The following is a 113,499-nucleotide window of genomic DNA, read 5'->3' on the forward strand; positions in this document are numbered from 1 at the left end:
TTTGATAATTCAACTATTGTAGCCGAGATTGGACCAGGTAATTCTTCCAAAGAAAAATAACGCCCACGTTCATTGACATACATATCATCATCCCACGCATAGAAAAAGATAGGCTTGTCAGTTACAAGAAAGTCAAAAAATATACTTGAATAATCAGTTATGAGTATGTCAGTTATGCTTAACAGCTCATTTGTATCGATCACATCTCTAATTAGATATGGTTTTAGTGGAGTATAATCTCTTGCTTCTTTATATAAATAGGGATGTACTTTGATTAAAATATTATAGTCTTCACCATGATGCTTTCTTAAATAACTCATCTCAGCATGTATTTGATGTACCGCATTGCTAGGAGAATGAATATTTTTTCCCTTCCAAGTTGGAGCATATAAAATAACTGGCTTATCCTTATCAAAATCTATATTAAATATAGTAAATAACGAATGTAAATAAGCTTGATTATCTTGAATCGTAGTATCAATTCGTGGATAGCCATATTCCAGTATTTCTCCAGTATAAGTATCATTCAAACGATAGCTCTTCTGATACATGTTAGTTGTATGATTATTAGGACTTAATAAATAATCAGATATAAAAAAGTTTCTTACGACATTTCGTGCATTGAATGGATTATCCGGCATATCAAATCCCATTGTTTTTAAAGGTGTGCCGTGCCACGTATTAATATAAATTTGTTCTTCTTTCTTTATAAAAAAGTTTTGAAAGGTTGCATTATTAATCAAATATTCTGCCGAAGCTAAAGCTTGTAAGTATTCATTACTGTTTCTTTCTACAAATGTAACGTTCTCAATATCTTTATATCTGTTGATAATGAGATTTAATTCATCGCTTTTCTGAACTGTCCATATATGATGATACTTTTTTTCTTTATCTATCTCTAACAAGTATTTGAATATTGCATAAGGGGAGTCTGTTAAAGACTGTCCTTCTCTACTTTCATAAAGAATTGTCTTTTTAACGATCGGTAATGACTCATAATAATGAATATATTCTTCCATCATTTTTTGACTTTCCGTCGATTTTATTGGTTTCATTCGCTTTAGTATTTTTCTCAAAAATAACGCTCCTTACCTTAACTCTCTCTTGCTCGCTTTTTTAACGCTCTTTTAATTCCTGTTGTTGAGATACCTTCTGTTCGTGGTAAATACTTTACCTCGCATCTATCTGACAAATAGTCAAATTTACCTTCCCAATTATCTCCCATCACAAAAATATCAATATCATACTTTTCAATGTCATCTTCTTTTTGTTCCCATGATTCTTCTGGATAGACAGCATCCACATATTTCAACGCTTCAAGTACAAATTTGCGTTCTTCAAATTTATAATAGTTATCCTTCTTTTTTTCCTTTTGATTAAACTCATCTGTGGAAACCATTACTATTAGCTCGTCTCCCAGTGCCTTTGCTCTTTTCAATAAGTTAATATGTCCTGGATGTAATATATCATATGTTCCGTATGTTATAACCCGTTTTTTCATCACTTTGCTCCTTTATTTGTTGTGCAATAAACTGTTCAAATTGTTCCATTGTTTCATTATTATATTCTCTAGCATTAAACTTTATCTTTTCGCTATTATTGACTACGATACTTTGCATAGCTAAAAACAATTGTTCAACATCGTCAGTTGGTACTATTGCTCCATATTCTCCGTGTTTCAAGACATAAGCACTTCCCGGATTATCTGTAGAAATAACTTTCATCCCTAAAGAAAGTGCTTCTAATAACACAATCGGTTGACCTTCATAGTACGACGTTAACACAAAACAATCTACCTTCTCCATAAATGGATAGGGATTAGCTATGTGACCCGTAAATATCACGTGCTCTTGAAGACCTAACTTATATACAAATTCTTCCAGCGATCTTTTTAGAGGTCCGTCCCCTATTAACCATAACTTTCCAACTCCTTTAGATTCTCTAAATAGTGAAAATGCCTGAATTAATAGTTTTTGATTTTTTTCTGGTGATAATCGACCAACGGTAATAAATTGTGGCTCTTCTGTAAATACTGGATATGGCACATATTTCCCTTGGTTGTTGTATGTTCCATATGTCAAACTTAAGCGACCACTTTCAGAGCTTACCTCTTGCTTATCTTCTAAAAGGTAGGTCACTTTATCATTGGTATAATATCGTTTCCTTATGACTGGATACACTTCATTATTAGTCTTCTCAAACATTCCTTGAAACGGCTCTTCGTATAATAAGACCGTTGGATTGTCTTCTATTAGTTGATAGAGAATGTCGTCTTGATTTATCCAACCTTTTTTTTGATTGATTTTTACATTGTAAAAAGTTTTAGTATCCAGAGTTGCCTTTACAAACGACTCCATATACTGGTCTTTCTCTAGACTTAATTCTTCATACTTAGATTCCTGAGTATAGTCAGAATACAAACGTATCTGTTGTTTTTCTAAGCTTTTTAATATCGTTCTCCTATATACACAATCATTCTTGATTTTTTTTATTTCTTTTATCTTGCTTCTATATTGAAAATGATTGACACTGGTTATTATTTTGCCTATCCATCTCATTTTTTTTTGCTGATAAAAACGATAAGCTAACGTCGATTCATGATTAATCCAACCTATAGTTTCACCATTTATCTTCAATGGAAGATTTTGTGCTTGAAATGTTTCTACCTGCTCGTCAGCTTCAAGAATAAGGCCTTTTAACTTCCCTTCAAAAGTCACGTGATTTCCTGCCAAATTATAAGGCTTATTATATAATCTAACATGATTATCTGTCACTATTTTGACTAAAATAGGGTCAGTCGTATGACGGATAACTTCATCGGGCAACTCTTCTAATAATTTTTCTTGTACCCAGCCAAGATAGTCATTATTAACAAGTATTTTAAAAAACTGTTCACCAAAAAGTGTTGTTTGGGCTATTTTTGTTACCTTAACAGGTTGTTGTGGCACCTTATATCTAAATGTACAATCTCTATTATCTAAATCTTCAAGAACCAAGCACGTCTTTATAGACGTCTTAAAGCGATATAGACCTCGCTCTTCTACAATTTCATTTTTATTTTCATTCATCAGAGTGGGATAACTAAATAACTTTTCTAGGTCTAATGCATTAGGGAGCGACATAAATTTGTCTTGCGAAATATGAGGGAATGATTGCTTATTGACTTCATTTAAAACGGGAGAAACTGATACCAACTTATCAAATTTAGGATAAGCGCTAAACATTCCTTTTAAATTCAAGTAATGAATTTTTTTACCATTCACTTCTCTATGTTGATCTGCCATCATATCACTATGTAAATAAACTACATGACGTTGACTTGTCACTGCCAAGATGTAACGTGTCCAAAACAAACTATACCCACTAAAATCGATTGCAATATCGTATTTCTTCTTACCTAACACACGTCTCATTTCAAAATAAAATCCATCTAAAGGAAAATTTTGACGACTTTTTTCATTAAGACCTCTCCATTGAATCCATTCCGATTGATACTGTTCTTTTAATGTCAACAAACTTACGTTATCACGGTAAAGCAAGTGTACTTCCTTGGGTATTTGTTTGACATTATTTAGTTGGTCTTGCGAAGTCTCTAACCCTAATAAACAAGTTACATCATACTTTTCATAATCGATATTTTTAACAAGATTTAAAAAGCTACTTGTAATACCATTATTTGACATTCCACCAGGATAAAAAAGCAACTTTATTTTTTCGTTAGCTTCAGTAACAGGTGTCATGACTAAGTCTTTCTTAAAAATATGTGAAATATAACGCTCTGTTGCGTTGCCATCTTCGTGCAATACAAATCGTTGCTGATAATTTCGATAGCGTTGCAATATATCAGCTTCTCGATAAGTTTCTTCCAAAATAGTCTGAATAACTGTATCTATTCGATAACAAATAGGTCCTGGTAAAGTTTCTTTATTAAAATATGAACCTCGACTAGCTTCATAAATATCTTCATCCCACGCATAAAAAATAATTGGTTTATTTGTCACTAAAAAATCAAAAAAAATACTTGAATAGTCTGTTATTAGAATATCTGTGCCAGCTAGTACCTCATTAGTATCCAGTACATCTGGTACTAGAAATGGTTGCAACTTGACTGAATCAGACGCACGTCGATATAAAAAAGGATGCACTTTAATCAAAATTTGATAGTCATTATGCAAGCCTTTATGAAGTGACATAACTTCATTTTCAAGTTGGATTATATCATCACGTGCAGCATTAACGGATGTTCCTTTCCACGTTGGAGCGTATAACAATATTTTTTTTTCCGCCTCTAAAACCAAGTCGAATTTATTAAATTGCTCGCTTAAATCGAATCGTGTAGTATTAAACATCTTATCTATTCTTGGATAACCACTCTCTAAGACTTCTCCATTAAAACCACCTCGTAAGCGATACGCATCAAGATACATCTTCGTAGTATGTGCGTTGGGACTAATTAAGTAATCTGCCATATGAAAATTACGTATAACATTTCTAGATATATTCATCGGCTGATTGATATCTAATCCCATTTTCTTAAGGGGTGTCCCATGCCAAGTGTTGATGTAAGTTTGTTCGTCCCTTACTAAAAAAAATGATGGAAATGTCGCATTGTTAATTAAATATTCGGCTTGAGCTAACCATTTTAAATAGTCAGTCGAGCCTCTTTCTACAAATGTAATATTAGGATAGTGCTCGTACTGAGACATAATTTTTTTTAATTCTGGTGTTGAAACCACGCTCCAAATATGTTGCCATCCCTTGTCCCTCTCATGTTGTAGAAAATAATCAAAGATAGCTTTTGGAGAGTCTGTAATAGATTTTCCATCACGAACTTCATATAGTATCGTTTTTTTGCAAATTGGTTGTTTTAAAAACTCCCGATACTTCTGTGCGGATTTAGTCAATTGCGAACGTTGTGCTTGATATACAGGACCTATAACTTTTCTGACTATCCCTTTCAACCCCATATGATATCTCCTATCCTAATCTTTAAAGTCTTTTTTTATTTTTGTCGTCGATATACCTTCTGTTCTAGGTAAATAGATGACTTCGCAATAATCTTGTAAAAAGTCAAATTTACCTGTCCAATCATCTCCCATTACGAAGACATCTATTTCATTATCTACGACATCGCTAATCTTTTGTTCCCAGTTATGCTCAGGTAAAACAGCATCGACATACTTTACCGCTTCTAAAATATATTTTCTGTCTTCAAATGGCATAAAAGATTTTTTTCCTTTTAGCTCGTTAAACTCGTCTGACGAAATCACGACTGTCAGATGATCTCCTAATTCTTTGGCACGTCTTAAAATATTAATATGACCTTTATGTAGTAAATCAAATGTCCCATATGTGATGACTTTTTTCATTATGTACCTTTCCTTTCGATTAAATCAACTATGACTTGAGATGCATTACCTGTCTCTTTTTCTACTATTCTATCATAAAACTTTTTGTTTTTTGTATGTTGATTAAAAAAGTCAAGTGGCTTTCGTAATGCTTCTTTACTCAATTTAATTAATTCTTGATTGTCGCTTACCATTGCTCCCGGTAATCCTTTTTCGATATCGTAATATGTTCCTCTTAAAATATTTTCATATTGTTCTCGATCTGGTAAATAGAAAATAATAGGCCGTTTCAAAATATAATAATCGAAAAAGCTTGAAGAGTAGTCGGTAATCAAAATATCGCTTATCAATAGTAGGTCATTCATATCAGGATAATCAGAGACATCTAGCCATTGACTATTTCCATTTTTTTCTGGTTTAACAAGATAGTGCATTCTTACTAATAGTGTGACATTTTCACCCAAACTTATTGCCAATTCATTTAAGTCTAAAGCTGTGTCAAATCGATACAGCCCGTCAATATGTTGGTGATTATCGCGCCAAGTAGGGGCATAGAGAATAACTTTGCTATTTTCGTTAATATCTAGTTTATTTTTTAATTGATTTTTCAACTGTGTATTCAAGCTCTCGTTTACTAGCTTATCATTTCGAGGATAACCTATTTCCAATATATCACCTGTATATGAAAAGGCTGACTTAAATATTTTGGTACTATATAAATTGGGAGAGATTAAAAAGTCCCATCTTTTACTTTCTTTTTCAAAAGAATTTCGGTAACTAGTATTAGTATAACCATTAATGTTGACATTCGAAATGTCCAATCCTATTTTTTTCAACGGTGTTCCATGCCACGTCTGAATATACGTAGTACGAGAACTCTTATAACAAAACTCCGGCATTCTTGTGTTGACAATCCAAAAATCTGCATGAGATATTAACCACAACCATCTGAATGAAAAACGATACACGTGAGTTACTTTTCCATCTAAAAAAGGTGCCTCATACCCTTGTGAGACACCCCAAATAAGCTCATAATTAAAATGTGTTTCCTTCATCAACTCATATATAGCACGTGGGTTGTCACTGTACTGTTTACCATGAAAGCTCTCAAAATAAACTATTTTTTTCTTTGTCGGAATCTTAGCTAGTAGCCAGAGCAAACTGTATATTGTTTGCTCTGCAAATTTATGAATTATTTTTTTCATTTTTTTCTCTCTTTTTAAATAAAATCAACAAAGCGGGCACGGAATTTCATATGTAAATGAGCCCCTATTGTCAGTAAGATAAAGACGACAAGCCAGAAAAATAAAGTCTGAGCTGGCTTTTCCCAAAACCATTGACGTGATAAAAAGGAATCTCTGAATCCTTCAATAATATAATAAATAGGATTCAATTTCAAAAAACCAACTAACCACGATAAATGTGGAGATTTTACAAGTGTATTAATATCCCAAATAGGACCTGATAAGTAGAATAATAATCGTAAAATAGATTGTAACATAATATGATAGTCTCTTACCAAAACAGTAATGGTCGCATTTAAAATACCAAATGCGAAAAGGAAAGCAATCATACAAACAAAATAATAAACATACTGTACCCAGTAAATAGTAATAGGCACTCTAAAACCTACCATTGCGGTAACTAATAATAACATCATCCATTTATAACTGACTAAATTACTTGCCATATTAACAGAAGGTAGTATGCTTACTGGAAATTTCATTTTCGAAACCATACCCACCTGCTTATAGATACTATTAGAACACCCTAGTATTGAACTATTAATAAAGAACCAAGCGATGATTCCGATTAACATCCAAATAATAAATGGAACACCTTGGACTTCGCGTCCTCCGCGTACCCCTAATCCAAAAATCAAATAATAAATACCTATCTGAATAGCTGGATTCAAAAATTGCCATATTAACCCTAAATAGTGACTTTGATATGTTGCTTTTTCTTCATATGTTGAAATCCGACGAATGATGCCGAAGTTTTTTATTTGTTCTGAGATTACTAATTGAATATCGTTCACCTTAATTGACTCCTTTTTTCTCACTTTTCTTACTGGCTTTCTTTGCCTCTCTTAAAAAAATTGGCAACTCAATAATCCGTTTTAAACGTGAAGGATGACTTAACGAGCGATATAGCCATTCAATGTTTAATCGAATCACCCACTCTGGAGCTCGTTTAACAGAGCCACTGATAACATCAAAACTTCCACCAACATCTTGTATAACTTGGACATCTAACTGTTCATATGTTTCTGCTATCCAAAGCTCTTGCAATGGAAATCCTAATGCTACAAATAAAAACGTTGGTTTCAATCGATTAATTTCACTTACGATTTCATCTGTACTTTTATCAGTATATCCATCGGTAGATCCTAACACTTTAATATTTGGATAATCTCTCTTAATAGCTAAGACGGTATCTCTTAAAACATCTGGTCGGCTACCATATAAGTATATACTTAAGCTATGCGTGTTAGCATATTGTAGAAAGGCTATCATTAAATCTATTCCCGCAACTCTCTCTGTGATGTTCCCTCCTAATTTCTTAGAAGCTTTTACAATTCCTACACCGTCAGGAATACGATGACTAGCTTTTTCTAACAACTCTATAATTGATGGGTATTTATGTGCATGCAAAGCAATTTGTGGATTCACACTCATAAATAACCATTTGTTTGTTTGACTTAAAAGCTTGGGAAGCTCGTTTATTATTTCTGTAATCGTTAGTTTATCCACAGGAATGTTATTAATATACTCTGTCACGATTCATTCACCCTTGTCTATAATATCTCGCATTCGTTCAATTAAACGATAGGTAGCTCTACCATCATTATATGTATTCCATTCCTTGAGAGAAAGATGTTCCGTCTGTTCATTTAAAGCAATGCAATTCATTAAATCTTGCTTAGTTTCAACAATTATCTCTTCGTATGCTTGATAACTTTCTTCTTGTAGTCCAGTGTGTTGCTGATATTCTTTCCTATCGTACCAATACAGGTAAATACGACCTTGTGGGCATGCTAACACATATTCAAAAGGAATGGAAGAATAGTCAGTTACTAAAACATCTACCGAAAATAATAGCTCTGGTAACGTCATCCCTTTAAAATCTCGTATAACATAAGTATTATCCAACTTACACATTGTTTGATGCGGATGTTTCTTTTCAAATAACACATAGTCATCACTTAGTATCCATGTCTCTCTACTATTCTGCTCATCGTTACGATAAGTTGGGGAATACAGAATCACTGTACGATTAACTGCTTCTGGAAATAACGAATTAAATCGTTCCTTTTGATACTTTTTCTCTGCTTTATCAAAAAAATAATCGGTTCTAGGTAAGCCTGTTTTCAATATTTTTTTTTCAGGAATACGGTAACTCGCTTGAAAAACCTCTGCCATTTTATCAGAACCTACCACGTAATAATCGATAGCATCATAAACTTCTTGAAAACGTCTTTGTTCTTCTTTCCCACGTAAATGTGTTTGATGATCTTCCCATCCAAAAGTTTTAATAGCGCCATTAGCATGCCATATTTGAAAAAATATGGCCTCACTATAAATGCGAAATTTTCCTAAAAAAGCGATATAGTTATCTACAATTAATATTTTTGCTTTCATTAGTTCTTTCAAACTTTTTATAAAAAAAGCCGGTGTGTAGTCAAGAGAGTAAATTTTAACACCATGATTTGCCCACTCTTCTGCTTCTTTCTTACAAGAATATTGATAACCAATTTTAACCGACGAAGCTCCAAACTCTTCTATGAGTGTTGCTATAAAACCTTGGTCGTTATTTGGAAATGTCATTAGATAATGAATCTCAGAAGTCGGCTTCGAACTTTTTTTTAATTTTTTTAATCTTTTTTCTATTAAAGTCAGTAATAAAGTCTTTATCTTTCTTTTGAACACTTTATTACATCCTTTCAATTATCAACTTTACTAATCTGGTCTATTAAAAATGACTGATTGGCTAGTGTTGTTGTTTGTGAGTAGTCCATTACCACAGAATCACCAAATATTACCGTTTTAAGTGAGCGACCTGAGACACTAACTGTCCCTACAAATATCGCTAAAATAACAGCAATAAGTAACATGACCTTCGTCATCATAGACATTTTCCCAATAGGAGGCTCTTCTAAAGCCTCAGGACCATGGCCTCGCTCACGTGCTATAGGTTTTAAATCTTCCTTTATAAAGTTTTTTTGCTGTTCTTTATATTCGTTTTGATAATCTTTTTTAGCCTTCGCTGGTTGCTTTCTAAACCACTCAGTAAATTCTCGATAGTTTTTTACTACTTCTGCTGTTTCGCCTACTTCTCTAACCTCACCATAGTGCATCCACACAACTCTATCACAGATTTTTTCTATTTGAGCTAAAGAATGACTTACAAAAAAGATTGTCTTTCCTTGCGAACGGAAAAGTTGAATGCGGTCGACACATTTTTGATAAAACGTATCATCTCCTACTGATAACGCCTCATCAATAATTAAAACATCCGGATTTTGATGAACTGCTACTGCGAAACCTAATCGAGATCGCATACCACTTGAATAGTTTTTTACAGGCTGATCGATAAAATCACCTAAGTCGGCAAACGCTACTATATCGGGCATAAGTTCATCAACTTCTTCATTGGTCATACCTGTCATTAAACATTTTAAACGTATGTTTTCTAATCCTGTTAATTGGCCTTTCAATCCAGCTCCTATAGCAATAATGGAGGTTTCGCCTTTAATATCAACAACACCTGAGGTTTGAGGAATAATACCAGCAAGAATGTTGGATAGTGTTGATTTCCCCGAGCCATTGATTCCTATCAAACCAATCGTTTCACCGGAATATACTTGCAAGTCGACGCCTTTTAAAGCCCAAAAATGCGGAATATCTTTTTGTGAGAAACGAAATAAAGCTTTAATTTTATCCGACTTCTTTTTATATAAATCATATTCCTTAGTCACCATTTGTAAATTTACTTTTACTTCTCGACTCATGACTGTTAGTCACCTCTATTATTTTCTTTATATCTCATTAATTTTACATCATTCTGTGTTTTTTTACAAAAGACACCTTAACTTTTAATTTATTCTTATACTCTTCCTTAATTTGGATGTGTTAGAGCAGAAAAAAAGATGACTAAATCGTCATCTTTTTATTCCTCCCAAACTGCCATACCATCATTTGGTATATTTTTAGGAGAGGTTAACCCATTTGTCTGAAATTCATATCCTTCTTCATCTCGCTCGTCTGGTTCATCTAGTCCTAAAGAAAGACGTAGCTTATGGCTAATATATTGCAAGCTGTCGTCATTTAAGCCGACCATATCCTCACCATAATAGTTGAATCCCGACCAATCAAAGATATAATTTTGAATATCATAACTTTCTTTCCCTACCAATGCTGCCTCTGCTACTTTAAAAATTGTCTGTTTATCCATATTCGTCCAGAAGTGACCCGAAATAGCTTCCATAATATTTTCAAGTTTGGTAATCGAGCCAATACTCATTGCCTTTTTCATGATTTCATTCATCACTTCTTGTTGGCGACTGCCTCTAAGGATGTCGTTATCACCTTTTCTTGTTCTAGCAAAAGCTAATGCTTCTTCTCCAGTTAAATGTTGACGTCCTTCTTTTAAGTCAATAACAAACTTCCCTTTTGCATTTTGCTCCTTTATATCGTACGGAACATCCACTTCAACACCACCTACGGCATTAACAATATCTTCAAATGCGGTAAAATCAACTGTTATATAATAGTTGATAGGAAGCTCCATCAAGTCTTCGACCGCATCAATTGCAGCCTCTGCTTCTCCAAATGAATATGCAGCATTTATTTTCGTCATTCCTTCAAACTGGTTAGGTATTGACATATATGTGTAAGTATCTCTTGGAATACTTACCATACTAATATCTTTATTTATTGGATTAAAAGTCATTAAGATCATAGCATCTGTCCTAGTAGAATCTAATTGTCTATCATCATCATTATCTACTCCTAGCAGTAATATTGAGATTGGATCTTTTAATGGATCTATGTGTCTATTTTCTTCAACTTTTTTTTCTATAGGGGTATATGAACGTGAGAGCAAATTGTTCGCACTTGTCAATACTCTCGCAGCATAACCCACTCCCGCCAAAATCAAGCCTAATATGATAACTACTATAACTTGCCAAGGTTTTATCTTTTTATGTTTTTTACGACTATTTTTATGTAGCTCTGAGCGCGTTTTTTTTGTATCATCTTTGCTATTTTTTTGCATTTTAAGCCATCCTTTAATATTAATTTCTATATTATAGCACAACTTTAGCTACTTAAAAAGATATGTTAAATCCTTAACATAAAATTATATTTTGATATTTGGTTTGTTTCTATAGTTAAGGTATAATAAAATTGATATTACGAAAGTAGGTAAACTATCATGAGTTTTACAATGAATCTGTTCTTAAAACTATTATTAACTGTCACTATGGCAGTTATCTTAACTCCAATCATTCGTAGATTAGCCTTTGCAATTAACGCCGTTGATTTACCAAATGAACGACGTATCAATAAAATACCAATGCCTTCTGCTGGTGGACTTGCTATATATATTAGCTTTTCTCTTTCTTTACTGTTACTTTTTTCCGATATCATTGATCTTACTGCTTCATTGAGATTAATCGCTGTCAGTGGAATTGTCGTGCTTACTGGTCTATTAGATGATATTTTCGAGCTAACTCCTAGACAGAAAATGTTTGGCACTCTAGTCGCTGCATTTTCAGCTTACTTTTTTGCAGGGATTAAGTTTGAAACGATTAACATTGGTAGTCTAATTGAATTAAATTTAGGATGGTTTAGCTTACCGATTACCATCTTTTGGATTGTCGGGTTTACTAATGCTATCAACTTGATCGACGGTCTAGACGGTCTAGCCTCTGGCGTTTCAGCCATTGCACTTACTACTATAGGTATTATTGGTTATATTGCAGTAAGCTCTGGAGGTGTACTCATTCAAGTTCCAATTATGATTTTCGTGCTAGTTGCAAGTATTATTGGTTTTCTTCCATACAATTTTTTTCCGGCTAAGATATATCTCGGTGATACAGGTGCTTTATTTTTAGGTTTTATGATAGCCATTTTGTCACTTCAAGGTCTTAAAAATGCAACATTCATCTCACTCATAACACCCTTAATTATTTTAGGGGTTCCGATTACTGATACTTTTTACGCGATTATTCGTCGGACCTTAAACAAACAATCTATTTCAAATGCTGACCATATGCATTTACATCATCGTCTTATTTCTTTAGGTTTTACTCATAGAGGAGCAGTATTAATGATTTATGCACTTTCCTTTATTTTTTCTTTTGCTGCTATACTCTATTCTTTTACCAATATCGTGGCTAATATATTTATGGTTTTATCACTTTTATTAGCTATAGAATTATTCGTTGAACAAATTGGACTTGTAGGGGAAAATAGACAGCCTCTCTTAAATGTTTTAAAATTCATAGGAAATAAAGCTTATCGAAAAAAAGTATTAGAAGAATATAAAAAAAAATGAAGACTTTAAACTAGTCTTCATTTTTTTGCATTTTCTTCTTCACATCATGAAAAACAGAATCTCTCACTTTTATTTCTCCTGAGGTGTATTCTTCAGTACTTGCATTTAAAATACCCCCAATGATTATCACACTGGCAGCAAAATTAAACCACAACATGACAATGATAAAGCTTCCGATAATCCCATAACTTGAAAAACTACTTGCAAAGTATTTCGCGTAATAGCCAAACAACTGTGTTAACAACATCCAACTAACCGTAGCAAATAAAGTTCCTGGAATAATCGAACGCCATTTTAATTTTGCATTTGGTAATAATGTATAAATTAAAAGCATGGTAATAAACAATGTAATCAGAATCCCCGGCCATTTTAACGTCCCAAATTTATCTGAAAACGAGGCAATCACAGGGAAATACGGTGTCAAATAATCAATAATCGTCTGACCTAATGTAAACACTACCGTGACGGCGACTACCATCATCATCAAGCCAAAAATGATAAAAAACGATAAAATACGTGAAATGACCATGTTACGTGTTTTAGCAAGTCCGTACGCTTTATTTAAAGCAAGACTAAGTGCATTGATACTTTTACTTGCCGCCCAAAGTGTCGTAACCGCTGAAATAGATAATAAACCACCACTCGAGTTTTCTAACAAATTACGAATCGTACCTTCTAACAGCTCAAAAACTGTGGGTGGAATCGCAATTTGTAAATAACCTAACATCGTTTCTGGATCTATCTTCAATAATGGTAATAAGTTTCCTAAAGCAATCATTAACGGAAAGATAGATAATAACAAATAATACGCAATAGCAGAAGAAGAGATACCTATTTCCGCATCTCCCATACGTTCTTTGAATGCCTCTGCAAACCGCTGTAACTTTTCTTTTTTCGTCTCCTGACTCCCCATGAGTGTTCTCCTTATTAGAAAAGGTTAAGCTCCCTCTCCTTGATCCGTAAGCAAGCGTGGCCCCTCTTTTGTAATCGCAATCGTATGCTCATACTGACAACTTAAACCACCATCTTGCGTACGTGCCGTCCAACCATTGTCATCCATTTTCATCTTCCATGTGCCAGTATTGACCATTGGCTCAATCGTAATAACCATGCCTTCTTTCAAACGCAACCCTTTATTAGGTTCTCCATAGTGGGGAACGGCTGGTGCTTCGTGAATGGTCGGTCCAATACCATGGCCGATAAAGTCGCGTACAACACCGTAACCTTCTCCTTCAACATAAGTTTGAATCGCATGTCCAATATCCCCAATACGATTGCCCACTTGCGCTTGCTTGATACCGCGATACAACGCTTCTTTCGTTACATCCATTAATCGTTCTAATTCAGGCGTTGCTTCGCCGACTACATATGACCAGCAAGAATCTGACATGGCACCGTTTAAATCGACACACATATCAACTTTGATTAAGTCGCCATTTTTTAGCACTTCTTTACGAGGGAAACCATGGCAAATTTCATCGTTGATGCTGCAACATGTCGCGTACTCATATCCTTCAAAACCAATTTGAGCAGGAATACCACCTTGTTTACGAATTAGTTCATCGACGAATACTTCAATATCCCAACTTGTAATTCCAGGTTTAATAAAATCGCGCAACTGACGATGAACTTCTGCTAATACTTCACCAGACTTCGCCATGTTATCAATTTCTCTTTGTGACTTTAATGAAATCATTTAAACTCTCCTCACATTCTCTTTTCTCTTCATATTTTATCATACCACCCATATATTACCAAACTGAAAAACTTTCACTTTCACTATGTGAAACATTTCGTTTTCTGTTATAATGAAAGGGAATTTGTATGAGGAGGAATGAAAATGGCTTTAGTCAAAATTGTATATGCTAGTCTAACAGGTAATACAGAAGAAATTGCGGATATTGTTGCCGAAGCCTTTGAAAATGAAGGATTAGATGTAGAACTTAACGAGTGTACGCAAGTCGATGCCGAAGATTTTCTAGACGCCGATATTTGTGTCGTGGGTACATACACATATGATGAAGGTGCTTTGCCAGACGATATTGTCGATTTTTACGAGGATTTAAAAGAATTAGATTTAACAGGTAAGCTTTACGGGGTTGTGGGCTCGGGTGATACTTTTTACGAGATGTTCTGCTCATGTGTCGATGATTTTGACCGTGTGTTTAGTCAAACAGGAGCCACAAAAGGCGCCGAGTCGGTAAAAGTTGATTTAGCAGCCGAAGAGGAAGATATTGTACGATTAGAAGCATTTGCGTCTGAATTAGCTTCTAAAATAACAGAATAAAACAAAAACTCAGCTTTTAACATAACAAAAGCTGAGTTTTTATACGTATTAAGCAGGTTGTGTGTAATAATCATCTTGCTCTAAAATGCTGCGAATCGTACCATTCACGGCTTTAACTAGTTCATCTCGTGATGGGCGATAGAGATTACCTGATGATAACGTCGCAATACCCGTAGCTGTCAACCACGTTTGTGTAAAAAGACTGTCTTTGATAGGTTCCTCCAGGTCGCGATATCTTAAGTCTTTATTTAAATTCTTCATGAATAAACGACGTCCATAGTCCACCACATACTGTGATTCTGGATAGTTTTCCGTGTAAATAGCACGATACATCGTTGGTTCATTAATTGCAAACTCAACATAGGCAATGGAAAGGTCTAAAATAGCATCCCCTAAAATCACGCGGGAGTAAATTTCTTGTTCAAGTCGCTCGTTTATTTTGTTTAAGACTTCTTTTCTTAAATCGCTCATATTTTGAAACTCTAGATAAATGGGTTGAGTTGAACACTTCATCTTACTCGCAACACGTCGAGCGGTGAAATTAGAAAATCCTTCCGTTGCAACAATCGTATAAGCGGCGCGTAAAATTTGCTTCTTGGTGATTGTTTTCTTTCTTGCCATTTTTTCACTTCCTTTATTAGTTTTATTATATTATTATTAGATAAAAATTATAATATCACAAAACGCCCGTTTTTAAAAGAACATTTTTTATAAAATTTATTATTTAACAGTGTCACTCATATCTTCAATTGTTGCGTTTACACAAATATGCTATGATAGAAAACATATTAAACTAATTTAGGAGTGAGAATAGATGGAAAATTTTGATGTGCTTTTGGATAAATATGCTACGTTAATCGTTAGCACTGGTGTCAATGTAAACAAAGGTCATACGGTTGTCCTACAAATCGATGTTGAGCAAGCACCTTTAGCGCGTTTGATTGTCAAAAAAGCATACGCAGCTGGAGCGAAACAAGTCATTGTAAACTGGTCAGATGATGCCGTTGCGCGTGAATTTTTAGCAAATGCTGATGAAGACGTGTTAAAAACAGTTCCCGACTATAAAGTGGCCGAGTCTGAAGCGTGGATTGAAGCAGGTGCTAGTCGAATTAGTGTGGTGTCACGTGACCCTGAAGCTTACGCTGGTTTAGACACCGAGCGCATTGCCATGCATCAACTAGCGATGGGGAAAGCAATGGTCAAATTACGCGAAGCAACACAAGCAAATCGCGTGAGTTGGACGGTCGTAGCTGCTGCTGGTAGTGCTTGGGCGAAAAAAGTTTTCCCTCACCTTGCAACAGAAGACGAGCAAGTAAACGCATTATGGGATCAAATTTTTAAAACTACCCGTATTTATGAAGAGGATCCTGTCGCAGCTTGGGAGCAACACGACAAAACGCTATGGTCGAAAGCTGATGAATTAAATGCGGAACAATTCGACGCTTTGCATTACACTGCACCTGGTACAGATTTAACCATTGGCTTACCTAAAAACCACCGTTGGGAAGGCGCTGGCAGTCTGAACGCACGTGGCGAAAAATTTATGGCGAATATGCCAACAGAAGAAGTCTTTACTGCGCCTGACAATCGTCGTATTGATGGCGTCATCGTTAGCACGAAGCCATTAAGCTATGGCGGTACTACGATTAGCGGTATGACTTTCACTTTTGAAAATGGGAAAGTTGTCAAGGCAACGGCCGATGAAGGAGAAGACGTTTTATTAAAACTTTTAGAAACCGATGAAGGCGCTAAAAGTTTAGGTGAAGTGGCGCTTGTACCACATCAATCCCCTATTTCTCAATCAGGCATTATTTTCTACAATACCCTTTTTGATGAAAATGCTTCAAACCATTTAGCATTAGGGTCTGCTTACGCCTTCAATGTTGAAGGTGGAACAGAGATGTCACAAGAAGAATTAGCCGAAGTGGGATTAAACCGCAGTGCGACACACGTAGACTTTATGGTTGGTTCCGATAAAATGGATATCGATGGTATCCGTGCTGACGGGACACGTGTTCCAATCTTCCGTCAAGGTGAATGGGCATAGTCTAATTATACAGAAACACCCCACAACATCTTATGTTGTGGGGTGTTTTTACGCTCTCGACTGGAATTGAACCAGCGGCCTATCGCTTAGGAGGCGATTGCTCTATCCGACTGAGCTACGAGAGCAGCTACTAGATGATTGTATCGAATTTCTTTTCGTACTGTCAAGCCTACTTTTCATCTGTACTGCTTTCTTAATAGCCTTCTTCCATCATCTCAAGCATTTTTTTGAAACGTCGTTTACGAAAATAACCAAGTAAGATACCGACTGCCATATCATTTAGCTTTTGCATAAAGCCATAGGATGTCATCGACTCACGATATGTTACTTGACACGTGGTCTCTGTTAACGGCTCGATATCATATTGCACGACAAACTGATTTTTCGTTGTCGAGGTGGTAAAATGATAGGCTCTATTTTCTTCTGCTTTATCAATTTTAATTTTCGCACGGTTATTTTTGCCAAAGTCTTTAATATACTCATATTGATCTAGACGTTGACGCGGCACCGTTTTTCCAGTGTTTTGGCGAATATCATGAATAACAGAATCCATTATTTGTTTATATATATATTCTGCTGGAACTTTCATCTGACGTGTGATTTCCATCGTTTATCCCTCACTTTATTCTTTCTTTCCTTTTTTTTCATCTTGCTTTGCTTTATAAACTAACGCCGCTCCGACAACGATGAAAAAAATACCGGTCACCATTGATAATAAATTATACTGAAGAGTCGTCCGGTTTACACTGAACATAAAAATTAACAAGCCGATACTTATGAAGAATAGTCCATTTTTGGTCATCTTACCTCATCCTTTTCTTTATTTTGCTGCTTCAGCTTGCAAGTATAACACACTACCCCATGGTTGTGCTTTTATCGCGTCTTTGGCTATTTTAGCGGCACGGTCTAAATCACTCGCATTTGTTTCAAAATACAGTTTAATCCCTTTTTTCTCTTTAAATGAGAAGGTCATGTCTTCTTGGTTTAAGCTGTTTAATAGTTCAATAATATTATCGTGTTGCATCGCTACGTTAATGACAATCATGTTTTTCTCTCCTTTAAATAAGAAAGGTTACTGAAGAGACTTCAGCAACCTTCTTTTTTGTTTTATTCTTCTGGTTGCATCTTGTTGGCTGCAATAACAAATGGTGCCCAGATTAAGAATGTCGCAATCATCGCTACAAGTGAAACGATTGGCGCACGCCAGTCAGCACCTGTTGCTAAGAATGGTAATAATAGTGGTGGAACTACCCATGTCACGGCTTGTGATACAGGGGCAACTAACCCAGCAGAGGTTGCTAAGTAACCGATAGCTGTTGAAACAACTGGAGCTAATAGGAATGGAATAAACATAATCGCATTTAATACGATTGGTAAACCAAACATAATTGGTTCGTTAATGTTGAATATACCAGGTCCTAAAGCTAATTTACCGATAGTTAAGTAGTCGGCACGTTTAGAGAAGATTAAAATAGCAAGGATAAGGGTAATTGTACCACCTGATCCACCAAACATTGTGAAGGCGTCAAATGAACCACGTACCCACATAAATGCTTTGCCATCTTCAATCGCTGCTAAAACAGCCTCTGTACCTGTTTTACCTGCATAACCTTTTTGGAAAATATCAATGTTAATTAATTGAGCTTGTCCAAAGACACCTTCTAAGATTGGTGCCATAACGTTTGTTCCGTGAATTCCGAAGAACCAGAACAATTGAATCATTAATTGAATTAGGATAACTGCTCCTAGACCTTGAGAGACACCCATTAATGGTTTCGCAATGGTTTCTTGCACCCAATCAATAAATAATTGGCCGTCCATTAAGTTTGTAAAGAAGTAGTTGAAGATAGCGATAATGTACAATGAAGCTGTTGCTGGAATAATCGCAGCGAAAGCTTTAGATACAGCTGGTGGCACGCTATCTGGTAATTTAATTGTAATATTTTTTTGCATTAATTTAGCAAAGATAATCACTGAGACAAAACCTAAAATCATTGCAGTAAAGAACGCGTTACCATTCAAGTGGTCAAGTTTTAACCAACCCCATGAATTGTTTGTAATCGTTGTAAAGACCGTCTCAACTTTTGTTACAGGGTCTGTGACAGTCGTTTCACCAATAACTGAACCAGCATTTGCTAAAACGTCTAATGCTTTTTTGTTTAATTCACCTTGTTCTACTTGTACAGCTGCAGGAGCAGAAAATGCGATACCTTGAATAAGTGCTGCTAATGAAACGATACCTCCTGCTAAGTCGTTAACGCCGTAAGCTCGCGCTAAGTTAAATCCAAATGAAAAGGCAAAAATCAAACCGGCAACTGCGATGGTACCATTCCAAACGAAACCATTAATTCCAATAATTTGGCTGATAACGGGAATAGAACCTGGGTCATATCCTTCAATAAATTGTCCTGGTAAATCACGAATAATCGCATTGATCATAACGGCGATTGACCCGGCCATTGTAGCAGGCATGGTTCCGATAAAGGCATCACGCAACGCTACTAAGTGCTTTTCTCCACCAATTTTAGCGGCAATCGGTAGAATGTACTTCTCTAACCATGAAGTTAAAGCATTCATGTAAAACTCCTCCTATTAAAATTTATTTATCAATTAAAAAATTAATTGATACCAAAGGGAATCCTGAACAAGTCAGGCGTGAAATAGCACTATTTTGCTATTTCACGATGTAAATCGATAATTTCTTTTGCCAAATCTGTAAAGGCAATGGCTGTCATTAGGTGGTCTTGACTATGAACAGTTAAAAGCGTTACTGTCATATGTTCACCTTGTGCTTCTTTTGTTAATAATCCTGTTTGAGAATGATGCGCTTCGACTAAAGAGGCTTCCGCACTTTTTATTTTTTCATCAGCTTCATCAAAGTTTCCGGCTTTCGCTGCTTGGATGGCTTCCATCGCATCACTTTTTGCGTTACCAGCATTGACGATTAATCCCATGATGGATTCTAAATTTTGTTCTTCCATCTTACTACCTCATTTCTTTCACGTTCGTGGAGTTTTACTCTCCCATAAGTTTTAAAGCTTGGTCTAATACGTTTTCACCATTCATCATGCCATAATCTTTCATATCGATGACATCTAAAGGAATGTTCATAGGAGCTAACTTACCTTCAAATTGAGCTTTCATGAAACGTACTTGTGGGCCTAATAATAAAACGTTCACGTCTTTTTCTGCTAGATTATTATCCGCATCTGAAGCTGATACTGCAAAAATATCTGCATCTAATCCTCTTGCTTCGGCTGCTTTTTCCATTTTTGTAACCAACAAACTTGTGCTCATTCCTGCTGAACATACTAACATAATTGTTTTCTTTGACATTTTTTTGTCTCCTCTCTTTTTTTGTTGACACTTATATAAAAGCAATAACCGTGCCAACTTTTCATGTTGGCACGGTTATTGTTATAACACGGTTTGTGTTGATATTTTTATGTTACACACTGGATTGCACAGTTTACACACAGTTATTTAATAAGATTGTTTTATCTTATTTTCGATAAACATTTGCGCAACATAAGCAATTTCACTTTCTGGTATTTCAAGGTGATAACGCTTTTCAACAGGCATTAAATTAGACTGGACCGCATTGTATGCAATCAAATGTTTACGTTTAAAACGTTCCAAGTCGTCAAAATCACGTTTTTTTACGCCTGTATTTAGAGCTTCCACCAGAAAGGCTAAGTGAATAAGGATGGCCGCATCAATACCTGGTTCAACAATCACTTGCATGTCTGATTGAATTTGATGAATTTGATGTTGCAAGAGTAATAATAATTCTGAAACAGACTCAATCGTTGTCATCGTCCCTTCTAACGAAGCAATAATTTGACCGATCGATAATTCATTGGCTGCCAAGCGTTTTAATTCATTGAGCTTATCGTTGTTAAAAATATCAAACGCTGAAAAGAACGGGATATTTTGATACTCGATATCTACAGTTCCAACAATCGCTTTAATATCATATTGTTCCATTAACCGATCGATATGCTTTTTAAACGCCTCTTTTTCTAAGAATTGCATTTGAATGATTTCTACTTCATCCGTATTGACCACTGGTTGAATGCGTTCATATAATTTTGTGGCGACCCCTTCTCCCGTAAAACATGTCACAATCACAGCTTTATCGCGTTGTTTTTCCGGTCGAAACTGTGTCCGCACGATATTTTCAAATGACATCTGAACATTTTGATAAATATCTTCTAACGATCTACCAATGCTGGCCATTCGCACGGCCTCTAAGACTATCATGGTACTTACCATAGAAATCGCTTTAGTGCGAACGCCCGTTTCTTCATAAATCATATTCCCAAATGTATTTAAAGACCCCATATCTGTTAATAACAACATTCCACTCGCCATTTGCTCTTTATGGTCAATGACATAGTTTTTTACTTGTTCATACATGTGCTGAACTTCCATTGTTAAAGGCATATTAAAAGCTGTTCCCGTCGTAGTACCTAATAATTCTTGAACGGCTTCTAACATACTGGAGGCCGTTGATTTTCCGTGCATGAGTAATACAATGGCCACTTGATTGTCTTGCGTTTCTTGTGGCTCAACTGTGTCAATCGCTAGAAACATGGTGATAAATCCGATTTCATCAAAAGGAATTTCAATCTCGTATGCTTCTTCAATCATTGCCGAAAGGTCGATTGCCACCTTAAACTCTTTTTTATAATGAATCCGAATATCGTTTAAGTTTGGATGGATGATACTTCGATTGTCTTTAATCCGTTCGAGCGTCCCTTGTAAATGCAAAGCAAAAGTAAAACGTGCTTTTTCATGATAGGAACGGTCAAGACGTTCTTCAGCGACATCGTATAGACGGTTTGTCAATTCCCACACGTCCGCTTCAATTAAATCTTGATGTATGTTACTACGCGCTAGCTCATCGACATAGGCTTCAAAGTACTGATCGACATTGGCTTCAATATAAGACTCCAAATCCAGTGTTTCCAGTTCTTGTTGGGTCAAAGTTGACACTTTTTCTTCTATTGTACTGTATACACTCATATCTCTTGCAGGGTCGAGTGACCAAACCACTTCATTCGTTCCCGGCTCAAAAGTTAAATAATGACTATTCTTATCAACAAAACGATCGATACGTTCTGGCATTTCTTTAATCTTTAATAATCCTTTTTGGACTTGTAAGGGTAAGTCTTTTTGATGAATGGTCAAATAGTCCTCTTGATGCGTGCGATAGTTTAAAAAAGCTTTCGCACAGACTAGTTTTAAATCTCGTTTAACTTGTCCGATATTCCCTTCAGCATGGTAAAGCATGAACGCTAAAATAGCTTCTCGCTCGACGATAATCTTTTGCTGTAAACGGTCGGCTTCTTGTTTAATAAAAAGTGTGACGATTTCGTATCGTTCATCAATCGAACGCTCACGTAATGGTGGTAAAGTAATAGACATAGGGATACGACGATTAAACGTCGTCAAAAACATATCCGAGTTCTCAGTCGTTGCACCGATAATCTGGACGGATGCCTCGTGGACTTTGGCACTTTCTCCTAGCGGCCGATATTCGCCCTTGTCAATAAAAGTAAATAACATCTCCTGACCCTCAGGTGGCAAGCGATGGATCTCATCTAAGAAGAGAATCCCTCCATGCGCTTCAGCCAACAGCCCTTGACGATCCTCATTAGCACCGGTATAGGCTCCTTTTTTTACACCAAATATATGAGCGAATAATAATTGTGGATTCTGAGCATAGTCGGCACAGTTAAAGGAAACAAACGGTGCGTCATCCTGAATACTTTCGGAGCTGACTGCAAAACGATACATACATTCGGCAAACAGCGATTTACCTGTCCCTGTTTCACCAAAAACTATCGTATGCAAGCCTTTCGGTGGATACAAAATCGCCGCTTTCGCTTGCTGAATACTGACACTTAACGACTCATTAGCTCCGACTAAATTATCAAAAGTTATATCAAATTGTTCTGTTTTCGTTTTTTCTGTCACAGTAAAAACAACCGGGCGTCCTTGCGAGCGAGCAACCCGTTGTTCTTTGACCAGTTCATTTAAATAGCGGCTAACATTACTGCGTTCTAAACCCATAGCATCGGCGATATCATTGGCTGTCCCTCCGTTTGCCATAGTAGCAAGCGTGCGGAATATTTGTTCTTTTCGATTCGACATGTTATCCCTCCGACTGACGACTCATTTTATCTTTTTTTACGAGTTGTACGTTTTTTCTTTTTATCTTTATTATTTTTATGGCTAACTGGCCCTTTCGGTAGACTTTCATGTAAAGCCCCACCATGTATGAAACGTTCTGCTGTCACTTGCTCCATCTCTTTCATCATGCGACGGTAGTCACGTTCCTCATGTTCACTTAAAAGCATGATTACACGACCGTCCTGTCCCATACGACCTGTACGACCACTCCTATGCAAATAACTTTCCGCATTATAAGGCAAATCGTAATGGACGACATCTGTGACTCCCGGCAAGTCCAGTCCTCGTGCTGCCAAATCAGTTGTCAACAATAGTGACACCTTTTGCTCTCTAAACAAGCGTAAGGCACCTTCACGTTCAAACTTGGACTGGTCGGAAGCTAACGTCACATTTGGTACACCGTCAAAGGTCAATTTATCCGCAACTGCTCCTAAATCTTCGACTTTCGTAAAGAAAACTAAAACGTGTCGTTGGTCAAAATAAGCTAAGTGCTTTAAAACATCTTTTTTACGACGCGACGCTGTCTTAATATAAACGTGTTCCAATGTTCCTTGTGAGGTATCTTCCCCCGTAACATCTATCACCTTCATCTCACGACGAACGAGCGCTGACACAGGTTCGATAACTTTATTACCAGTAGCTGAAACAGCCACGATTTGACACTCGTGTTGGATGCGCTGTAATACATTTTTAGCCGCATTTAGTTCTGAATGGCTTATCAACTGGTCGACTTCATCTAACACCACTGCTTTTAAAAGGTGGGCTTTAATTTTTTTCTGTTGGACTAATTCCCATACACGACCGGGTGTTCCAACAATGATTTCTGGTTTTTCTTTCAAACGTTCGATTTGTCGCTTAATATTCGCCTGACCGATTAACGTCGTCACGCGTACGTCATATTCTTTCAGCCACTCGCGCCACACTTCACTCACCTGCATGGCTAATTCTTGCGAAGGCACGAGAACTAGGACTTGCGTGCCTTCTTTTTCTTTTATTTTAGTACTTAACGGCAAAACATAACTTAATGTCTTACCCGTTCCCGTTGGTGAAATTCCAATCACTGATTGGTCTTCCATTATTTCATCCCACATTTTCTCTTGGATTAACGTGGCTTGGGTAAAGTTATTATTTTGCCATGCGACACGTAATTTATCTGGTAGTAACTGCTCTAACATAGTGTAACTCCTATTCATTTGATAAAGAATCTACGTCAAATTTTAAATCCGCTTGTTGACGTAATTGATACATGAGACGGTGGACTTGTTGACCTAATTCTAACCATTTACGGTACGCCGCTTGAATTGTTTCATCACCAAGATGAGTCATCACATCGGCAAAGGCATTCGCTTCTTCTACCATTGGGTTTGTCTCCTTCGTAACAGGAATAGTCTCATATTCACCACTCGTACGGTCGTAACGCTCTATCTTTTCAATACTATTAGTCGCATTCAAGCGAATAGTCTGATCATAGCCAATAATTTCTGAAGGTAATTCACTATGCCCTACTTTTCCTGTCATCAAATTCACATCAAAAGTCGGATAACGCAAAATAATATGGCCCGTTCCATCTACCCCCGTGGCTAATTTTGTCGCAAAATAATAAGCCTCTTCCGGTTCTCCAAACCAACTTACCGCTGCATAGATAAGATAGACGCCTAAATCCATTAACGCACCACCTGAAAAATGCGGGGAAAAGATATTGGGTTCTTGTCCTGCACGTACATCATCAAAGCGTGAGGAATATTTCATAAAACTAAAGTTTGCTGCAACAATTTCATCCATCTCATGAATCAGTTCGGCTACTTTTTTGAAGTTTTCTTCATGAATATGACGTGCGGCTTCAAACATTTTCACACCATGATGCTCGGCCAGTGTCACAAGCTCGTTCCATTCTCTTTCATTCGCAACAGCTGGTTTCTCAACAATCACATGTTTGCCATGTTCAATTGCTTGTTTCGCTTGGGTAAAATGCAAGCTATTCGGTGAAGCAATATATATCACATCCAATTCTTCCGATGCAAAAAAGCGCGTCAAGTCATCTTCAAAAAGTGTTGCGCCATACTTTTCACCAAATGCTTGTGCCGTCGCTAAACGACGTGAATAAACTCCGATACAAACGTAACGTTTTGTCTCTAATGCTGCCTGTACAAACTGATCGGTAATCCAATTTGTTCCTATTATTCCTAACCGTAACATGGACTCACTTCCTTTTCCGTCTCTTTTTTATGTTCTTTTAAAAAACACTCTTCACTCTATTATACACCATAAATTAACCCTTCGTATAGAGAACCTTTTCGCTAGATTTTTTTATTAATTTCCGTTATGATAATACTCATAAAAGAGGTGTTTATAATGCATTCTATCATACTGGTTGAAATACTTTTATTCTTAGGACTTGTTATTTCACTTTTTGTTATTGCGGCCGATATCGTCCATCAACAAAAAAGACAGTCACCCTATAACTTTGCGACTTGTCAACATTTTATCGGCACGTGGCAGTATTTAGACCCTAAAAGGCAACAATTATTTGAATTTTGTCTAACGGACTCTCATGAATTAATTTTAAATGGAACGCCTTTAGAAGTAACGATTGTCTTAATCTCTCCGTCATTATTTATTTTTAAAGATCCTTATGGCTTTACTCTTAAAATTCACTATCACTCATCTGAAGAGTGTTACTTATACGATGAGGCCAACGAACGCTATTATCCTTTAAAAAAACTGACACATTAAAAAACGTTCAGCTCCGTTTTAAACGGTGCTGAACGTTTTTTTATTCTGCTTCTTCTGAAAACTGTGAATGATACAGTTGCTCATAAAAACCTTTTTGAGCGAGTAGACTATCGTGTGTCCCTTGTTCGATAATTTTCCCTTGATCCATTACAAGAATTAAATCCGCATCTCGAATGGTAGATAGACGGTGAGCAATCACAAAGCTCGTACGTCCTTCCATTACTTTCGCCATGGCTTTTTGAATCAACCACTCTAAACGTGTATCAACGGAACTTGTTGCTTCATCTAAAATTAAAATTTTAGGATTTGAAATAATCGCACGAGCAATCGTCAATAATTGTTTCTGACCAAGCGAGATGTTGCCACCTTCTTGGTCAATCATCATCTGATAACCACCTGGCATCGTTCGAATAAAATGGTCAACATTGGCTGCTTTAGCCGCATCTACGACTTCATAGTCTGTTGCATCGAGTTTACCAAAGCGAATATTTTCCATAATCGTATCATGATACAACCACGCATCTTGCAAGACCATTCCGAATTGAGCACGCAGTGACGAGCGTGGAATGTCTTGAATGTTCACGCCATCGATTTTGATTGCGCCTCCTGTGACATCATAGAAACGCATTAAGAGATTTATAAACGTTGTTTTCCCAGCTCCCGTAGGACCAACAATCGCCACTGTCTGTCCAGGTAGCACTTCAACATTTAGATTTTCTATTAATGGACGATTTGGTTCATAACGGAAAGAAACATTTTCAAATGATACGCGCCCAGCTACTTCGCCCGTGAAATCATGAATTTCACGACGTGTTTCTTCTTCTGCTTCATCTAGGAATTCAAAAATTCGTCCCGTCGCAGCTGACGCACTTTGTAAGACACCGGATAACTGAGTAATTTGTCCCATTGGTTGGTTAACTTGCCATACATATTGAATAAAGGCTTGTAAGTTCCCAACCGTCAGGGTGCCTATAATGACAAAATAACTTCCCATCACTGCTGTGACGATATAAGCTAAATAAGCTGTCAATTGAACAAGAGGCATCATTAAACCAGAAACAAATGCCGATTTAAATCCATACGTCGATAATCGATGACTCGTCTCTTGAAATTCTTCATAGGCCTGTTGTTCGCGTCCAAATAATTTTAAAATGGAAAAGCCTGTAAGTGTTTCTTGGACGTAACCATTTAAGTCACCCAGTGCTTTTTGTTGCTGTTTAAAGTATTTTTGTGAGAAAGACACGACGATTTTAGAAATCACGATCGATAGTGGAATCATCGTCACGCCAACGAGCGCGAGTTGCCAATTAAGAGCAAACATCATCGAAACGGCCATTACGATACCTAAAAGTGCTGAGACCATCGCTAGAAAACTTTGTTGCATAGCTCCCGCTAAGGCATCGACGTCATTCGTCATCCGTGATAAAACATCCCCTCGCTGATGCGTGTCAAAGTAAGACACCGGCATGCGATTAATCTTTTGCGAAATATCATGACGTAAGTCACGCATAGCACTTTGAACGACTTGCGTCATCAAGCGACTCGCTAAATACATACTCACACTGTATATTAACGCAATAACAACCAACATCCCTAAGATAACCAAGATATAATCAAAATCAATGGCTTGATTCTGATCAAGATTTTCTTTAATACGCGTTGTTGGTAATCCTGTAACATAAGGAAAAATCGCATTCAAGCCTATGGCAATCAACTGAAAGAACAAAGCAGCGATAAACTTCACTCGGTAAACACGTAGATAAAACCACAAACGTTTTAATGTCTTAACAGATGTTTTCATGCTAATTCCTCCTCTGTTAATTGTGATGAGGCGATATCATAGTAAATCTGGTTGTTCGCCAACAGCTCACGGTGCGTACCAATGCCGACAACTTCTCCCTCATTTAACACGACAATACGGTCCGCTTCCATAATCGTGCTAACACGTTGCGCTACGATTAAGACGGTCGCGTCTTCGGTTTCTTCTTTTAGACGCGCACGTAATTTGGCATCAGTAGCATAATCAAGTGCAGAAAAGCTATCATCAAAAATATATATTTCTGGTCGACGTATCACCGCACGAGCAATCGCCAAGCGTTGTTTCTGTCCACCAGAAAAATTAGCTCCTGCTTCGGCTACAGGCTCTTGTAACCCTTTTTCCTTACTGGCTACAAAGTCAGTTGCTTGCGCTACATCAAGAGCATAAGCTAAATCATCCGCTGTGGCATCAGGCTTTCCAAAGCGCAAGTTTTCTTCAATAGTACCTGAGAATAATAAGGCCTTTTGTGGAATATAGCCGATTTTTTGACGTAACGTTTGTAACGGATAGTCTCGGACATCATGCCCGTCGATTAAAATCCGCCCCTTTGTGACATCATAGAAGCGTGGGATTAACTGAATCAAGGTGGACTTTCCACTTCCCGTACTGCCGATGAAGGCTACTGTTTCACCTGGTTTAGCAGAAAACGATACATCTCGAATAACAGGACTTTCCGTGTCGGGATAGGCAAAACATACATCTTGAAATTCAATGACACCGTGTGTAGTTGTTTGAGGGGCTTCGGTAGCCGTTTCTACTACACTTGGCTCTGTCTCTAAAACTTCTTGAATTCGGTTAGCCGATACTGCCGCACGTGGATACATCATAAAGACGATGGAAAACATCATAAATGAAAATAACGCATGGAAAATATATTCAATAAAAGCAATAAGTTCTCCCACAGCTAGGTCGCCCACGCTAATTTGAACGGAACCAAACCAAATTACTAATATCATCACGATATTAAATAGAAAGAAAAAAGCTGGTTGCGCCGTCGCCATTAACGTAAACAGTCGAGTCGAACTTGTCGCGTAATCTTGATTGACTTTAGCAAAACGTGATTCTTGAAACTTCTCATTAACAAACGCTCGAATAACGCGTAACCCTGAAAGATTTTCACGTAAAATACGATTTATATTGTCTAAGTTTTTCTGTTGGCTTTTAGAAATAGGCTCTGAACGCTTCGCGATGATTACAACGCCAAGTATTAGAAACGGAATAGCCAGAAAAACATACTTTGCCAGAGAAGCATTTTGACGTAAAATTAAAATCAAACTGGCAGTAAACATCATCGGTGTCATGAATCCAGTTCGTAAAATCATACCTAAAAACAGCATGACTTGATACGCATCGTTCGTCGTACGTGTAATAAGTGACGATACACCTAACGTTTCATACTCGTGATGCGAAAACCCTTGAATATTAGCAAACATATCGTCACGAATATCAACCACGATGGAGGTCGTTAGGCGTGAAACAAAATAAGTCAAACACAAGTGTAAAATAATACCAATCGTCGTAATGGCAACCATTGCCAATCCTAACCGTTTGACCACATCAAAATTTTGTTGATTGATTCCTTTATCAATCATTTGTGCTAATAAGGTGGGCAATCCTAACTCAATGATAATAAAACCAAAGACACTTAAAAAATTAAAAAACAAAAGTTTCTTATGTCGCATGGTATACTCCCACATTAACTTCATATAAGTCCCTCCTCTTTTTTTCGTAAAGTACACTACAATATAGCATATTTGAAGATAAAAGAATATGAATTACCCTCTTTCACATACTTTTACTGACAAAATCAATGTCTTTTTTGACCTTAACAAAAGGGTCCTTCCTATACAACGTTACAAATCTATGATAAAATTACGATAACGAATAGAACATGACTTGACTTATAATTATAAGTTTTATTGACATCTATAATGAAACAAAGGCGAGGTTTCATTCCACTTTAATTCACGTTTTAGTGGGGAATAGGTAAAAACAATAGGTGATTTCACCTATTTTTAGTGTGTTCAAAATAACGATTTATACATTGAATATAAAGGAGAATGATGATGATTTATAAAGTTTATTATCAAGAAAACAAAACATTTAGCCCAAAAAGAGAAAATACGCACTCACTTTATTTAGAGGCAGAAAACGAGCGTGAGGCACGTCATCTAATTGAAACACATACCGATTACAATTTAGAATTTATCCAAGCATTAGATGAAAAACATTTAGCCTATGAGAAAGAAAACGCCCCGTTTAGTCTAACGGAGTTTAACTAGTATGAAAGTCAATTTAAAAAATAACGAAACCGGCGTCTTTGCCTTAGGTGGTCTTGGTGAAATCGGTAAAAACACTTATGGCGTACAGTTTCAAGATGAGATTATTATCGTCGATGCAGGTATTAAATTCCCAGAAGATGATTTACTAGGAATTGATTACGTTATTCCCGACTATCAATACATCGTGCAAAACTTACCAAAAGTAAAAGCACTTGTCATTACTCATGGACATGAAGACCATATTGGTGGGATTCCTTATTTGTTAAAACAAGTAAACATTCCTATCTATGCTGGTCCTTTAGCATTAGCACTTATCAAGAATAAGTTAGAAGAGCATGGCTTACTTCGAGATGCTGAACTCCATGAGATTAACGAAGACACACAGATTAAATTTAGGAAAACATCTATTACCTTTTTCCGTACAACACATAGTATTCCAGATGCGTTAGGAGTGGTTGCTAAAACACCTTCAGGAAATGTCGTCTTTACTGGGGATTTCAAATTTGACTTTACCCCTGTTGGCGAGCCACCTAATTTACAAAAAATGGCGAAGATTGGTGAAGAAGGCGTTTTATGCTTACTGTCAGATAGTACCAATGCCGAAATTCCTGGTTTTACTGAATCAGAAAAAACGATTGGCGCCTCAATCGAACGTATTTTTGAAAAAATCGACGGACGCATTATTTTTGCTACCTTTGCTTCTAACATCTTCCGCTTACAACAAACTGCTTTAGCGGCTGTGAAAACAGGGCGTAAAATTGCTGTCTTTGGTCGCAGTATGGAAAATGCGATGGTAAATGGACGTAAATTAGGCTATATTACGGTTCCGGAAGAAACGTTTATCGATGCACGGGAAGTCAATCAGTATCCGGCAAATGAAATTCTAATTCTATGTACGGGATCACAAGGTGAACCTATGGCGGCGCTTAGTCGAATCGCGAATGGTACACATCGTCAAATCTCGATTCAGCCGGGTGATACGGTTGTCTTTTCTAGTTCGCCTATTCCTGGAAACACTACGTCTGTTAACCGCGTGATTAACTTATTATCCGAAGCGGGTGCCGAAGTCATTCATGGAAAAGTCAATAACATCCATACTTCTGGTCATGGTGGACAACAAGAGCAAAAACTGATGTTAAGTTTAATGAAACCAAAATACTTTATGCCCGTTCATGGTGAGTACCGTATGTTAAAAATTCATACTGAGCTTGCACAAGACACCGGCGTAAAAAAAGAAAATTGCTTTATTTTAGGTAATGGCGATGTCTTAGCTTTAACAGCAGACTCAGCGCGTCGTGCCGGCCACTTTAATGCAGGAGATGTCTATGTCGACGGTAGTGGTATTGGAGATATCGGAAATATCGTCTTAAAAGATCGTCGTATTCTTTCAGAAGAGGGACTCGTCCTAGCAGTAGTGACGGTCAACTATCAAGAGCAACGCATTATGGCAGGTCCTGATATTTTATCACGTGGCTTTATCTATATGCGCGAATCAGGGGATTTGATTAACGAATGTCAACGTCTACTATTCCGCGAATTAGCTCGCGTCTTAAAACAAGAAAACTGCAACGAACGTCTAATCAAGGAAACAATGGTTCAAACGTTGCAACCATTCTTAGCTGAAAAAACAGAACGTTATCCGATGATTCTACCTATGGCTTTAGAAGCAACTGAATAAACAATAAAAATCCGAGAAATGTTAAACATTTCTCGGATTTTCTTTTATTTATTTTTAGATTTAATTTTCCCCGTCCAGTTTTGGTATCCACCTTTTAAAATATAAAGATTAGTGTACCCTTTTTTACGTAAAAAGTTAGCTGTACGGATACTTAATGTTTTCTTTTGGTCATAAATCAAAAGGTCTTGATCTTTTCTCAATCCCATATAAGATTGTTTTAGTGTCGTATAGGGAACATTGCGCGCACCTAAGATGTGGCCACTATCGTAAACGTCTTTTTCACGGACGTCAATCACTTGAGAAAAACGCATTTTTTCTCTAAACTCTGCTTCGTCAATCCACTTGGCAGAACGACGTGCCATGATACGCAAGTAACCTTCTCTTCCTAATAAGTAAACTAAAATAGCTAATAAAATTAAATTAAATACTAATAACGGACTCATCTAACGTTTCCTTCCTTACTTCGTTTATTTATATTGTAATGCTAATGAAGCTGCCCCGATAATGCCCGCTTCATTTCCTAACTCAGCTAGTTTAATAGACGTGCTATCACGCACTTGTTTAAAGGTAAATTGGTCAAAGTTTTTCTGGATACGTTCACGTAAAAACTCACCTGCAGCTGAAACGCCACCACCTATAACGATGTCAGTTGGATTTAACATATTCCCAATATGACTACATGCTAATCCTAAGTAAAAAGCTACCTTATCCACCACCATTAATGCAAAGGTATCCCCTGCTTCAGCCGCTTCAAAGACAATTTTACTCGTAATATCTTGTCCATCGTCAATCATAAATTTAAGCTCTGAATCACCTGCATAGCTTTCTGATAATGTTCGTGCTAAACGAACTACACCTGTCGCACTGGCTACTGTTTCGAGGCAACCTTTTTTACCACACGTACAATCAAAGCCTTCAGGATCCACCGTAATATGACCGATTTCTCCGGCTGCTCCGGCTGCCCCGTGCAATAATTTACCTTCTGCGATTAATCCACCGCCGACACCTGTTCCTAACGTCATAAACGCCATATCAGGTGTTTTATGTCCAGCCCCTTGCCAGCGCTCACCTAATGCAGCTACGTTAGCATCATTATCTAAAACGAAGGGGATTCCTAAAGCGACTTCAATCTGTTCTTTCACAGGTTGGAGTGTCTTCCAGTTCAGATTGTAAGCACCTATCACCGTTCCTTTAATAATATCGACTGCTCCAGGTGTTCCCATACCGATTCCGATAAAATCTTCTTTAGACATTTTATATAAGTCTAAACGATGTTCAATACTTTTGATAATATCTGGTACGATGTGTGATCCTTCATCGCTAATGTTTGTTTCGATACTCCAACGTTGTTGTACTTCGCCTTCCTCTGTTAAAATACCAAATTTAATCGTTGTGCCACCTAAATCAATCCCAATTAATTTACGACTCACTGCTTGCTCCTCCTCTTTCTCTCGCTCACGTTTTAATTCTTGTTGATATTCTTCATTTAGTACATGTTTGGCTTGCACGTAGGTAGCGGTATCAATCACACCAGCTCGACTTAACTCGGCTAGTTCAATTTCCATCATCTCAATATCCCATAAGCGCTTACCGACATAGACATAGACGCCAAACTCTTTTAATAACTGTTGCACATCATAAAGCGTTCGCATTTCCAATCTTCCTTTACTATTATAGCGTATTTATTTACCATAACTCAACTGTCTCTCTTTTAGAAAAAAGCTCCATATCGTTGAATACCATAAACTATACAAAATACAACAAAAAATAAAAATCCTATCCCTGATGCAATCCGACGATGTTTGTTATCTTCTGTTACATTATAACGTGATTTTTTTACTTGAGGTCCTGAAATAGCAAAGCCTAATAATAGACCACCAATCAAACCACCAATATGACCAAACATATCAATCCCTTGACTGAACAAGTTAAACACTAAATTAACTACGACTAACGCTAACATATTACGGGCCATATATTGGACGCGCGGATGATAGGGAAAAATACGTCCTAAAGCAATAAAACCTCCAAACAAACCAAAAAGAGCCGTACTCGCTCCTGCAGAAACAGTTTGCATAGGGCCAAAAGCAAAACTTAGTAAATTACCAGACAGACCGCTTAATAGATAAAAAATTAAAAAGGGGATACGCCCCATCATCGCTTCTAATTCTTTTCCAGCAAAATAAAGGAAAAAAGAATTTAAAATGAGATGCACGAGCCCGATATGTAAGAAAATAGGAGTTATCAAACGCCAGTACTCTCCCATCGCTACTAACGGTGCATACATCGCACCAAACTTCACTAAGATTTGAGTTTGCGTAGTTCCATCCAATCCGTAGCCATTTGCTAAACCATATAAGGTCATTAAAATAAAGAGTGTCACTTGAATGGTCAGTAGTACCACTGTCACACCATTTTGTTTCATTTCTTGTTTTATTCTTTGTGGGTTAAAGGCCATTTAATCCTTTCACTCTCCTCTCACTCATTTTCATATTATACCATTAAATGTATGATGAAAACATGAAAGTCTCGTTATTTTTCTATTTTACCGGTAACAATTATCAGTCTCATCTTTAAAAAAAGAGAAAAACTCAACTTCCTCCCCTATGACTAAATCTTGGCAAGCCCGCATTGGTTTGTTATACTAAAGCAATCAATTTCACTCAAATAAAGGACGGAATTAACATGAATTTAGGCAGACTGGATTTTGGCACAAAAGATGCTGTTTTAGCGATTGCGATTATGATGATGCTTATTTTAACCATTTATTTTCATTGGTCGATAAAAGAATTTATTCTTTCAGAAATAGCGATTGTTCTCTCGTTTTACGGTGGGACATTGAAACAAGATAAGCGTTTGGACTCTAAGTAAAAACAAATAAAAAAGCTGTCATCTTTGTTAGACAAAGTTGACAGCTTTTTGTTAAGGCTTATTTTGTTTCACGGTGAAGTGTTACTTTACGCTCACGTGGGCAATATTTTTTCACTTCTAAACGATCTGGGTTATTACGTTTATTTTTATTAGATAAGTAGTTACGTTCTTTACACTCTGTGCATTCTAAAGTAATATGTACGCGCATGTTTTTCCCTCCAAATAATTAGTTTCAGTTGAGTTTTTCACTCATACTTGAATATCATAGCATTTTTTTTTATAGATTTCTACCCTTTTTATCAATTTTGTTAAGTAGTTCTACTTTACAGTGACTTCTTCCCTGTTTTAATGATGAAAAGCCTTGCTGTTACTAACTTTTAGTGCTTGTAGTCATAGTAAGCATTAAATATTTCTTTCGTCATTACCGCATGAAGCGCATCGGACTCGTCTTGAATATGTGGAATAATAACTGAGACCGCTAACTCAGGATTTTCTTGAGGGGCATACGCCACCATAGAGCTATTGACTAAACGAATAACATCGTTTGGATTATCTGGATTAGGAATCGGCGTTTCGGCTGTACCCGTTTTGGCAGATATCACATATTTCCCACCTTGTAGCGCCCGTCCTGTACGACGATAATCCGTTCCATTAACTACGTTATAAAATCCTTCTTGGACAACGGAGATATGTTCTTTTGCTTTTACTTCATTCATCACTTTGGTTTCTTTTACTTCTACTGGTTCACCCAAGCCACCAGACTCATTATTATCATAAACACCTTCAACAACACGCGGTGCTACACGTACACCGTCATTGGCAATCGTTGCCACATATTGTGCTAACTGCATCGGCGTATAGGTATCGTAGTTCCCAAAGGAAAGGTCGAGTAAATTCCCCATCTTACCTGGTTTTAAGTTCCCTTTTTCATCATAGAAATCTGTCGGTGCTAACCCAGTCGACTCTCCCGGCAAGTCAATGCCTGTTTTATCGCCCAGTCCATATTCCTTGAACGTCCCACGTAACGTGTCATAGACATCCGTTCTCTCTGGCAAGTTCATTCCTGGATGATACTCTACTCCCATCATTTTCAAGACAATTTTCATCATATAAACGTTGGAAGACACAGTCAATGCGTCTACAGTATTTAACGGGACCCGGCCATATTGGTTAAATAACGAGCTTTTAACATCCCCAGCTCCTTCACCAAAACGTAAAGGTTCATCAATCATCACATCATTTTGAGGTAAGATATTTTGTTCAAATCCTGCCATGACGGTTGCGCCCTTAATCACCGATCCGGGTACAAAAGCTTTGTTAATTGTCCCCAAAGTATCATCCGTTAATTCTTGCGTTTCTGGGTCATGACTTAACCCTACCATTGCTAAGACATCTCCAGTTTGCGGATTTAAAACGACAGCATACGCGCCATCGGAATAGCGTGCCTTACCGTTATATATGAGTTGTTGATAATTACGTCGGACAATATCTGCGACTTGTTTTTGGAACTCAATATCAATGGTTAGTTTTACATTTTGACCTTTTTTACCTTCTGTAATTTCTTCTTGCTTTTCTATCTCATTTTGTTGATTAATCGTCACTTCCGACTTAGATTTCGTTCCTCTTAACACCGGCTCATATTGCTTTTCTAGGTAACTCAACCCTACACGGTCGTTACGTGCATAGCCCTTTTTCAAATATTCATCTGCTTCTTCTTGAGGCAATCCCGTCTTTTCAGAGGATACCGTCCCTAAAATAGAACGCAGTGCATCGCCTTGTGGGTATTCACGATCCCAGTCCATCCCTGTTGAAATACCAGGGATTTCTGCAACACTTTCCCCTATCTGAGCTATTTCTTCAGGTGTCACGTCTTCGTTTTTAATGATAACGGGCGTTAAAGCGTACGCGCCATTAATTCGTTTAAAAACAGAAGCGACTTTCAATTCTTCTTCATCAAATTGAATTTCTTCAGGTGTAACTTTTTCGGTGAGCAACTGATATTCATCTGCAGCTGAAATCAGTGCGCCTTTATCATTCACCTTTTCTTTATCCGTTAATCGTTTACGTGCTTCTGCTAGATTATTCTCATCTGCCAACCAATAATCTTTTAAATCTCGTTCGGATAAATTCTCTGCTTTAATAGCTAAAATTTGTGTGAGTTGACGTGAAACGTCTAAAATTTCCTGCGCAGTCATCCCAGCTTTTTTAGTATAAATAACAGCTGGCTTCGAACGATTGCCGACTAAGACTTGCCCAGAAGCATCATAAATCATCCCTCGCGGCGCATTGTTTTCTACAATGTTTTTCTGTCCCCATTTTACTTTATCTTCAAAAAAATCCAAATGGATAATTTGTAAATAGGCAAGACGAATCACTAAAGAAAGAAAGAGAACAAAGACAATAAAAAATAAAAAGTTTAAACGAAACGGAATATGTGACTTGACTTCCGTTCGATTACGTCGTTTCAATTGTTTAAAAAAAGAGTTTTTCATTTTACAGTAATCCTTTCAAGATATACTTATCTCATTCATTTTACAGAATCACACGGTAAAAAAAAAGGAATTCATCTTTTTATCGCCAACTTTTTAATAATCCTTAACAATCCCTTTTTAAAAGTTGAAAAACGCTCAAAAAGATAGGTCTCTTTTTGAGCGTTATAAACTAATTAATTATGATGGTCGGCTATATGTAGCGACTTCTGCTACAATTTGATTGATTAACGCATCGATTTCAACTGTTTCAGTTTCTTTGCTACCATATCGACGAACGTTAACAGCTTGTGCTTCCACTTCTTTATCCCCGACAACTAATTGATAAGGGACTTTTTGTGTTTGCGATTCACGAATCTTATACCCCATTTTTTCATTGCGGTGGTCAACTTCAAAGCGTAACCCATGTCGATTTAAGGCTTCTTTCAACTTCTCAGCATAGTCGCCATGTAAATCTAAGTTAACTGGAATAATCGTTCCCTGCACAGGAGCCAACCATGTTGGGAATGCTCCTTTGTATACTTCTGTTAAATAAGCAACGAAACGTTCCATCGTTGATACAATACCACGATGAATAACTACAGGACGATGTGTGTTTTCGCCATCTTCCCCTACATAAGTCAAATCGAAACGCTCAGGTAAAAGGAAGTCTAACTGAATAGTCGATAGCGTTTCTTCAATACCCATAGCTGTTTTTACTTGAACATCTAGTTTTGGTCCGTAGAACGCTGCTTCGCCTTCAGCTTCTTTATACTCTAAGCCCATTTCATCCACTGCTTCTTTTAGCATTTTTTGTGCTTTTTCCCACATTTCATCGTCATCAAAATACTTTTCTGTATTAGCAGGGTCACGGTAACTTAAACGGAAAGCATAGTCAGTAATGTCAAAGTCTTTATAAACTTCAACCATTAATTCTAACGTGCGTTTGAACTCATCTTTAATTTGGTCTGGACGAACAAATGTATGACCGTCATTTAGCGTCATTTCACGCACACGTTGTAAACCAGATAAAGCTCCACTCTTTTCATAACGGTGCATCATGCCTAACTCAGCAATACGAATCGGTAATTCGCGGTAACTGTGAATATCATTTTTATACACCATCATGTGATGTGGACAGTTCATCGGACGTAAAACTAGCATTTCTCCGTCACCCATATCCATTGGTGGGAACATATCTTCATGATAGTGATCCCAGTGACCAGAGGTTTTGTAAAATTCAACGTTCGCCATGATTGGTGTATAAACGTGTTGATAACCTAAACTAATTTCTTTATCTGTAATATAACGCTCGATAGTTCGACGAATCGTTGCCCCTTTTGGTAACCAGAAAGGTAAACCTGAACCGACACTTGGATTTGTCATAAATAAATCTAATTCGCGTCCTAGTTTACGATGGTCACGCTCTTTCGCTTCCTCACGCATTTTGATAAACTCTTTTAAATCCTTTTTATCAAAGAATGCTGTCCCGTAAACACGTTGCATCATTTGATTATCAGAATTACCACGCCAGTATGCTCCCGCCACAGATAATAACTTAAAGACTTGAATACGTCCTGTGCTTGGAACATGGACACCACGGCATAGGTCAACGAAATCTCCTTGATCATAAACAGAAATCACTTCATCTTCAGGTAAGTCTGTAATCAATTCCACTTTATAAGGATCATCTTTAAATAACTCCAGTGCCTCTTCACGTGACACTTCTTTACGCACGATAGGATTGTTTTCTTTGACAATTTCCATCATGACTTTTTCAATTTTCGGTAAATCTTCTTCACTGATAGGGTGCTCACCATTATCAGTATCGTAGTAAAAACCTGTCTCAATCGCTGGGCCTACCCCAAAGTGAATATTGGGATAGATACGACGAATGGCGTTGGCCATTAAGTGCGCTGTCGAGTGACGTAAAATCCCCAAAGCATCTTCATGGTCAGGCGTAATAATTTCTAGAGAACCATCTTCTTGTAATGGTAAGTTCCAATCTACTAATTCTCCATTGAATTTACCTGCTAAAGCTTTTTTCGCTAGACTTTTACTAATACTTTCTGCAATTTCAACTGTGTGTATCCCTTTGTCATATTCTCGGACAGCTCCGTCCGGAAAACTAATCTTAATTTTTTCCATGTTTTCTCCTCCTCTAAAATAAAAAAAGCCCTAAAACACTTCTTTTAGAAGTGTTTTAGGACGAAATAGTCGTGGTTCCACCTAAATTTAGCTAATAATCATAGCTCTCATTTGCGATAACGGTGCTAGCCGATTTAGTTTCAACTAAATTCTCGAAAGTGGTCATCCTTTGGGCACTAATAGGAAAGTTTCAGCCACGCTCTCCCTCTCTGATAATAGGCTTACAAATTCTGGTGTCTTTCTCATTGATCATTGATGATTGACTCTATTTAAACACGGTTTTGTTAAAAATGCAAGCCTTTATCGTGATAACTATTTTTTACTTTGTTTTGCGTAAAACACAACAATCCCTATGATAACAATCACACCAATCGCTGTTAATGCTTTAGTCAACCCTTGTGACTCAGACGTTTGAGGTAATTTATTTTTATCATTATTTGTCGATGTGTTGGGCTTATTTGTTGGTTTATCAGGTTTCTCTGTTGGGTCTGTTGGTTCTGTTGGGTCTGTTGGTTCTGTTGGTTTAGTCGGTGTCTTTTCATTATCAACTGTCGAAACGACCACGTTACCCTCTGCATTTTTTTCAACTTTTACCGCTAATGGCTCGGTTAATTTTTCATAACCTTTTGGCGCTTTGGTTTCAGTTAACGTATACGTGCCAAAAGCTAAGTCACTTTGAGCCGCTTCACCATTTTCATCTGTGATTAATGTATACGTTTCGCCATTCGCTGATTTTAATTCAAATTCTGCTCCTGCTAAACGTTTTTGATTTTCTTTATCTTGTTTGATAAGTTTGAGTGTCCCTTTTTCTTCTTTTTCTGGGGTCTTTTCATTATCAATTGTCAAGACAACTACGTTATCCTCTGCATTTTTTTCAACTTTCACTGTCAATGGCTCGGTTAATTTCTCATAACCTTTTGGCGCTTTGGTTTCAGTTAGCGTATACGTGCCAAAAGCTAAGTCACTTTGAGCCGCTTCACCATTTTCATCTGTGATTAATGTATACGTTTCGCCATTCGCTGATTTTAATTCAAATTCTGCTCCTGCTAAACGTTTTTGATTTTCTTTATCTTGTTTGATAAGTTTGAGTGTCCCTTTTTCTTCTTTTTCTGGGGTCTTTTCATTATCAATTGTCAAGACAACTACGTTATCCTCTGCATTTTTTTCAACTTTCACTGTCAATGGCTCGGTTAATTTCTCATAACCTTTTGGCGCTTTGGTTTCAGTTAGCGTATACGTGCCAAAAGCTAAGTCACTTTGAGCCGCTTCACCATTTTCATCTGTGATTAATGTATACGTTTCGCCATTCGCTAATTTAAATTCAAATTCTGCTCCCGCTAAACGTTTTTGATTTTCTTTATCTTGTTTGATAAGTTTGAGTGTCCCTTTTTCTTCTTTTTCTGGCGTCTTTTCATTATCAATTGTCAAAACGACCACGTTACCCTCTGCATTCTTTTCAACTTTTACTGTCAATGGCTCGGTTAATTTCTCATAACCTTCTGGCGCTTTGGTTTCAGTTAGCGTATACGTACCGAAAGCTAAGTCACTTTGAGCCGCTTCACCATTTTCATCTGTGATTAATGTATACGTTTCGCCATTCGCTGATTTTAATTCAAATTCTGCTCCTGCTAAACGTTTTTGATTTTCTTTATCTTGTTTGATAAGTTTGAGTGTCCCTTTTTCTTCTTTTTCTGGGGTCTTTTCATTATCAATTGTCGCAATCGTTAAGTTTCCTTGGTCATTTCCTGTAACGGTCACAATCATCGGTTCTGTTAATTTTTCATAACCAGCTGGTGCTACCGTTTCAATAATCTGATATTGCCCAAGTTTTAGTCCACCATGATAAGCTTTTCCTTCATCATCTGTAGTTAAGCCTTCACTCACGACTTCTCCTGTTTCATTGCTGACAATCTTAAACTGAGCTCCCGCTAGTTTTTCTTTTGTCTCTTTGTCTTGTTTGACTATTTGAATTGCACCAAGTGGTGTTCCTGGTTCAATAGGAACAGCTGGAATAGTAGGTTTATTGGTTAACTCCAATATCACCATATTATCTTGATCGTTTTCTTTCACTGTTACTTTTTTGGGCTCTGTATCTAATACATAACCTTCTGGCGCTTGCACTTCTGTCACATAGTAATCGCCTAAAGGCATACCTTTAACGCTGGCAATTCCTTCATCATTTGTTGTCACAATGGCTATAAAACGTTCTTTATCACTGGCTATTTTGAATATAGCACCAGGAAGAAACTCGTCTGTTTCAGCATCTTTTTTAACTAATTTAATACCGCCTACAGGTTCACTTGGCTCTATCGGTATCATAGGAATCTCTGGCTTGTTTTCAAACGATAATTCTACTATATTGCCAGTCTCACTATTTTCAGTGATGGTAAATTTTAAAGGCGTTTCGTTTAATTCATAGCCCTCTGGCGCTTGTGTTTCAATTAGTTGATAGTTACCTAAAGGTAAATTATCAACATGAATAATCCCTTGATTATTTGTAACGAGCTTTTCTTTTACAAGCTCCCCACGTTCATTCATTACGTTAAATACAGCACCTGTTAATGGTTCTTTTGTTTCACTATCATACTTCACTAATCTAAATCCGCCTAAAATTTCTTCTGGTTCTATTAGTTTATTCACCACTTTTATCACTACTACATGATTAACGTCTTTGTCAGTTATAACAACGTCTTTAGGTGTTGAGTCTAATTCGTACCCTTCTGGTGCTTTCGTTTCAATTAACTTATATTCACCAATAGCTAAATTATCAGACAACCATTCGCCTGATTCATTCGTTTTGATGTTATCTACTATCACTTTGTCTTTACTATCTATTAATTGAAATTCAGCATCAGCTAAACGTGTGTCGCCGTCTTCCGCTAATTTTACTAGCTTAATTTTTCCTAGTTTTGGTTTTCTTTTATTTGTAATTGTTATAATATTTTTTTCTGTTATTTCTTGCGATGAAACTTCGACCAAAATAGGAGTCTCGTCTAACTCATACCCTTGTGGTGCTTTGGTTTCAATTAATTGATACTTTCCATATTCCAAACCATCAATAAGCAATTCGCCGTTAGTATCTGTTATAAGTTTTTCAAAAATAACGTTATTTTCATCATCTGTTAGTTTAAATTCCGCATTTGCTAAACGATACTTTGTGTCTTCATCTTCTTTAACAACTTTTAGACGGCCGTATTGTTCTTTCAGGTCGTTGCGAACAATGAGTTGTGTTATGCTTTCCGGATTTTCTTTACTAATGGTAATCTTGTGCGGAGTATCATCTAATTCGTAACCTTCCGGCGCTTTTGTTTCAATTAATTCGTATGTTCCATAAGGTAGATCATCAACGACTAAGCCACCGTAACGTCCTGTTTTAAGATTTTCTGCGAATAGCTTCCCTTTCGAATCTAAAAGTTTAAACTCTGCTCCTACAAGTCCTTGAGGATTTTCGCCACTTGATAACTTGATTAATTCTAATCTACCGCTTTCTTTTTCTGGTGATTTTTCATTAATTACTGTCACTTCTGCTACTTCTGCTTCTTCACTCACGTCCACTGTCACAGGATGTAAAGTTTCATCAAGTTGATAGCCCTCTGGTGCCACTTTTTCTTTGAAATAATATTTACCAAATGGAACTTCTATCAGGGATATTTCACCGTTTTGCTTGGTAGCTAAATTATCCATAATGACTTCTTTTTTATCATTTAAAAGTTGGAACACTGCACCAGCTAATTTATGTCCATTTTCTTTATCTTTTTTTATGAGTTTTATTTTCCCTAATGGTTCTGTTGGATGAACGGGCAATTCCGGAATCCAACGATCTGGGAAATAATGAACCTCCATCCCATTACGTTGATGTAAATCGTACGCTACAAGTGTGCCGTTGATACTACTGCCAGAGAAAACAACTGTAGCAATAGGGGCATAAACACTCCCTACTACTTCAGCACCACCCCCGTGTGTAGCACTGCCATTACTTCCAAGACCTGTCGCGTAGTCTTTTAAATATTCTTTATTATATTTAAGATAGTTTTCATCATCTAATCCTGTATCATTTTTTAAAATATCCCGGGGTGCTGCAATTTGATTATTGATTTTCTTATCAAAAAAGTTTGTCACTTGATCAGCTGTCGGGAAGTAATACGCAATTTTGCTCGCATGCTCACTCATTTCAGAAGTTGAGCTTCCTAGTGGTAGATTGGTTCCTGAACTGTTTGTTAAATAATTCCCTTTAAAAACGACTTTCTGCGCATGATGACGTTCCCCATCTTGCTCAGTATATGATGTGACAATAATTTGGTCATACTTTTTATTTTTAATTATGTTTTGATAATCAAACCCCATATTACGTATCACGACAGTGCCGTCTTCTTCAGGTGGTATATTTACAACCAAAATGTTTTTTGCTTCAACTGATTGATAAATTTCATAGTCATAAAGCTTTCCGTCTTCCCAGTCGCCTAATGTTCGTTGCGCATTTCCTTTGTCATCTGTTAGCGGTGATAAGTTATTAGTAGCAATTTCTAAAAAAGCTTTAGTACTCCACAAATTTCGCTCTAAATTCGAAAAAATGTCAAGCGTATCTGGAATGAGTCGTTTCTGTTCATCAAAAATACCCCCACCTGCTGTTTCGCTATGGCGGAAAGCTGAATCTGCCCAGTCAAGATTATTGGAAACTAAATATCCTACTCTTTTTCCATCTATATTACGACTACTCACAGTGGGATAGGCATGATTATCACTATGATTATTTACCTTTCCACCGATTAACAAATTAATTTTTTGCTTGGTAAAATCTAATCCATTTCCTACCGTATTAGGATCATTATCAAACAATGCTCCATAACTGAAGGTTTCTAAATCTACGGGGAAATTAGAATCCTTTCGAATTGCCATAGGCCCTTCTACATCCGCATTTTCAGCGGAATGATGGCCTCTTAAGTAAATGTTATAATTATTTAACTTCATTGCTTCGGTTAATTCTTGTTCATCTAAGTATTCTGTTTCAGCAGCTTGTACATGGTTTATCGGTAAAATACTTGCGAGTAATACCAACAGTCCCGCCATTGTCTTTCTCATCATTCATCACCTTTTCTTTTAATATAACATCTGTTATATTCATTTAAACTTATTTTTTTAACGTTATCAACAAATATGTATATAATATTATTTTTCTAATTATTCTTTAAACAAATCATCATAATTTTTGTTATTTTAATGTGGTTTGAATATAAAAAAAGACGAAACTTTTTTACAGTTTCGTCTTTTTGTTTTTTATTCTGTTGCTTCGTCTTCTTTTAACATAGCTTTACGTGATGCGTTAACTCGGCCTTGACGGTCAATTTCAGTGACTTTGACTAAAACTTCATCGCCCACTTTTACAACATCTTCTACTTTATTCACACGTTCATTGGCTAATTGTGAGATATGAACAAGGGCATCTTTCCCTTTAATCAGATTCACAAAAGCACCAAATTTTTCAACACGCACAACTTTTCCTAAGTATACTTCGCCAACTTCCACTTCTTTTGTTAGCTCTTCAATAATTTGAATAGCACGTTTAATCATCCCTGCGTCTGAAGAAGCAATGCTGACATTACCATCTTGGTCGATATCAATTTTAACACCTGTTTCATCGATAATACCGTTAATAGTGTCGCCACCTTTACCAATAACATCTTTGATTTTTTCAGGTTTAATTTGAATCATTTCAATCTTAGGAGCGTACTCACTTAATTCCTCACGTGGTTCAGGAATAGTTGCTGTCAAGACATCTAAAATCTCCATACGAGCTTTTTTAGCTTGCGTTAATGCTTCTGTTAAGATTTGTTCTGTAATCCCTTCAATCTTAATATCCATTTGTAACGCCGTAATACCTGCTTCTGTTCCGGCTACTTTAAAGTCCATATCCCCTAAGTGGTCTTCTAAACCTTGAATATCCGTTAAAATCGTATAGTCGTCGCCGTCCATAACTAATCCCATAGCAATTCCCGCAACTGGCGCTTTAATTGGAACACCAGCGTCCATTAAGGCTAAAATACCACCGCAGATACTTGCTTGTGAGGAAGAACCGTTTGATTCTAAAACTTCAGAAACCACACGAATCATGTATGGGAATTCCTCTTCAGAAGGAATAACCTGAGCCATCGCACGTTCACCTAAAGCACCATGACCGATTTCACGTCGACCAGGACCACGCGTTGGACCTGTTGAACCGACAGAGAATTGTGGGAAGTTATAGTGATGAATGAAACGCTTGCTTTCTTCCGTTCCCAACCCATCAATAATTTGATGTTCTCCTAGTGGGGCTAATGTGACGGTAGATAGAGCTTGTGTTTGTCCACGAGTAAATAATCCTGAACCGTGTACACGTGGTAACAATCCAACTTCTCCAGCAAGTGAACGAATTTCGTCAACTTGACGACCGTCTGGACGGATTTTTTCTTTTGTGATTAAACGACGGACTTCATTTTTCTCTAAGTCTTCCGTAATTTGACGGACTTCTTTTAATTTTTTCGCACTATCTTCATCGTCTGCAAACTTCGCTTCATAGACTTCCATAATTTCTGCTTTGACCGCATCGATGTTTACTTCACGTGCTAATTTTTCTTCTGTTTGAATAGCTGCTACCATCGCATCTTTATAAGCCGTCATAATTTCTGCTTCTAAATCTTCCGAGACTTGTAATAGTTGGATATCCATTTTTTCTTTTCCAACTTCAGCTACTACTTTTTCTTGGAATGCCACTAATTCTTTAATCGCCTCATGTCCAAACATCAAGGCACCTAACATATCTTCTTCCGTTACCTCTTTAGCGCCACTTTCAACCATGTTAATGGCATCTTTTGTACCTGCTACACTTAATTCAATATCAGATAACGCTGTTTGTTCGACTGTTGGGTTTAAAATGTATTCGCCATTCACACGTCCAACATTTACTCCAGCTATCGGACCGTTAAACGGAATATCTGAAATACAAAGTGCCAATGATGAACCTAACATCGCACTCATCTCTGGCGTACAGTCTTGTTCCACACTCATGACAATATTCGTGATTTGCACGTCGTTACGGAAACCATCCGCAAACATTGGGCGAATTGGACGGTCAATTAAGCGAGCTGTTAATGTCGCTGCTTCACTTGGGCGTCCTTCACGTTTGATAAATCCACCAGGAACTTTACCTGCCGCATACATTTTTTCTTCGTAGTTTACAGTCAGTGGGAAAAAGTCCACATCTTTAGGTTCTCGTGATGCTACAGCTGCTGTCAATACAACCGTGTCACCATAACGCACTAAAACAGAACCATTTGCTTGTTTCGCTAACTGTCCTACTTCTACTGATAGAGGGCGTCCGCCCCAATCCATCGAAAATACTTTTTTCTCTGTCATTCTCTTTATCTCCTTTTAGTCTATTCGAAAAGAATGAGTCCCTACTAAACAAAGGTCAATCGCTTTTCCTAAAAAAAGCCACTCACATTTGCATAGTAGTGCTAAACACGTTCTTTTCGAATTTTCTTATCTTAATAGTAAAAGAAAGTGAGATCCTTACGAACCTCACTTTCTTAAGGGTCTAGCTTTTAACGACGTAATCCAAGTTTTTGGATTAATTCGCGGTAGCGTTGTACATCTGTTTTACGTAAGTATGCTAATAAGTTACGACGATGTCCAACTTTTCTCATTAGTCCACGGTAAGAATGATGATCTTTTTTGTGAACTTGAGCATGCTCGTTCAAGTGGTTAATCTCAGCTGTTAAAACTGCGATTTGCACTTCTGGAGAACCAGTATCTCCTTCGTGACGTGCATATTCTTTCATGATTTCGTTTTTACGTTCTTTTGAAATTGCCATTACGGTCACCTCTTTCTTCTTAGTCATCCTGAAACTGAGTATAACGTTGGTGATGCGTACAACCAAGTAACAGGCGGTATGTTTTCATACAGTCTTACTTTACACGAACTACTCTCTAAAAGCAAGTATAATCCAACTTTTATCCCATTTTTTATGGCATTTTCACGCGTTCTTTTCGATAGTTATGTTACAATAGATTTTAGTCAGACGATTTGTCGTCAAATCGCTTTTCAATTTTACAATTTAAGGAGTGAATCACTATGATTACCATGAATGATATCATTCGTGAGGGTCATCCCACATTACGAGAGAAAGCACAAGATGTCGTGCTACCTTTATCTAAAGAAGACTATGCATTAGCAGAAGATATGATGACTTTTTTAAAATACAGTCAAGACCCTGAACTCGCTGAAAAATATGGATTGCGCGGTGGAGTCGGCTTAGCTGCACCTCAGCTTGATATTTCTAAACGAATGATTGCCGTGCATATCCCAAATCCTCATTTTACAGGAGAAGATGATACACAACCGACCCATTTACTCAGCACTATTATGATTAATCCGAAAATCATTAGCCATTCTGTCCAACTTGGAGGACTAGAAGATGGTGAAGGCTGTCTGTCTGTCGATCGTGCGGTAGAAGGTGTCGTCGTACGTCACTTACGCATTACGGTTACTTATACAGATTTAGAAGGGCACACACAAAAAATAAAATTACGCGACTATGCGGCCATGGTCGTACAACACGAAATCGATCATCTGAATGGCATTATGTTTTATGACCGCATCGATGAAAAAGATCCATATGCTCAGTTAAAAGATATTAAACTTATTTAAAACGAAAACCACGAGCTTTTAGCACGTGGTTTTTTGTATGTAAAGAACAGTGGCATCATAGTCACGATATGTTTCAACAATCGGTAACCCGTGGGTCATTAGCGCCCGACCTGTTATTATTTTCTCGTACGTTTCAACTTGATACTCGTTATCTTCTAGCAAGCCTTTTAATCTCACCATTTTAAATGGTGTATTAGCTTGCGCTTTATTTTTTACGATAAACAGTAAACTTTCGTCACGTTCTTCTGAAACTAGTTGCCAAATAACATAGCCAGCTTGTGCTTCAGGACTAATCAAACGATAGTATGTTCCATTAGTTAATAAATCGTAGTGCTGTTTAACAAAAGCGGTTTGCTCTTTAATCTTTTCTTTTTCATCTATTGAAAGTTTTGTTAAATCAAGTTCATAACCAAAAATTCCAGAATAAGCCACAACTGCACGTGTATCAAGGGGCGTTACTCTGCCTGTTTGATGATTTGGAACCGCAGAAACATGAGCCCCTTGTGTACTTAGTGGATATCCAAAGCTTGTGCCATGTTGAATCGTAAGACGTTCGATAGCGTCCGTATTATCGCTCGTCCAAATCTGTGGTGTATAGTAAAGCATTCCTGCATCAAATCGACCACCTCCACCACTACAACTCTCAAATAAAACATCAGGAAAATCCGTAGTCAAACGTTCCAATAGCTCGTAAAGGCCTTTCACATATAAATAGTTAAACTTCCCTTGCTCTTCTGGTGATAACTTTAATGAATAGTTGTTCGTGATACTGCGATTCATATCCCACTTAACATAATTAATAGGCGCTTTTTTTAAGATATCTGAAACAACTTGATACAGATAAGTACGTACATCTGAGCGTGTCAAATCTAAATCATACTGATGACGGCTTGTTACACTTTCACGATTCGGCACATGAATATGCCATTCAGGATGTTGTTTAAAAAGGTCACTTTTTTCAGAAATCATTTCGGGTTCAAACCAGATTCCAAATTTAAGCCCTTTATCATGAATTTGTGTCACTAAATGATTTAAGCCATTGGGCAATTTTTCTTGATTGACAAACCAGTCCCCTAAACTTGTTTGATCATTATCGCGTTTTCCAAACCATCCATCATCCATTACTAACATCTCAATGCCCAAATCAACGGCTTCATCGGCAAGAGCTAATAATTTATTTTCGTCAAAGTCAAAGTAAGTGGCTTCCCAGTTATTCACTAAAATGGGACGGCGTTTATATTGATACTTCCCTCTTACAATGTGATGACGAATAAGATGATGGAATTGATGAGTTAAGGTTGTAAGTCCTTTGCTGGAATAACTTAATAACACTTCCGGTGCCGTAAATGTTTCGCTCACTTCTAGCACATAATTAAACCCTTCACTTCCTAATCCTAGCTGTGTTCTAACTGTCTCAAATTGTGACAATTCTGTAGTTGCTTGAAAATCACCGCTATAAACTAACATCATACCAAAACAAGCTCCAGCACTTTCAGTCGTTTCCTTTTCAGCCAAAATAAAGAATGGATTATGTTGATGACTAGAAGTTCCGCGACGTGAACCAAATTGAGCTGTTTGATGTGATAAGCGAACCCGTTCAAACTGACGTTCCATATTATGACGACCATGAAAATGAATCAAGTCATATTCTCTATTCACTGTATCCAGACTGGCAGACATCACTTTTTGTAAAGAGACTTTTTGTGAGCCTTTATTCGTTACTTTGACAGCACGCGTTATCACATCAGCCTTCTCAAACGTACTATATAATAATGTCACTTCTAATTTAGTAACTGGGTCAATCAAGACTATTTCCAAACTATCTACAACTTCATCTCGTGCTTCATAAGCATGTGGCAGGCCATCTAATAAATATTTACCTGGATAAATTTTATGTGAGTGATACACCAAATCCAAAGCATACGAGCCATCTTCGTATTGCACGACGATGGCTGGTATTCGAAAGTCTGACATGCCATACGTTGGAAACTCTTGTGGCAAAACGTCTAGTGAGTACGTGCGATCGTAACGAGCTTCTGCGATATTCCCAGAAAACGCTCGGTCACTGTACTGTAAATAATAGGATAAATCCATGTCATTTATTCTAACGCCATAATACAGATGTAATAATCGTTGATACTTGTCAATTTTCATTTGATACGTAGTAGATGCTGTATGTAGTGTCACCACTTTTTCCTGTTCAGAATAAAGAATACTCATTTTCATCCTCTCCTTCTTTTCACTTGTATCCTACCATAGCGTACACTCAGACTTAATAGTATTTTGTCGCGACCTTATGGTAAAATGTCTACAAAGAAGGTGAGGCGTATTCATAATTTTTATCAAGCATTTTCTACTCAGTCTATCGAAGCAAATATTGACTTTTGTGGGTATGAGAGATGTTCTCCTAATCATTCATTTGGTCCTCTTGTTCGAGAACATTATATTCTACATGTCATTAGTACAGGTAAAGGTCAAGTGACTTTACGTGACCAAACATATTTTCTAGAAAGCGGTGATTGCTTTATCGTTCCAAAAGATGAAGTTATTTTTTATCAAGCTGACACTGATTTACCATGGGAATATGCTTGGATTGGTCTGAGTGGTAGGAAAGTGGCTCAACTGCTTTCATCAACCGAGTTACTACATACTGGAATTCTTTATCAAGTGACAACGAGCCAATTTTATCAACTATTTTCTACAATCATCGAAAACAGTCAAAAACCTGAGAGTTATTCGCCTATTTTAAGAATGAGTCATCTCTATCAGCTCATTCATCATTTACAAACAAGCTACCCATACAAGTCTAGTCTCAAGCACTCGGATGCTAATTTTTATTTACAACAAGCTATTGCTTACTTAACTCATTACTATCACACGACACTGTCTATTCAAGATCTAGCCAATTATCTTCATCTTAGCCGTAGCTATTTACACCAGCTTTTTATAAAAGAACTAAACGTCTCTCCTAAACAATATTTAACACAGCTAAGAATAGAGCGTGCCCAAGCACTTTTAACTACAACGAATTATCCGATCAAAATGATTGCTAACAGTGTGGGCTATGAAGATGCTCTTGCTTTTTCAAAATTATTTAAAGCTCATATCGGCTGTTCGCCTAGCGATTATCGCTTAAAAGAAAAAGGAACGTGAGTAAAACTCACGTTCCTTTTTTAACCAATAACGCCCATTCCAACTAACATACCTAGGACAAATGACACAACCCACAGTCCCCAAACGCCAATACTAAATTTATGAAATTGGTGTTTTGCTTTCTCAGTACCTTTAAAGTACACCCATAGCGCCCACAATAAATGGACTGCCATTAGAAACAACGCTAGTCCACCCGTGATTTGATGCATCCCAAACTGAGTGCCTTGATTATTCTCTGCAATACGACTCATTAAGTTAGTTCCCGTCGTATCAAAGATTAACCCTATTACAAAATAAACTAAATGTTTCTTTTGAATGGTTCCGGTTCTTTTCTCACCAAATACCCCCAAGCTGTAAGAAATTAACGCAATCACCATCGCAATACTCGCTAAAATTAATTGACTACTCATAAACATTTCTCCTTTCAAAGTGACACAGTGTCACCTGACTAATATTCAGTATAGTGACATAGTGTCACTATGTCAAGTAAGATTCCTAATTCTCATTATTTTTTATTTGCATAAAAAATAACAGAGCATTGTTTTTCACAATACTCTGTTATTGATTTTAAGCGGCTTGTTTTTTACGACGGTAAATAAACCATGTACTTCCTGTTACAACAGCAAACCCAATTATTACTAGATTAGACTTATCTTCTCCAGTTTGTGGCAGTTTACCTGTTGTCGTACTTGTGTTACCACCTTTTCCTGATCCTGTACCCGTTGAAGTTGAACCAGCTGGTTTTCCTTGCTCGTTATCTTCTTTTAGGGCCTCAAGTTCTTTTTTCGCTTTTTCTAGTTGTGCTTTTAATTCATTAACTTGTTCTAAAGATATCCCTTCACCAAGAGTCGCAAGTTCTTCTTTTGCTTTTTCTAACGCGGCTACTAATGCCTTCCAGCTTTCTTCCGTATACTTGTCTTTCACAAGTGCTTCTAATTCTTTAATTAACTCTTTTAACGCTGCGATTTCAGCGGCTAAATCTACTTCTTTTGCTTCTTCTGGAATAATACGTTCGTATGGATATAGCGTTTCATAAGCTAATAGTTCTTCATTTGTCTTATTTTGAAGATACTCTAAGAAGACAGTATCCATGGATGGACCTTCTTGGCGTGGCCCACCTAACATATCATACCCATCTCCACCAGCTGCTAAGAAATCATTGGTTGCAACATAATAATCTTTCTTTTGACGGTCGACAGGTACAAATTTTTTCGTTTTTGGATCTTGTAATTCAATCGACCATACGCGTTTCTCTGACGATATTGCTCGTGTTTTAGCTGCTTCTTCTGAATCTTTCCCTAGAATATTAGCATCGTATTTCACACGAATGGAGCGTGAGACATGTAAAAAGCCTCCATTTGCCCCTAGTCGTGGCATTCCTTTTTCATCTAATAACACATTGCCTTCCTCGTCTTTTACCGTATCTGAACGTAATGAATGTTCAAACATTTCATAGATTTGTTCACCACTTACTTGGATTTGAGCAATCGAGTTTCCAAATGGCATTACTCCTACAATATCCCCGCGTGTGACGGCTCCGGTATTAATATTTTGACGAATACCACCACCATTTACAACAGCAAAGTCAGCTGGTTGTTTAAAGCCTGTTTGAGCGTAGTCAAAAATAGCATCCCCAATAATATTCCCTAAGTTTGTTTCACGTGAACGAACTTCTGAACGCTCGCCAATAAATTTCACAGGATTATTTTCTAAAACAATATCTCCCATATCTTCATCGTATTTACGACGTGCTTCATCTGCGATAGCTTTAACCGCTGGATCTTGTTCAATATTTAGTGATTCAAAATCCGCAAAGGTAATGAGCTGCGCACTTAAATCAGCTTCTGGATTGTAAGCTGCCTCTATCCATCCAATATTGTTTAAGTGATTGCCTGTTTGTCCCATTAAGACGTGCCCTTCTTGCTTTCCTTGAGGCAATTCTGTATGTGAATGTCCATCGATAATAAATATCTTCTTATCTGGATAGGCTTTTGATAATTCACTTGCTAAATAACTACCACGTTCATCTTGGAGCGTTGTTTCATCAATTCCTAAGTGCGTCATAAAGACGAAAACATCCGCTTTATTACCAATTTTATCAATTACTTCTTTTGCCACAGGAACTGGTTTTTTGAAAGTCACGCCTTTGACATTATTTGGATGTGTTTTAACTGTTGTTTCTGGTGTTGTTAATCCAATTAACGCAAAGTTGATGCCTTCTTTTTTCTTAATAACATACGGGTCAAACGGTCGAGTTCCGTCTTTGTAAACGTTGGCTGAAACGATTGGGAAATTAAAGTCTTCTTTTAATTCCAATGCCCGTTCCATACCGAAGTCGAACTCATGGTTCCCTAAAGTCATCGCATCATATCCTACCGCATTCATGGCTTTTACCATATCGGCACCTTTTGTATGATTAGAAATAGGTAGGCCTTGGATCGCATCTCCTGCGTCGACTAATAGCGTGGGTTTATGTTGGTCTTTATATGTTTTTACTTTTGCTAGACCAATTGCTTTACCACCTTTATCATATTCAAAACGCCCATGCATATCATTTGTATGCATTATGCTAAATGAGAAAATGTCTTTATCAGCATCATCTTTTAGAATAGATGGATCAAGTTTTCCTTCATCAATTAAGTCATACACATTTAATTTCTTAACATTAGGTGTACGTCCATCAGCAGAACGCATTACTTGAATATTCCCTTTTTTCACCTCATCAATAACAGCTTGACGATAATCTTCATCAAACTCATAACCGACTAATTCAAAACTCTCTTCAATTTCTTTTGAAGGGTCTAAAACTTTTTTATCCTTAATATACTCAGCAATAAAACCACGTAAAGAATCTGGATCGCTATCTTTTCGTTTATCAGCGCTTACTAGGCCACGATCAACAAGTCCACTGAATCGGTGACTATTCACAGCTAAGCTATACATTTGATCATCCTGAATGGCTTCGCCTGTCGCTAGCTTTAAGTCTTTAATCCGTTGCCCTTCTGGTTCTGAAATATCAATTTTATAGGTGACACCTGAAAACATATCATAATCATAGATACGAATCTTCTCGTTAAATGCAACTGCCACATCGCCTTCTTTAAACTGTTGATAATAGCGTGCTTGTTGTTCCATATACGTCTTAAGATTTTTTCCTGATATTTCTGTTTTAATTAAAGTATTCGCATACTTATAAATATCAAATAAATTGTTATAGCGGATAGGTCCTTTATCCAGACGACTATCTTCTTTAAACAATGAAGCTGCTGCAATTTGAGCTCCTGTATGCTTACGTTGAACATTATTTATCAACGAAATCATAGCAGTCGGTCTTAGTTGAGCTTCTGGGATTCCAGGAATTTCATTTTCTGGTACAAAGTTAGCGAGCGCTTGTCCCAATTCTTGTTTGGTGTACGCTATTGTTTCCTCATGAGCATATCGTGTAGCTTCCTTTAATGCCTCATCTGCTTTGACCTCTGTAGCATTTAATAAGCCTACTTGACTTGATTTAACTTCCCAATTTGCATCGTCTTCTTCTTTTGATGTGTCATTTTTTTCAGATGTCTTTTCTAATTCCAAATCAATCTTGACCACATTTGCCCCTGTATCCTTAACTGCCCCTACTGGTTTTTCGCGGCCAGTATTATCTGCATGTTTTTCAGCAAATGCGCGGTGATCATGTCCTAAAATAAATGCTTCGATTTCTGGAACTTCTTTAATTACATTAATAGCTGCTGCGTTAGCATCTGAGTTTTGCAGTCCTGCGTGAATGACTGCAATAATAACATCTGCTTTTTCATTTTCCTTAATGTGAGCCACTTGTTTCTGCGCTTCTTCTTTTAAAGGTGTAAAATCTAATTCTTTAGCATTTTCTGGATCCCAGTGATGAATATGTGGAATCGTCAAACCAATAATCGCGACATTCAACCCATTTTTCTCCACGACTTTATATGGATCAACAAGGTATTCGCCAGTTGTCTTATAACGTGTGTTCGCTGAAAGATATGGAAAATTCGCTTGTGATTTGGCAGATTTAATCAAATCAACACCAAAGTTAAACTCATGATTACCTAACGTCATCGCATCGTAGCCAATATGATTCATCGCTGTCACTACTGGATGATTTTTTGATAACTCCGAATTCACACTATATAAATCATCTGTTAAAATCGTTCCCTGTAAGTTATCACCCGCGTCGACTACTACCACATTTTCTGCTCCATTAGTAGCTCTGACTTCATTAACATGTGTACTAATACGAGCAAAACCAAGTTCTTTTTCTTTATTATCTTCGTATGAATAATCCCATACATTTCCATGAACATCGGATGTTCCTAAAATAGTAAGCTTTTTCTTATCGGTTACAACAGGTTTTTCTTCCGTCGGTTGCACCTCAGTCACTTCAGTTTCTGCTGACTCTTCTGTCGGTTGGACAGATTCCTCTGTACTTATTTCTTTTTCAGTTGCTTCTTCCTTAGCGGCAGAATCCACGACTTCTTCAGAAATAGATGATTCTTGTGTTGCTTCAACAACTGGTTCTTGTGTTTCTGAAATTTCCTCAGCTAATACCATTGACGCTGGTAAAGCACTTCCTAAAAATAATGTAAGTGCCATTACAAATTGAATCACTTTTTGTTGATAATGACGTTTCAATGTTTTTCCCCCTTATTAAAAATACATTTTAAACTACCATTAACGATAAACTAAGCTCCTTTCATTTTTATTTTACAACTTCTTTTATTTTAACAAATAAACACCAAAAAGCATACTTAATAATTGGAAATCATATGTAATGTATGTTTATCAATCGCTTACAACATAAATGTCATAGATGAATTTACATATAAAATAAAAAAACGCCATCACTGGCGTTTTTAAAGTTAAGTTAAGAGACTCTTTTTCATTTGTTGAATTAATGTTCCGACTAATAAGTCAATAAGCATAAAAAAACCAATCCTTGAGATAAAATCGTTTTCGCGTGTGTCTATCTCCGTAGCATGACAATACAAATTTAAATCTGCATAAGATGATAAGGCATTCGATTGAAAAGAGGTTAGGCTTATCATCTTTGCTTTTCTCATTTTAACTTTTTTGGCTGTATCCATAATTTTCTTTGTATTGCCTGACAATGAAATAAGAATGACAACATCCTCTTCGGTAACTAAATTTGTAAAACTCTCAGACAAATTATAATCTTTTATAAAAAAACAATGTAAACCTAAAGAAAATAGCAAATGTTCCAAGTAGTAACAAACTGGCTTACTAGTTCCCCTCGCCATAATAAAAATATTTCGCGCATTTAACATTGCTGTAGCACATGCTTGTAATTCTTCATCTAACACTAAAGATAGAGTTTTTTCCATTGTTTTTGTCATATTTTCTTTCACTGATATGTCGTCAGTATGCGTCTGTTTAATTCGAGTTCGTATCTCTTGATTTATAAAAAACTTAAATTCTTTAAAACCACTAAAACCTAATTTTTGACACAGATTAATAATAACCGTTTTAGAAACGAAAGCATTATTGGCTAACTGTTGAATAGTCATATAAGGCATTTCATCTGTATGGTCAACCATATATTTTAATGCTTTCTTTTCACTTGCAGTCAGTTCATCATAGCTATTCAAAAAATCAATCATGCGCTTTCACCCTTTAAATTTATTAGGATTATTGTACCACACTCTCAATTTCCATGTCTGTTTCTTATATCATATTAAATGGGTTAAGCCAAGATGATATCGTCTCTGTTGGAACATCCACTAAATGTTTTTCACAAGCTTTAAAAATAGTTATATCATTTTCCAATGCATCATGAGCAATATGAGATGCTTTGTCATATCCTATATGAGGTGTCAAAGCGGTTACTAACATGAGTGACCTCTCTATGTATTCTGTCATCGTTCTTTCGTTTACTTTTAACCCTTGTAATGTATTTAATCGAAAAGAACGCATGCCTGACGAAAGAAGCTCTATACTTTGTAAAATATTCATTATGATAACAGGCTTATAAACATTCAATTGGAATTGTCCCTGACTCGCTGCGAATTGGATAGTAGTATCATTTCCCATTACTTGCATCACTACCATAGACAAGGCTTCAGCTTGTGTCGGATTAACTTTTCCTGGCATTATAGAACTTCCTGGCTCATTACTAGGAAGTGTTAGTTCTCCCAATCCGCAACGAGGACCACTAGCTAAAAAGCGAATATCGTTGACTATTTTTAATATATCGCTAGCTAATGAACGCAAAGCTCCGTGTAGTAACGACAAGGGTTGATGACTTGTTAAGGCAAAAAATTTATTATCATCGCTCTCAAAGGTTTGCTTTAACTCTTTCGATAAGTAATTAGCTACTTCTTCACCAAAATGTAAAGGCGCATTTATCCCTGTCCCAACTGCCGTCCCACCAATTGCTAATTTTTCAACAAAATGACTAGTAGAAGTAATCGCCTCTCTATTTCTTCTTATCATACTTTTCCAACCGCTAACTTCTTGCCCAAAAGTGAGAGGAGTGGCATCTTGTAGATGAGTTCGTCCTATTTTGATAATATCTTGATATTGATTAACTTGTTTCTCCAACTCTTTTTCCCATTCTATTAATTCAGGAATAAGGTTATTTGCTATCATTACTACTGTTGCAATATGCATGGCAGAAGGAAAGACATCATTAGAACTCTGAGAACGATTTACGTGATCATTGGGATGTATATCATAACCTTGTTCTTTGGCAATATTAGCTATCACTTCATTAACGTTCATATTGGTTTGCGTCCCACTTCCCGTTTGCCATACTTTCAAAGGGAAATGCTTACGCCACTTTTCTGGATACTCGAGTATTTCCGAACACCCCTTCATGATGCCTTGGTAAACTTTTTTATTAATAATTTCATGATTGTAATTGACTACTGCACATGCTTTTTTTATGTAAACTAAGGCCTGTATGACCTCATAAGGCATTAATTCTGTACCTATTTTAAAATTATTTAAACTACGTTGAGTTTGAGCGCCCCAATAAGCATCACTGGCTACCTCAATTTCTCCCATTGAATCCTTTTCAATCCTCATATCCTCACTCTTCCTTCATCGACATTGAAATACATGTTTCTTCCGCAGCGATACGAACATATTTTGCCACATTTTGGGCTACTTCATGATTCATTGCATCAGGTATTACATAATCATCTGCTAAGTCTTCTTCTAACACCATATCAGCAATCGCTTGCGCTGCTGCCTTTTTCATTTCATGATTAATTGTTTTAGCTCGCGCATCGAGAGCACCTCTAAAAATACCAGGAAATGCTAACACATTGTTAATTTGATTAGGGAAATCTGAGCGTCCCGTCCCCATAATTCTAACTCCTGCTTTTTTAGCTAGTTGGTAATCTATTTCGGGAACGGGATTAGCCATAGCAAACACAATAGGATCTTTTGCCATAGTTTCAATCATGTTACTTGTCAAACAATTCCCAACTGAGACACCTATAAAAATATCTGCTCCAACTAAAGCTGTTTCTAAACTACCTGTTTTTTCTGAAGGATTTGTTTCCATCGCCAACTCCAACTTATGATCGAATAAAGGCTCACTTCGTTTAGTCGAAAGAATCCCATACTCATCACAAATTAAAATTTCTCCTATTTGCATTTCTAATAGCAAACGAGCAATAGCTGTTCCAGCAGCACCGGGGCCGTTAATCACCGCTTTAACAGACTTAAAATTCTTTTTAACAAGCTTTAAACTATTCATTAGTCCTGCTAATACAACAATCGCCGTTCCATGTTGGTCATCATGGAACACAGGTATATCCAACATCTTATCGAGTTTTCTTTCAATTTCGAAACAACGTGGAGATGATATGTCTTCTAAATTTATCCCTCCAAACGAAGGAGCTATTCTACAAATAGTTTCAATTATTTCTTCTGTGTCTTCTGTATCCAAGCAAATAGGTATAGCATCAACATTTCCAAATTTTTTAAACAAAATAGCTTTACCTTCCATTACAGGTAATGAAGCTTCTGGACCAATATTCCCGAGACCTAACACTGCACTCCCGTCTGAAACAACCGCAACCATATTTCCTTTTGACGTGTAACGATACACATCACTTTTATTTTCTACTATTCTTTTGCAGGGTTCTGCGACACCGGGTGTATAAGCTAAAGCTAAATCTTCTTTTGTATTTAACGGCACTTTACTTTCAACTGCTATTTTTCCTTTATGTTTCTCATGGTAGAGTAAACTTTCGGTCATTCCGATTTCCCTCCTATAAGTAAGAGGCTGACATTACTATGCCAGCCCCTTATTCATATTATTTATTAGCATATTCCAAAGCAATAGTATTTGCGTATTCTTTGGCCCTCTTTGCTTCCTTTTCTGCTATCTCTACTGATAGTCCAATATAATGACGGGGGTCAATCATATCCCTGACTTCTTGCTCGGAAAATTGGCTGGCAATCAGCTCATTTCCCATTAGATTTGTATAGAAGTCTTCACCCTCATTAGCTGTTTTCATAGCAATTTCATACATCAATGAATGGGCTTTATCTTTGCCTAGTTTGGTAGCTAACACCATCATTACATTTTCACAATTGTCTAACCCTTTATTGCGTAGAGCGTTGTGTAACATACGGTCACGATGAGGAACCATTGTACGTGTCAATTCTTCTGTTCGCAAAAGAACTTCAGTGGTTAGCTCTAAAGCTTCTTCTAAAATTCCATCAAAAAGCATATATGAGCTACTATCTCCTTCATAGGGACGAACAGAAGAATACATACCCACACCTGGTAAGGAGTATAATTTTTGCGAATTAGCGACAATTCCTTTTGCTAGTTTAGGATTGATTTTATGAGGCATTGTACTACTTCCAACAGTTCCTTTTTTAAAACCTTCAGACACTTCTGCAATTTCTTCTAAAGTCGTACTATATACTTCCTCGCCGATTTTATGACAAATATTTGCCATTAAAGATAAATTCATCATATATTCTAATTTATGTGTACTGATATTACGTGAAGGAACTTCCATCGTATACATACCCGTTAATTCAGCGACACGTTGTTGAACCGCAGGACCTACTTGAGGCATTGAACTAAATGTTCCAACTGCTCCACCCATCATAATCTTAAACACTCTTTTTTCAGCTTCACGCATTCTTTCATAACACTCTATAAACTCACTAATCCAGACTGATACCTTATAGCCATAAGTAATAGGTGTAGCGTGTCGACCATGTGTACGTCCCGGCATCACGGCATCTTTATTTTCTTCAGCCAAGCGACTCAAATTATCTAAAATTTCTCCTAGTAATGTCATATATTTATCATGGACGGTTTTAACCATATAAAGCTGAGAACTTTGCTGAATATTTTGCGTGGTAATACCGTAATGAACATACTTACCACTTTCAGGCGGACATGCTTTTACTAAAACCTTAAGAAACGGGACAAATCCATGTCCTATCTCACGATATATTCGATCCATCTCTTCAAAATCTATATTCTCAATTTTCGCTGCTTGTTGGATATCTTTGGCCGCTTGCTCAGGTATAAATCCTTCTTCTGCTTGCGCCTGAGCCAAAGCTGCTTCAAACATTAACCACGTTTGATATTTGGCTTTGTCTGAAAACAGTTCTTTAATTCCTCTGTCATCCATCGTTTTACTTTTTGAATCATATAATGCTCTCATTAGAAAAAACCTCCTACTTCCTGCCTGTTATTTCCCTAGTTCTTCATCTACAGCATTTCGTACAAATTCTACTTGTGGGCCATATACAATATGTATATGTTTAGCTGCTGGGAAAAAGAATCCTGTACATCCCGATTGTTCTAATAATTTCTTATCTATCATACTTACATCATTAACATCTATTCTTAAACGTGTAATACAGTTCTCTACTGAAGCAATATTTTGTTTTCCTCCCAAAGCGGTTACCACAATTTTAGCGATTTCGTCATACCTTTTTTCTTTTAATAAGGTACTGTCTAGATTCTGTGATTCTTCACGTCCAGGTGTTTTAATGTCAAACTTAATAATTGCCCAATAAAAGATAAAGTAAGTAACAACAGCTAATAATAATCCTATCAATACTAAGAAAATCCAGTTAGTCTTTTCATACAAAAGTCCAAAAATTGCAAAGTCAAAAATTGTTCCTCTTATATAACCAATTGCTACATTCGCAAGCGATAACAAGACCGCTCCAATACCTACAATAGCGGCATATACAACAAAGAGTAAAGGTGCGATGAAAACAAATGTAAATTCTAATGGCTCAGTCACATTCCCTAGCATTGCTGTTAATACCATCGTAATTAACATAGATTTAACTTCAGGTTTATTCTCTGCTCTGGCTGTTTTATACATCGCAAAAGCAATTGCTGGAAAAAGGAAAAGAGTTACTAACATTTGCTGTTGCGCCATAAAACGTGTTAAATCTGGCATCATTGCCCAATATTCACTATTAGGACCTTGATTAAATAGAACTTCGTTCATCGCCGGTACTACCCCTACATAGGTCGTTCCGTCTATTACATAGGATCCCCCTGCTTCTGTAAATCTAAACAAAGCATTCCATACATGATGCAGTCCAAACGGTATAAATAAGCGTTCCCCTGCGGCTGTAAAGAATGGTCCCATTACACTTAAAAACACTACTGATAATTTCATTAACACACCAACAAACAATTCCCAAATAAATGGTAATACTGCTCCAATCGCAATCATACATCCCATAGTGATAATAGGAACAGACTTCTTACCCGAAAAGAACGCAAACGCTGTGGGTAATTCCAAATTATAATACTTGTCCGTCGCCCAGGCTGCAATCAATCCCGTAATAATTCCGCCAGCAGCACTAATATTCATCGTTTGAATACCTAGAACTGTTATCTGACCTACTTGGGTCATGACATCTGGCTCTGCCATCTTGCCAGTCAAAGTTAACCAAACATTCATAGTAATAATTAAAGTTAAATAGCCTGTTACAGCAGCAAAAACAGAAATCCCTTTATCTTTTTTACTCATACCATATGCGACACCCATAGCAAATAATAAAGGTATATTATCAAAAACCACACTAGCAATAGATCGAATACTAATTAAAAGCGCATTTACATTCTCATTCCCTAAAAAACTAAATCTTTCTATCATATAAGGTTGAACAAATGCGCCACTAATACCTAATATCATTCCCACTGGTGCTAAAACACCAATTGGCAACAACAAGGTGCGTCCAAACTTTTGAATTGAATCACTGAATCTCCCTTTTTTTCCCATTTAGATATCTCCTTTTCATCTGATAACTGTATCATAACACCCGTATAACTAGACTAAAAGCGCTATCAATGTATATTAGATGACCTAAGTCACGAAAAATGATTTAGGTCATTTATAATGCTATCTATAAATAAAAAAGAGCCGCTAAACTAGCAGGCTCTTTGTATACTCATATTACTTTTCATCAAACTCATCTGGGTTCGTACCAAAACGTTCCCCAGTGTGCATATTATCAATAGCTTGTCTGTCTTCATCTGTCAGTTCAAAATCAAAAATATCCGCATTTTGAGCAATACGTTCTTGATTGACTGATTTTGGAATCGTCACGATATCATTTTCTAAATCCCAACGTAAAATAACTTGCGCTGGTGTTTTATGATATTTTTCGCCAATAGCTGCTAAACGCTCGTCTTCTAACAGATGTCCTTGCCCTAGCGGTGACCATGCTTCAATCGCAATCTCATGTTTTGCACAATAATCACGTAATTCTTTCTGATTTAAAAGAGGGTGGAGTTCCACTTGGTTGACCATCGGTTTAATTTCTGCATCCGTCATTAAATCATCTAAATGATGGGGATGAAAATTACACACGCCAATGGCTCTCACGCGTCCATCTTTATATAATTTTTCTAACGCTCTCCAAGTATCTTTGTATTTACCCGCTACCGGCCAATGAATCAAATATAAATCTAAATAATCTAACTGTAATTTTTCTAAGCTCTCTTCAAACGCTGCCAAGGTACTCTCATACCCTTGTTCATCGTTCCATACTTTACTTGTTACAAAAAGTTCCTCGCGTTTAATACCAGACTCACGAATACCTTGCCCTACCCCGCGCTCATTTTTGTAAATTGCAGCTGTGTCAATAGAACGGTAACCTGTTTCAATTGCCCATTTGACGGCGTTAATAACTTCTTCATCATCTGCAGCTTTCCATACACCTAAACCTAATCGTGGCATTGCCACATCGTTTGCTAATACTTTTGTGCTAGAGATATCCATTTCGTTCCGTCCTTTCTATATAACCTATCTTAATTTTATACTTTATCTTATTATCTTGTAAAGTAAATGGACTTCTATGAACAAAATAACAAAATGAGAAGATTTTTACTGGTAATCTTCATTAATACACGGTACATTATAAGATAACTATTTCAAGACTGACAACTAGGAGGATATTGTATGCAACGTGAGATTGTTCAAAATTTACCAAAAATCGAACTTCATTGTCATTTAGATGGTTCTGTTAGACCTGCTGTCCTAGAAAAAATCGCCCGAAAACAAAAACGCCCGTTACCTGCCACAGGTGACGCCTTAGCTGAGTTAATGAAAGTCCCAGACGAGGCTGAAAGCTTACTAGATTACTTAAAGTGTTTTGATGTCGTGCTTCCTTACTTACAACAAAAGGAAGCTCTAGAATTAATCGCTTATGACTTAGTTGCTCAAGTAGCAGAGGAAAATGTTACCTATTTAGAAGTACGATTTGCGCCCATGCTATTTACACACGAAGGTCTTAGCATTGAAACGATACTTGATGTTGTACTAAATGGATTAAAAAAAGGCGAGCAAGATTTTGGTGTTAAAACAAATGCACTACTTTGCGGTATGCGTCATCACACGCTTGAACAAAATCAACAAATTGTAACAGCAGCGAAAAAATATCTTGGTAAGGGAGTTGCTGGTTTTGATTTAGCCGGCGATGAGGCGAACTATCCAATGTCTTTATTTGAAGAAGTCGTTTCCGAAGCACATACACAACAAATCCCTATCACGCTTCACGCAGGTGAATGTGGCTGCGCGCAAAATGTCGCTACTGCTGTAAAGTTGGGAGCAACACGTATCGGTCATGGGATTGCTTTGAAAGACGATTCCGCTATCTTAGAATCATGCATTCGTCACAACACTCTCATCGAAATGTGCCCTACTAGCAACTTCCAAACAAAAGCTGTATCATCCTTATCAGAGTATCCTTTCCAAATCTTCTTAGATGCTGGATTAAATATATGTATTAATACGGATAATCGTACGGTATCTAACACCACATTAACGGATGAGTTCTTAAAATTGCACGAATGGTATCAAATCGACTATGCCTTAATGAAAAAGTTAAATCAGAATGCCATTGAAGGAGCATTTATCTCCGATTCAGATAAACAACACTTGTCAGAGCAGCTAGATACAGCCTATTCAAACTATATGTAAAACAGAAAAAAACCATTAAAACAAAAGGTTTTAATGGTTTTTTAGTAATCTAAAACTAGCTTACATCATACCGCCCATCATGCCTGGATCCATTCCTGGAGCTCCCATTGGTGCTTCTGGTTCTGGCTTGTCAGCAATAACTGCTTCTGTTGTTAAAATAAGTGAAGCTACACTTGCAGCATTTTGCAAAGCAGAGCGTGTGACTTTTGTAGGGTCTACAATACCTGCTTCAATCATATTAACCCATTCGTCAGTTGCCGCATTGTAACCAACACCCACTTCGGCACTCTTCAAGTGGTCAACTACTACAGAGCCTTCCATACCAGCATTATCAGCAATTTGACGAACTGGTTCTTCTAAAGCACGTAATACAATGTTAATACCTGTTAAGACATCGCCTGTTTCGTCCAATTCTGCTACTTTCCCGGCAACATTAACAAGGGCTGTACCACCACCTGAAACAATACCTTCTTCGACTGCTGCACGAGTTGCATTTAAGGCATCTTCAATTCTTAATTTTAATTCTTTCAATTCTGTTTCTGTTGCTGCACCAACTTTAACCACCGCAACACCACCAGAAAGTTTTGCTAAACGTTCTTGTAGTTTTTCACGGTCAAAATCAGAAGTTGTATCTGCTATTTGAGAGCGAATTAAGCTAACACGTTCTTTAATGGCATCTGTTGCTCCTGCCCCTTCAACGATAGTGGTATTATCTTTATCCACTACTACTTTTTTCGCACGACCAAGCGCTTCGATTGTCGTGTCTTTTAAATCCAACCCTAAATCTTCTGTAATAACAGTACCACCTGTTAAGATAGCAATATCTTCTAACATCGCTTTACGACGGTCACCAAATCCTGGTGCTTTAACTGCCGCTACGTTAAATGTTCCACGAATTTTATTTAACACTAGCGTTGGTAATGCTTCTCCATCAACGTCATCAGCAATGATTAATAATGGTTTACCTTGTTGTAAGATTTGTTCCAATAATGGTAAGATATCTTGAATATTTGAGATTTTCTTATCTGTAATTAAAATATATGGATCTTCTAAAACAGCTTCCATTTTATCGTTATCTGTCACCATATATTGTGATAGATAACCGCGGTCAAATTGCATTCCTTCTACCACATCTAATTCAGTTTCAATCCCTTTTGATTCTTCAATCGTGATAACGCCGTCGTTACCTACTTTTTCCATGGCTGCTGAAACTAAATCTCCCACTTTTTGTGAACCAGAAGATACTGCGGCAACTTGAGCAATCGCTTCTTTTGTTTCAACTGGACGAGAAATATCGTGAAGTCCTTCAACGGCTGCTTTCGTTGCTAGCTCGATACCACGACGAATACCTACTGGGTTAGCACCAGCTGTAACGTTTTTCAATCCTTCACGAACAATAGCACGTGTTAAAACTGTCGCTGTTGTTGTACCATCTCCAGCAATATCATTCGTTTTAGACGCTACTTCAGAAACTAATTGTGCTCCCATATTTTCAAAATGGTCTTCCAATTCGATTTCTTTTGCAATCGTTACCCCATCATTAGTAATAAGTGGCGAACCGTAACCTCTTTCTAAAACCACATTACGTCCTTTTGGTCCTAATGTTACTTTTACTACATCTGCTAATGTATCAACTCCGCGCACCATTGCTTCGCGTGCGTCACCTGAAAATTTAATATCTTTTGCCATTTCTATCACCTCTCGAATTTTTATTCTACTATTGCGATAATGTCTTTTTCATGTAAGATTAAATAATCTTTTCCTTCATGTGTCACTTCAGATCCCGCATATTTTTCAAATAAAACGCGGTCTTCTTTTTTAACTGATAATGGAAGTTTGTCTCCATTTTCTAAAGTGCGACCTTCACCAACAGCGATAACTGTTCCAATTTGAGGTCTTTCTTTGGAAGCAGATGTCAGGACTAATCCTCCTGCTGTTACTTCTTCTTGTTCTGCCACTTCCAGAATGACACGATCTCCTAATGGTTTTAACAATGTAAATCCCTCCATTTAGTTTTATCTTTTAGCACTTAATGATTAAGAGTGCTAATCCACTTATTATAATACCTATTCTTTTTCTTTTTGGCAAGTCTTTTGCTATGATCGATTTAACAAACAAAAAAAGTTACTACAAAATGTGTAGTAACTTTTAATTTAGTTAGTAGTGGACTGATCTTCGCCATAATGGTTTAAGAAGTAAATTAAGGTTTGCAATTCATGTGTCAAGTTAACACTTTGCACTTGCACATGTTTTGGCGTTGTTAAACGAACTGGCGTAAAGTTCATAATCCCACGAACGCCCGCTTCGATTAATTGATTTGCCACATCTTGCGCTGCAGAAGAAGGAACTGTCATAATTGCAATTTCAATTTGTTGTTGTTTAATTTGCTCGACCATGTCTGACATTGGATAGACAGGAATACCTTCGACAATACGGCCAACTAGGTCTTCTTTCACATCGAACGCCGCACTAATACGGATATTATTCCCTTGGTGGAAACCGTAGTTTAATAACGCATTACCTAAGTTACCAACCCCAATAAGCGCCACATTTGTTAAGCGGTCTTCTGTTAAAATCTTACCAAAAAATTCTAACAAACTCTCTACGTCATAACCGTAGCCACGCTTACCGAGTTCTCCAAAGTAAGAAAAGTCACGACGAATCGTCGCACTGTCAACTTTAACTGCTTCACTTAATTCTGTAGAGGAAACTTTTGTTTTCCCTGAATCTAATAATACGCGTAAATAGCGATAATACAACGGCAACCTTTTGGCAGTTGCACGAGGAATTGTTTGTGTTTTCATAATGATTTTCTCCCTTTCCAGTATTGTTGTTTACCCATCGTTCTGGAATTCACATTACTATAATACCAGTAATTACACATATAATGCAATTTTGTTGTCTCAATTGTGAAAAAGTTCTTGCAGTCAACACTTTTTAGTTTTTTATCTTTTTCAATATGATATTATAAATAAAGGAAACGAGGTTATAAAATGATTCTATTACAAGCAAATCAAGTGGCGCGCCATTTTGGTGCAGATGTCCTTTTTGAACAACTTTATTTAGAAATACAAGATACGAGTCGCATTGCTTTAGTTGGACGAAATGGAGCAGGAAAGTCGACATTATTAAAAATAATCGCGGGTATCGAAACACCCGATCAAGGAAATATTTCCAAAATAAAAGACTTGACTATCGGCTATTTAGCACAGGATACTGGCTTTCAATCTGAAAAAACTGTCTGGGAAGAAATGTTAAGTGTTTTTGAATCCGTTATTCAAACAGAACAACAACTACGTACATTAGAACAAAAAATGGCCGATCCTACAATTTATGAAGATGAAGAAAACTATCGGCATCTTTTAAAAACGTATGATACCATTCAAGTAAAATTTCATGATATGAACGGATTTGGCTATGAAGCGGAAATTAAATCTGTGTTAAATGGTTTTCAGTTCGATGCTTCTTTTTACGATCGTCCAGTCAACGCTCTCTCTGGCGGACAAAAAACACGACTAGCCTTAGCTAAGTTACTTTTAGAACGGCCACAACTGTTAATCTTAGACGAGCCGACAAACCACTTGGATATTCAAACTCTGTCATGGTTAGAAGGCTATTTGCAAAACTATCGTGGCGCGTTACTTATGGTTTCACATGACCGTTACTTTTTAGACCAACTTGTCAATGAAGTTTATGAACTTAGTCGTCATAAGATGACACATTACAAAGGAAACTATACACGCTATTTGATATTAAAAGAAGAAAAAATGCGGTTAGAATGGCGTGCCTTTGAAAAACAACAAGACTCGATTAAAAAGATGGAAGAGTTTGTAGCAAAAAACATTGCGCGAGCAAGTACGACGAAGCGTGCACAGAGTCGAAGAAAACAGTTAGAAAAGCTAGAGCGTATTGAGCAGCCTCTAGGGGATGAGAAGTCTGCGAGTTTTCGTTTTCCAATTGAAAAAGCTTCAGGTAATATCGTCCTACAAGTCGAGGACGCGAGTATTGGGTTTGACGACCACGTATTAGCTGCTCCGATTAAATTAGACATTCGCAAGCAAGAAGCTGTCGCGTTGGTCGGTCCAAATGGGATTGGTAAATCGACGCTATTAAAAGCAATTATTGAAAAACAGCCCTTTCTAACCGGAGAAAAACGTACGGGTTCAAATGTTTCAATTGGTTATTATGATCAGGAACATCAACAACTGTCGTCAAATAAAACCGTACTTAAAGAGTTATGGGACGAACATCCTACTACGCCTGAAAAAGAAATTCGAACGATGTTAGGCAGTTTTCTATTTTCTGGAGAAGATGTTGAAAAAACGATTGGCCTTCTGAGTGGTGGAGAAAAAGCGCGCGTGGCTTTGGCAAAACTAGCTATGCAAAAAAACAATTTTTTAGTACTCGATGAGCCGACCAACCATTTAGATATCGATAGTAAAGAAGTTTTAGAAGAAGCGTTGATTCACTATGAAGGCACGATTTTATTTGTTTCTCATGACCGTTACTTTATCAATCGTATTGCCACAAAAGTAATCGAACTAGAAGCCGATGGTACTAAGGAGTATCTAGGTGACTACGATTACTTTGTCGATAAAAAAGCTGAATTAGCCGAACTGGCCGCACTTCAAGCCGAAGAAACGTCGCCAGAAGTACCTAGCACGACGGCCTCTTCTAATAAGCAAGACTACCAAGCTTCAAAAGAATTACAACGGGAACAACGTCGCTTGGAACGCTTAATCGCTGAGAGTGAGCAAGCTATTGAACGTTTAGACCAAGAAATGCAACAACTCCAAGAAGAAATGGCGCTTCCTGATAATTTACAAGACCATACTAAGCTCTTATCTTTACAACAAACACTTGAAGAAAAAGAAATGGCACAGCTTGACTTATGGGAAACATGGGAAACAGCTTCTCATGAATTAGAAACGCTAACTTAAAAAAAGAGTGCGAGAAAATTCTCGCACTCTTTTTTAGTTTTCATTCTCGATAAATAAACTGAGAAGGAATTTCAAGTTGTTCGGGTTGGTTGTCACTGGTTACAATCCGAAAAGCTTCTTGGCCAATTCGATACGCATGATGATCGACTGTAGAAAATTTTAACAAGCGACTGCTCAATTGGTTTTCTTGTCCTACAATAATTGGCGGTGTCTGTTTTTGTTCATCATAGTAACGCAAAACGCCACTGGCAATATCATCGCCATTAGCAAAAACTGCTTGGATTTCATTTTGCTTAGCTAGCACATCTTTTGCTACTTGATATCCGTCCGTTTCATCCATCATTCCTGTGATGATTTGATGTGGCTTCGGTGGGCAACCATAAACATGCTCATATGCCTCTACTATTAACGCACTTGTTGCACTTCCATCGCTCTCCCTACTCATCAGTAAGACAATAGATTGACCAAAATGCTGTTTTAAATAATGAAAAACTTCCAAGTAAGCTGGCAATCGGTCGCAATAAACAGCTGATAATAAGGACGTATCGGGGTTTTCACAACACACAACCGGTGCATACTGCGTATACCGGGTCAACTTCTCCAACGAGCTAGCACGCGAAATAAAAATAAGTCCGTCAAATGCTTTGCGTTGAAGCTGATTCAAATATGTGTCTTCCAACTGTTCGTCGTAAGATGACGGTAAAATGACAATGCGATACGGTGTTGAAAAAGCTGCGTTCACGACACCGTTTAATATTTCCGTAAAAAACGGATGAATCGTATTGGGGATGACCACGCCAATCTGACGAGTTTTCCCATGACTCAAATGCCTAGCTAACTCATTCGGTTGATAATCCAACTCGTCAATCACTTGTAAAATAGTTTGTCGGGCTGTTTCAGAAACATGATGTCGCTGATTAAGGACGCGCGAAACAGTCGAAACGGAATAGCCACTTTTCTTGGCTATATCGTGAATCGTTGTCATATTACCCGTCCTTTCTTTTACCATCGTCTAACTCATCATTAAAATTTCCATATTCTCTATTTCTAATGCTTGGATAAAATAAAGCAAGTCTAAATACAGCTTATGCGAATGAACATAAATTATAAGATAGTCACTAGTTTGAAGGGACGGTAGCTCTCTTGAAAAAGAAGTCTTATCCGTTAATACACACGCTTTTGACGATGTATCTGAAGCATCAATCGTTAATATTGGAAAGTAACGTGTCAGTATAAAAACAAGCTTTTCTTTCAGCGAAGTGTCGCATTTTTGCCAATTAAAGCATAATTCCTGTCCCTCTGTAATTGACCGTTGAATAGGATACGGATTTTGAGTTATCGCCATTTTTATACCTCCTAGATTATGATTACTTCTAGTATAATGGCTAAAACCCGTTTCAGGTCAACTACTAATTTGTTTTAACGTGGGATGGCTTCGCTAAGTTTTTGATAGATAACATTTACTTCTTCTAAATCTCGCGCCGTCGCTCCACTAGCTAGTGGATGCCCGCCCCCTTTATGTTCTTTCGCTATCGTATTAATCACAGGTCCCTTCGAACGAATACGGACACGATAATATCCTTCAGGCTGTTCGACAAATAGCGCCCATGTTTGAACACGGTCAATTTGACCCGGTAAGGGAATGAGTGAAGATGTTTCACTATCATCGACGTTATATTTTTCTAAGATATGATGCGGCAGAATAATTCGGGCTGCACCATACTCATCAATTTCTAAATGCTCTAACGCATAACCAGATAGCCACGCCACATTTTCTGTTATTTCATCTAATTGTCGATTTAACAAAGTTGCATCAAAGTTAAAACGTCGTAAAGCTGCTGCTACCTCCATTGTTCTAGGCGTAGTACTTGGATACATAAAACGACCCGTATCCCCTACAATCCCACCATATAACAACCGGGCTGCTTCATCTGTCATCACTAATTGTTCTGGGAAAGTCGCATAAAACTCGTAAATCATCTCGCTACAACTACTTGCGTTCGTATCCACCCAAACAATCTCTCCATAAGGTTCATCGTTAGGATGGTGATCAATTTTTATCACTTTTTCACCTAATGCATAGCGCTTATCACTAATTCGTGGTGCATTTGCGGTATCAGTAACAATCACTAACGCTTGCTCATAATCATCATCTGCGACCTCATCCATCGTTGTCAGATAATCTAAGTCGTTGACCGTTCCGCCTACTTTATAAATTGATTTTTCTGGAAAACTAGCTTGTAGTATTTCCGCTAATCCTGCTTGAGAACCAAGCGCATCCGGGTCAGGACGTTCATGACGATGAATAATAATCGTTGAATAATGCTGAATCTCTTGTAATATTTCTGTTAATACTGCTTTTCTCATCTGCAGACTCCCCTTTTACGAAATTTCCATTAATTGACACACGACAATAGCTTTACCAACCACTGAATTATCTAAATATACTTCGACATCTACTTTAGCAGACCGTCGTCCGATTTCTAAAATACGTGGTCGGATTTCAATCTCGCTTTCCAAAGGAATCATTCTAAAATAGTAAATTAAGATGTGTTCAATCACGATATTTCGTTTTTCTTGCTGTGACATGACACGTTCAACAGCGCTAGCAATGACTTCATTTAAAACACCGTACGACAAGACCCCCACGTTGCTTACCATTTGTGGCGACACATTAAACATAAAGCGCAAGTCGTGACTTCCCTCCATGCTTGGCAACGGTTCAATATCTTCTGAAATAATATCCGAAATGGTATTGGCTACTTGTGGTTGTCGTTGTGACATTTGCATTGCCTTCATGACGTCACGTCGAGAGATAATCCCTATTAAAGATAAATCATCTTCGACGACGGGCATCATTTCTAAGCCGTCCCAAATCATTAAATGGCCAATACTTGCTACACTCATGTGTCGCTTAGCGTGGTTAGGCGACTTTGTCATTACCTTTTCTAATGACTGTGTTAGCGGTTTTCCGATAACATCTTTCGCTGTTACGACCCCTAACACCCGCATATTATGATTAACAATAGGGAACCGTGAATGGCCTGTTTCAGATGCTTTAGTTTCATACTGTGCAACGGTATCCGTTTGATATAAGTAGTCGGTATTTTCTAAGTTCGTATAGATATCGCCTACAAGCATAATATCTTTTTTGATTAATTGGTCACTAATCGCACGATTAATCAGACTGGCAACCGTAAAAGTATCATAGGTGGTACTTAAGATAGGCAGATTTTCACGATCAGCTAACGCGATTATCTCTTCGCTCGTAGTAAAGCCTCCAGTAATTAAAACGGCTGCACCACTTTCAAGTGCTAAACGTTGAACACTTTCTCGATTCCCTACAATCATTAAGGAATGAGATGAGATGTAGCGTTCCATTGCATCTTCTGTCATCGCCCCAATGACAAACTTACTCAACGTGCGATCTAATCCACTCTCACCACCCAAGACGTCACCTTCGATAATTTTGACGACTTCATGGAAAGTCAACCGTTCTATTGTTGATTTCGTCTTGCGTTCAATACGAATCGTCCCCACACGTTCTATCGTTGAAACAAGACCATTCGTTTCCGCCGCCTTAATCGCACGATAAGCTGTTCCATCACTAACATTTAATGCTTTCGCAATACCACGTACAGAGATTCGCTCTCCTACTGGCAGTTCTTCAATATGTGCGAGTATTTGCTCATGTTTTGTTGCCATTTTTTCTCCTCTTCCTCCCAAAAACTAATACAGTTTTCATGGGACTGTTTCATTCCTTTATTATATACAACTTCTGAAGTAATGGGCAACTATTAAAATTAGCATCACACTTTTGTATTAAGCCTTGGCACGACGTTGTGCTTTAAACCTAACTAACGTCATCAGAAAGGCTAGTAGACAAATCACAAATGACACCCAATAAACGACATGCATACCGTATAAAAAGATATCTGGTCGGTCAGCTAAGTAAGAAATGACTTTTGACCCCATACGATAAGACATCGCTTGATATAACACCGTTGTAGAAAGTGAAATTCCTATAACCATTCCCATATTACGTGCTAATGAATTTAAACTTCCCGCAATCCCTAAGTCTTCTTTTTCTACGCTACTCATCACAATCGTGTTGTTAGGCGATTGAAACATGGCGTTGCCTAAGCCCATCATACCTGGAATAACAGCAAATAAAGCAAGAGGCGTCTGCCCATCTACTTGTGTATATAAAAATTGAGAGAGTGTCAGAAGCGCTAAACCGACTAGACAGAGGATGAGCGGCCCTATTTTGTCTGATAGCCACCCACTTAAAGGAGCTGCTACCACCATGACCATTGGAAAGACCATCATAATTAAACCCGCCTCTTTAGGTGATAAGGCTCTCAAACTTTGCAAATAAAACGGCAGTACCACGTTGGTAAAGAAGTTACTTACAAAAATCAACGACCCTGTTAACAAACTCATGGTAAACATTTTGTTTTCAAATAATTTAAAAGATACAAGCGGGTAGGTCACTTTCTTTTCTACTCGTAAAAACAAATAAAAACTGATAAACGCTAAAACAAAGAGCAATAAAACTCCTGGACGGTTAAACCCAAACTCTTGTCCTAAAAATACACCACCAAAAAACGTCATAATAAAAGTGCCAAATGTTGCAAAACCAGCATAATCAATTTCACGATGCGATTGATAGGTGTCTTTTGGTAAGTAACGTTGTCCGACTAAAATCGTGATAATCCCTACTGGAACATTAATTAAAAAAATAACCGGCCAGTCAAAATGAGCGAGAATAAAACCACCAACACCGGGTCCAGTAATCGACCCTAATGAAACAAAGGCTCCCATCATCCCTAACGCTCGTCCTCTTTCAGACATAGGAAATACTTCTGTAATAATCCCTGTTCCTGTCGCCATAGTCATACTAGCTCCAATAGCTTGAATCATACGAGCGATTAATAAAATCCAAAGCGAGCCAGGGATACCACATAAAGCAGAACCAATGACAAAAATAACTGTTCCCCACTTAAAAACTTTTACTTTCCCTTTGCTATCTCCTAACTTTCCAAAGAGTAATAAAAAGGCACAGACTGTCATAAGATAAATTGACACGACCCATTCGACTTGATTCATAGACACGCCTAATTCAGCTGAAATTGTCGGCATGGCAATGTTCACAATACTCCCATCCAGCGTAGACATAAAGGTGAAAAGTCCTACAGCCGCTAACACGTACCAGCGACGATGATTCATATTTGTTTGTTCCATCACGTTTTCCTCCTAAAACATACAAAAACCTCTTCTGCCTAAGCAGTCGAGGTTTTATCATGTTCATTATTTAATAGAAACCTTTATTATTTACGTCGTTGACTTGTTTCCATAATGACCGGTAAAATGACCGGACGACGTTTTGTTTGCTCAAATAGATAGCGACTTAATTGGTCGCGAATATCTTGTTTTAATTTACTCCATTCAAAGTCATTATCTACTAGATTTTTTTCAATAACTTCTTCTACAATACGAGCACTTTCATTTAATAAGTCACGGCTCTCACGTACATAGACAAATCCACGTGACGTAACTTGTGGTTTTGAGACAATTTTACGCGTACGACGGTTGATAGTCGCAACTGCGATAAAAACTCCGTCCTCAGATAAGATACGACGGTCGCGTAAGACGATGTTGCCAATATCACCGACTCCAATCCCGTCAACCATGATATTTTGTGCCTCAACACTTTTTGCCATATGCATGCGTTGACCGTCATACTCGAGGACATCACCACGGCCTGTAATAAAGATATTTTTATACGGAATTCCCACATCATTAGCTAAATCAGCATGAGCCGCTAACGTGCGGTACTCTCCTTGTACCGGAATAAAATAAGTTGGTTTTAATAAATTTAACATTAATTGTAAATCGTTAGGACCACCATGACCAGAAACAGCGACATTATCGGAGATTGTTTTAATCGTTCCACCAGCACGATACACCATATCTTCTGTTTTAGCCAACTCTGTTTCTAACGCTGTTGACGGCGTCGTTGTAATGTAGACTAAGTCATCTTCGCCTATATTAATCAAGCGATTACGTCCTGTTGCCATTTTTTGTACCGATTTAATTGGTTCACCCATCCTACCTGTTTCTAACACGAGAAGTTGGTTAGGTGCTAATTTTTTAAATTGATGCGGTTTAATAAATAAGTCCTTATCAGGCAAATCAATTTTACCTAAACGGATAGCAATGTTAATGATTTCATTGACATCACGACCATTTAACAATACTTTTCTTTCCGTACGATGAGCTGCGTCTAGTATTTGCTGAATTCGTTGCAAATTACTAGCCACACCTGCGACTATAATACGTCCTTCCCAGTAACGAAGAGTGTCATACACATCTTCTGCGACTTCTTTTTCAGAAACGAGTAAACGTGGATTTTCTGCATTAGAAGAATCACTTAGTAATGCTAACACATCGCCACGACCAATTTCTGCTAAACGAGCAAAATCTGTTCGATACATTGGAATCGAACTGTGGTCAAACTTAAAATCACCCGTATAGACGATTTTCCCTTCTGGCGTACTCACAACAATCCCGACAGAATCTGGTATAGTATGCGTCGTTCTAAAGAAACTAATCACATTTTTACCAAAGTCAATTTCACTAAACTCATCAATAATGTGAAAATCTTTAAATTTCTTAGATTCTGCATATTCAGATGTCGCCAACTTCGCTAACTCAATAGTCAACTCTGTCCCAAAAACAGGAACCGGTATTTCTTCTAATAAATAAGGCAAAGCGCCGATTGCGTCGGCATGCCCATGCGTCAGAAAGACTCCGACAACTTTCTCTTTATTTTCTATTAAATAAGAAAAATCAGGAATTACCGCGTCAATCCCTAGCAAATCATTTTCAGGGTACTGTAATCCACAATCTAACACATAAATCTCATCGTCGACTTCGACGACGTACATATTTTTTCCATTTTCGCGAACACCGCCAAATGGAATAATTTTGATTGAACTCAACTATTGTCACCTCTTTTTTTATTTTCGGTTTCTAGTAAAGGGGGGAACCGCCTTTACTACGTCTTTAATTGACTTATTGGTCTAAATATAAAGCAGAATTGCTTGTTATCTTATCAAACACTTACCGATACTACTGTGTTTTTCACAGTCTCCACCTTATTTTAACATAGCTAGACAAAAAATTCTTGCTTGAATCACTGTGGAAGAGATTATTTTCATATTAAAAAGAGACTCAAGATTATTTTTTATTCTCTTTTCTACATTTTTTATCACAACAAAAAACTACCGTTCTCACGGTAGTTTTAGTTAACTTCGGACGAATTGCGCTTCGTACAGTCGACGATAAGCACCTTCTGGTTGAGCCATTAATTCATCATGACTGCCTTCTTCCACTATGCCTTGCTCGTCTACCACGACAATCCGCGTCGCATGTTTAATCGTTGCTAATCGATGCGCGATAATGAGTGTTGTTCTGCCTTCAGCTAGTTGGAACAATGACTCTTGAATGACTTGCTCTGTTTCAGTATCCAGTGCCGATGTCGCTTCATCTAAAATCAAAATTGGCGGATTCTTTAAAAACATTCGTGCAATAGATACCCGCTGTTTTTGTCCTCCAGACAGCTTTACACCCCGTTCGCCAATCATCGTATCCAAACCTTCTGGCATCTGTTCCACAACACGCTCAAGATGCGCTAAACGGACGGCTTCTTGAATCTCGTCTTCAGTAGCATCTAATTTACCGTAAGCAATATTCTCACGAATCGTCCCCGGAAAGAGATAGACGTCTTGTTGTACAATCCCAATATGATGACGCAGTGAATCGAGAGTGACGTGCTGAATATCTTGTTGGTCTATCGTGATTTTTCCGTCTGAAATCTCATAAAAACGTGGCAATAAATTACAAAGAGTTGTTTTACCGGCACCACTCGGTCCAACAAAAGCGACTGTTTCCCCCACTTGCACGTTTAACGAAACGTTAGACAGAACAGGTGTGCCGTCAGAATAAGAGAACGTGACATTTTGATAGGCAATATCTCCTTTAACTTGCACTAAGTCCCGTGCTTGTGGATGATTTTGAATCGTAGATGGACGGTCGATTTCTTCAATAAAACGCTTAAAACCAGCAATCCCTTTTGGATAACTTTCAATCATCGTATTGACTTTTTCAATCGGACGAACGAAAACATTTGTTAATAAAATAAACCCTACAAAATCCCCATACGTTATTTCTCCACGAATGGTATATAACGCACCAAAGATTAATGCAAAAAGATTAATCAAGCGAATCAGAAAATAGTTATACGAAGAGCTGACAGCCATAACTTGATAAAACTTAATTTTTGCTTTTCGGTAGCCTTGATTAACTTTTTCAAATCGCACTTGTTCAAATGGTTCATTCGCAAAGGCTTGAACGACACGAATTCCACTGACAGCAGCTTCAATACCCGCATTAAACTCACCTAACGACTGAAAAATTTCCGTATTGACCTTTGTCATTTTCTTATTAAAAAAGACTAAGGCTAACGTAAGAAATGGAATTAAAATAAACGTAGCTAAGGCTAACTTCAAATGAATACGGGCCATCAACACAAATGCCCCGATTACCGTCATCACTGTAATAAAGACATCCTCTGGACCATGATGTGCGACCTCTGAGATTTCAAACAAATCCGTTGTTAGACGACTCATCAACTTTCCTGTTTTTTGATTATCATAGTATTCAAATGGTTGTGTCTGTAAGTGATGATATAACTCTCGACGCATATCTGTTTCAATATTAACCCCTAACAAATGCCCAAAATAGACGACAATGTATTGTAAGGCCGTATTAACTAAATAAAAGAATAATAAGGACAAACATGCCACGACAATTAATCGCATATCCTTTTGTGGCAAGATATCATCAATCACACGATTGACGACAATCGGAAAGGCCAATTCTAAAATGGCTGCGACAATGGCGCAGCTAAAGTCTAATATAAATAATCGTTTATAAGGACGATAATAACTAAAAAAACGTTTTAACATATGTTTTCCTCCAATCTTGTTTGATTATACCCGAGTGTTCTAAAAAAAGAAAAACTATCTGTCTTGAAAAACAAGACAGATAGTACTACGTCTTCCATTGTAACAACTGACGAATATCTTCTTCACTGAGAGTCGTAGGGGCCACTTCGTCTGACGTCATGACAGACTGAAACAAATCTCGCTTTTCTTCTTGCAGCTGATAGATACGTTCTTCTATCGACCCACGAGCCATGAGTCGCCATACCTCGACGACTTTCTTTTGACCCATACGATGAGCACGGCTGGAAGCTTGTTCTTCGACAGCAGGATTCCACCATAAGTCGTATAAGACTACAGTATCTGCGCCAGTCAAGTTCAAACCCGTTCCTCCCGCTTTCAATGAGATGAGAAAGACGTCACGTTCACCACTGTTAAAAGCATTGACCATTTCTTGTCGTTGTTTCGCCGGCGTGCTACCTCTCAGATAAAAAGAGGCAATATCTAATTCAGCCAACTCTGTTTCAATTAAGGTTAACATTTTAGTAAACTGAGAAAAAATCAACAGACGACGACCACTTGCTTTAGCAGATACGACTAAGTCTTTTAATTGATTGAGTTTTCCAGACTCGCCCGTATAATCCTCTACAAATAAACGTGGATCACAGCAAATTTGTCGTAGACGTGTTAAACCGGCAAGAATAGACCAACGATTCTTCTGGAAATCACTTCCAGACATTTGATTGAGTGTATCAGTCATTTGTTGAAGATAGGCGACATATAGCGTTTTTTGTTCTTCTGTTAAATCACTATATAAATTTGTTTCAATCTTTTCTGGTAATTCTTGAAGCACTTCTTGTTTCGTCCGCCGTAAAACAAACGGTTGAATCATCTTTTGAATCGACGTGACCGGTAACTTTTGAAACTGTCGTCTACTCGGTAAAAATCCTGGCATAATTAAATGAAATATCGACCACAACTCATCAATATGATTTTCAATCGGTGTTCCACTTAATGCAAAACGCTGTGCAACTTTTAAAGACTGGATTGCACGGAATGTTTTGGTTTCACTATTTTTAACCATCTGCGCTTCATCTAAAATAAGCGTTTCAATCGTCACCCCATGATACAGGTCAATATCCTGTCGTAAACTTGCATAAGACGTAATCAAACAATCCATTTGATTGGCAACAGCATCTTTAATCGCTTGTTCACGCTGTTCTTTAGCCCCCATCACGATTTGCGTCCGTAATGTAGGCGCAAATTGCTGACACTCCTGTTGCCAATTGTAAACTAAACTGGCTGGGGCTACGATAAGCGATAAACTTTCTTCATTACGATGTTTTAATAAATAAGCGATTGTTTGAATCGTCTTCCCCAGTCCCATGTCATCCGCTAATATTCCACCAAGTTGCCATTTACTTAATTGATCTAGCCAACGATAACCCGTTAATTGATACGGTCGCAACGTTGCATTTAGATCATCAGGCGCTGTTTCAGTTAAACGGCGGGGATTGATTAACGACAACAACATCTCTTCAATTGTTTCAGACTCCTTAAACGGTTGCGCATCCGCTAGATTTGTCGACAACTGCAACGCTTGAAACGGCGTCAAACGCATATTGCCCTCTTTTAATTGCCATTTCCCTCGTAAATGCTGTAACCCATGACTGACTTCTTGATAATTATCTGACGTCAAATCTAAAATACTTCCATCACTCAATTGATGAAAAGCTTTCTTTTGTCGCAAACTCTTCCAGACCGCGTCAATTTCCTCTGGTTCAATCCCTGAAATATCAAATTTAAAGCTAAACCAAGAATCATTGTCTGTTACTTCGAGGTCTGGTTGATACTGTGCCCCTTCTAAATACGCCGCTTGAACTTCTTCTGACAGCACAACTTCTCCTAGTGAACGAAGAGCTGGCAACTGATTTTTAAAGAAATGATAAATAGTTTCTCCCTTGATAAACGGTAGTGCCAACTCTCCTTGTTCAAGTGCACATCCAAAAAGCGCTTCTGTCTGAAATATGACACGTTTTTCTTCCATCTCATCATGAAGTAACGTGTCTGGACCTTTTTCATCAGGACGCAACCAATACTCACCGTATTTAAAAAACAAAGAAACTTGTAAGGTGTCTTGGACACGCTCTAAAAAGAAACGCACGTCCAGCGGCTCATCAATCAACGCTTCCAAAATATCTGACGCTATTTCATACGTTCCCACTTGTTTTAATACTGGTAGCAAGTGATTAAAAACTTCACTCTGCTGTTCTCGTGCAAAAGTAAAACGCGCATTATCCATTCGCTTTAATCGCTCATCTAAAAGTTGAAATAACCGATATACTTCCAGTGTAGGCACATACAATTGCCCATCGGCTAAAAACCAACCTATGTAGCTGAGATGTTGTTGGTACACTCTGTCTAACGCTATCGTAAATCCTTTTTCACTTTGTGAGATACGACTATGGATTAAAGGTGCTGTTTGATTAATAAACGGCCATGTTAATACGTTTTCCGATATTTTTATCGTAATCATCGCTTGATAGTCGGGCGTTTCTAACCACTTTCTCAGCGATAATGATGACGCCGTCATATACTTGCTTCCTAAATTTGTAACATGCTTATTCACCGTCGCTTGTTTAATATAAGCGTATTCACTTGCTAGCTCGCTTAATAGCCCCCAAGTCGCCGTATCAAAATGAGCAGGTTGTAAATAGTACACGGCTTGGTGAATCTCAATCGTTTTACTTTGACGCAACTGTTCAAAGAAATAACCTAAGTCACGCACGACATACGTTTTACCATGTGCCTGTCCTATTTTTAATGACAAAACTAATCCTGTCTGCTTAGCATAACCTTGAATAAACTCGTGTTCTTCTATCATAAGCATTAATTGATAGGCCGCTATTTCAGGTGACCAAGGACGATACGTTTCTTGAAACGTCATCAACTCTTCTTTAAATTGTTGGCTAGCATTGGGCATTTTAGGAATATCAGATAAATCATCATTTTGCGCCATTACACGCTGATAACCTAACTCTCGTAAGTACAATTCAACCGCAACTGTATGGCGACAAAAACCACGAGTATTGTCAGGGCACTGACACTCATCCCACTCCTTTGCCGTTCCGTCTAAGTGTACACGATAACGTTTGTCATCTAGCACGTCTGCTTGCCAACGAACTTGGTCGGCATCTTGTTTTAACGACATCACACGTCCTTCATTTAATAACTCTCTCGCTTGATCTACCACTTTTTCTGGAATCGTCCACTTCATGCTCCCACCTCCTCTTCAAGACTTTATCCTTTTATTGTACCAAACTTTAGCTAAGATACAAAAAAGCCAATGAGTTTTATGACTCATTGACCTTCTTACTTTTCGGAATATATTTAAAATTAGGATTGATTTCGTTATCGAGTTGCGCAAAGGCTCTAGACATACGTCGCTCGACTTCTTCAATCCCCTCTTGGTCTAACTTTTTAATATCACTGACGTCAATCGGATCACCAAAACGAACTGTAACCTTTTGACGTTTTAGTAAGCCTCCAAATGTTAGCGGCCCTTGATACACCGCTGGCACAATTGGAACACGTGCCATTTTGGCAATTAACGCAGCGCCTCCTTTTAACTCATCGGAGTGACGCGTCCCGCTAGGAAACATGATTAAACTCAAATCGGTATTACGTAGCGATTTGACTGGTGTCTTAATCACACTGGGACCAGGTTTTTCTCGATCAACAGGAAAAGCATGCGCGTGTTCTAAAATCCATCTTAAAATCGGATTTTTAAATAATTCTGCTTTCGCCATAAAAGAGAATTCTTTAGGCGACGCCGCTAAAGCAAAATAAATCGGATCCCACCACGTACGATGTGGCCCTACTAAGATGTAGTTCGTATCTGTTGGCAATTTTTCACGTTGTTCATAACTAGCACGGCCATTTATCACCCATACGATAAAACGGGCAACTTGTCGAATAAATCTAAAAAACATACTGAAACCTTCCTTTCAGACTCTTTGTGATAAGTATGCCGAAAAAAAGCCGAATCTGCAAGTTTTTTCTTTATATTACAGACTCGCTTACAAAAAACTTCATGTTATAATAAGGACTCAAACAAAAAAAGGAGACATCATCATGACTCACTCTTTACTACTAAAAAATGAACGCATCGACCAGTTTATCGCTGGCGATATTCAGATTATTCAAAGCCCTGAGGTTTTTTCTTTTTCACTCGACGCCGTTTTACTCGCACATTTTGCACGCATCCCTAAACGCGGAAAAATCGTCGATTTATGTGCTGGAAATGGAGCTGTCGGCCTATTTATCAGCTCACGAACATCCGCAACGATTACAGGCGTTGAAATTCAAGCACGTTTAGCTGATATGGCTCAACGAAGTATTCAACTCAATCAATTAGAAACACAGTTAAACATACTAAATATCGATTTAAAAGAGACGACACAGTATATAGATAAAGACAGTATTGATGCTATCGTTTGTAATCCTCCCTATTTTAAGGAATTACCGACAAACACTAAAAACCCCAATCCTCATTTAGCTATCGCTCGTCATGAAATCAGTGCGACTTTAGAAGATGTGATAGCTGTTTCAGCTGGCCTTTTAAAAATGAATGGGAAACTAACAATGGTACATCGTCCAGAACGATTGGTTGAAATTTTACAATTAATGCAGCAATACGGTATCGAGCCTAAACGCATGCGACTTGTTTATCCTAAACATGGCAAAGAAGCCAACACTCTCTTAATTGAAGGAATCAGACACGGCAAGCCTGGAGGCCTCGTTATTTCACCGCCACTTTACGTATACGATGATACGAATCATTATTTACCTGAAGTGCAGGAGATGCTATATGGAAAACAATAAATCTCATTATTTCTACGTCTTATTATGCGCAGACAATACCTTTTATGGTGGTTATACGACAGACCCTGTCAGACGCCTAGCCGAACATAATGATGGAATTGGCGCTAAATACACGCGTATCCGAAGTCGCCGACCGATGAAAATGATTTATACCGAAGCCTTTACGACACGAAGTGAAGCCATGCGTGCAGAGTACGCCTTTAAACAACTCGCTCGCCATGAGAAAGAACGCTTTTTAAAAAACTATTTACCATAAGAAAGGAGCCCGTCTTGAATCAAACATTAATAGAAATCAAAGAATCTGACATGCAACGTTTCTACTCCGTTTACTTAGCACATCTCAATCGCTCTTTGTTAACACGTCTTAAATTAGCAGGTAGTGGCTTTTTGGTTGTGAGTATCATGATTGCTCTCTTTTTGCCTACTTTTTTCCCCTTAGCTATTATCACGATTATTTTAAGTGCCATTTGTTTTTATTTTCAACAACGTATCGTCCCACACACATTGGAAAAACAGCGTACTACTTTATTAGACAGCCTTTTTCTCGGTGTTTTTGATTTTAACATCCAAGACCAAACGCTTATATTCACCCATGCACGTTATCAACGGATGTGGCGAGTAGATGATCTAGAAAAGTGTGTCGTAACACCCGAACACATCGCTCTCTTTCCAAAAGAAGATAAATTCATGTTAGTTTCTAAACTTCAATTAAACACAGAGGCACGTCATAACTTAACAAAAGTTTTAACAAACTGCCCTACCACTTATTTAAACTAAAAAAACGACCTGAAAATTCAGGTCGTTTTTTAGATTTATTGTAAACCAATCATCATCGCAATCATAATTGCAATAGTTCCTAATATAAAGAAGAAACCTTGCATTTTAATTTGAAACTTCGCCCAAGTCGACCAATTCATACGCGCCACACCTAGCACCCCTATCAAGCTAGCAGATACTGGCGTAAACGTATCAACGAATCCAGCACCTAACTGATACGCTAAGACAGCCACTTGACGAGAAACACCTAGAATATCAGCCAGTGGAGCCATAATAGGCATTGTTAAAGCTGCCTGACCAGAATTAGACGTGACAACTAGATTAAACATACTTTGGAAAAGATACATTGCCCATGCCCCAATAAATGCTGGAACACCTGCTAAGACATTACCAATCCCATATAACATTGTATTTAAAGCAGATGGCATATTCGCATCCGCTCCCCCTAAAACTAACAAGATACCTTTAGCCATCCCGACAACAACTGCCGTACCGGCTAAATCAGCTACCCCTGTTTGAAACGCAGATGCCACATCATTGATGCCCATATCATTTAAATTAAATATCACCGCAATAAAACCTGCCACAATTCCCATGACAAAAAATTGAGAGGCGATTTCAGGAATATAGTACCCTTTAACCGTCACACCCCATATAATCCAAATTAAAACAGCCAACATTTCTAACAAAATAAGTTTATGACCTAACTTAAACGCGACATCTTTTTCTTCAGTCGCACTTAAATGATCACGGAAATATTGGTCAGTCTTATAACTTAGGGACTTTTCAGGATGTTTCCGAATACGTTCACCGTAAATCATAATATAAGCTGCTGACAGTGCCGTAATAACTACCCACATAATCAAACGGAAAGTCGCCCCTGATAAAATTGGCACACCGGCGATTCCTTGCGCGACTGCTACACTAAAAGGACTCATCCAAGAAGTTGCATTTCCGACTTGTGACGCAACATAGGTAACGGTCACCGCTACAATCGAATCATAACCAAGTGCGATAACAAACGGCACCATAATCATCGAAAAAGGAATGACTTCTTCAGCCATACCGAAAGTTGCCCCACCTAAAGAAAATAAGAAAAACAGAATCGGTAGTGCAAGTCTTTCTAGCCCTCGTGTTTTATTAATAAAACTATAAATCCCTGCATCAATCGCCCCTGTGGACATGATAATACCAAATGCACCACCGACAACGAGAATTAAAGCTACTATCCCTACAGCAGAACCATATTTATCACCAGAAACCAATCCCTCAAAAATATAATTTAAAAAGCCAAAACCGCCTACATCATCTGTCCCCCAGACACGTGCGGTTTTATGACGTTTCTTTTGTTGATCGTAGATTTTGTCACCATATAAATCGTACAATTCATCGTCATCTAACCCTATCTCTGCTAACTTCTCTTCAGTTAACTCGCTAGCAGTGTTTTCTTCCAACAACTGTTGCAAGTCTTTCTGATTGACCTCTGTTTCTTCCAATTTATCAGAATCCGTTAACAGACGCTCCAAAGATTCATAAACATACGTCTGATTCAATGGGTAATCGTAACGAAACGTTTCTGGTTTTAAAACCGTTCGTGTGCTTACGCCACCTTCGGCATTTTCATATTCCTTATCCTCCACACTAAACTTACCTGCTGGTACGAGAAACGTCAGTATCCAACAAAAAAGTACCACACCAAAAATAATGGCGTAGGTATGAGGGGTTTTCATTTGCGTTAAATCACGCTTTTTTCCCTTCATCTATATACCTCCCTATTTTTTCTTTGTTTTTTTAAAAATCGTGCAAAAAATATTATAGCATATTTCTTTGCCATACGTCTTTTTTAGTGAAATAACACCTTTCACAAATGAAACCGGACACATTTTTAATTCTGTCCGTTCAAAAGGAAGCCTTTTCATTTTATAATAAAGACAAGTTAAAAAACGAAAGGAAGTCACGTAGATGAAAAAAATAATTAATCAACCAGAAAATGTTGTCGATGATATGTTAAATGGTTTAGCCTACGCTCATGAAGATTTAGTTAGACGCCTTCCCGATACAGGGGTAATTGTCCGTCAAAAAGAAGAAAAAGGAAAAGTCGCACTTGTTAGTGGTGGCGGAAGCGGTCACGAACCAGCTCATGCAGGGTTTGTTGGTAAAGGAATGTTAGCTGCAGCAGTCTGTGGACCTGTCTTTACATCTCCTACTCCCGACCAAGTACTCACAGCGATTCAAGAAGTGGATGCTGGCGCAGGTGTTTTCTTAATTATTAAAAACTACTCTGGCGACATTATGAACTTTGAAATGGCAAAAGATATGGCAGAAATGGACGACATCGCCGTTGACTTTGTTGTCGTCGATGATGACATTGCAGTTGAAGACAGTCTTTACACAGCAGGTAAACGTGGTGTCGCAGGTACCGTACTAGTCCATAAAATTTTAGGCGCCGCAGCAGATATGGGAGCTAACTTAGAAGAAATCAAAGCTCTCGCTGATAAAATCGTTCCTAATATCAAAACATTAGGAGTAGCACTATCCGGTGCAACTGTTCCAGAGGTTGGCCATCCAGGCTTTACTTTAGAAGAACAAGAAATTGAATTTGGTGTAGGGATTCACGGAGAACCAGGATACCGTAAAGCAACTATTGCACCATCAAAAGAATTAGCAGCAGAAATTGTTGAAAAACTAAAAGGTCAGTTCGAGTGGAAAAAGGGCGATCGTTTTGCTTTATTAGTCAATGGATTAGGAAGCACACCATTAATGGAACAATATATCTTTATTAATGATGTGAAACAATTATTAGAAGCAGACGGTTTAGAGGTTGATTTTAAAAAGGTTGGCGACTACATGACTGCTATTGATATGGCAGGACTATCATTAACAATGATGAAACTTGAAGAAGAAAACTGGTTAGACAAGTTAAACTATGCAACAGAAACAATTGCTTGGGTCTAACACGAAAGGACGTAACGAGATGAAACAAGAAAATATTCGAACATGGTTAGATTTATTTACAGATAAAGTGAATGAAAATAAAAGTTATTTAAGCGACTTAGATGGCGCAATCGGTGATGGCGACCACGGAGCAAACTTAGCTCGTGGTACGACTGAAATGAAAAAAGCACTGGAAGCAAAAAATCCAGAAACAGCCGCAGACATCTTTAAAATTGCAGGCATGACACTGGTTAGTAAAGTTGGTGGCGCTTCTGGTCCCCTTTACGGTTCTGCTTTTATGGGAATGGCTAAAGCAGCCAAAGATTCTGATGACCTCGTGACTATTTTAGAAGCAGGTCGAGATGGCATCCGTAAGATTGGTAAGAGTGATCGTGGGGAAAAAACTATGCTTGATATGTGGTTCCCTGTTATAGAAGCCTTAAAAGAAAACAAATTAACAGCTGAAGCTATTGCTTCATTTGCAGAAGAAACAAAAGAGATTAAAGCTACTAAAGGACGCGCTTCTTACCTTGGCGAGCGTTCGATTGGTCACCTTGATCCAGGTGCTGTTTCAAGTCAATATTTATTTGAAACAATGTTAGAAGCGGAGGTTATTTAAATGAGTCAATTAGGTGTGGTTTTAGTTTCACACGTTCCTGAATTAGTCACAGGTATTTCACGTCTTTTAAATGAAGTGGCAAAAGATGTTTCTATCACTATTGCCGGTGGTACAGATGATAACGAAGTCGGAACAAGTATGATGAAAATTGAAGAAGCATTTGAAGCTAATGAAGCCGATACGATACTTGCTTTTTACGACTTAGGAAGTGCCAAAATGAACTTAGAAATGGCAATGGAAATGACCGATAAAGAGGTCACTCTTTACGATACCGCCTTTGTCGAAAGTAGTTACACAGCAGCGGCACTTATTCAAGCAGGTGCAACAAAAGAAATGATTGAAGAACAACTAGCACCACTTAAAGTTAAATAGGTAGTAATGATTTATCACATATATTAGGAGGAAAAAAACATGAGAAAAGCTTTTATCAGTCCAGCAAAATATGTACAAGGTGAAGATGAATTACTAAACTTAGGGTACTACATCAAAACATTTGGAGAGTCTGCGTTATTAATTGCTCACCAAGACGACATTGACCGTGTCCAAGCACAATTAGATGCTACTAAAGAAAAATTTGGTGTTAAGATTGTGGCAAGTCATTTTAACGGTGAATGTTCTCGTAAAGAAGTCGCTCGTCTACAAGAAGTGGCAAAAGAACAACACACTGACTGTGTCATCGGTCTAGGTGGCGGTAAAGCCATTGATACATCTAAATGTGTAGCAGAAGGTGAAAACTTAATTATTGTTCCAACTATCGCTGCTACAGACGCACCTACAAGTCACTCTGCTGTTTTATATACAGAAGATGGCGAGTTTGATGACTACGCATACTTCAAGCAAAGTCCAAGCGTTGTCCTAGTTGATACGACTATTATTGCAAATGCTCCGACTCGTTTCTTAGTTGCTGGTATGGGAGATGCGTTATCAACATTATTTGAAGCACGCGCAACTGCTCGTTCATTCTCAAATGTTAACGCTGGTCTACCAAACGGTTATTTAACAAAAGAAACAAAACCTGCTAAAAACACAATTGCTGCTTACACATTAGCTAAAGTATGTTATGAAACATTATTAGAAAACGGATACCAAGCAAAAATTGCATGTGATAACAATGTCGTAACACCTGCTTTAGAAAACATTGTTGAAACAAACATTTTACTTTCTGGTTTAGGTTTTGAAAGTAGTGGTCTAGCAGCTATCCATGCTATTCACGATGGCTTAACTGCTTTAGAAGGAACACACCATTATTTCCACGGTGAAAAAGTTGCCTTCTCTACTATTTGTCAATTAGTCTTAGAAAATGCACCTAAAGAAGAATTACATGAAGTTTTAGACTTCTCACTATCAATCGGTTTACCAGTTTGTCTAGCAGACATTGGCGTAGAAAGCATTAGCTTTGAAGAAGCGATGGAAGTTGCTGAAAAAGCATGTATTCCAGAAGAATCTATTCACTCTATGCCATTCCCAATTGAAGTTGAAGCTGTTGCTTCTGCTATTATTGCCGCTGATAAAATTGGGGCAGACTACAAAAAGAAACACGCTAACGCTTAATTAAAAGCGCTCTAGCACTAACTCATGTCAGAAGAGACTGTCGCGCCGCTAAGGTTTTAGACAGTCTCTTATTTTTATCTTGTTTAAAATATGGTACACTGTGTGAGTAAACATGTGAAAAGAATTAGAGGGAATTATCATGAAAAAAATAATCAATCGCCCCAGTGATGTTGTCACACAACTATTAAATGGGATTGCCTTCACGCATGACCATTTATTAGCCCGTGTACCACAAACTGGGATTCTGTATAGTAAACATCTCGCTGAAAAGACAGTTTCTATTATTAGTGGTGGTGGTACTGGGCATGAACCCGCTCACTCAGGCTATGTAGGAAAAAATATGTTAGCAGCGAGCGTCAACGGACCTGTTTTCATTCCACCGACTGCTGCAGAAATTTTCCAAGCCATCGAATTAGTCGATCAAGGTCAAGGTGTCTTGCTTATTATTAAAAACTTTGAAGCAGATGTCGCTGCATTTTTAGAAGCTGAACGACTAGCAATAGCAGCCGGTCACCAAGTGGGACATATTATAGTCAATGATGATTGTTCTATTGACAGTCATAACTTTAAAAAACGTCGTCGTGGTGTTGCGGGCACTGTCTTCGTCCATAAAATTATTACTGCTGCAGCACATGAAGGCATGGCTCTAGCCGATTTAATCTCTCTGGGAGAGCAAGTAGTCCTTGCCTTAAATACACTTGGAGTGGCATTAGCTCCGGCTTCAAAACCAGGTGCTCACGCTCCACATTTTGAACTAGGCGAACACGATATTTCCTTTGGCATCGGTATTCATGGTGAGGAAGGCTATCGTGAAGAACCTTTTGTTTCATCGGAAGTTTTAGCCAATGAACTGATTAATAAATTAAAATCACAATATCATTTGAAACCCGGCAGTCGTCTGGCCATTCTAGTCAATGGTTTAGGCAGTACACCACTTATGGAACTTTTTATTTTTACAAACGACGTCCGCCGACTTTTAGCTTTAGAAGGCTACGATGTGTGTTTCAAAAAAGTAGGCAACTACATGACATCGTTAGATATGCAGGGAGTTTCACTCAGTTTCTTAGAAATTAAAGATGACAAATGGCTCGACTATTTAGAAATGCCTGTTGAAACATACAGTTGGTAAAAAAAAAGACAATCAGTTTACAACTGATTGTCTTTTTTATGCATGTGAATGGTACATCCCTTTCATTGTTGTTTCTAGCACATCCGCAATATTTCGTGCCAAAATTTCAGGAGGTGTAGCACATTCATTAAATAGCCACTCTTTTGTCATTCCTACGATGCCATGTGCCGCAAAAGCTGACACAAAGGACATCGTCTCTTCCGTCAATTCTGCATGATTTTTACGCGCTAAATCAACCAATGCCGTCTGGAATAATTCTTTTGTATGTTCATAAAAGTAAGTATCGAATGAATTTTGTTCGCTAACTGCTAACGCATTGCGATAAAACACTTGATTCGCTTCAAAATAGCGTAGCATACGATACAATACTTTTTCCCACTCTTCATAGTCTAAAAAATCTCGAATATTTTCACTTATTTCTTGTTGATACGTCCAAGATAAAAGCTCATATTTGTCTTGAAAATAATCATAAAACGTCTGACGGCGAATTTCTGCAGTCTCCATAATTTGTCGAATAGACACCTTTTGAAATGGCGTCTCTTGCATAATTTTTTTTAAGGAATACGCAATAATTTTTTTGGTAATGAGAGATTCATGCATACACTTCGCCTCCTCTCATCATTATACCTTATTTCTAGCCTGTCTGAAAAGGGATAGTGTGACCGGTTGTTTATTCAGTAGGATAGGAAAGGTACTGATAAATATCAGGTGACACTTTTTTGTCCAGTAGCATATGCATACTAACGACTGGTACCTTCCCTTTTGGACTAGACATGTACGTCTGCTCAACTGTATCTTCATCTGGTCGTACTGGTCCTAGATAATAAAAATCTGAACCTTCATCGTCATCTTTTTTTACAAAGAGATACATCTCTGTCTGATATTTACTGGCATGAATAATCGGCTGAATCTCTTTTGAATCTAATTTCCTTTGACTTCTTGTAAACCACTTGAACATGTTCGTTGATAAAAATTCATCTTGATAAGCAACGGTACTTTCAACTTCTTCATGTTTATGGTAAGTAACAAAAATAGGACATTGATTATTTCGAACACGATAACCATATATCGTACTACTTATATCTTTCTCCCACCCCAACAATCGGCAAACATCTTTGCGTGTATACTGTTTGTTTACTGTTAAACATTCCTGCCAGTTGTATTCCTTTGATTTCTTTAACCCTGCTTCTATAATATCAATGATATGGTTTTTAATAAATGGCTCAGAAAGGGCCTTACTTAACACTTGAGACTTCTTGAAAACATTACCGTCATGTATGATAACAGCTTGATTTCCATATTTCTTTTTATCACTTTTACTATAAAAGCTTAAATCAAAGATATTTTTTAACGAAGCCAAAATAGCCTCAGAAACATGAATGTTTTTTTGTTTCAAGTCCCTTACAAACGTCTCTTCTGAAATTTCATCCCTCATTATCACCTTTTTTAATAACAGCAACTCATGCGGACGTTTACCGTTGATTAATTCGAGTGTTAAAAACATTAATAATGCTTCAATTTCATCATCTATATCAGGGACTTCTTCTTTTACAACTTCTTTTAAAAAATTTAAATAATGCCCTCTACGACTTGCTATAAGTTCTGGATCGAGAGAGTGCCATTTAATAAAGTCTACTAATTTAGGTATTCTACCAAGTTTATTTTTTAAATTGAAATAACCCTCTTTTAGTATTTTTAAGGTCGTAATATTAGTCGTTGCAATGGATTGATATATCTTCTGACGTGCAATCTCTTCAAAATTAATCACGGATAAACCACTAAGGCTATTGATATTAATAAATTGTTCTTTTATATCATTTTTATTCATAGATGTATTTCCAGTAAGCGCAATTGGTATTAAATAATTGTTTTTATAGTTACCGATAAAATCGATAATCGTTACATAATCTTTATTATTACTTTTTCGAAGTCCTCTGCCCAATTGCTGAATAAAAATGATGCTTGATTGTGTTTGTCTCATCATCACCACTTGGTTAATACAGGGAATGTCAATTCCCTCATTAAAAATATCGACAGTTAAGATATACTCCAACATCCCCTGTTCAAGCATTTTAACGTATTTCTCACGTGTATTCATATCATCGTCACCTGTCAATGCAACCGTACGGTAACCCCTTTTGTTTAATGCTTGAGACAAAGCCATTGCCTCATCTTTTCTACTACAAAAAATCAACCCATGGCAAGTTTCACCACTATAACCGTAGTAATGAATCTTTTCAAGCAAAAATTCTACACGTTCATCTGATACTAAGTGAGTAAGTTTTTCCACTTCATCATAAGCTACTCCATCTAATTCATAATCTGTTACGCCAAAATAATGGAATGGACAAAGCATCTCTTCTTCCATCGCTTCTTGCAACCGTATTTCATATGCTAAATTATAATCAAATAAACCAAAAATATTAAAATCATCCGTTCGTTCAGGTGTCGCTGTCATACCTAATAAAAATTTTGGATGAAAATAGTCTAATACTTTTTGGTAAGAAGCTGCACCAGCTTTATGCACCTCATCTATCAAAATATAATCAAATGTTCCTGGATCAAAATGTTTTAAATGATCTTCTTTTGCTATTGATTGAATCGTCGCAAAGGTATATTTTTTATCATATTCCGCCTTACTACCTGTGATTTTGCCAAAAGAAGAAACACTTTCTCCCAGTATTTTTTGAAAATCCTGCATCGCTTTATTCAATATTTGCTCTCTATGAACAATGAACAAAAATTTTTGCGGTTGATATTTAAGGACATCAAAAGCCGATAAATACGTCTTACCTGTTCCAGTAGCAGAAATAACTAGAGCCTTTTTCTCGCCGCTCTCTCTAATTTCTCTTATACCTTTTAATGCTTCTTCTTGCATTTTATTCGGCTTAATCGTCGTCACTTCATACGTTGAACCTTCTTCTTCTAACAAACTCGATTCACTTATAGCGGTTAGTTTTTGCTGTTTAAGATAAACACTCTCATAATTTTCTATCCATTTTTCTGTTAAATCTTCTGCATTTTTCCATAAAAGTTCGAACTGCTCGATAACTTGAGAGATTAGCTCGCCATTTTCATTAGAGGTTAACTTAACATTCCATTCATAATTCATCTTTAGCGCATTTAATGTCAGGTTAGAACTACCTACAATAAAACTTACGTGATCATGTGTTTTGAAAAGATAACCTTTCGCATGAAAATTGGAAACATTCGTTATTTTAACAGTAACATTTTCTATTTTTAAAAGTTCTTTAAATATTTTTGGATGATTAAAGTAAAGATAATCAGACGTAACTATTCTGCCCTCAATACCTTTTTTATGTAAATCTAATAAAACTGATTTTAACGCAGATAGGCCACTTTCTGTTATAAAAGCAACAGAAAAAAAGAAAGTCGCTGATTTTTTCAATTCTTCCTGTATATATGTTAAGACTGGAGGAGAAGACTGGTAGCGATTAAGTAAAAGCTGCGAGCGATAGTCCTGATTTGAAATAATATCTTTATTAATAAAACTTGTCTTTAAGGATTTTTTTAATTCTTTATTATTTATCATAGCCATTTCTCACATCATCAATAGTCATTAATTTTTTTACAATAGGAATATCTGCTGGCGCCCAGTCTACGGTATCTAATTTATGATAGGGCAGCCACTTAGCGTCTAAGTGCTCGGTTAAAACTGGTTCGCCTGTTACAATCTCACATATAAAAGTTGAAAGATTCACTTTACCAAAATCATAAACATAGCTCGTTCGTTCAAAGAAATTCAAATTTTGAATTTCACATTCTAACTCCTCGACTATTTCTCTATATAGTGCTTCTTCTTCTGTTTCATTTTTCTCGATTTTACCTCCCGGAAATTCCCATAGTCCTCCTAGAGTTTTATCCAAAGGTCTCTGACAACAAAATACTTCGTTATTTTTTATCATAATTGCACCTACGACATTGATTTCTTTCATGTTCTTTTTCCTCCACAACTCTCTTCATTATCTCTATTCTATAACATATCTATATTAATACAAACTTCTATCAATAAAAAAAGAAGTAAGGAAAGATACTTCCTTACTTCCCTACTGACTATCTAAAAGAAAAACCATGTGGCGACTAAATATATCACAGCAATATGTGCGGGATAGAAAATATAAAAGAACCATTTCATTTTCTTACCCTCTGCTCCATTATAAAGAGCAATAGGTAAAGCTGCAAATCCCATAGCGGCTTGAATCCAGTTCCCGCGCAGTCCGACGATTAAAGCCAATGCCATTAGCAAGCTTACTTGCACCCATCTTTTTTCTCTAAAAATATAAAATAATAAACCTAGAAAGATAAACACAATTCCACCTTCTACTGTAATGGCATTAGGTAAAAAAAACACCATTTGTAGGACAATCATCGGTAGCGACATTCCTAATAGGGCAATGACAATGAACGGCGTGATTAAAATAAACGCCCAACCGAGTAAGCTTTTCCAAAAATAAGACCGATCTGTTTTCCATGAGAGCAAACCATCCCACGACCACATAGCTAAGACACTTAAAAAGAGCGTACCTAGCATAGAATTTATCAAAACAATCTGATCATTTGGCCATACACTTGAAATCGTCATGGTCACAAGATTTGTCAGCCAGAAAAACAACAATAAATTACGCATATATTTCCACTTCGAATGTGTATAATAAAAACCTTCCGCACTTAAAAATAAAAAAATCGGCGCGACAGTTCTGCCTAATAATGTCATCCACAATGGCGCGCCAAAACTAACAAACGCATCATAACTATGGTCGAGCACCATAAAAATAATGCCAATTATCTTTAAATCAAATCCTGACAATCCTCTTCTTTTTTCCAATTTATCTCTCTCCATATTCGCTTTATTACTCTGTTAGAGTTAGTTATGTATTATAAAAGAGAGAAATTATTTCTGCAAATTTCAGAAAACATCTTAAAAAAAACTAAAAAAAAGCAGCTATAGTAGCTGCTTTTTTTTAATAACCAGTGCTTTCTTTCGCTGCTCCCGTCACGATGGCGATACCTGCACTTGCCCCAATACGAGTGGCGCCTGCTTCCACCATTGCATCAACATCTGCTTTAGAATGGATACCACCAGATGCTTTAACTTCTGCTTTATCGCCTACTGTTTCTTTCATTAACTTCACATCCTCAGGTTTTGCTCCTGCTGTTGAGAACCCAGTAGATGTTTTAACAAAATCTGCCCCTGCTTCGACAGCTAATTGACATGCTTTAACTTTTTCCTCATCTGTTAATAACGCTGTTTCAATAATCACTTTGACAAGCGTTTTACCAGCTGCTGCATCCACTACTGCTTTAATATCTTCCAGAACCGTTTGTTCATCGCCACTCTTCAAAGCACCTACGTTAATAACCATATCCACTTCATTAGCGCCATCTTCAATCGCTTGTTTCGTTTCCGCCGCTTTAACAGCTGAACTGTTAGCGCCTAAAGGGAAACCAATAACGGTACATACTTTAACATCAGATTCAGCTAATTCTTTCGCTGCTAAAGATACCCAGTATGGGTTAATACACACTGAGAAAAAGCCATATTCTTTTGCTTCCTCGATTAATTTTAAAATATCCTCTTTTGTTGTGTTTGCTTTAAGTGCCGTATGGTCAATTAGTTTTGCTACGTTCATTTTATAACATCCTCTCTATTTGTTCTGTTGTCTTTAGTATACGCTACCAAAGAACATTTGTAAAACGTTACATGAAATTAATTTCATTAAATCAATGAAGCGGCAGTCGTATGGTCGATAATTAATACATTACAGTATCGACCACGTAAGGCACCTAGTATCGCTTCTCGTTTTTTTATTCCGCCTGCAATCAACACTGACTGGGAGGTATCTCGTAAAGCATCTAATGATATGCCAATCGTGCGTTCATTTAATTCTGGATTTGCAATACTTCCAGATTCATTAAAAAATCGTGAACAAATATCCCCCACTGCATGTGTTTGTAGTCCTTTTTTTTCCGAGTCTGTCAAATAATTTAGTCGAAAAAGGAGAGCCTCATCGCGTACCGTTCCAACTGTATAAAGTGCTACGTCCACTTTTTTTCCCATTTGAATTGTTTCTTTTATAAAACGGTCTTCTTCAACTAATTGTTTAACCTCTTTTTTTTCAAAAATAACTGGAAGTGGCAATGGAATTCCTTCTGTATGAAATGCTTTGCTAAACAAATGTAACGTTTCATGAGCATGCGTTTCCACTTGATGATGACTCGCTCCGCCTTTCAACTGTACGACTTTAACATTTTTTACAGTTTGTGGGGGCAATTGTTGAGCAATTTCATACATCGTCTTACCCCAGCTTACACCAATAATTTGATTATCTTGAACATTTTTCGTTAACCATTCAGCCGTTGCTTCACTTAATTGGTGACGAATCACATCGTCTCGCTGGCTAATCGCTGGGACAATCACAACTTCTCTTAAACCATAACGTTCTTTTAACGCATGGCTCAATAGTTGAGCGTCATTAAATGGATCTGCAATCGTAATTTTAACAAACCCTCTATCTTTAGCATGCTGTAACAAACGTGAAACGGTCGGTCGTGAAAGAGCTAGAGCGATTGCGATTTCTTGTTGACTTTGTTCTAATTGGTAATATCGCTTGGCTACTTCAACACTCAAGCGGTCTCTTTCTATATCCATCACGTTCCCCTTCCTTTCTTCATAATCGTATTATCTCAAATATCAAGGTTCACGACAAGCATACAAAAAAGACTATCTTTTTCAAGATAGTCTTTCAGCACTATATATCACGAATCATATAATCAAAGGCGCCTAATGCGGCTGTGGCACCTGCTCCCATTGAAATGATGATTTGTTTATAAATACTGTCGGTACAGTCGCCACCGGCAAAGACGCCAGGAATACTTGTTGCACCACGTGAATCAACGATAATCTCACCGCGGTCGGTTAAATCAAGTGTCCCCTTTAACCATTCGGTATTTGGCATTAAGCCTATTAAAATAAAGACACCTTCAACATCCAGTGTGACTTCCTCCGCTGTTTCACGATGAATATACGTTAACCCTTCAACTTTTTGATTCCCCGTAATTTCTTTCGTTTGTGCGTTTGTTACAACGGTCACGTTCGGTAAAGAATACAAGCGTTTTTGTAAGACCTCATCGGCTTTTAATTCTGGTAAAAATTCTAATACTGTCACATGTTTGACAACCCCAGCCAAGTCAATCGCTGCTTCAATACCTGAGTTACCGCCACCTATAACCGCTATTTCTTTGCCAGCAAATAATGGGCCATCACAATGAGGGCAGTAGGCAATTCCTTTGTTTTTAAACTCTTTTTCACCCGGTACTCCAATACTGCGCCAACGTGCACCCGTGCTAATAATCGCTGTTTTACTCTTTAAAACAGCGCCGTTTTCTAACGTCACTTCTACTAACTCATTTTTCTCAAGTTTCGTCGCGCGCTGTGTTTTCATAATGTCTACTGGGTATTCACGAATATGGGATTCGACTTGAGCCATTAATTTCGGTCCTTCTGTATACGGTGTACCGATAAAGTTTTCAATCCCTAATGTTTCTAGGACTTGTCCTCCAATATTTTCTGCGACAATCCCTGTTTTTATACCTTTACGTGCCGCATAAATCGCTGCACTAGCACCTGCTGGTCCACCACCCACAACAAGAACATCAAACGGCTCTTTATCCGCAAAGTCTTCAGCCGTTGGAGCGCTGCCTAATTTGGCTAGTAAATCTTCCATTGTCATTCGCCCACTAGCAAATTCTTCGCCATTTAAGAAAACGGTAGGCACGGCCATCACTTGTTTAGCTTCCACTTCAGACTGATACATACCGCCTTCAATCATCGTATGGGTAATATTAGGATTTAGAACACTCATCGTATTGAGTGCTTGCACGACATCCGGACAGTTGTGACAACTCAAACTCACATAAGTTTCAAAAGCAAGCGGGCCTTCTAATTCTTTAATTTGAGCAATAACAGCTTCTTCCAGTTTAGGAGCGCGTCCACTCACTTGTAAAAGAGCTAAGACAAAGGAAGAAAATTCATGTCCTAGTGGTAACCCGGCAAAGACAACACCTGAAGCAGGCTGTTCTTTAGACGAGATTTCAAAACTAGGCGTACGAGCTAACGTTGCTTTTTCAAGTGAAAGACGTGAACTCATCGCGACAATTTCTTCTAAAAAGTCTAATACTTTCTTTGATTCTTCCGTCTCATCGACACTTACTGTAAAAACTAAGTCACTTTCTAATAATGCTAAATATTGATTGAGTTGTTGCTTGATAGTTGCATCTAACGCCATGGTGACGCCTCCTTATATTTTACCTACTAAATCTAAGCTTGGTGTTAGTGTTTCTTCGCCTTCTTTCCATTTAGCTGGGCAGACTTCACCTGGATTTTTACGGATATATTTCGCTGCTTTTAATTTATCGACTAAAATGCTAGCGTCACGTCCGATACCATCTGAGTTAATCTCTACTGTTTGAACGACACCATCTGGATCGATAATAAACGTACCACGTTGAGCCAATCCTTGTTCTTCATCTAACACATCAAATTGACGTGAAATAGTATGAGATGGGTCTCCGATCATAATATATTCAATATTTTTAATCGCATCTGAATGATCATGCCATGCTTTATGAACAAAATGTGTGTCAGTTGAAACAGAGTAAACTTCTGCCCCTAATTCTTTTAATGTAGCATATTGATCTTGTAAGTCATTTAACTCTGTTGGGCAAACAAATGAAAAGTCTGCTGGATAAAAACAAACCACACTCCATTGACCTTTAAAATCTTCTGACGATACATCTATAAACTCACCATTTTGAAACGCTTTTGCTTCAAATGCTTCTATTTCTTTTCCAATTAATGACATCTGACATTCCTCCTAAAATAATTTAAGAAATTAAACGCGTAATTTCTTTTACGTCTTTTAGTATGCCTTAAGGGAAAAAAGATGTCAAGCTTAATTATAATAATTATAAAGTGAAAACAATGATAAAGACCTATATATCAATAAGTAAAACTGTTTAAATTATTTTTTTCTCACTTATGTTTAAAAATCTCATTTAATTGATGCCACAAAAAAAGCTCTCTGACGAGAGCTTTTTTGTTTATTTGAATGTGCGTGTAGCTGCGACAGCTTTTTTCCAGCCGTCATACAAAGCGTCACGTTCTTCGGCTGACATATGTGGATCGTATTCTTTATCCAGTTGCCAGTTTTCACGGATTTCGTCGGTACTTTCCCAATATCCTGTTGCTAATCCAGCTAAGTAAGCCGCACCTAGTGCTGTTGTTTCGCTTACTTTCGGACGTTTAATATTTAAGTCTAAAATATCACTTTGGAACTGCATTAAGAAATTATTATTAGCTGCACCGCCGTCTACTCGCATGCTTGTAATCGGCATACCTGAATCTTGACGCATGGTTTCCATAACGTCTTTTGTTTGATAGGCAATGGATTCTAGTGTCGCACGGATAAAGATTTCTTTCGACGTACCACGTGTCAAACCAAATATTGCCCCTCGAGCATCCGTATCCCAATGAGGTGCTCCTAAACCAACAAAGGCAGGAACAACATAAACATTGTCAGAAGATTTCGCATCTACGGCATATTTTTCTGTTTGAGAAGCTTTTTCCACCATGCGTAAGCCGTCACGTAACCATTGAACAGCTGACCCTGCTACGAAAACACTTCCTTCAAGCGCATATTGAACTTGGTCATCATCGACACTTGCTGCAATCGTGGTAACTAAACCGTTAGCAGAATCGACTGGTTTATTTCCAGTATTCATCAGGATGAAACAACCTGTTCCATATGTATTTTTAATATTCCCTGCTTCAAAACAATTTTGACCGAAGAGGGCCGCTTGTTGGTCCCCTGCTACGCCTGCAATAGGAATTTCTTGTCCAAACATATGATAAGACACTGTCTTACCGTAAATTTCAGAAGAAGGACGTACTTCTGGCAACATTTCTTTAGGAATATCGAGTAATTCTAGTAATTCTTCGTCCCATTTCAATTCATGGATATTATAAATCATCGTACGAGATGCGTTAGTATAGTCCGTCACGTGCACTTCGCCACCAGTTAATTTCCAAATAAGCCAAGTGTCAATCGTACCAAAGAGTAGTTCTCCATTTTTAGCTCGTTCACGTGACCCTTCTACTTGATCTAAAATCCATTTAATTTTAGTTCCAGAGAAGTACGCATCGACGATTAAACCTGTTTTTTGACGAATCATTTCCTTATGGCCGTCTTCAATCAATTGGTCGGCGATTTCACTCGTTTGACGTGATTGCCAGACTAATGCATGATAAATCGGTAAGCCAGTCTTTTTGTCCCAAATGACTGTTGTTTCACGTTGATTGGTAATACCAATTGAGTCAATCTGTTCTGGACGTGTGTCTGATTCAATCAAGACCGTGGCAATAACTGCTTGTACTGTCACCCAAATTTCATTAGCATCATGTTCAACCCAGCCTGGATGTGGAAAATGTTGGGTAAATTCTTTTTGAGCGGTATGTACGACTTCACCTTTTTTATTAAATAAAATCGCACGTGTGCTAGTAGTTCCTTGATCTATCGCCATTACATATTTTTCTTTTCTCATGAGTTTCCCTCCGCTATCTCTTTAATGATTATTTTCTAATATATTTAAGCTGCTTGGTCACTGCTTTTTGTCACAAAGACTAATGCTCCTACGATAACTATAAAGACGATTAATCCGACAACAGAATGAGAAGCATAAACACTGTCATAGAAGTAAGCCCCTGCAATCCCTCCAACGATTGGCCCGACAACTGGAATCCAAGCGTATCCCCAGTCAGAATCTCCTTTACCAGCAATCGGTAAAATCGCATGAGCAATACGAGGTCCTAAGTCACGAGCTGGATTAATGGCATATCCTGTTGGTCCACCTAAAGATAAACCAATTGCTAAAATCAATAACCCAACGACAATCGGATTAAAGCCTGAAGAAAGTTCATTCGCACCGATAGAAAGAAGACCAAATGTTAGCATAAATGTTCCAATAATTTCTGTAATAAAGTTAGCCGTATAATTGCGGTCTGCTGGTCCTGTTGCAAATATGCCTAATTTATCTCCTTGACTTTCTGTTAATTTCCAATGGTTACTATAAACTAAGTAGACAAGTACTGCACCCAACATAGCACCAATCATCTGACCAGCAATATAAGCAGGTACCTCTGCCCATGGAAATGCGCCAATCATAGCAAATGCCAATGTCACTGCTGGGTTCAAGTGTGCATCACTCGCTCCTGCTACGACATAAACACCTAAGGTAACACCTAGTGCCCAAGCGATGGTAATGCCAACCCATCCCATATTAAACGACTTACTCTTAATTAAGAGATTTCCCGCTACGACACCACTACCAAACACAATCAAAACCATTGTTCCAATCAATTCTGCATAAAATCCTGTCATTACTGCTCGCCCCTTTTCTATGTAAAGTTTATGTGTTGCTTAATTTCTGTTTCTGTTTCTTCAATCATCTGTTCTTGATATTCTTCTGACCAATCATAGTAACTCGCCATTTCATTAATGACATCTTGATAAATTTCTTCACAACGTGCCATATTAAAGAGCATATAACTACTACGACGTAGCAAGAAGTCAATCGGGTGAATCGTCATCTCATGTTCCAAACCATATTGCAACATAGCGGCTTCAATACGTGGTAACCGTGTTTCTTGATTTTGATCGAGATAATTATAAACAGCCGTCACGTTACTACCATAACGTTGAACGAGTTTGTCCGCTTCTTCTGCAGTTAACCCATATTCACTAACTCCCAGCTCAATATGACGTGCTTTAAATTCTGCAAAACCGTCACCGCCACCAACGTCACCACCTGATAACGTAAGATGTTTAGTCGCACATGGTACATACGTGTAACCTTCGTTTTGAGATAGGTCTTTTAATACTTTATCGACAATTTCTTCAGCCATTTTACGATAACCAGTCAATTTCCCCCCTGCGATAGAATAAAGGCCAGTTTCTGAATGGAATATTTCATCTTTACGTGAGATTTCAGATGGGCTTTTTCCTTCTTCATGTATCAATGGTCTTACACCGGACCAAGAAGATTCGATATCAGCTAGCGTCAACGGTTCAATATCAAAAACTTGATTGACAGCATTTAAAATATAAGTGACATCTTCCATCGTCACACCTGGTTCACGCTGATCTTTATCATAGAAAGTATCAGTCGTCCCAACGTAAACTTTTTCTTCACGTGGAATAGCAAACATCATCCGTTTATCTTTAAACGGTGTATCAAAATACATGGCATTTTTAAGAGGGAAGCGCTTTCCGTCAAACACTAAGTGAACGCCTTTCGTTAAATGTAAGTATTTCCCTTTTTTAGAGTTATCCATTTCACGAATATTATCTACCCATGGACCTGCTGCATTGACAACACGTTTGGCGTAAATCGGGTATTCAACTTTATTCACTAAATCTAATGCTCTGACACCAATTACTTGACCTGTTTCATGACTGTATAATAATTTCGTTACTTTTGTATAGTTTGCAACGTGTGCTCCCAATTCTGAAGCTTTCTTAATTGTTTCGAGTGTTAAGCGACTATCATCCGTACGATATTCGACGTACACACCCGTTCCTTTTAAGCCCTCTGCTCGAATAAGTGGTTCACGTTTCAATGATTCTTCTTTGTTTAGCATAAATTTTCTTTCAGAACGTTTGACACGTGCTAGAAAGTCATACATATCTAACCCAATAGCGGTTGTTAACGGACCAAATGTACCGCCTTTATAAAAAGGAAGAACCATTTTTAAAGGTGTTGTAATTTGTGGGGCATTTTCATAAACTACCGCACGTTCCTGTCCGACTTCCGCAACCGTTTTCACTTCAAACTGTTGTAAATAACGTAAGCCACCGTGTACTAGTTTCGTCGAACGACTTGACGTTCCAGAACTGAAATCACGCATCTCAACCATTCCCATATCCAAGCCGCGCGTGACACCATCTAGAACTATACCAGCTCCTGTAATACCACCACCAATCACTAAAATATCTAACTCTTTTTCTGACATTTTTTTCAAGTTATTCACTCGAGTTTCTTCAGAAAATATCATACGACTCACCTCTCTAAATCATTCTTTTTTACCTTTCAATTAGATACATTTATTATCCATAATTAAAAGATAATTTTATTATACCCCTATTTAATATGTTTGTACAGTAAAACATCACAAAGAATTAAACCGATTAAAAATCGTGAATCAACAAACTTGTAAGCGATATCCTTACAATAGATTGTGAAAAAACAACCAATCCTTTTATACTCTTCATTTATCCCATTTTAAAAGAAAAAATTATTTTATTTCATCACTTTTTTATCATGTTTTTTATAAGGTGTTTAATAAAAGATAACAAAAAAGAAGAAGCACACAAACTGAGCTTCTTCTTTATATATATTTTCGAAAAATGACTATACCATTTTACTGTTTAGTCAGAAAATTCCGTATTTTTTACTACCATAGCAATTCCCATACCACCACCGATACAAAGGGAAGCAACGCCATATTTCGCGTTCTTTTCTCTTAGAATATGAATTAATGTCACTAAAATACGACTACCCGATGCCCCAATTGGATGTCCAAGTGCAATAGCCCCACCTTTGATATTCGTTTTTTCCAGCAAACTTTCTTCTGATACCGCATGTTGTGTGCTTAATTCTTTTAACACCGCAATGCTTTGTGAAGAAAAAGCTTCATTTATTTCTAAATAATCAATATCTGACAGTGAGAGTTTCGCCATTGCAAGAGCTGACTCAATCGCTTTGACCGGTCCTAGTCCCATACGTAGCGGATCGACACCACTTTGACCAATTCCGATGATTTCTACTAATGGTGTAAGTTGCTCTTGCTCTACCACACTATCCGATGCTAAAACGACTGCGCTTGCACCGTCATTAATCCCAGAAGCATTTCCAGCTGTCACATTTCCATCGTTTTTAAATGCCGGTCGAAGGCGTGCTAGCTTTTCTAAAGAGGTTTTTCGATTGGGATACTCGTCTTCTGAAAACCATTCTTCTTTTCCTCTAACGGATACTTTTACTGGAGCAATTTCGCGAACAAAAGCCTTGTCATCCACAGCAGCAATCGCTTTTTGCTGAGAATGAAACGCATAGTTATCCTGTTCTTCACGACTAATGACAAACTCTTCAGCTAATTGTTCTGCAGTAAGCCCCATGTGATAATGATAATGACTATCAATTAAGCCATCGAAAATAAGACTATCAATCAAGCTGCGCTCGCCCATTTTCAAGCCACTGCGTGTTTCTTTAGGCAATAAGTAAGGGGCCTGACTCATCGACTCCATTCCCCCTGCCACGATAATCTTTGCTAATCCCGCTTGTATCTGCGCATAGCCATTTATCATCGCCTTCATGCCACTGCCACACACCATATTGACACTATGTGCCACTACTGAATCTGGAAGTCCTGCACCTAGACTAGCTTGTCTGGCTGGTCCTTGTCCCTGACCTGCACTTAAAACATGTCCCATTATCACTTCATCGACTTGATGACCCGTAACTTTAGCACTTTCAAGCGCCGCTTGAATAGCCACACTTCCTAACTCACTGGCTGATTTATTTTTTAAACTCCCCATAAAAGAACCTATGGGCGTTCTCTTTGCCCCAACTACATAAACTTTCATCGTCGTTTCATCCTTTCGCGTTCGGATTCGATAATCGTTTATATTTTAACTGAAAAAACAACAGAATACTATTCTGTCACACACAATTAAAGAGTTATTTAACAATTATCTGACAAGATTGTAAGGATAAATCGCCATTCTCTCTCTCAGTTACGACTTAAAATAAGGTATACTGAACATATGAATCATGAAAAAGGAGCGAGTATGATGCTATTAGAATTAAAAGATGTCTCAAAAGTCTATCACGGTGCCGTTCCTGTGGAGGCCCTTAAAAAAATTGACTTGCGCGTCGATAGTGGCGAATTTGTCAGTATTATGGGGCCTTCTGGAAGCGGAAAGACAACCTTATTAAACTTAATTGCCACATTAGATACCCCTTCAAGAGGAGAACTATTAATAGCCAATCAACAACCTCATCGCTTATCAAAAGATAAGCTTGCAGCCTTTAGACGCCAAGAATTAGGCATCGTTTTTCAGCAATTTAACTTATTAAAAACACTGACCGTTATTGAAAATATCATGTTACCACTCACATTAGATGGTATTGCTCCTACCGAGTGTCTAACACAAGCCCATAAAATCATGATTGAACTCGATATCAGTCACTTGGCAAATAAACGTATTTATGAAATATCTGGCGGAGAAGCGCAACGCGTAGCAATCGGACGGGCGCTGATTCATCAGCCACAGTTACTCCTCGCTGACGAACCAACCGGGAATTTAGACTCAAAAGCGGCGATGCACGTCATGCAGTTATTTGAAAAACTTAATCAAGAAAAACAAATTACCACCTTGATGGTGACGCATGATCCTGTTTCAGCTAGTTATTCCAAACGCGTCATTTTTATTAAAGACGGACAATTTTATAATGAACTTTATTGCGGCGACAACCGTGAGGCTTTTTATCAGAAAATACTAGATGTATTGAGTCATCTGGGAGGGAAACATCATGACATTCAGACAACTCATTTTTCGTAATGTCTTTCGCAACGGCCGGTCATTTGCCTCTTATTACTTTAGCAGTACGTTTTCCATTATGATATTTTTTCTCGTTTCCACCATTGCTCATCATCCGATGTTAAAAAAAGAAATCGATACACTTAGTTATGATCCCATCTCATTACTAACTGCCGCAGCTTTTGGTGTGGCTCAAGTTGTCATTATTTTAATGTCGATTATCTTCTTAGGTTACGCCTTCAATATTTTTATCAAAAGTCGAGAACAAGATTTGGCAACCTATCTCATTTTAGGTATGTCGCCTTATAAATTAAAAATCATGCTCATCGCAGAAAATATGATAATCGCCTGCGCTAGTTTCATAAGTGGTATTAGTATCGGCTTACTCTTTACGAAATTTCTTTTTCTTATCGCTCAAACAGTATTGCTACTAGAGCAACCATTAACGATGTATTGGCCACAAGCCTCTTTTAACAGGACGCTAAAGGTTTATGGAACGCTTTTTTTCATCATTACGATTGTCACCTTAATTCGACTGAAATCAAAAAAATTAAATCTCATTCTTCAAACACAGGGAGCAATGGCGCCACCTCCAAAACATTCTTGGTTGCTAGGTATAACCAGCTTACTATGTATAGGCGTCGGTTATCGACTCGTGTGGGAATTTGTTAATCAAGATTATTATGCTTACCCACTCTTATTACTTATGGGCGTGTTAATAACGATTTTAGGAACCTACCTTTTTTTCAAACAATTTACTATTCTCGTTTTATCACGCATTAAAAAACATCCATCTATTTATCGTGGACGCTATCTATTAGTTATGAATCAATTACTTTATCGTATTAAAGATAATGCCAATATGTATTTTTTAATTGCTACTTTCGCTGCCATCGCTTTTGTCGCAACGGGAACGACACTTTCCTTAAACGGCTCTGAATTTGCTGGCCAAACAGAACTCTCATTTGCTTATACTTATCAGTATCAGCAAGATAAGACACGACCAGACGTTTCAAAACTCCATGAGCAAAATATTGACATTATCGAACAAGAAATAAAAAAAGCTGGCTATGATTATATCAAACAAACACCTGATACACGAATCATCGTAACTTTTACCGATGACTCAACAGATACTCCTACGTCTATGCCTTATCAGGTACTCTCTTTATCGACTTACAATGAAATGGCGCGTTTCAAAAAAGAAGAAACGCTATCTTTGAAATCTGATAATGAGCTTTATCTCATGACTGGAACTGCTTTCGAACACGATGAAACCTCAAAAATCGTCCCTTTGAATCACGTTTCCCATCAAACCATTTATTACCAAGGAAGCTCTCAAAAAATGACCGTACACCCTAGAAATCATGACTATCGTTTTGAATGGGTCAACCCCACTGTGATAGTCACCGATAAAATGTACGAAGAAATCTCACAACGTTATTTGGCTTCGACAGACAAGCAAACAGAGACGCTATCAGCGCCGACAGAGCATCTCACGCTGATACATTTTAATGAATGGCAACAAGCGGCAAACGTTTATCACGCAGTAGAAAAAAAATTAGGAACAAAATCTAGAGAAATCAATCAAAAACTCGACCTACTTTATAACAAAACACAAGGACATCAATTATTGACATCAAAAGAATCACAACAACTACAACAGCTTGAGCAACAATCGTTTAGCCTCTCTTCTTTATATTTCACTTGGCTGACACTCAAGCAAACAAACGGATTGATTCTTATCGTGAGCTTTTTACTCGGTGCCGTCTTTTTTGTTTTTGCTGCAAGTATTAGTTACTTCAGACTATTTGGTGGCTTAAAAGAAGAGGCTGACTACTACCAAACTTTGTATTTCATTGGCGTCGGGCCTACTGAACAAAAAAGAATCGTGTCTATTGAACTATTTTTAATGTTCTTTTTACCATTAATTATTGCGACGTCCCATTTCACTATGGCCACTTTCGCTTTAAAAAGATTACTTGGTGCCACCACACTGGTAAAACCCTGGCTTCAAGTAATCATGTGGTACTTCTTTTTCCAATCACTCTTCTTTTTCTTTTCACGACGTCGTTACTTATTTCATTTAAAAACTTATGCAAAATAAAAGACGTTTCTAGCTTAGCTAGAAACGTCTTTTTTATTTAAGTCTAACTGCCGTACCGCTACACGTCACCATTAACATACCATTATCTGAGCCAAGCACTTCATAGTCCATTTTAGAACCAATCACTGCATCAGCACCTAGGTAAGCAGCACGCTCACCCATTTCCGCCAAGGCTTCCTCTCTGGCTTGCAACAATTCCTTTTCATACCCTTTAGAGCGTCCACCAAACATGTTACGGAACCCTGCTCCCATGTCTTTAAACATATTGATTCCGGTAATGACTTCTCCAAAAACAATGCCTTCATACCCTACAATTTCTTTCCCTTTAATTTTGTCTGTTGTAGTAATAATCACTCAATCTCCTCCTAACATTCTATTTACAGTTATTATAGCAAAGAGAGATGATTGAAACATCCGACTTGAGAACCATTTATTAAGAACGGAAGAAAGGATTTGTTTCGATTTCTTTACCAATCGTCGAAGCACCGCGATGCCCTGGATAGACAGCATAGTCTTTTGGCAACGTGAACAGTTCAGATTTGATTACTTCTAACAACTGTTTGCCGTCTCCAAATGGTAAATCAGAGCGCCCCACACTCCCAGCGAATAATGCGTCACCACTAACCACAAAGCGAGCTTCTGGGAAAATAAAACTCACACTCCCTGGAGAGTGTCCTGGCGTATGAACCACTTTAAACGTCATGCCACCTAACGTATAATCTTTAAGTTCAAATTCATGCTCTGCAGGTGCCACTACGATATCTTTCATTCCCGGATGTCTTCCAGAAAGATTTAACGTCGGATTGCCTAACCATTCTTGTTCGATTGGATGGACATATACTGGAATATCATAGGTATGACGAATCGTTTCCACTGCACCGATGTGGTCATAATGCGTATGTGTTAATAATATCGCAACCGGCTTTCGCCCTAGCTCTTCTACTATACGCTTAATTTCTACCTCATCCTCACCTGGATCTACTATCAACATCGATTCGTCATTGTAAATAAAATAACAGTTTTCTTCAACTGGTCCTGTTACTAATTGTTTAATTTCAATCATTTTTATCGACTCCTTTTCTACTCCTTCAGTATAACTAATCTACACAATTCTTGCCAATCATTTTATTCTCCTTAAAGGATATGCTATGATAAATAGAGTATTCACAAGAAAGGAAGAGGGTTTCGTGGGTAAAGATATTCAAGATTATTTAGACAAGGGCATTAAAGGCGCGCCTGAGTTGAAACCGCATGAAAAAAAACGCTATTTAGGAGAATTTGAAGAGCGTATTCTACTAGCTATTCAAAACAAGGAAATGACCTCTACTGCAGCACAAAAACATGCCGAAGAAGTCATTTTGGCACAACCCGGACATGCTTTAAAAATAAACAGCAGTGCACCAACTAAGGCACGGATGGCTTTTATAAAAATCGCACAGAAACATGACGTCCCGTTTACTATCATTCAAACAGACCAAAATGAGTTGGATGCTATTGGTGTCGTTTACGTAGCAGATACCGCCGTCAACTATCCAGATTTTTTATATCAATCATCTAAAACGACCACCACTTCATATCTCAACCAAAAAGAAAATCACACAACCAAGACGACTAGCTTTTTTGAACGCTTCAAATAAAGACATCAACGTGTGTCTTTATTTTTTTTGCGGATATAGTGGCAAAGTCATCACATCATACTCGTGAGGGGCTAGCCCCGTCATGGTAATCCCTAATAAACGAATAGCTAATGATTGCGTCTCAATTGTCATACTTTCCCAAATCTCTTTAGCTAGATAGAACAAATCTTCTTCTCGATGAATAAAATACGGTAAACTGCGCCGTTTTGTCACCGTTTCAAACTCACTATTTCTCACTTTTAAAACGATAATTTGACCGTGTAACCTATTTTTACTTAAATGTTGTGCGAGTAAATAAGCAATTTCACGTAATTTCACCATAACCTCTTCCTCCGTTCTTAACGGCGGATTAAATGTCCGTTCACGACCTAAAGATTTACGCTCGCGATTAGGATTAACAGGACGATTGTCCACGCCTCTAACTCGGCGATACAAATGATAGCCCATCTTACCAAACTCTTGAATCAACCTCATTTCTTCCCATTGATATAAATCTTCTCCAGTGAAAATCCCACGCTCATGCATGCGTGGTAGCGTCTTTCTTCCGACTCCTTGGAACTTATCAATCGGTAATCCACGTAAAAAAGAAACTGCTTCATCTGGCAAGACCACCGTTTGACCGCGTGGTTTTTGATAATCCGAAGCTAACTTAGCAATAAATTTATTATAACTAACACCAGCTGAACAGGTTAAGTGTAATTCTCGCCAAATATCTCGTTGAATCAACGTCGCAATTTTAATCGCACTAGTACTCCCTATTTTGTTTTCAGTAACATCTAGATATGCTTCATCAAGCGATAGTGGTTCAATCATATCCGTATAGCGATGAAAAATAGCATGAATCTTCGCAGAAACTTCACGATAATAATTTAAATCTCCTTTTACAAAATTAGCATGCGGACAGAGTTCATACGCTTTTTGTGCGCTCATAGCAGAATGTATCCCATACTGTCGTGCTTCATAATTCGCCGTTGTAACGACACCACGACCATTGGTTTCTTTTGGATGACGAGCAATAACAAGCGGTTTCCCTCTTAATTCTGGACGATCTCGTTCTTCAATCGACGCATAAAAAGCATCCATATCGATATGAATAATTTTACGAGTAGTATCATTTTTTAAAGGAATTCGTATTTCCACCGTCGCTGCCCTCCTCACTATATCTTAGATTGTAACTCTTCCCTCTATTATACCACGAACATTCGTTCTTATAAAATCAAAAAAAAGACACTAACCATTGTTAGTGTCTTATGACCCGTACGGGACTCGAACCCGTGTTACCGCCGTGAAAGGGCGGTGTCTTAACCGCTTGACCAACGGGCCTTAAAAAAACGGAGAAGGAGGGATTTGAACCCTCGCGCCGGTTTCCCGACCTACACCCTTAGCAGGGGCGCCTCTTCAGCCTCTTGAGTACTTCCCCAAATGGGCCTAAATGGACTCGAACCATCGACCTCACGCTTATCAGGCGTGCGCTCTAACCAGCTGAGCTATAGGCCCCAAGAAAATTTATTGTGATTACAATAAAGCGGGTGACGAGAATCGAACTCGCGACAACAGCTTGGAAGGCTGTAGTTTTACCACTAAACTACACCCGCACCTTACCAAATGGCTCGGGACAGAATCGAACTGCCGACACACGGAGCTTCAATCCGTTGCTCTACCAACTGAGCTACCGAGCCGAGACGGTTCCGACGGGAATCGAACCCGCGATCTCCTGCGTGACAGGCAGGCATGTTAACCCCTACACCACGGAACCAATTGCGGGAGTAGGACTTGAACCTACGACCTTCGGGTTATGAGCCCGACGAGCTGCCAACTGCTCCATCCCGCGATATTTTTAAAAGGAGGATGAGGGATTCGAACCCCCGCACGCTTTTACACGCCTGACGGTTTTCAAGACCGTTCCCTTCAGCCAGACTTGGGTAATCCTCCATATTATAATTATAAATGACCCGTACGGGACTCGAACCCGTGTTACCGCCGTGAAAGGGCGGTGTCTTAACCGCTTGACCAACGGGCCTTATTTATTATGGGCCTAAATGGACTCGAACCATCGACCTCACGCTTATCAGGCGTGCGCTCTAACCAGCTGAGCTATAGGCCCCAAGAAAATTTTATTGTCATTACAATAAAGCGGGTGACGAGAATCGAACTCGCGACAACAGCTTGGAAGGCTGTAGTTTTACCACTAAACTACACCCGCATAAAATAAACGGTTCCGACGGGAATCGAACCCGCGATCTCCTGCGTGACAGGCAGGCATGTTAACCCCTACACCACGGAACCAATTGCGGGAGTAGGACTTGAACCTACGACCTTCGGGTTATGAGCCCGACGAGCTGCCAACTGCTCCATCCCGCGATATTTTTAAAAAGGAGGATGAGGGATTCGAACCCCCGCACGCTTTTACACGCCTGACGGTTTTCAAGACCGTTCCCTTCAGCCAGACTTGGGTAATCCTCCGTATTATAATTATTAATGGACCTTGTAGGACTCGAACCTACGACCGAACGGTTATGAGCCGTTTGCTCTAACCAACTGAGCTAAAGGTCCAAGTTCTAGCTAAATCAAGATCGCGGCGGAGGGGATCGAACCCCCGACCTCCCGGGTATGAACCGGACGCTCTAGCCAGCTGAGCTACACCGCGTAATTATAAAAATCGGGAAGACAGGATTCGAACCTGCGACCCCTTGGTCCCAAACCAAGTGCTCTACCAAGCTGAGCTACTTCCCGTATACCTTTGTTAAACGCACCCAAGAGGAGTCGAACCCCTAACCTTCTGATCCGTAGTCAGACACTCTATCCAATTGAGCTATGGGTGCATCAGTGATATATCATCACTATGCCGAGGACCGGAATCGAACCGGTACGGTAAAAACTTACCGCAGGATTTTAAGTCCTGTGCGTCTGCCAGTTCCGCCACCCCGGCTTGTTTTAATATTGCTATTAAAAAGCGGAAAACGGGGTTCGAACCCGCGACCCCCACCTTGGCAAGGTGGTGTTCTACCACTGAACTATTTCCGCAAAAATGCCGGCTAAAGGACTTGAACCCTCGACCCTCTGATTACAAATCAGATGCTCTACCAACTGAGCTAAGCCGGCGCTTTCCTAAAGTGCGGGTGAAGGGACTTGAACCCCCACGCCGTTAGGCGCTAGATCCTAAATCTAGTGCGTCTGCCAATTCCGCCACACCCGCATCGTTTTATAATGACCCGTACTGGGCTCGAACCAGTGACCCTCTGATTAAAAGTCAGATGCTCTACCAACTGAGCTAACGAGTCATAAATGGAGGTTAACGGGTTCGAACCGCTGACCCCCTGCTTGTAAGGCAGGTGCTCTCCCAGCTGAGCTAAACCTCCAGATAAAAAACACAAGCGTGGCAACGTCCTACTCTCACAGGGGGCAACCCCCCACTACCATCGGCGCTAAGAAGCTTAACTACTGTGTTCGATATGGGAACAGGTGTATCCTTCTTGCTATCGCCACCACACT

General features: G+C 37.8%; 92 protein-coding genes, 25 tRNA genes and 1 rRNA gene (1 of these 118 only partly in view). 22 read left to right on the top strand and 96 right to left on the bottom strand.

Annotation, left to right across the window (positions count from 1 at the left end):
• The 10 genes from CBF33_RS01120 to CBF33_RS01165 form a co-directional block, all read right to left on the bottom strand.
• Positions 1 to 1,076, bottom strand: partial view of a CDP-glycerol glycerophosphotransferase family protein gene (locus tag CBF33_RS01120; RefSeq protein ID WP_126760800.1) — the 5' portion only. It extends 2,467 nt beyond the left edge of the window; the window shows 1,076 of its 3,543 coding nt (coding positions 1–1,076); the start codon lies at positions 1,074 to 1,076; its stop codon lies beyond the left edge, outside the window.
• Positions 1,077 to 1,093: 17 nt separating this feature from the next.
• Positions 1,094 to 1,501, bottom strand: a complete 408-nt coding sequence (gene tagD, locus CBF33_RS01125) for a glycerol-3-phosphate cytidylyltransferase (RefSeq protein WP_126760802.1) — start codon at positions 1,499 to 1,501, stop codon at positions 1,094 to 1,096.
• The gene (locus CBF33_RS01130) at positions 1,467 to 4,967 is read right to left on the bottom strand and encodes a CDP-glycerol glycerophosphotransferase family protein (protein ID WP_126760805.1); all 3,501 of its coding nucleotides are present in this window, start codon (positions 4,965 to 4,967) and stop codon (positions 1,467 to 1,469) included. Before CBF33_RS01130 ends, tagD (CBF33_RS01125) begins: the two co-directional genes overlap by 35 nt.
• 15 nt (positions 4,968 to 4,982) lie before the next feature.
• Positions 4,983 to 5,369: a glycerol-3-phosphate cytidylyltransferase gene (gene tagD, locus CBF33_RS01135; protein WP_023606877.1), complete on the bottom strand. Its 387-nt coding sequence runs from the start codon at positions 5,367 to 5,369 to the stop codon at positions 4,983 to 4,985.
• Positions 5,369 to 6,553, bottom strand: a complete 1,185-nt coding sequence (locus CBF33_RS01140; RefSeq protein WP_126760807.1) for a CDP-glycerol glycerophosphotransferase family protein — start codon at positions 6,551 to 6,553, stop codon at positions 5,369 to 5,371. Before CBF33_RS01140 ends, tagD (CBF33_RS01135) begins: the two co-directional genes overlap by 1 nt.
• Positions 6,554 to 6,567: 14 nt before the next feature.
• Entirely contained in the window at positions 6,568 to 7,386 is an 819-nt protein-coding gene (locus CBF33_RS01145) for an ABC transporter permease (RefSeq protein ID WP_023606875.1), read from the bottom strand.
• A gap of 1 nt (position 7,387) precedes the next feature.
• Entirely contained in the window at positions 7,388 to 8,128 is a 741-nt protein-coding gene (locus CBF33_RS01150) for a WecB/TagA/CpsF family glycosyltransferase (protein WP_244919667.1), read from the bottom strand.
• 3 nt (positions 8,129 to 8,131) lie between these two features.
• Positions 8,132 to 9,277 (bottom strand): CDP-glycerol glycerophosphotransferase family protein, encoded by a 1,146-nt coding sequence (locus tag CBF33_RS01155; protein WP_126760809.1) that lies wholly within the window; start codon positions 9,275 to 9,277, stop codon positions 8,132 to 8,134.
• Between the two features lie 14 nt (positions 9,278 to 9,291).
• Entirely contained in the window at positions 9,292 to 10,359 is a 1,068-nt protein-coding gene (locus CBF33_RS01160; protein WP_126760811.1) for an ABC transporter ATP-binding protein, read from the bottom strand.
• Positions 10,360 to 10,517: 158 nt separating this feature from the next.
• Positions 10,518 to 11,624, bottom strand: coding sequence for an LCP family protein (locus tag CBF33_RS01165; RefSeq protein ID WP_126760813.1), 1,107 nt, complete (start codon positions 11,622 to 11,624; stop codon positions 10,518 to 10,520).
• 156 nt (positions 11,625 to 11,780) lie between these two features.
• Between CBF33_RS01165 and CBF33_RS01170 the strand changes: the two genes are divergently transcribed.
• Entirely contained in the window at positions 11,781 to 12,908 is a 1,128-nt protein-coding gene (locus CBF33_RS01170) for a glycosyltransferase family 4 protein (RefSeq protein ID WP_417168653.1), read from the top strand.
• A 10-nt stretch (positions 12,909 to 12,918) separates the two neighbouring features.
• Here the strand turns inward: CBF33_RS01170 and CBF33_RS01175 are convergent, their stop codons facing one another.
• Positions 12,919 to 13,821, bottom strand: coding sequence for a YihY/virulence factor BrkB family protein (locus CBF33_RS01175; RefSeq protein ID WP_126760817.1), 903 nt, complete (start codon positions 13,819 to 13,821; stop codon positions 12,919 to 12,921).
• A 24-nt stretch (positions 13,822 to 13,845) separates the two neighbouring features.
• Entirely contained in the window at positions 13,846 to 14,604 is a 759-nt protein-coding gene (gene map, locus CBF33_RS01180) for a type I methionyl aminopeptidase (protein WP_126760819.1), read from the bottom strand.
• Positions 14,605 to 14,748: 144 nt separating this feature from the next.
• Here map and CBF33_RS01185 point away from each other — a divergent pair, with 144 nt between their 5' ends.
• Positions 14,749 to 15,195, top strand: coding sequence for a flavodoxin (locus CBF33_RS01185; protein WP_126760821.1), 447 nt, complete (start codon positions 14,749 to 14,751; stop codon positions 15,193 to 15,195).
• Between the two features lie 48 nt (positions 15,196 to 15,243).
• On the opposite strand, the gene CBF33_RS01190 is transcribed toward CBF33_RS01185, so the two are convergent.
• A complete protein-coding gene (locus CBF33_RS01190) occupies positions 15,244 to 15,816 on the bottom strand; it encodes a TetR/AcrR family transcriptional regulator (protein WP_126760823.1) in 573 nt (190 codons plus the stop codon).
• 193 nt (positions 15,817 to 16,009) lie between these two features.
• Here CBF33_RS01190 and CBF33_RS01195 point away from each other — a divergent pair, with 193 nt between their 5' ends.
• Positions 16,010 to 17,242: an aminopeptidase gene (locus CBF33_RS01195; RefSeq protein WP_126760825.1), complete on the top strand. Its 1,233-nt coding sequence runs from the start codon at positions 16,010 to 16,012 to the stop codon at positions 17,240 to 17,242.
• Positions 17,243 to 17,293: 51 nt separating this feature from the next.
• Here the strand turns inward: CBF33_RS01195 and CBF33_RS01200 are convergent.
• From CBF33_RS01200 to CBF33_RS01245, 10 genes are all read right to left on the bottom strand, one after another.
• Positions 17,294 to 17,367, bottom strand: a tRNA-Arg gene (locus CBF33_RS01200).
• A gap of 68 nt (positions 17,368 to 17,435) precedes the next feature.
• Complete coding sequence (locus CBF33_RS01205; protein WP_126760827.1) at positions 17,436 to 17,849, bottom strand: DUF3284 domain-containing protein; 414 nt, start codon at positions 17,847 to 17,849, stop codon at positions 17,436 to 17,438.
• A gap of 15 nt (positions 17,850 to 17,864) precedes the next feature.
• Positions 17,865 to 18,044: a DUF3188 domain-containing protein gene (locus CBF33_RS01210; RefSeq protein WP_023606863.1), complete on the bottom strand. Its 180-nt coding sequence runs from the start codon at positions 18,042 to 18,044 to the stop codon at positions 17,865 to 17,867.
• Between the two features lie 18 nt (positions 18,045 to 18,062).
• A complete protein-coding gene (locus tag CBF33_RS01215; protein WP_126760829.1) occupies positions 18,063 to 18,287 on the bottom strand; it encodes a hypothetical protein in 225 nt (74 codons plus the stop codon).
• Between the two features lie 62 nt (positions 18,288 to 18,349).
• A complete protein-coding gene (locus tag CBF33_RS01220; RefSeq protein ID WP_126760831.1) occupies positions 18,350 to 19,819 on the bottom strand; it encodes a PTS sugar transporter subunit IIC in 1,470 nt (489 codons plus the stop codon).
• Between the two features lie 89 nt (positions 19,820 to 19,908).
• A complete protein-coding gene (locus CBF33_RS01225; RefSeq protein WP_126760833.1) occupies positions 19,909 to 20,223 on the bottom strand; it encodes a PTS lactose/cellobiose transporter subunit IIA in 315 nt (104 codons plus the stop codon).
• A gap of 34 nt (positions 20,224 to 20,257) precedes the next feature.
• Positions 20,258 to 20,578 (bottom strand): PTS sugar transporter subunit IIB, encoded by a 321-nt coding sequence (locus CBF33_RS01230; protein WP_023606859.1) that lies wholly within the window; start codon positions 20,576 to 20,578, stop codon positions 20,258 to 20,260.
• Positions 20,579 to 20,725: 147 nt separating this feature from the next.
• On the bottom strand, positions 20,726 to 23,401 hold the full coding sequence (locus tag CBF33_RS01235; RefSeq protein ID WP_126760835.1) for a sigma-54-dependent transcriptional regulator: 2,676 nt from the start codon (positions 23,399 to 23,401) through the stop codon (positions 20,726 to 20,728).
• Positions 23,402 to 23,427: 26 nt separating this feature from the next.
• Complete coding sequence (locus tag CBF33_RS01240) at positions 23,428 to 24,615, bottom strand: DEAD/DEAH box helicase (protein ID WP_170167723.1); 1,188 nt, start codon at positions 24,613 to 24,615, stop codon at positions 23,428 to 23,430.
• 10 nt (positions 24,616 to 24,625) lie between these two features.
• On the bottom strand, positions 24,626 to 25,636 hold the full coding sequence (locus CBF33_RS01245) for a Gfo/Idh/MocA family protein (RefSeq protein WP_126760840.1): 1,011 nt from the start codon (positions 25,634 to 25,636) through the stop codon (positions 24,626 to 24,628).
• Between the two features lie 156 nt (positions 25,637 to 25,792).
• On the opposite strand from CBF33_RS01245, the gene CBF33_RS01250 reads away from it, so the two are divergent.
• Positions 25,793 to 26,173, top strand: a complete 381-nt coding sequence (locus tag CBF33_RS01250; protein ID WP_170167724.1) for a DUF4828 domain-containing protein — start codon at positions 25,793 to 25,795, stop codon at positions 26,171 to 26,173.
• Positions 26,174 to 26,213: 40 nt separating this feature from the next.
• Here the strand turns inward: CBF33_RS01250 and CBF33_RS01255 are convergent, their stop codons facing one another.
• Together CBF33_RS01255 and CBF33_RS01260 are read right to left on the bottom strand one after the other, a co-directional pair.
• A complete protein-coding gene (locus tag CBF33_RS01255; RefSeq protein WP_126760844.1) occupies positions 26,214 to 27,974 on the bottom strand; it encodes an ABC transporter ATP-binding protein in 1,761 nt (586 codons plus the stop codon).
• The gene (locus CBF33_RS01260) at positions 27,971 to 29,698 is read right to left on the bottom strand and encodes an ABC transporter ATP-binding protein (protein WP_126760846.1); all 1,728 of its coding nucleotides are present in this window, start codon (positions 29,696 to 29,698) and stop codon (positions 27,971 to 27,973) included. The genes CBF33_RS01255 and CBF33_RS01260 overlap by 4 nt, the downstream gene beginning before the upstream one ends.
• Positions 29,699 to 30,058: 360 nt before the next feature.
• Here CBF33_RS01260 and CBF33_RS01265 point away from each other — a divergent pair, with 360 nt between their 5' ends.
• Positions 30,059 to 30,274 (top strand): DNA-directed RNA polymerase subunit epsilon, encoded by a 216-nt coding sequence (locus CBF33_RS01265; RefSeq protein ID WP_126760848.1) that lies wholly within the window; start codon positions 30,059 to 30,061, stop codon positions 30,272 to 30,274.
• A 1-nt stretch (position 30,275) separates the two neighbouring features.
• Complete coding sequence (rnjA, locus tag CBF33_RS01270; protein ID WP_126760850.1) at positions 30,276 to 31,952, top strand: ribonuclease J1; 1,677 nt, start codon at positions 30,276 to 30,278, stop codon at positions 31,950 to 31,952.
• A 44-nt stretch (positions 31,953 to 31,996) separates the two neighbouring features.
• Here rnjA and CBF33_RS01275 read toward each other — a convergent pair whose 3' ends face one another.
• The 3 genes from CBF33_RS01275 to CBF33_RS01285 are packed head-to-tail and all read right to left on the bottom strand — an operon-like array spanning position 31,997 to position 34,410.
• On the bottom strand, positions 31,997 to 32,395 hold the full coding sequence (locus tag CBF33_RS01275) for a rhodanese-like domain-containing protein (RefSeq protein WP_126760852.1): 399 nt from the start codon (positions 32,393 to 32,395) through the stop codon (positions 31,997 to 31,999).
• 24 nt (positions 32,396 to 32,419) lie between these two features.
• Positions 32,420 to 33,604: an ROK family glucokinase gene (locus tag CBF33_RS01280; RefSeq protein WP_126760854.1), complete on the bottom strand. Its 1,185-nt coding sequence runs from the start codon at positions 33,602 to 33,604 to the stop codon at positions 32,420 to 32,422.
• 59 nt (positions 33,605 to 33,663) lie between these two features.
• Entirely contained in the window at positions 33,664 to 34,410 is a 747-nt protein-coding gene (locus CBF33_RS01285) for a rhomboid family intramembrane serine protease (protein ID WP_023606849.1), read from the bottom strand.
• A gap of 227 nt (positions 34,411 to 34,637) precedes the next feature.
• On the opposite strand from CBF33_RS01285, the gene CBF33_RS01290 reads away from it, so the two are divergent.
• Positions 34,638 to 34,823, top strand: coding sequence for a DNA helicase UvrB (locus tag CBF33_RS01290; RefSeq protein WP_126760856.1), 186 nt, complete (start codon positions 34,638 to 34,640; stop codon positions 34,821 to 34,823).
• Between the two features lie 58 nt (positions 34,824 to 34,881).
• Here CBF33_RS01290 and rpmG read toward each other — a convergent pair whose 3' ends face one another.
• The 6 genes from rpmG to rpsO all read right to left on the bottom strand — a co-directional run bounded on the left by rpmG (position 34,882) and on the right by rpsO (position 47,286).
• Positions 34,882 to 35,031 carry a 50S ribosomal protein L33 gene (gene rpmG, locus CBF33_RS01295; protein ID WP_023606847.1) on the bottom strand — a complete coding sequence of 50 codons (150 nt, stop codon included), beginning with the start codon at positions 35,029 to 35,031 and terminating at the stop codon, positions 34,882 to 34,884.
• A 169-nt stretch (positions 35,032 to 35,200) separates the two neighbouring features.
• Positions 35,201 to 37,315 (bottom strand): peptidoglycan D,D-transpeptidase FtsI family protein, encoded by a 2,115-nt coding sequence (locus CBF33_RS01300; protein ID WP_126760862.1) that lies wholly within the window; start codon positions 37,313 to 37,315, stop codon positions 35,201 to 35,203.
• A gap of 177 nt (positions 37,316 to 37,492) precedes the next feature.
• Complete coding sequence (gene thrS, locus CBF33_RS01305; protein ID WP_126760864.1) at positions 37,493 to 39,439, bottom strand: threonine--tRNA ligase; 1,947 nt, start codon at positions 39,437 to 39,439, stop codon at positions 37,493 to 37,495.
• Positions 39,440 to 39,751: 312 nt separating this feature from the next.
• Positions 39,752 to 44,521 carry a SpaA isopeptide-forming pilin-related protein gene (locus CBF33_RS01310; protein WP_148112231.1) on the bottom strand — a complete coding sequence of 1,590 codons (4,770 nt, stop codon included), beginning with the start codon at positions 44,519 to 44,521 and terminating at the stop codon, positions 39,752 to 39,754.
• A gap of 192 nt (positions 44,522 to 44,713) precedes the next feature.
• Entirely contained in the window at positions 44,714 to 46,828 is a 2,115-nt protein-coding gene (pnp, locus tag CBF33_RS01315; protein WP_126760869.1) for a polyribonucleotide nucleotidyltransferase, read from the bottom strand.
• Between the two features lie 188 nt (positions 46,829 to 47,016).
• Complete coding sequence (rpsO, locus tag CBF33_RS01320; protein WP_023606843.1) at positions 47,017 to 47,286, bottom strand: 30S ribosomal protein S15; 270 nt, start codon at positions 47,284 to 47,286, stop codon at positions 47,017 to 47,019.
• 260 nt (positions 47,287 to 47,546) lie between these two features.
• On the opposite strand from rpsO, the gene def reads away from it, so the two are divergent.
• The gene (gene def / locus CBF33_RS01325; RefSeq protein ID WP_126760871.1) at positions 47,547 to 48,122 is read left to right on the top strand and encodes a peptide deformylase; all 576 of its coding nucleotides are present in this window, start codon (positions 47,547 to 47,549) and stop codon (positions 48,120 to 48,122) included.
• A gap of 18 nt (positions 48,123 to 48,140) precedes the next feature.
• Here def and CBF33_RS01330 read toward each other — a convergent pair whose 3' ends face one another.
• A complete protein-coding gene (locus CBF33_RS01330; protein WP_126760874.1) occupies positions 48,141 to 50,342 on the bottom strand; it encodes an alpha-galactosidase in 2,202 nt (733 codons plus the stop codon).
• Positions 50,343 to 50,426: 84 nt separating this feature from the next.
• Between CBF33_RS01330 and CBF33_RS01335 the strand changes: the two genes are divergently transcribed.
• Positions 50,427 to 51,275, top strand: coding sequence for an AraC family transcriptional regulator (locus tag CBF33_RS01335; RefSeq protein ID WP_126760876.1), 849 nt, complete (start codon positions 50,427 to 50,429; stop codon positions 51,273 to 51,275).
• Positions 51,276 to 51,295: 20 nt separating this feature from the next.
• Here the strand turns inward: CBF33_RS01335 and CBF33_RS01340 are convergent, their stop codons facing one another.
• The 8 genes from CBF33_RS01340 to CBF33_RS01375 form a co-directional block, all read right to left on the bottom strand.
• On the bottom strand, positions 51,296 to 51,685 hold the full coding sequence (locus tag CBF33_RS01340) for an HsmA family protein (protein ID WP_023606840.1): 390 nt from the start codon (positions 51,683 to 51,685) through the stop codon (positions 51,296 to 51,298).
• Between the two features lie 157 nt (positions 51,686 to 51,842).
• On the bottom strand, positions 51,843 to 55,928 hold the full coding sequence (locus CBF33_RS01345) for a 5'-nucleotidase C-terminal domain-containing protein (RefSeq protein WP_126760878.1): 4,086 nt from the start codon (positions 55,926 to 55,928) through the stop codon (positions 51,843 to 51,845).
• 227 nt (positions 55,929 to 56,155) lie between these two features.
• A complete protein-coding gene (locus CBF33_RS01350; protein WP_126760880.1) occupies positions 56,156 to 56,914 on the bottom strand; it encodes a MurR/RpiR family transcriptional regulator in 759 nt (252 codons plus the stop codon).
• A 64-nt stretch (positions 56,915 to 56,978) separates the two neighbouring features.
• Positions 56,979 to 58,340: a class II fumarate hydratase gene (locus CBF33_RS01355; RefSeq protein ID WP_126760882.1), complete on the bottom strand. Its 1,362-nt coding sequence runs from the start codon at positions 58,338 to 58,340 to the stop codon at positions 56,979 to 56,981.
• Positions 58,341 to 58,344: 4 nt separating this feature from the next.
• A complete protein-coding gene (locus CBF33_RS01360; RefSeq protein WP_023606836.1) occupies positions 58,345 to 59,523 on the bottom strand; it encodes an NAD(P)-dependent malic enzyme in 1,179 nt (392 codons plus the stop codon).
• 58 nt (positions 59,524 to 59,581) lie between these two features.
• A complete protein-coding gene (locus CBF33_RS01365; protein ID WP_126760884.1) occupies positions 59,582 to 60,958 on the bottom strand; it encodes a class-II fumarase/aspartase family protein in 1,377 nt (458 codons plus the stop codon).
• A gap of 27 nt (positions 60,959 to 60,985) precedes the next feature.
• A complete protein-coding gene (locus CBF33_RS01370) occupies positions 60,986 to 62,545 on the bottom strand; it encodes a PTS transporter subunit EIIC (protein ID WP_126760887.1) in 1,560 nt (519 codons plus the stop codon).
• A gap of 174 nt (positions 62,546 to 62,719) precedes the next feature.
• Positions 62,720 to 63,547: an aldo/keto reductase gene (locus CBF33_RS01375; protein WP_126760889.1), complete on the bottom strand. Its 828-nt coding sequence runs from the start codon at positions 63,545 to 63,547 to the stop codon at positions 62,720 to 62,722.
• 180 nt (positions 63,548 to 63,727) lie between these two features.
• Between CBF33_RS01375 and add the strand changes: the two genes are divergently transcribed.
• Positions 63,728 to 64,747 carry an adenosine deaminase gene (add, locus tag CBF33_RS01380; RefSeq protein ID WP_126760891.1) on the top strand — a complete coding sequence of 340 codons (1,020 nt, stop codon included), beginning with the start codon at positions 63,728 to 63,730 and terminating at the stop codon, positions 64,745 to 64,747.
• 60 nt (positions 64,748 to 64,807) lie between these two features.
• On the opposite strand, the gene groL is transcribed toward add, so the two are convergent.
• The 3 genes from groL to CBF33_RS01395 all read right to left on the bottom strand — a co-directional run bounded on the left by groL (position 64,808) and on the right by CBF33_RS01395 (position 67,551).
• Positions 64,808 to 66,436, bottom strand: a complete 1,629-nt coding sequence (groL, locus tag CBF33_RS01385) for a chaperonin GroEL (RefSeq protein WP_126760893.1) — start codon at positions 66,434 to 66,436, stop codon at positions 64,808 to 64,810.
• A gap of 20 nt (positions 66,437 to 66,456) precedes the next feature.
• Positions 66,457 to 66,741: a co-chaperone GroES gene (groES, locus tag CBF33_RS01390; protein WP_126760895.1), complete on the bottom strand. Its 285-nt coding sequence runs from the start codon at positions 66,739 to 66,741 to the stop codon at positions 66,457 to 66,459.
• 159 nt (positions 66,742 to 66,900) lie between these two features.
• Positions 66,901 to 67,551, bottom strand: a complete 651-nt coding sequence (locus tag CBF33_RS01395) for a redox-sensing transcriptional repressor Rex (protein WP_023606824.1) — start codon at positions 67,549 to 67,551, stop codon at positions 66,901 to 66,903.
• Between the two features lie 189 nt (positions 67,552 to 67,740).
• On the opposite strand from CBF33_RS01395, the gene CBF33_RS01400 reads away from it, so the two are divergent.
• On the top strand, positions 67,741 to 69,687 hold the full coding sequence (locus CBF33_RS01400; RefSeq protein WP_126760897.1) for an ABC-F family ATP-binding cassette domain-containing protein: 1,947 nt from the start codon (positions 67,741 to 67,743) through the stop codon (positions 69,685 to 69,687).
• Positions 69,688 to 69,727: 40 nt separating this feature from the next.
• Here the strand turns inward: CBF33_RS01400 and CBF33_RS01405 are convergent, their stop codons facing one another.
• The 9 genes from CBF33_RS01405 to CBF33_RS01445 form a co-directional block, all read right to left on the bottom strand.
• Positions 69,728 to 70,696, bottom strand: coding sequence for a LacI family DNA-binding transcriptional regulator (locus CBF33_RS01405; protein WP_126760899.1), 969 nt, complete (start codon positions 70,694 to 70,696; stop codon positions 69,728 to 69,730).
• A 3-nt stretch (positions 70,697 to 70,699) separates the two neighbouring features.
• The gene (locus CBF33_RS01410) at positions 70,700 to 71,032 is read right to left on the bottom strand and encodes a hypothetical protein (RefSeq protein WP_126760901.1); all 333 of its coding nucleotides are present in this window, start codon (positions 71,030 to 71,032) and stop codon (positions 70,700 to 70,702) included.
• Between the two features lie 74 nt (positions 71,033 to 71,106).
• Positions 71,107 to 72,054: a DHH family phosphoesterase gene (locus tag CBF33_RS01415; RefSeq protein WP_126760903.1), complete on the bottom strand. Its 948-nt coding sequence runs from the start codon at positions 72,052 to 72,054 to the stop codon at positions 71,107 to 71,109.
• A gap of 15 nt (positions 72,055 to 72,069) precedes the next feature.
• Complete coding sequence (locus CBF33_RS01420; RefSeq protein ID WP_023606819.1) at positions 72,070 to 73,392, bottom strand: DRTGG domain-containing protein; 1,323 nt, start codon at positions 73,390 to 73,392, stop codon at positions 72,070 to 72,072.
• Positions 73,393 to 73,509: 117 nt separating this feature from the next.
• Positions 73,510 to 74,931 (bottom strand): MFS transporter, encoded by a 1,422-nt coding sequence (locus CBF33_RS01425; RefSeq protein WP_126760905.1) that lies wholly within the window; start codon positions 74,929 to 74,931, stop codon positions 73,510 to 73,512.
• 86 nt (positions 74,932 to 75,017) lie between these two features.
• The gene (locus CBF33_RS01430; RefSeq protein WP_126760907.1) at positions 75,018 to 76,691 is read right to left on the bottom strand and encodes a ribonuclease J; all 1,674 of its coding nucleotides are present in this window, start codon (positions 76,689 to 76,691) and stop codon (positions 75,018 to 75,020) included.
• 306 nt (positions 76,692 to 76,997) lie between these two features.
• Complete coding sequence (locus tag CBF33_RS01435) at positions 76,998 to 78,719, bottom strand: ABC transporter ATP-binding protein (RefSeq protein WP_126760909.1); 1,722 nt, start codon at positions 78,717 to 78,719, stop codon at positions 76,998 to 77,000.
• 85 nt (positions 78,720 to 78,804) lie between these two features.
• Entirely contained in the window at positions 78,805 to 81,972 is a 3,168-nt protein-coding gene (locus CBF33_RS01440) for a DEAD/DEAH box helicase (RefSeq protein WP_126760911.1), read from the bottom strand.
• Positions 81,973 to 82,048: 76 nt separating this feature from the next.
• The gene (locus tag CBF33_RS01445; RefSeq protein ID WP_126760913.1) at positions 82,049 to 82,687 is read right to left on the bottom strand and encodes a lysophospholipid acyltransferase family protein; all 639 of its coding nucleotides are present in this window, start codon (positions 82,685 to 82,687) and stop codon (positions 82,049 to 82,051) included.
• Positions 82,688 to 82,829: 142 nt separating this feature from the next.
• On the opposite strand from CBF33_RS01445, the gene CBF33_RS01450 reads away from it, so the two are divergent.
• From CBF33_RS01450 to CBF33_RS01460, 3 genes are read left to right on the top strand one after another with little or no spacing between them, the layout of a single operon-like run.
• Positions 82,830 to 83,579, top strand: coding sequence for a tRNA1(Val) (adenine(37)-N6)-methyltransferase (locus tag CBF33_RS01450; protein ID WP_126760915.1), 750 nt, complete (start codon positions 82,830 to 82,832; stop codon positions 83,577 to 83,579).
• Entirely contained in the window at positions 83,566 to 83,835 is a 270-nt protein-coding gene (locus tag CBF33_RS01455; RefSeq protein WP_023606812.1) for a GIY-YIG nuclease family protein, read from the top strand. The genes CBF33_RS01450 and CBF33_RS01455 overlap by 14 nt, the downstream gene beginning before the upstream one ends.
• Positions 83,836 to 83,849: 14 nt before the next feature.
• Positions 83,850 to 84,356, top strand: a complete 507-nt coding sequence (locus tag CBF33_RS01460) for a hypothetical protein (protein ID WP_126760917.1) — start codon at positions 83,850 to 83,852, stop codon at positions 84,354 to 84,356.
• Between the two features lie 35 nt (positions 84,357 to 84,391).
• On the opposite strand, the gene yfcC is transcribed toward CBF33_RS01460, so the two are convergent.
• On the bottom strand, positions 84,392 to 86,116 hold the full coding sequence (yfcC, locus tag CBF33_RS01465; RefSeq protein WP_126760919.1) for a putative basic amino acid antiporter YfcC: 1,725 nt from the start codon (positions 86,114 to 86,116) through the stop codon (positions 84,392 to 84,394).
• A gap of 202 nt (positions 86,117 to 86,318) precedes the next feature.
• Between yfcC and dhaK the strand changes: the two genes are divergently transcribed.
• The 5 genes from dhaK to dhaQ all read left to right on the top strand — a co-directional run bounded on the left by dhaK (position 86,319) and on the right by dhaQ (position 90,589).
• Complete coding sequence (gene dhaK / locus CBF33_RS01470; protein WP_126760922.1) at positions 86,319 to 87,311, top strand: dihydroxyacetone kinase subunit DhaK; 993 nt, start codon at positions 86,319 to 86,321, stop codon at positions 87,309 to 87,311.
• A gap of 19 nt (positions 87,312 to 87,330) precedes the next feature.
• On the top strand, positions 87,331 to 87,909 hold the full coding sequence (gene dhaL / locus CBF33_RS01475; protein WP_126760927.1) for a dihydroxyacetone kinase subunit DhaL: 579 nt from the start codon (positions 87,331 to 87,333) through the stop codon (positions 87,907 to 87,909).
• Entirely contained in the window at positions 87,910 to 88,281 is a 372-nt protein-coding gene (gene dhaM / locus CBF33_RS01480; protein ID WP_023606803.1) for a dihydroxyacetone kinase phosphoryl donor subunit DhaM, read from the top strand. It abuts the gene before it with no gap.
• A 39-nt stretch (positions 88,282 to 88,320) separates the two neighbouring features.
• On the top strand, positions 88,321 to 89,460 hold the full coding sequence (locus CBF33_RS01485) for a glycerol dehydrogenase (RefSeq protein WP_126760930.1): 1,140 nt from the start codon (positions 88,321 to 88,323) through the stop codon (positions 89,458 to 89,460).
• 139 nt (positions 89,461 to 89,599) lie between these two features.
• Entirely contained in the window at positions 89,600 to 90,589 is a 990-nt protein-coding gene (dhaQ, locus tag CBF33_RS01490; protein WP_126760932.1) for a DhaKLM operon coactivator DhaQ, read from the top strand.
• Between the two features lie 36 nt (positions 90,590 to 90,625).
• Here the strand turns inward: dhaQ and dhaS are convergent, their stop codons facing one another.
• The 12 genes from dhaS to CBF33_RS01550 all read right to left on the bottom strand — a co-directional run bounded on the left by dhaS (position 90,626) and on the right by CBF33_RS01550 (position 105,306).
• Positions 90,626 to 91,189, bottom strand: a complete 564-nt coding sequence (gene dhaS / locus CBF33_RS01495; protein ID WP_126760934.1) for a dihydroxyacetone kinase transcriptional activator DhaS — start codon at positions 91,187 to 91,189, stop codon at positions 90,626 to 90,628.
• 70 nt (positions 91,190 to 91,259) lie between these two features.
• A complete protein-coding gene (locus tag CBF33_RS01500) occupies positions 91,260 to 94,148 on the bottom strand; it encodes a DEAD/DEAH box helicase (protein WP_244919668.1) in 2,889 nt (962 codons plus the stop codon).
• The gene (locus CBF33_RS01505; protein WP_126760936.1) at positions 94,132 to 94,545 is read right to left on the bottom strand and encodes a (deoxy)nucleoside triphosphate pyrophosphohydrolase; all 414 of its coding nucleotides are present in this window, start codon (positions 94,543 to 94,545) and stop codon (positions 94,132 to 94,134) included. The genes CBF33_RS01500 and CBF33_RS01505 overlap by 17 nt, the downstream gene beginning before the upstream one ends.
• Before the next feature lie 122 nt (positions 94,546 to 94,667).
• On the bottom strand, positions 94,668 to 95,435 hold the full coding sequence (locus CBF33_RS01510) for a TraX family protein (RefSeq protein ID WP_244919669.1): 768 nt from the start codon (positions 95,433 to 95,435) through the stop codon (positions 94,668 to 94,670).
• A gap of 136 nt (positions 95,436 to 95,571) precedes the next feature.
• Complete coding sequence (gene deoC, locus CBF33_RS01515) at positions 95,572 to 96,240, bottom strand: deoxyribose-phosphate aldolase (protein WP_126760940.1); 669 nt, start codon at positions 96,238 to 96,240, stop codon at positions 95,572 to 95,574.
• Between the two features lie 86 nt (positions 96,241 to 96,326).
• Complete coding sequence (locus CBF33_RS01520) at positions 96,327 to 97,259, bottom strand: DNA-binding transcriptional repressor DeoR (protein ID WP_126760942.1); 933 nt, start codon at positions 97,257 to 97,259, stop codon at positions 96,327 to 96,329.
• 100 nt (positions 97,260 to 97,359) lie between these two features.
• Complete coding sequence (gene ahpF / locus CBF33_RS01525; RefSeq protein ID WP_126760944.1) at positions 97,360 to 98,895, bottom strand: alkyl hydroperoxide reductase subunit F; 1,536 nt, start codon at positions 98,893 to 98,895, stop codon at positions 97,360 to 97,362.
• Between the two features lie 12 nt (positions 98,896 to 98,907).
• Positions 98,908 to 99,471, bottom strand: a complete 564-nt coding sequence (gene ahpC / locus CBF33_RS01530) for an alkyl hydroperoxide reductase subunit C (RefSeq protein ID WP_023606792.1) — start codon at positions 99,469 to 99,471, stop codon at positions 98,908 to 98,910.
• A 238-nt stretch (positions 99,472 to 99,709) separates the two neighbouring features.
• Positions 99,710 to 101,209 carry a glycerol kinase GlpK gene (gene glpK / locus CBF33_RS01535; RefSeq protein ID WP_126760954.1) on the bottom strand — a complete coding sequence of 500 codons (1,500 nt, stop codon included), beginning with the start codon at positions 101,207 to 101,209 and terminating at the stop codon, positions 99,710 to 99,712.
• A 44-nt stretch (positions 101,210 to 101,253) separates the two neighbouring features.
• Positions 101,254 to 102,045: an MIP/aquaporin family protein gene (locus tag CBF33_RS01540; protein ID WP_126760956.1), complete on the bottom strand. Its 792-nt coding sequence runs from the start codon at positions 102,043 to 102,045 to the stop codon at positions 101,254 to 101,256.
• Positions 102,046 to 102,062: 17 nt separating this feature from the next.
• Positions 102,063 to 103,718 (bottom strand): glycerol-3-phosphate dehydrogenase/oxidase, encoded by a 1,656-nt coding sequence (locus CBF33_RS01545; protein ID WP_126760958.1) that lies wholly within the window; start codon positions 103,716 to 103,718, stop codon positions 102,063 to 102,065.
• A 373-nt stretch (positions 103,719 to 104,091) separates the two neighbouring features.
• Complete coding sequence (locus tag CBF33_RS01550; protein ID WP_126760961.1) at positions 104,092 to 105,306, bottom strand: acetyl-CoA C-acetyltransferase; 1,215 nt, start codon at positions 105,304 to 105,306, stop codon at positions 104,092 to 104,094.
• Positions 105,307 to 105,510: 204 nt separating this feature from the next.
• Here CBF33_RS01550 and CBF33_RS01555 point away from each other — a divergent pair, with 204 nt between their 5' ends.
• Positions 105,511 to 106,284 carry an ABC transporter ATP-binding protein gene (locus tag CBF33_RS01555; protein WP_126761001.1) on the top strand — a complete coding sequence of 258 codons (774 nt, stop codon included), beginning with the start codon at positions 105,511 to 105,513 and terminating at the stop codon, positions 106,282 to 106,284.
• A complete protein-coding gene (locus CBF33_RS01560; protein WP_126760963.1) occupies positions 106,256 to 108,370 on the top strand; it encodes an FtsX-like permease family protein in 2,115 nt (704 codons plus the stop codon). The genes CBF33_RS01555 and CBF33_RS01560 overlap by 29 nt, the downstream gene beginning before the upstream one ends.
• 33 nt (positions 108,371 to 108,403) lie before the next feature.
• Here the strand turns inward: CBF33_RS01560 and CBF33_RS01565 are convergent, their stop codons facing one another.
• Both CBF33_RS01565 and CBF33_RS01570 read right to left on the bottom strand, forming a co-directional pair.
• Complete coding sequence (locus CBF33_RS01565) at positions 108,404 to 108,724, bottom strand: putative heavy metal-binding protein (RefSeq protein ID WP_126760965.1); 321 nt, start codon at positions 108,722 to 108,724, stop codon at positions 108,404 to 108,406.
• A 79-nt stretch (positions 108,725 to 108,803) separates the two neighbouring features.
• Complete coding sequence (locus CBF33_RS01570) at positions 108,804 to 109,433, bottom strand: MBL fold metallo-hydrolase (protein ID WP_126760967.1); 630 nt, start codon at positions 109,431 to 109,433, stop codon at positions 108,804 to 108,806.
• Between the two features lie 124 nt (positions 109,434 to 109,557).
• Between CBF33_RS01570 and CBF33_RS01575 the strand changes: the two genes are divergently transcribed.
• A complete protein-coding gene (locus tag CBF33_RS01575) occupies positions 109,558 to 110,007 on the top strand; it encodes a YueI family protein (RefSeq protein WP_170167725.1) in 450 nt (149 codons plus the stop codon).
• Positions 110,008 to 110,025: 18 nt separating this feature from the next.
• Here CBF33_RS01575 and dinB read toward each other — a convergent pair whose 3' ends face one another.
• The 26 genes from dinB to rrf all read right to left on the bottom strand — a co-directional run bounded on the left by dinB (position 110,026) and on the right by rrf (position 113,497).
• Positions 110,026 to 111,147, bottom strand: coding sequence for a DNA polymerase IV (gene dinB, locus CBF33_RS01580; RefSeq protein ID WP_126760971.1), 1,122 nt, complete (start codon positions 111,145 to 111,147; stop codon positions 110,026 to 110,028).
• 111 nt (positions 111,148 to 111,258) lie between these two features.
• A tRNA-Glu gene (locus CBF33_RS01585) sits at positions 111,259 to 111,330 on the bottom strand.
• Between the two features lie 9 nt (positions 111,331 to 111,339).
• Positions 111,340 to 111,427, bottom strand: a tRNA-Ser gene (locus CBF33_RS01590).
• A gap of 3 nt (positions 111,428 to 111,430) precedes the next feature.
• Positions 111,431 to 111,504 (bottom strand) — tRNA-Ile (locus CBF33_RS01595).
• Between the two features lie 27 nt (positions 111,505 to 111,531).
• Positions 111,532 to 111,602: transfer RNA gene (locus CBF33_RS01600), tRNA-Gly, on the bottom strand.
• A gap of 11 nt (positions 111,603 to 111,613) precedes the next feature.
• Positions 111,614 to 111,686: transfer RNA gene (locus tag CBF33_RS01605), tRNA-Phe, on the bottom strand.
• A 4-nt stretch (positions 111,687 to 111,690) separates the two neighbouring features.
• Positions 111,691 to 111,763: transfer RNA gene (locus CBF33_RS01610), tRNA-Asp, on the bottom strand.
• Positions 111,764 to 111,765: 2 nt separating this feature from the next.
• Positions 111,766 to 111,838 (bottom strand) — tRNA-Met (locus tag CBF33_RS01615).
• Between the two features lie 11 nt (positions 111,839 to 111,849).
• Positions 111,850 to 111,939 (bottom strand) — tRNA-Ser (locus tag CBF33_RS01620).
• Positions 111,940 to 111,955: 16 nt separating this feature from the next.
• A tRNA-Glu gene (locus tag CBF33_RS01625) sits at positions 111,956 to 112,027 on the bottom strand.
• A 10-nt stretch (positions 112,028 to 112,037) separates the two neighbouring features.
• Positions 112,038 to 112,111: transfer RNA gene (locus tag CBF33_RS01630), tRNA-Ile, on the bottom strand.
• Positions 112,112 to 112,139: 28 nt separating this feature from the next.
• Positions 112,140 to 112,210: transfer RNA gene (locus CBF33_RS01635), tRNA-Gly, on the bottom strand.
• A gap of 10 nt (positions 112,211 to 112,220) precedes the next feature.
• Positions 112,221 to 112,293: transfer RNA gene (locus CBF33_RS01640), tRNA-Asp, on the bottom strand.
• Positions 112,294 to 112,295: 2 nt separating this feature from the next.
• Positions 112,296 to 112,368 (bottom strand) — tRNA-Met (locus CBF33_RS01645).
• Positions 112,369 to 112,380: 12 nt separating this feature from the next.
• A tRNA-Ser gene (locus tag CBF33_RS01650) sits at positions 112,381 to 112,470 on the bottom strand.
• A gap of 16 nt (positions 112,471 to 112,486) precedes the next feature.
• Positions 112,487 to 112,560, bottom strand: a tRNA-Ile gene (locus tag CBF33_RS01655).
• Between the two features lie 20 nt (positions 112,561 to 112,580).
• Positions 112,581 to 112,654 (bottom strand) — tRNA-Met (locus tag CBF33_RS01660).
• A gap of 12 nt (positions 112,655 to 112,666) precedes the next feature.
• Positions 112,667 to 112,740, bottom strand: a tRNA-Pro gene (locus CBF33_RS01665).
• 15 nt (positions 112,741 to 112,755) lie between these two features.
• Positions 112,756 to 112,829, bottom strand: a tRNA-Arg gene (locus tag CBF33_RS01670).
• 21 nt (positions 112,830 to 112,850) lie between these two features.
• A tRNA-Leu gene (locus tag CBF33_RS01675) sits at positions 112,851 to 112,936 on the bottom strand.
• A gap of 23 nt (positions 112,937 to 112,959) precedes the next feature.
• Positions 112,960 to 113,031 (bottom strand) — tRNA-Gly (locus tag CBF33_RS01680).
• 5 nt (positions 113,032 to 113,036) lie between these two features.
• Positions 113,037 to 113,109 (bottom strand) — tRNA-Thr (locus CBF33_RS01685).
• 12 nt (positions 113,110 to 113,121) lie between these two features.
• A tRNA-Leu gene (locus CBF33_RS01690) sits at positions 113,122 to 113,203 on the bottom strand.
• A 12-nt stretch (positions 113,204 to 113,215) separates the two neighbouring features.
• Positions 113,216 to 113,288: transfer RNA gene (locus CBF33_RS01695), tRNA-Lys, on the bottom strand.
• A gap of 5 nt (positions 113,289 to 113,293) precedes the next feature.
• A tRNA-Val gene (locus CBF33_RS01700) sits at positions 113,294 to 113,366 on the bottom strand.
• Between the two features lie 15 nt (positions 113,367 to 113,381).
• A 5S ribosomal RNA gene (gene rrf / locus CBF33_RS01705) occupies positions 113,382 to 113,497 on the bottom strand.
• Positions 113,498 to 113,499: the final 2 nt, after the last annotated feature.

Origin of the sequence: Vagococcus lutrae (assembly GCF_003987555.1) — a bacterium.
GTDB classification, from domain to species: Bacteria; Bacillota; Bacilli; order Lactobacillales; family Vagococcaceae; genus Vagococcus_A; species Vagococcus_A lutrae.

Coding starts and splice junctions, on each gene's coding strand:
- tagD (WP_126760802.1), bottom strand. CDS start 1,501: ATGAAAAAACGGGTTATAACATACGGAACATATGATATATTACATCCA.
- CBF33_RS01130 (WP_126760805.1), bottom strand. CDS start 4,967: ATGGGGTTGAAAGGGATAGTCAGAAAAGTTATAGGTCCTGTATATCAA.
- tagD (WP_023606877.1), bottom strand. CDS start 5,369: ATGAAAAAAGTCATCACATATGGGACATTTGATTTACTACATAAAGGT.
- CBF33_RS01140 (WP_126760807.1), bottom strand. CDS start 6,553: ATGAAAAAAATAATTCATAAATTTGCAGAGCAAACAATATACAGTTTG.
- CBF33_RS01160 (WP_126760811.1), bottom strand. CDS start 10,359: ATGAGTCGAGAAGTAAAAGTAAATTTACAAATGGTGACTAAGGAATAT.
- CBF33_RS01165 (WP_126760813.1), bottom strand. CDS start 11,624: ATGCAAAAAAATAGCAAAGATGATACAAAAAAAACGCGCTCAGAGCTA.
- CBF33_RS01175 (WP_126760817.1), bottom strand. CDS start 13,821: ATGGGGAGTCAGGAGACGAAAAAAGAAAAGTTACAGCGGTTTGCAGAG.
- map (WP_126760819.1), bottom strand. CDS start 14,604: ATGATTTCATTAAAGTCACAAAGAGAAATTGATAACATGGCGAAGTCT.
- CBF33_RS01185 (WP_126760821.1), top strand. CDS start 14,749: ATGGCTTTAGTCAAAATTGTATATGCTAGTCTAACAGGTAATACAGAA.
- CBF33_RS01190 (WP_126760823.1), bottom strand. CDS start 15,816: ATGGCAAGAAAGAAAACAATCACCAAGAAGCAAATTTTACGCGCCGCT.
- CBF33_RS01195 (WP_126760825.1), top strand. CDS start 16,010: ATGGAAAATTTTGATGTGCTTTTGGATAAATATGCTACGTTAATCGTT.
- CBF33_RS01205 (WP_126760827.1), bottom strand. CDS start 17,849: ATGGAAATCACACGTCAGATGAAAGTTCCAGCAGAATATATATATAAA.
- CBF33_RS01210 (WP_023606863.1), bottom strand. CDS start 18,044: ATGACCAAAAATGGACTATTCTTCATAAGTATCGGCTTGTTAATTTTT.
- CBF33_RS01215 (WP_126760829.1), bottom strand. CDS start 18,287: ATGATTGTCATTAACGTAGCGATGCAACACGATAATATTATTGAACTA.
- CBF33_RS01220 (WP_126760831.1), bottom strand. CDS start 19,819: ATGAATGCTTTAACTTCATGGTTAGAGAAGTACATTCTACCGATTGCC.
- CBF33_RS01225 (WP_126760833.1), bottom strand. CDS start 20,223: ATGGAAGAACAAAATTTAGAATCCATCATGGGATTAATCGTCAATGCT.
- CBF33_RS01230 (WP_023606859.1), bottom strand. CDS start 20,578: ATGTCAAAGAAAACAATTATGTTAGTATGTTCAGCAGGAATGAGCACA.
- CBF33_RS01235 (WP_126760835.1), bottom strand. CDS start 23,401: ATGTCGAATCGAAAAGAACAAATATTCCGCACGCTTGCTACTATGGCA.
- CBF33_RS01240 (WP_170167723.1), bottom strand. CDS start 24,615: ATGTTAGAGCAGTTACTACCAGATAAATTACGTGTCGCATGGCAAAAT.
- CBF33_RS01245 (WP_126760840.1), bottom strand. CDS start 25,636: ATGTTACGGTTAGGAATAATAGGAACAAATTGGATTACCGATCAGTTT.
- CBF33_RS01250 (WP_170167724.1), top strand. CDS start 25,793: ATGCATTCTATCATACTGGTTGAAATACTTTTATTCTTAGGACTTGTT.
- CBF33_RS01255 (WP_126760844.1), bottom strand. CDS start 27,974: ATGAAAACATCTGTTAAGACATTAAAACGTTTGTGGTTTTATCTACGT.
- CBF33_RS01260 (WP_126760846.1), bottom strand. CDS start 29,698: ATGAAGTTAATGTGGGAGTATACCATGCGACATAAGAAACTTTTGTTT.
- CBF33_RS01265 (WP_126760848.1), top strand. CDS start 30,059: ATGATTTATAAAGTTTATTATCAAGAAAACAAAACATTTAGCCCAAAA.
- rnjA (WP_126760850.1), top strand. CDS start 30,276: ATGAAAGTCAATTTAAAAAATAACGAAACCGGCGTCTTTGCCTTAGGT.
- CBF33_RS01275 (WP_126760852.1), bottom strand. CDS start 32,395: ATGAGTCCGTTATTAGTATTTAATTTAATTTTATTAGCTATTTTAGTT.
- CBF33_RS01280 (WP_126760854.1), bottom strand. CDS start 33,604: ATGCGAACGCTTTATGATGTGCAACAGTTATTAAAAGAGTTTGGCGTC.
- CBF33_RS01285 (WP_023606849.1), bottom strand. CDS start 34,410: ATGGCCTTTAACCCACAAAGAATAAAACAAGAAATGAAACAAAATGGT.
- CBF33_RS01290 (WP_126760856.1), top strand. CDS start 34,638: ATGAATTTAGGCAGACTGGATTTTGGCACAAAAGATGCTGTTTTAGCG.
- rpmG (WP_023606847.1), bottom strand. CDS start 35,031: ATGCGCGTACATATTACTTTAGAATGCACAGAGTGTAAAGAACGTAAC.
- CBF33_RS01300 (WP_126760862.1), bottom strand. CDS start 37,315: ATGAAAAACTCTTTTTTTAAACAATTGAAACGACGTAATCGAACGGAA.
- thrS (WP_126760864.1), bottom strand. CDS start 39,439: ATGGAAAAAATTAAGATTAGTTTTCCGGACGGAGCTGTCCGAGAATAT.
- CBF33_RS01310 (WP_148112231.1), bottom strand. CDS start 44,521: ATGATGAGAAAGACAATGGCGGGACTGTTGGTATTACTCGCAAGTATT.
- pnp (WP_126760869.1), bottom strand. CDS start 46,828: ATGACAGAGAAAAAAGTATTTTCGATGGATTGGGGCGGACGCCCTCTA.
- rpsO (WP_023606843.1), bottom strand. CDS start 47,286: ATGGCAATTTCAAAAGAACGTAAAAACGAAATCATGAAAGAATATGCA.
- def (WP_126760871.1), top strand. CDS start 47,547: ATGATTACCATGAATGATATCATTCGTGAGGGTCATCCCACATTACGA.
- CBF33_RS01330 (WP_126760874.1), bottom strand. CDS start 50,342: ATGAGTATTCTTTATTCTGAACAGGAAAAAGTGGTGACACTACATACA.
- CBF33_RS01335 (WP_126760876.1), top strand. CDS start 50,427: ATGTCTACAAAGAAGGTGAGGCGTATTCATAATTTTTATCAAGCATTT.
- CBF33_RS01340 (WP_023606840.1), bottom strand. CDS start 51,685: ATGAGTAGTCAATTAATTTTAGCGAGTATTGCGATGGTGATTGCGTTA.
- CBF33_RS01350 (WP_126760880.1), bottom strand. CDS start 56,914: ATGATTGATTTTTTGAATAGCTATGATGAACTGACTGCAAGTGAAAAG.
- CBF33_RS01355 (WP_126760882.1), bottom strand. CDS start 58,340: ATGAGGATTGAAAAGGATTCAATGGGAGAAATTGAGGTAGCCAGTGAT.
- CBF33_RS01360 (WP_023606836.1), bottom strand. CDS start 59,523: ATGACCGAAAGTTTACTCTACCATGAGAAACATAAAGGAAAAATAGCA.
- CBF33_RS01365 (WP_126760884.1), bottom strand. CDS start 60,958: ATGAGAGCATTATATGATTCAAAAAGTAAAACGATGGATGACAGAGGA.
- CBF33_RS01370 (WP_126760887.1), bottom strand. CDS start 62,545: ATGGGAAAAAAAGGGAGATTCAGTGATTCAATTCAAAAGTTTGGACGC.
- CBF33_RS01375 (WP_126760889.1), bottom strand. CDS start 63,547: ATGGATATCTCTAGCACAAAAGTATTAGCAAACGATGTGGCAATGCCA.
- add (WP_126760891.1), top strand. CDS start 63,728: ATGCAACGTGAGATTGTTCAAAATTTACCAAAAATCGAACTTCATTGT.
- groL (WP_126760893.1), bottom strand. CDS start 66,436: ATGGCAAAAGATATTAAATTTTCAGGTGACGCACGCGAAGCAATGGTG.
- CBF33_RS01395 (WP_023606824.1), bottom strand. CDS start 67,551: ATGAAAACACAAACAATTCCTCGTGCAACTGCCAAAAGGTTGCCGTTG.
- CBF33_RS01400 (WP_126760897.1), top strand. CDS start 67,741: ATGATTCTATTACAAGCAAATCAAGTGGCGCGCCATTTTGGTGCAGAT.
- CBF33_RS01405 (WP_126760899.1), bottom strand. CDS start 70,696: ATGGTAAAAGAAAGGACGGGTAATATGACAACGATTCACGATATAGCC.
- CBF33_RS01410 (WP_126760901.1), bottom strand. CDS start 71,032: ATGGCGATAACTCAAAATCCGTATCCTATTCAACGGTCAATTACAGAG.
- CBF33_RS01415 (WP_126760903.1), bottom strand. CDS start 72,054: ATGAGAAAAGCAGTATTAACAGAAATATTACAAGAGATTCAGCATTAT.
- CBF33_RS01420 (WP_023606819.1), bottom strand. CDS start 73,392: ATGGCAACAAAACATGAGCAAATACTCGCACATATTGAAGAACTGCCA.
- CBF33_RS01425 (WP_126760905.1), bottom strand. CDS start 74,931: ATGGAACAAACAAATATGAATCATCGTCGCTGGTACGTGTTAGCGGCT.
- CBF33_RS01435 (WP_126760909.1), bottom strand. CDS start 78,719: ATGTTAAAACGTTTTTTTAGTTATTATCGTCCTTATAAACGATTATTT.
- CBF33_RS01440 (WP_126760911.1), bottom strand. CDS start 81,972: ATGAAGTGGACGATTCCAGAAAAAGTGGTAGATCAAGCGAGAGAGTTA.
- CBF33_RS01445 (WP_126760913.1), bottom strand. CDS start 82,687: ATGTTTTTTAGATTTATTCGACAAGTTGCCCGTTTTATCGTATGGGTG.
- CBF33_RS01450 (WP_126760915.1), top strand. CDS start 82,830: ATGACTCACTCTTTACTACTAAAAAATGAACGCATCGACCAGTTTATC.
- CBF33_RS01455 (WP_023606812.1), top strand. CDS start 83,566: ATGGAAAACAATAAATCTCATTATTTCTACGTCTTATTATGCGCAGAC.
- yfcC (WP_126760919.1), bottom strand. CDS start 86,116: ATGAAGGGAAAAAAGCGTGATTTAACGCAAATGAAAACCCCTCATACC.
- dhaK (WP_126760922.1), top strand. CDS start 86,319: ATGAAAAAAATAATTAATCAACCAGAAAATGTTGTCGATGATATGTTA.
- dhaL (WP_126760927.1), top strand. CDS start 87,331: ATGAAACAAGAAAATATTCGAACATGGTTAGATTTATTTACAGATAAA.
- dhaM (WP_023606803.1), top strand. CDS start 87,910: ATGAGTCAATTAGGTGTGGTTTTAGTTTCACACGTTCCTGAATTAGTC.
- CBF33_RS01485 (WP_126760930.1), top strand. CDS start 88,321: ATGAGAAAAGCTTTTATCAGTCCAGCAAAATATGTACAAGGTGAAGAT.
- dhaQ (WP_126760932.1), top strand. CDS start 89,600: ATGAAAAAAATAATCAATCGCCCCAGTGATGTTGTCACACAACTATTA.
- dhaS (WP_126760934.1), bottom strand. CDS start 91,189: ATGCATGAATCTCTCATTACCAAAAAAATTATTGCGTATTCCTTAAAA.
- CBF33_RS01500 (WP_244919668.1), bottom strand. CDS start 94,148: ATGGCTATGATAAATAATAAAGAATTAAAAAAATCCTTAAAGACAAGT.
- CBF33_RS01505 (WP_126760936.1), bottom strand. CDS start 94,545: ATGAAAGAAATCAATGTCGTAGGTGCAATTATGATAAAAAATAACGAA.
- deoC (WP_126760940.1), bottom strand. CDS start 96,240: ATGAACGTAGCAAAACTAATTGACCATACGGCACTTAAAGCAAACACA.
- CBF33_RS01520 (WP_126760942.1), bottom strand. CDS start 97,259: ATGGATATAGAAAGAGACCGCTTGAGTGTTGAAGTAGCCAAGCGATAT.
- ahpF (WP_126760944.1), bottom strand. CDS start 98,895: ATGGCGTTAGATGCAACTATCAAGCAACAACTCAATCAATATTTAGCA.
- ahpC (WP_023606792.1), bottom strand. CDS start 99,471: ATGTCATTAATTGGAAAAGAAATAGAAGCATTTGAAGCAAAAGCGTTT.
- glpK (WP_126760954.1), bottom strand. CDS start 101,209: ATGAGAAAAGAAAAATATGTAATGGCGATAGATCAAGGAACTACTAGC.
- CBF33_RS01540 (WP_126760956.1), bottom strand. CDS start 102,045: ATGACAGGATTTTATGCAGAATTGATTGGAACAATGGTTTTGATTGTG.
- CBF33_RS01545 (WP_126760958.1), bottom strand. CDS start 103,718: ATGATATTTTCTGAAGAAACTCGAGTGAATAACTTGAAAAAAATGTCA.
- CBF33_RS01550 (WP_126760961.1), bottom strand. CDS start 105,306: ATGAAAGTTTATGTAGTTGGGGCAAAGAGAACGCCCATAGGTTCTTTT.
- CBF33_RS01555 (WP_126761001.1), top strand. CDS start 105,511: ATGATGCTATTAGAATTAAAAGATGTCTCAAAAGTCTATCACGGTGCC.
- CBF33_RS01560 (WP_126760963.1), top strand. CDS start 106,256: ATGACATTCAGACAACTCATTTTTCGTAATGTCTTTCGCAACGGCCGG.
- CBF33_RS01570 (WP_126760967.1), bottom strand. CDS start 109,433: ATGATTGAAATTAAACAATTAGTAACAGGACCAGTTGAAGAAAACTGT.